Source organism: Streptomyces sp. FIT100 (assembly GCF_024584805.1).
In the GTDB taxonomy this organism is placed as follows: Bacteria; Actinomycetota; Actinomycetes; order Streptomycetales; family Streptomycetaceae; genus Streptomyces.
Map to the genome: position 1 here is coordinate 3,950,542 of NZ_CP075715.1, position 115,343 is coordinate 4,065,884.

The 115,343-nt window shown below is 70.3% G+C and carries 101 protein-coding genes, 3 tRNA genes and 1 pseudogene (2 of these 105 only partly in view); 55 read left to right on the top strand and 50 right to left on the bottom strand.

Going from position 1 to position 115,343, the window contains the following annotated elements:
* The 7 genes from KK483_RS17745 to trxA form a co-directional block, all read left to right on the top strand.
* Positions 1-2,220, top strand: the 3' portion of a protein-coding gene (locus tag KK483_RS17745; RefSeq protein ID WP_262006192.1) for a DUF6049 family protein. The gene continues 99 nt to the left of window position 1, outside the view; the window shows 2,220 of its 2,319 coding nt (coding positions 100-2,319); its start codon lies beyond the left edge, outside the window; the stop codon is at positions 2,218-2,220.
* Between the two features lie 59 nt (positions 2,221-2,279).
* Positions 2,280-4,481 carry a murein biosynthesis integral membrane protein MurJ gene (gene murJ / locus KK483_RS17750; protein ID WP_262006193.1) on the top strand — a complete coding sequence of 734 codons (2,202 nt, stop codon included), beginning with the start codon at positions 2,280-2,282 and terminating at the stop codon, positions 4,479-4,481.
* Between the two features lie 120 nt (positions 4,482-4,601).
* Complete coding sequence (locus tag KK483_RS17755) at positions 4,602-6,326, top strand: protein kinase family protein (protein ID WP_262006194.1); 1,725 nt, start codon at positions 4,602-4,604, stop codon at positions 6,324-6,326.
* 30 nt (positions 6,327-6,356) lie between these two features.
* On the top strand, positions 6,357-7,061 hold the full coding sequence (sigM, locus tag KK483_RS17760) for an RNA polymerase sigma factor SigM (protein WP_262006195.1): 705 nt from the start codon (positions 6,357-6,359) through the stop codon (positions 7,059-7,061).
* Complete coding sequence (locus KK483_RS17765) at positions 7,058-7,978, top strand: anti-sigma factor (protein WP_262006196.1); 921 nt, start codon at positions 7,058-7,060, stop codon at positions 7,976-7,978. Before sigM ends, KK483_RS17765 begins: the two co-directional genes overlap by 4 nt.
* A 123-nt stretch (positions 7,979-8,101) precedes the next feature.
* Complete coding sequence (gene trxB / locus KK483_RS17770) at positions 8,102-9,067, top strand: thioredoxin-disulfide reductase (RefSeq protein WP_262006197.1); 966 nt, start codon at positions 8,102-8,104, stop codon at positions 9,065-9,067.
* A gap of 57 nt (positions 9,068-9,124) precedes the next feature.
* Positions 9,125-9,466, top strand: a complete 342-nt coding sequence (gene trxA / locus KK483_RS17775) for a thioredoxin (protein WP_313879317.1) — start codon at positions 9,125-9,127, stop codon at positions 9,464-9,466.
* An 80-nt stretch (positions 9,467-9,546) separates the two neighbouring features.
* On the opposite strand, the gene KK483_RS17780 is transcribed toward trxA, so the two are convergent.
* The 9 genes from KK483_RS17780 to rpmH form a co-directional block, all read right to left on the bottom strand.
* The gene (locus KK483_RS17780; RefSeq protein ID WP_242338722.1) at positions 9,547-10,164 is read right to left on the bottom strand and encodes a GNAT family N-acetyltransferase; all 618 of its coding nucleotides are present in this window, start codon (positions 10,162-10,164) and stop codon (positions 9,547-9,549) included.
* Positions 10,165-10,464: 300 nt separating this feature from the next.
* Positions 10,465-11,565, bottom strand: a complete 1,101-nt coding sequence (locus KK483_RS17785; protein WP_262006198.1) for a ParB/RepB/Spo0J family partition protein — start codon at positions 11,563-11,565, stop codon at positions 10,465-10,467.
* On the bottom strand, positions 11,562-12,638 hold the full coding sequence (locus tag KK483_RS17790; protein WP_313879319.1) for a ParA family protein: 1,077 nt from the start codon (positions 12,636-12,638) through the stop codon (positions 11,562-11,564). The genes KK483_RS17785 and KK483_RS17790 overlap by 4 nt, the downstream gene beginning before the upstream one ends.
* A 306-nt stretch (positions 12,639-12,944) precedes the next feature.
* Positions 12,945-13,661 (bottom strand): 16S rRNA (guanine(527)-N(7))-methyltransferase RsmG, encoded by a 717-nt coding sequence (gene rsmG, locus KK483_RS17795; RefSeq protein ID WP_262006199.1) that lies wholly within the window; start codon positions 13,659-13,661, stop codon positions 12,945-12,947.
* A 105-nt stretch (positions 13,662-13,766) separates the two neighbouring features.
* Positions 13,767-14,279: a R3H domain-containing nucleic acid-binding protein gene (locus tag KK483_RS17800; protein WP_262006200.1), complete on the bottom strand. Its 513-nt coding sequence runs from the start codon at positions 14,277-14,279 to the stop codon at positions 13,767-13,769.
* Positions 14,280-14,293: 14 nt separating this feature from the next.
* On the bottom strand, positions 14,294-15,556 hold the full coding sequence (yidC, locus tag KK483_RS17805; RefSeq protein ID WP_262006201.1) for a membrane protein insertase YidC: 1,263 nt from the start codon (positions 15,554-15,556) through the stop codon (positions 14,294-14,296).
* Between the two features lie 3 nt (positions 15,557-15,559).
* Positions 15,560-15,886, bottom strand: a complete 327-nt coding sequence (gene yidD, locus KK483_RS17810) for a membrane protein insertion efficiency factor YidD (RefSeq protein WP_242338732.1) — start codon at positions 15,884-15,886, stop codon at positions 15,560-15,562.
* Positions 15,883-16,254, bottom strand: coding sequence for a ribonuclease P protein component (rnpA, locus tag KK483_RS17815; protein ID WP_242338735.1), 372 nt, complete (start codon positions 16,252-16,254; stop codon positions 15,883-15,885). Before rnpA ends, yidD begins: the two co-directional genes overlap by 4 nt.
* A gap of 18 nt (positions 16,255-16,272) precedes the next feature.
* Positions 16,273-16,410, bottom strand: a complete 138-nt coding sequence (gene rpmH, locus KK483_RS17820; RefSeq protein ID WP_182853871.1) for a 50S ribosomal protein L34 — start codon at positions 16,408-16,410, stop codon at positions 16,273-16,275.
* A 382-nt stretch (positions 16,411-16,792) separates the two neighbouring features.
* On the opposite strand from rpmH, the gene dnaA reads away from it, so the two are divergent.
* The 11 genes from dnaA to KK483_RS17875 all read left to right on the top strand — a co-directional run bounded on the left by dnaA (position 16,793) and on the right by KK483_RS17875 (position 31,392).
* A complete protein-coding gene (dnaA, locus tag KK483_RS17825; RefSeq protein ID WP_313879320.1) occupies positions 16,793-18,565 on the top strand; it encodes a chromosomal replication initiator protein DnaA in 1,773 nt (590 codons plus the stop codon).
* A 994-nt stretch (positions 18,566-19,559) separates the two neighbouring features.
* On the top strand, positions 19,560-20,690 hold the full coding sequence (gene dnaN / locus KK483_RS17830) for a DNA polymerase III subunit beta (protein ID WP_242338739.1): 1,131 nt from the start codon (positions 19,560-19,562) through the stop codon (positions 20,688-20,690).
* A gap of 134 nt (positions 20,691-20,824) precedes the next feature.
* Positions 20,825-21,703: a phosphogluconate dehydrogenase (NAD(+)-dependent, decarboxylating) gene (gene gnd / locus KK483_RS17835; protein WP_262006202.1), complete on the top strand. Its 879-nt coding sequence runs from the start codon at positions 20,825-20,827 to the stop codon at positions 21,701-21,703.
* 81 nt (positions 21,704-21,784) lie between these two features.
* A complete protein-coding gene (recF, locus tag KK483_RS17840) occupies positions 21,785-22,906 on the top strand; it encodes a DNA replication/repair protein RecF (RefSeq protein ID WP_262009577.1) in 1,122 nt (373 codons plus the stop codon).
* Positions 22,903-23,439 (top strand): DUF721 domain-containing protein, encoded by a 537-nt coding sequence (locus KK483_RS17845; protein WP_262006203.1) that lies wholly within the window; start codon positions 22,903-22,905, stop codon positions 23,437-23,439. The genes recF and KK483_RS17845 overlap by 4 nt, the downstream gene beginning before the upstream one ends.
* 330 nt (positions 23,440-23,769) lie before the next feature.
* On the top strand, positions 23,770-25,845 hold the full coding sequence (gene gyrB / locus KK483_RS17850; protein ID WP_313879321.1) for a DNA topoisomerase (ATP-hydrolyzing) subunit B: 2,076 nt from the start codon (positions 23,770-23,772) through the stop codon (positions 25,843-25,845).
* Positions 25,846-25,886: 41 nt separating this feature from the next.
* The gene (gene gyrA / locus KK483_RS17855; RefSeq protein ID WP_262006204.1) at positions 25,887-28,520 is read left to right on the top strand and encodes a DNA gyrase subunit A; all 2,634 of its coding nucleotides are present in this window, start codon (positions 25,887-25,889) and stop codon (positions 28,518-28,520) included.
* Between the two features lie 114 nt (positions 28,521-28,634).
* Entirely contained in the window at positions 28,635-29,228 is a 594-nt protein-coding gene (locus KK483_RS17860; RefSeq protein WP_313879322.1) for a DUF3566 domain-containing protein, read from the top strand.
* Positions 29,229-29,312: 84 nt separating this feature from the next.
* Positions 29,313-29,386: transfer RNA gene (locus tag KK483_RS17865), tRNA-Ile, on the top strand.
* Between the two features lie 166 nt (positions 29,387-29,552).
* On the top strand, positions 29,553-29,687 hold the full coding sequence (locus tag KK483_RS17870; RefSeq protein ID WP_003958712.1) for a DLW-39 family protein: 135 nt from the start codon (positions 29,553-29,555) through the stop codon (positions 29,685-29,687).
* Positions 29,688-30,054: 367 nt separating this feature from the next.
* Positions 30,055-31,392, top strand: coding sequence for a hypothetical protein (locus KK483_RS17875; RefSeq protein WP_399014269.1), 1,338 nt, complete (start codon positions 30,055-30,057; stop codon positions 31,390-31,392).
* 62 nt (positions 31,393-31,454) lie between these two features.
* On the opposite strand, the gene KK483_RS17880 is transcribed toward KK483_RS17875, so the two are convergent.
* Together KK483_RS17880 and KK483_RS17885 are read right to left on the bottom strand one after the other, a co-directional pair.
* Complete coding sequence (locus KK483_RS17880; protein WP_262006207.1) at positions 31,455-32,912, bottom strand: serine/threonine-protein kinase; 1,458 nt, start codon at positions 32,910-32,912, stop codon at positions 31,455-31,457.
* 103 nt (positions 32,913-33,015) lie between these two features.
* On the bottom strand, positions 33,016-33,564 hold the full coding sequence (locus KK483_RS17885) for a DNA-binding protein (RefSeq protein WP_262006208.1): 549 nt from the start codon (positions 33,562-33,564) through the stop codon (positions 33,016-33,018).
* A gap of 141 nt (positions 33,565-33,705) precedes the next feature.
* Here KK483_RS17885 and KK483_RS17890 point away from each other — a divergent pair.
* A tRNA-Ala gene (locus KK483_RS17890) sits at positions 33,706-33,778 on the top strand.
* A 142-nt stretch (positions 33,779-33,920) separates the two neighbouring features.
* Here KK483_RS17890 and KK483_RS17895 read toward each other — a convergent pair.
* Positions 33,921-35,054 carry a HAMP domain-containing sensor histidine kinase gene (locus KK483_RS17895; RefSeq protein ID WP_262006209.1) on the bottom strand — a complete coding sequence of 378 codons (1,134 nt, stop codon included), beginning with the start codon at positions 35,052-35,054 and terminating at the stop codon, positions 33,921-33,923.
* Complete coding sequence (locus KK483_RS17900; protein ID WP_262006210.1) at positions 35,047-35,742, bottom strand: response regulator transcription factor; 696 nt, start codon at positions 35,740-35,742, stop codon at positions 35,047-35,049. The genes KK483_RS17895 and KK483_RS17900 overlap by 8 nt, the downstream gene beginning before the upstream one ends.
* A 326-nt stretch (positions 35,743-36,068) precedes the next feature.
* On the opposite strand from KK483_RS17900, the gene KK483_RS17905 reads away from it, so the two are divergent.
* Positions 36,069-37,151, top strand: a complete 1,083-nt coding sequence (locus tag KK483_RS17905) for an endonuclease/exonuclease/phosphatase family protein (RefSeq protein WP_262009579.1) — start codon at positions 36,069-36,071, stop codon at positions 37,149-37,151.
* A gap of 142 nt (positions 37,152-37,293) precedes the next feature.
* On the opposite strand, the gene KK483_RS17910 is transcribed toward KK483_RS17905, so the two are convergent.
* Genes KK483_RS17910 through KK483_RS17925 form a run of 4 tightly spaced genes read right to left on the bottom strand, consistent with a single transcriptional unit; the run spans position 37,294 to position 40,975 of the window.
* Positions 37,294-38,232, bottom strand: coding sequence for a hypothetical protein (locus tag KK483_RS17910; RefSeq protein WP_262006211.1), 939 nt, complete (start codon positions 38,230-38,232; stop codon positions 37,294-37,296).
* Positions 38,229-38,717: a hypothetical protein gene (locus KK483_RS17915; protein ID WP_262006212.1), complete on the bottom strand. Its 489-nt coding sequence runs from the start codon at positions 38,715-38,717 to the stop codon at positions 38,229-38,231. Before KK483_RS17915 ends, KK483_RS17910 begins: the two co-directional genes overlap by 4 nt.
* Positions 38,718-38,720: 3 nt before the next feature.
* Positions 38,721-40,004: a macrolide family glycosyltransferase gene (locus KK483_RS17920; protein WP_262006213.1), complete on the bottom strand. Its 1,284-nt coding sequence runs from the start codon at positions 40,002-40,004 to the stop codon at positions 38,721-38,723.
* On the bottom strand, positions 40,001-40,975 hold the full coding sequence (locus tag KK483_RS17925) for a patatin-like phospholipase family protein (protein ID WP_262006214.1): 975 nt from the start codon (positions 40,973-40,975) through the stop codon (positions 40,001-40,003). The genes KK483_RS17920 and KK483_RS17925 overlap by 4 nt, the downstream gene beginning before the upstream one ends.
* Positions 40,976-41,216: 241 nt before the next feature.
* Between KK483_RS17925 and KK483_RS17930 the strand changes: the two genes are divergently transcribed.
* Positions 41,217-41,882, top strand: coding sequence for a nitroreductase (locus KK483_RS17930; RefSeq protein WP_262006215.1), 666 nt, complete (start codon positions 41,217-41,219; stop codon positions 41,880-41,882).
* Here the strand turns inward: KK483_RS17930 and KK483_RS17935 are convergent.
* Positions 41,863-42,105, bottom strand: a complete 243-nt coding sequence (locus KK483_RS17935) for a hypothetical protein (RefSeq protein ID WP_262006216.1) — start codon at positions 42,103-42,105, stop codon at positions 41,863-41,865. The two genes, KK483_RS17930 and KK483_RS17935, sit on opposite strands and share 20 nt — an antisense overlap.
* Before the next feature lie 464 nt (positions 42,106-42,569).
* Here KK483_RS17935 and KK483_RS17940 point away from each other — a divergent pair, with 464 nt between their 5' ends.
* A complete protein-coding gene (locus KK483_RS17940) occupies positions 42,570-45,971 on the top strand; it encodes a phosphodiester glycosidase family protein (RefSeq protein WP_262006217.1) in 3,402 nt (1,133 codons plus the stop codon).
* A gap of 372 nt (positions 45,972-46,343) precedes the next feature.
* The gene (locus tag KK483_RS17945; RefSeq protein WP_262006218.1) at positions 46,344-46,970 is read left to right on the top strand and encodes a DUF6344 domain-containing protein; all 627 of its coding nucleotides are present in this window, start codon (positions 46,344-46,346) and stop codon (positions 46,968-46,970) included.
* Between the two features lie 43 nt (positions 46,971-47,013).
* On the opposite strand, the gene KK483_RS17950 is transcribed toward KK483_RS17945, so the two are convergent.
* The gene (locus KK483_RS17950) at positions 47,014-47,721 is read right to left on the bottom strand and encodes a DUF5324 family protein (RefSeq protein WP_262009580.1); all 708 of its coding nucleotides are present in this window, start codon (positions 47,719-47,721) and stop codon (positions 47,014-47,016) included.
* Between the two features lie 208 nt (positions 47,722-47,929).
* Between KK483_RS17950 and KK483_RS17955 the strand changes: the two genes are divergently transcribed.
* The gene (locus KK483_RS17955; RefSeq protein ID WP_262006219.1) at positions 47,930-48,463 is read left to right on the top strand and encodes a peptidylprolyl isomerase; all 534 of its coding nucleotides are present in this window, start codon (positions 47,930-47,932) and stop codon (positions 48,461-48,463) included.
* A 131-nt stretch (positions 48,464-48,594) separates the two neighbouring features.
* Positions 48,595-49,491, top strand: a complete 897-nt coding sequence (locus KK483_RS17960) for a rhomboid family intramembrane serine protease (RefSeq protein ID WP_262006220.1) — start codon at positions 48,595-48,597, stop codon at positions 49,489-49,491.
* A gap of 255 nt (positions 49,492-49,746) precedes the next feature.
* Here the strand turns inward: KK483_RS17960 and crgA are convergent, their stop codons facing one another.
* A complete protein-coding gene (gene crgA / locus KK483_RS17965; protein ID WP_262006221.1) occupies positions 49,747-50,004 on the bottom strand; it encodes a cell division protein CrgA in 258 nt (85 codons plus the stop codon).
* 141 nt (positions 50,005-50,145) lie between these two features.
* Between crgA and KK483_RS17970 the strand changes: the two genes are divergently transcribed.
* The 6 genes from KK483_RS17970 to KK483_RS17995 are packed head-to-tail and all read left to right on the top strand — an operon-like array spanning position 50,146 to position 54,485.
* Positions 50,146-50,913, top strand: a complete 768-nt coding sequence (locus KK483_RS17970; protein ID WP_262006222.1) for a DUF881 domain-containing protein — start codon at positions 50,146-50,148, stop codon at positions 50,911-50,913.
* A gap of 52 nt (positions 50,914-50,965) precedes the next feature.
* Positions 50,966-51,682, top strand: coding sequence for a class E sortase (locus KK483_RS17975; RefSeq protein WP_262006223.1), 717 nt, complete (start codon positions 50,966-50,968; stop codon positions 51,680-51,682).
* 55 nt (positions 51,683-51,737) lie between these two features.
* A complete protein-coding gene (locus KK483_RS17980) occupies positions 51,738-51,896 on the top strand; it encodes a hypothetical protein (RefSeq protein ID WP_262006224.1) in 159 nt (52 codons plus the stop codon).
* Positions 51,893-52,531, top strand: coding sequence for an aminodeoxychorismate/anthranilate synthase component II (locus KK483_RS17985; RefSeq protein WP_262006225.1), 639 nt, complete (start codon positions 51,893-51,895; stop codon positions 52,529-52,531). The genes KK483_RS17980 and KK483_RS17985 overlap by 4 nt, the downstream gene beginning before the upstream one ends.
* A complete protein-coding gene (locus KK483_RS17990) occupies positions 52,528-53,751 on the top strand; it encodes a class E sortase (protein ID WP_262006226.1) in 1,224 nt (407 codons plus the stop codon). Before KK483_RS17985 ends, KK483_RS17990 begins: the two co-directional genes overlap by 4 nt.
* Before the next feature lie 59 nt (positions 53,752-53,810).
* Positions 53,811-54,485 carry a class E sortase gene (locus KK483_RS17995; RefSeq protein ID WP_262006227.1) on the top strand — a complete coding sequence of 225 codons (675 nt, stop codon included), beginning with the start codon at positions 53,811-53,813 and terminating at the stop codon, positions 54,483-54,485.
* An 81-nt stretch (positions 54,486-54,566) separates the two neighbouring features.
* On the opposite strand, the gene pknB is transcribed toward KK483_RS17995, so the two are convergent.
* From pknB to KK483_RS18025, 6 genes are all read right to left on the bottom strand, one after another.
* Complete coding sequence (gene pknB / locus KK483_RS18000; protein ID WP_262006228.1) at positions 54,567-56,564, bottom strand: Stk1 family PASTA domain-containing Ser/Thr kinase; 1,998 nt, start codon at positions 56,562-56,564, stop codon at positions 54,567-54,569.
* A 181-nt stretch (positions 56,565-56,745) separates the two neighbouring features.
* Positions 56,746-58,209, bottom strand: coding sequence for a penicillin-binding protein 2 (locus tag KK483_RS18005; protein WP_262006229.1), 1,464 nt, complete (start codon positions 58,207-58,209; stop codon positions 56,746-56,748).
* Positions 58,206-59,612, bottom strand: coding sequence for an FtsW/RodA/SpoVE family cell cycle protein (locus KK483_RS18010; protein WP_262006230.1), 1,407 nt, complete (start codon positions 59,610-59,612; stop codon positions 58,206-58,208). The genes KK483_RS18005 and KK483_RS18010 overlap by 4 nt, the downstream gene beginning before the upstream one ends.
* A gap of 40 nt (positions 59,613-59,652) precedes the next feature.
* Positions 59,653-61,143, bottom strand: a complete 1,491-nt coding sequence (locus tag KK483_RS18015; RefSeq protein ID WP_262006231.1) for a Stp1/IreP family PP2C-type Ser/Thr phosphatase — start codon at positions 61,141-61,143, stop codon at positions 59,653-59,655.
* Positions 61,144-61,311: 168 nt separating this feature from the next.
* On the bottom strand, positions 61,312-61,824 hold the full coding sequence (locus KK483_RS18020) for an FHA domain-containing protein (RefSeq protein ID WP_262006232.1): 513 nt from the start codon (positions 61,822-61,824) through the stop codon (positions 61,312-61,314).
* Between the two features lie 10 nt (positions 61,825-61,834).
* Positions 61,835-62,728: a DUF3662 and FHA domain-containing protein gene (locus tag KK483_RS18025; protein ID WP_262006233.1), complete on the bottom strand. Its 894-nt coding sequence runs from the start codon at positions 62,726-62,728 to the stop codon at positions 61,835-61,837.
* Positions 62,729-63,069: 341 nt separating this feature from the next.
* Here KK483_RS18025 and KK483_RS18030 point away from each other — a divergent pair.
* A tRNA-Leu gene (locus KK483_RS18030) sits at positions 63,070-63,156 on the top strand.
* Between the two features lie 154 nt (positions 63,157-63,310).
* Here KK483_RS18030 and KK483_RS18035 read toward each other — a convergent pair.
* Positions 63,311-64,459, bottom strand: coding sequence for a sensor histidine kinase (locus KK483_RS18035; RefSeq protein WP_399014276.1), 1,149 nt, complete (start codon positions 64,457-64,459; stop codon positions 63,311-63,313).
* The gene (locus tag KK483_RS18040; RefSeq protein ID WP_262006234.1) at positions 64,456-65,196 is read right to left on the bottom strand and encodes a response regulator transcription factor; all 741 of its coding nucleotides are present in this window, start codon (positions 65,194-65,196) and stop codon (positions 64,456-64,458) included. Before KK483_RS18040 ends, KK483_RS18035 begins: the two co-directional genes overlap by 4 nt.
* Positions 65,197-65,484: 288 nt before the next feature.
* Between KK483_RS18040 and KK483_RS18045 the strand changes: the two genes are divergently transcribed.
* A complete protein-coding gene (locus tag KK483_RS18045; RefSeq protein WP_262006235.1) occupies positions 65,485-66,306 on the top strand; it encodes an alpha/beta fold hydrolase in 822 nt (273 codons plus the stop codon).
* Between the two features lie 90 nt (positions 66,307-66,396).
* On the opposite strand, the gene KK483_RS18050 is transcribed toward KK483_RS18045, so the two are convergent.
* Positions 66,397-67,389, bottom strand: coding sequence for a nitroreductase (locus KK483_RS18050; protein WP_262009582.1), 993 nt, complete (start codon positions 67,387-67,389; stop codon positions 66,397-66,399).
* A 617-nt stretch (positions 67,390-68,006) separates the two neighbouring features.
* Between KK483_RS18050 and KK483_RS18055 the strand changes: the two genes are divergently transcribed.
* Positions 68,007-69,740 carry a GAF domain-containing sensor histidine kinase gene (locus KK483_RS18055; protein WP_262006236.1) on the top strand — a complete coding sequence of 578 codons (1,734 nt, stop codon included), beginning with the start codon at positions 68,007-68,009 and terminating at the stop codon, positions 69,738-69,740.
* Between the two features lie 288 nt (positions 69,741-70,028).
* Here the strand turns inward: KK483_RS18055 and KK483_RS18060 are convergent.
* From KK483_RS18060 to KK483_RS18070, 3 genes and pseudogenes are all read right to left on the bottom strand, one after another.
* Positions 70,029-70,733 (bottom strand): annotated as a pseudogene (locus tag KK483_RS18060) (response regulator); the annotation flags it as partial.
* Between the two features lie 121 nt (positions 70,734-70,854).
* Positions 70,855-71,391, bottom strand: coding sequence for a hydrogenase maturation protease (locus tag KK483_RS18065; protein ID WP_262006237.1), 537 nt, complete (start codon positions 71,389-71,391; stop codon positions 70,855-70,857).
* Between the two features lie 243 nt (positions 71,392-71,634).
* Positions 71,635-72,243 carry an FMN-dependent NADH-azoreductase gene (locus tag KK483_RS18070; protein ID WP_262006238.1) on the bottom strand — a complete coding sequence of 203 codons (609 nt, stop codon included), beginning with the start codon at positions 72,241-72,243 and terminating at the stop codon, positions 71,635-71,637.
* A 113-nt stretch (positions 72,244-72,356) separates the two neighbouring features.
* Between KK483_RS18070 and KK483_RS18075 the strand changes: the two genes are divergently transcribed.
* The 4 genes from KK483_RS18075 to KK483_RS18090 all read left to right on the top strand — a co-directional run bounded on the left by KK483_RS18075 (position 72,357) and on the right by KK483_RS18090 (position 75,890).
* Positions 72,357-72,725, top strand: a complete 369-nt coding sequence (locus tag KK483_RS18075) for a helix-turn-helix domain-containing protein (protein WP_262006239.1) — start codon at positions 72,357-72,359, stop codon at positions 72,723-72,725.
* 273 nt (positions 72,726-72,998) lie between these two features.
* Complete coding sequence (locus KK483_RS18080; protein ID WP_262006241.1) at positions 72,999-74,441, top strand: DUF2252 domain-containing protein; 1,443 nt, start codon at positions 72,999-73,001, stop codon at positions 74,439-74,441.
* 117 nt (positions 74,442-74,558) lie between these two features.
* Positions 74,559-75,482 carry a hypothetical protein gene (locus KK483_RS18085; protein WP_313879323.1) on the top strand — a complete coding sequence of 308 codons (924 nt, stop codon included), beginning with the start codon at positions 74,559-74,561 and terminating at the stop codon, positions 75,480-75,482.
* A gap of 63 nt (positions 75,483-75,545) precedes the next feature.
* Positions 75,546-75,890, top strand: coding sequence for a rhodanese-like domain-containing protein (locus tag KK483_RS18090; protein ID WP_262006242.1), 345 nt, complete (start codon positions 75,546-75,548; stop codon positions 75,888-75,890).
* 58 nt (positions 75,891-75,948) lie between these two features.
* Here the strand turns inward: KK483_RS18090 and KK483_RS18095 are convergent, their stop codons facing one another.
* From KK483_RS18095 to paaA, 6 genes are all read right to left on the bottom strand, one after another.
* The gene (locus tag KK483_RS18095; protein WP_262006243.1) at positions 75,949-77,082 is read right to left on the bottom strand and encodes an acyl-CoA dehydrogenase family protein; all 1,134 of its coding nucleotides are present in this window, start codon (positions 77,080-77,082) and stop codon (positions 75,949-75,951) included.
* 148 nt (positions 77,083-77,230) lie between these two features.
* A complete protein-coding gene (locus tag KK483_RS18100; RefSeq protein ID WP_262006244.1) occupies positions 77,231-78,283 on the bottom strand; it encodes a 2Fe-2S iron-sulfur cluster-binding protein in 1,053 nt (350 codons plus the stop codon).
* A complete protein-coding gene (paaD, locus tag KK483_RS18105; protein WP_262006245.1) occupies positions 78,284-78,796 on the bottom strand; it encodes a 1,2-phenylacetyl-CoA epoxidase subunit PaaD in 513 nt (170 codons plus the stop codon). It lies immediately after the preceding gene.
* A complete protein-coding gene (gene paaC, locus KK483_RS18110; protein ID WP_262006246.1) occupies positions 78,790-79,491 on the bottom strand; it encodes a 1,2-phenylacetyl-CoA epoxidase subunit PaaC in 702 nt (233 codons plus the stop codon). Before paaC ends, paaD begins: the two co-directional genes overlap by 7 nt.
* Positions 79,488-79,778: a 1,2-phenylacetyl-CoA epoxidase subunit PaaB gene (gene paaB, locus KK483_RS18115; protein WP_262006247.1), complete on the bottom strand. Its 291-nt coding sequence runs from the start codon at positions 79,776-79,778 to the stop codon at positions 79,488-79,490. The genes paaC and paaB overlap by 4 nt, the downstream gene beginning before the upstream one ends.
* The gene (gene paaA / locus KK483_RS18120) at positions 79,775-80,767 is read right to left on the bottom strand and encodes a 1,2-phenylacetyl-CoA epoxidase subunit PaaA (protein WP_262006248.1); all 993 of its coding nucleotides are present in this window, start codon (positions 80,765-80,767) and stop codon (positions 79,775-79,777) included. The genes paaB and paaA overlap by 4 nt, the downstream gene beginning before the upstream one ends.
* Positions 80,768-80,885: 118 nt before the next feature.
* Here paaA and KK483_RS18125 point away from each other — a divergent pair, with 118 nt between their 5' ends.
* The 3 genes from KK483_RS18125 to KK483_RS18135 are packed head-to-tail and all read left to right on the top strand — an operon-like array spanning position 80,886 to position 83,625.
* On the top strand, positions 80,886-81,641 hold the full coding sequence (locus KK483_RS18125) for a DUF5819 family protein (RefSeq protein ID WP_262006249.1): 756 nt from the start codon (positions 80,886-80,888) through the stop codon (positions 81,639-81,641).
* A complete protein-coding gene (locus tag KK483_RS18130) occupies positions 81,638-82,969 on the top strand; it encodes an HTTM domain-containing protein (protein WP_262006250.1) in 1,332 nt (443 codons plus the stop codon). Before KK483_RS18125 ends, KK483_RS18130 begins: the two co-directional genes overlap by 4 nt.
* Complete coding sequence (locus KK483_RS18135) at positions 82,966-83,625, top strand: TrmH family RNA methyltransferase (protein WP_262006251.1); 660 nt, start codon at positions 82,966-82,968, stop codon at positions 83,623-83,625. The genes KK483_RS18130 and KK483_RS18135 overlap by 4 nt, the downstream gene beginning before the upstream one ends.
* Before the next feature lie 49 nt (positions 83,626-83,674).
* On the opposite strand, the gene paaN is transcribed toward KK483_RS18135, so the two are convergent.
* Complete coding sequence (gene paaN / locus KK483_RS18140; RefSeq protein ID WP_262006252.1) at positions 83,675-85,351, bottom strand: phenylacetic acid degradation protein PaaN; 1,677 nt, start codon at positions 85,349-85,351, stop codon at positions 83,675-83,677.
* Positions 85,352-85,475: 124 nt separating this feature from the next.
* Here paaN and KK483_RS18145 point away from each other — a divergent pair, with 124 nt between their 5' ends.
* Both KK483_RS18145 and KK483_RS18150 read left to right on the top strand, forming a co-directional pair.
* Positions 85,476-87,023 (top strand): 3-hydroxyacyl-CoA dehydrogenase, encoded by a 1,548-nt coding sequence (locus tag KK483_RS18145; RefSeq protein WP_262006253.1) that lies wholly within the window; start codon positions 85,476-85,478, stop codon positions 87,021-87,023.
* Positions 87,020-87,616 (top strand): TetR/AcrR family transcriptional regulator, encoded by a 597-nt coding sequence (locus tag KK483_RS18150; protein WP_262006254.1) that lies wholly within the window; start codon positions 87,020-87,022, stop codon positions 87,614-87,616. Before KK483_RS18145 ends, KK483_RS18150 begins: the two co-directional genes overlap by 4 nt.
* 49 nt (positions 87,617-87,665) lie before the next feature.
* On the opposite strand, the gene KK483_RS18155 is transcribed toward KK483_RS18150, so the two are convergent.
* Positions 87,666-88,181, bottom strand: coding sequence for an Lrp/AsnC family transcriptional regulator (locus tag KK483_RS18155; RefSeq protein WP_262009584.1), 516 nt, complete (start codon positions 88,179-88,181; stop codon positions 87,666-87,668).
* 213 nt (positions 88,182-88,394) lie between these two features.
* Here KK483_RS18155 and pdhA (KK483_RS18160) point away from each other — a divergent pair, with 213 nt between their 5' ends.
* Genes pdhA (KK483_RS18160) through KK483_RS18190 form a run of 7 tightly spaced genes read left to right on the top strand, consistent with a single transcriptional unit; the run spans position 88,395 to position 96,783 of the window.
* Entirely contained in the window at positions 88,395-89,555 is a 1,161-nt protein-coding gene (gene pdhA, locus KK483_RS18160) for a pyruvate dehydrogenase (acetyl-transferring) E1 component subunit alpha (protein WP_262009585.1), read from the top strand.
* Entirely contained in the window at positions 89,552-90,565 is a 1,014-nt protein-coding gene (locus KK483_RS18165; protein WP_262006255.1) for an alpha-ketoacid dehydrogenase subunit beta, read from the top strand. The genes pdhA (KK483_RS18160) and KK483_RS18165 overlap by 4 nt, the downstream gene beginning before the upstream one ends.
* Positions 90,565-92,157 carry a dihydrolipoamide acetyltransferase family protein gene (locus KK483_RS18170; protein WP_262006256.1) on the top strand — a complete coding sequence of 531 codons (1,593 nt, stop codon included), beginning with the start codon at positions 90,565-90,567 and terminating at the stop codon, positions 92,155-92,157. Before KK483_RS18165 ends, KK483_RS18170 begins: the two co-directional genes overlap by 1 nt.
* 44 nt (positions 92,158-92,201) lie before the next feature.
* Positions 92,202-93,077: a molybdenum cofactor guanylyltransferase gene (locus KK483_RS18175; protein WP_262006257.1), complete on the top strand. Its 876-nt coding sequence runs from the start codon at positions 92,202-92,204 to the stop codon at positions 93,075-93,077.
* Complete coding sequence (locus KK483_RS18180) at positions 93,077-94,651, top strand: molybdopterin molybdotransferase MoeA (RefSeq protein ID WP_262006258.1); 1,575 nt, start codon at positions 93,077-93,079, stop codon at positions 94,649-94,651. Before KK483_RS18175 ends, KK483_RS18180 begins: the two co-directional genes overlap by 1 nt.
* Positions 94,648-95,727, top strand: a complete 1,080-nt coding sequence (locus tag KK483_RS18185; protein WP_262006259.1) for a TrkA family potassium uptake protein — start codon at positions 94,648-94,650, stop codon at positions 95,725-95,727. Before KK483_RS18180 ends, KK483_RS18185 begins: the two co-directional genes overlap by 4 nt.
* 48 nt (positions 95,728-95,775) lie before the next feature.
* Positions 95,776-96,783 carry an NAD(P)H-quinone oxidoreductase gene (locus tag KK483_RS18190; RefSeq protein WP_262006260.1) on the top strand — a complete coding sequence of 336 codons (1,008 nt, stop codon included), beginning with the start codon at positions 95,776-95,778 and terminating at the stop codon, positions 96,781-96,783.
* A 160-nt stretch (positions 96,784-96,943) separates the two neighbouring features.
* Here the strand turns inward: KK483_RS18190 and KK483_RS18195 are convergent, their stop codons facing one another.
* From KK483_RS18195 to KK483_RS18220, 6 genes are all read right to left on the bottom strand, one after another.
* Complete coding sequence (locus tag KK483_RS18195) at positions 96,944-97,483, bottom strand: bacterial proteasome activator family protein (RefSeq protein ID WP_313879324.1); 540 nt, start codon at positions 97,481-97,483, stop codon at positions 96,944-96,946.
* 90 nt (positions 97,484-97,573) lie between these two features.
* On the bottom strand, positions 97,574-100,438 hold the full coding sequence (locus KK483_RS18200; protein ID WP_262006261.1) for an ABC transporter permease: 2,865 nt from the start codon (positions 100,436-100,438) through the stop codon (positions 97,574-97,576).
* Complete coding sequence (locus KK483_RS18205) at positions 100,435-101,193, bottom strand: ABC transporter ATP-binding protein (RefSeq protein ID WP_262006262.1); 759 nt, start codon at positions 101,191-101,193, stop codon at positions 100,435-100,437. Before KK483_RS18205 ends, KK483_RS18200 begins: the two co-directional genes overlap by 4 nt.
* Before the next feature lie 145 nt (positions 101,194-101,338).
* Complete coding sequence (locus KK483_RS18210) at positions 101,339-101,959, bottom strand: PadR family transcriptional regulator (RefSeq protein ID WP_262006263.1); 621 nt, start codon at positions 101,957-101,959, stop codon at positions 101,339-101,341.
* Positions 101,960-102,197: 238 nt separating this feature from the next.
* Positions 102,198-103,187 (bottom strand): hypothetical protein, encoded by a 990-nt coding sequence (locus KK483_RS18215; protein ID WP_262006264.1) that lies wholly within the window; start codon positions 103,185-103,187, stop codon positions 102,198-102,200.
* A 309-nt stretch (positions 103,188-103,496) separates the two neighbouring features.
* Positions 103,497-105,209 carry a protein kinase domain-containing protein gene (locus tag KK483_RS18220; RefSeq protein ID WP_262006265.1) on the bottom strand — a complete coding sequence of 571 codons (1,713 nt, stop codon included), beginning with the start codon at positions 105,207-105,209 and terminating at the stop codon, positions 103,497-103,499.
* Positions 105,210-105,561: 352 nt separating this feature from the next.
* Here KK483_RS18220 and KK483_RS18225 point away from each other — a divergent pair, with 352 nt between their 5' ends.
* On the top strand, positions 105,562-107,190 hold the full coding sequence (locus tag KK483_RS18225; RefSeq protein WP_262006266.1) for a protein kinase domain-containing protein: 1,629 nt from the start codon (positions 105,562-105,564) through the stop codon (positions 107,188-107,190).
* 1 nt (position 107,191) lies between these two features.
* On the opposite strand, the gene KK483_RS18230 is transcribed toward KK483_RS18225, so the two are convergent.
* The 3 genes from KK483_RS18230 to KK483_RS18240 all read right to left on the bottom strand — a co-directional run bounded on the left by KK483_RS18230 (position 107,192) and on the right by KK483_RS18240 (position 109,623).
* Positions 107,192-108,229 carry a phosphotransferase gene (locus tag KK483_RS18230; RefSeq protein WP_262006267.1) on the bottom strand — a complete coding sequence of 346 codons (1,038 nt, stop codon included), beginning with the start codon at positions 108,227-108,229 and terminating at the stop codon, positions 107,192-107,194.
* 15 nt (positions 108,230-108,244) lie between these two features.
* Positions 108,245-108,814, bottom strand: coding sequence for a pyridoxamine 5'-phosphate oxidase family protein (locus tag KK483_RS18235; protein ID WP_262006268.1), 570 nt, complete (start codon positions 108,812-108,814; stop codon positions 108,245-108,247).
* Positions 108,815-108,963: 149 nt separating this feature from the next.
* Positions 108,964-109,623, bottom strand: coding sequence for a response regulator transcription factor (locus KK483_RS18240; RefSeq protein WP_262006269.1), 660 nt, complete (start codon positions 109,621-109,623; stop codon positions 108,964-108,966).
* A gap of 331 nt (positions 109,624-109,954) precedes the next feature.
* Between KK483_RS18240 and pdhA (KK483_RS18245) the strand changes: the two genes are divergently transcribed.
* The 3 genes from pdhA (KK483_RS18245) to KK483_RS18255 are packed head-to-tail and all read left to right on the top strand — an operon-like array spanning position 109,955 to position 113,648.
* Positions 109,955-111,220, top strand: coding sequence for a pyruvate dehydrogenase (acetyl-transferring) E1 component subunit alpha (gene pdhA / locus KK483_RS18245; RefSeq protein ID WP_262006270.1), 1,266 nt, complete (start codon positions 109,955-109,957; stop codon positions 111,218-111,220).
* Positions 111,221-111,223: 3 nt separating this feature from the next.
* Complete coding sequence (locus KK483_RS18250; RefSeq protein ID WP_262006271.1) at positions 111,224-112,204, top strand: alpha-ketoacid dehydrogenase subunit beta; 981 nt, start codon at positions 111,224-111,226, stop codon at positions 112,202-112,204.
* Positions 112,205-112,214: 10 nt separating this feature from the next.
* Entirely contained in the window at positions 112,215-113,648 is a 1,434-nt protein-coding gene (locus tag KK483_RS18255; protein WP_262006272.1) for a dihydrolipoamide acetyltransferase family protein, read from the top strand.
* Between the two features lie 85 nt (positions 113,649-113,733).
* Here the strand turns inward: KK483_RS18255 and KK483_RS18260 are convergent, their stop codons facing one another.
* The gene (locus KK483_RS18260) at positions 113,734-114,612 is read right to left on the bottom strand and encodes a D-alanyl-D-alanine carboxypeptidase family protein (RefSeq protein WP_262009587.1); all 879 of its coding nucleotides are present in this window, start codon (positions 114,610-114,612) and stop codon (positions 113,734-113,736) included.
* A gap of 187 nt (positions 114,613-114,799) precedes the next feature.
* Between KK483_RS18260 and KK483_RS18265 the strand changes: the two genes are divergently transcribed.
* A protein-coding gene (locus KK483_RS18265) for a GntR family transcriptional regulator (RefSeq protein ID WP_262006273.1) crosses the window boundary here: on the top strand, positions 114,800-115,343 show its 5' portion. The gene runs 98 nt beyond the window's last position; the window shows 544 of its 642 coding nt (coding positions 1-544); the start codon lies at positions 114,800-114,802; its stop codon lies off the right edge, out of view.

The following is a 115,343-nucleotide window of genomic DNA, read 5'->3' on the forward strand; positions in this document are numbered from 1 at the left end:
GGCCTGCTGTATGTGCAGGCGGCCTCACCGGCGCACGCCGCGGCGGACCAGACGGGCTCCCGCACCGTCGATGTGTCTCTCGACTCACTTTTGCCCAGTGCCCCTGTGAAAGACGACACGCTCACCATCACAGGGACCGTGACCAACCAGGGCAAGGAAGCGATCACCGGCGCCCAGGTCGATCTTCGGGTGGGGCCGCGTATGTCCGGGCGGCCGGAGATCGACGAGGCGTCCGAGCGCACCGGCTACTCGTCGAGCCACGACGCCAGGAAGCTCGGCGGCCCGTACAAGGTCGCCTTCCCCGAGCTGGCGGCCGGGAACAGCAAGAACTTCTCGCTGGCCGTCCCGGTGAACAAGCTCGAACTCGACGGGGCAGGCGTGTACCAGCTCGGGGTGTCCCTCTCCGGGGAGACCAAAAGCGAGCCGTACGACCATGTGCTCGGCATCGAGAGGACCTTCCTGCCCTGGCAGCCGGAGGCCGCGGAGAAGAAGACCCGGCTCACCTACCTCTGGCCGCTGATCTCCTCGACCCACCTGTCCGCAGAGACCGGCTCGGACGAACAGCAGACGCCGATCTTCGAGAACGATGGCCTGGCTGCGGAGCTCGCCCCGGGCGGCAGGCTCGAAGAGCTCGTTTCGCTCGGTAGCGAGCTTCCCGTGACCTGGGTCATCGACCCGGATCTGCTGGCCACGGTCGATGCGATGACCCGGAACTACCGGATCAAGAACGGGACCGACAACCCGGTCCCGGGCCGTAGCCAGGCCGTCGCCAAGAAATGGCTGAGCTCGCTCGAGAAGGCGGTGCAGGGGAGCAAGGTCGTGGCGCTGCCGTACGGCGACCCGGATCTTGCCTCACTCGCACACCGTGGCAAGGACGTCTCCGGCTCGCTCAGCCAGCTCCAGCCCGCCACCGCGGTCGCCGAGACGACCGTCGAGACGATCCTCCATGTGAAGCCGTCCGTCGACTTCGCCTGGCCGGTCGAGGGTGCCATCGACCCGTCGATCGTGAACGTGGCGACCTCGGCGGGAGCCCACAAGATCATCGCTCGCAGCGACAGCCTCCGGGAGACGGGTGCGGTGTCCTACACCCCGTCCGCGGCACGGCCCATCGGCGGCGGCACGACGGCCGTCGTCGCGGACAGCCGGCTGTCGACCGCCTTCTACGGGGACATGACGAGGGCGGGGAACTCGACACTCGCGGTGCAGAAGTTCCTCGCGCAGACGCTGGCACTCACCCTGCAGGCACCGGACCAGCAGCGGAACATCGTGGTCGCGCCGCAGCGGATGCCGACGGCCTCCCAGGCACAGACCATGGCGCTCGCCTTGGAGGGCCTTGCCGCGCAGCGCTGGACGCAGCCGCTCGACCTCATCGCCGCCGCAGCCGCCAAGCCGGATCCCGACGCCACCACCGACGTTCCCTCCGCCTCCCGGTACCCGGCGAGCCTCCGAGCACGGGAGCTGCCGGTACAGACGTTCCGGGACATCAAGTCCACCCAGGAGTCCCTCGACAACTTCAAGGTCATCCTCACCTCGCCGGACCGGGTGGTGACCCCGTTCGGTAATGCGATCAGCCGGGAGATGTCCACCTCCTGGCGTGGCAAGGCGAGGCCCGCGGCCGAGTACCGCAGGGGCGTGCAGGGCTTTCTCGACGTCCTCGCCACCGAGGTGCAACTGATCCAGAAGTCCGATGTCACACTGTCCGGCCGCAGCGCGACGATCCCCGTGACCGTGCAGAACAAGCTGGTGCAAGGGGTCGACAACCTCGTTCTCCGGCTGGAGTCGGCGAACGCCACGCGCCTCAAGCTCGACGACGGCAGTTTCGTCGCCGAGCAGCAGATCAAGATCGAGGGCGGGCACAGCCAGTCGGTGAAGTTCGCGGCCGCTGCCAACGCCAATGGCCCGGTCCAGGTGACGGCGCGGCTCTACACCGAGGACGGCAGGCCCTACGGCGACGAGATGACCTTCACAGTCAAGGTCTCCGAGATCACCCCGACCGTGATGCTCGTGATCGCCGGTGGCGTGCTTCTGCTCGTCCTGGCAGGCGTCAGGATGTACACCCAGCGCAAGCGCGCCGCTGCCCGTGAGCCGTCCGTTGTTGCGGACGAGGACGACGCCTCTGAGCAGGACGGCGTCGGCCCCGAGCAGCCGAGTGACCCGACGCCGGACACCGGACCCGAAAGCGCGGACCCGTCGGGCGCGGGTGAGAAAGTGGACCGTTGAGCTATGTCAGGTCAGCCATGCCATGGCCGGTCGGCCGGGGACGATGAGGTGGGGTAACCATGAACGCGCCGTACGACGGTGACCGCGGGCAGGGAGCGGGCAGCACCGCGCCCTCCCCGGGGCCTCAGTACCCCCCGCCCGGTCCACAGCGGGCGGAGTCGTCGGCTGCGGGCCAGGGGCCATCGTCGCCGCCCGAGCAGGCCACGGATCCGTACGTCCACGAGGCGTACACGCACGACCCCTACCGAGCCCAGGACCTCTCCGCTCAGGACCCCGTGTCCGAGGCGCTCTACGACCGTGCCTCCCATCCGCCACCGCCGCCCGGTGCCTACCAGCAGCCGGCCTCCGTCTATCAGCAGCCGCCCGCCCAGCAGCACGCCCCGGACCCGCGGATCTGGGCCCAGACCCCGCCTCCCGAGCCGGACGGCCCGTCGCGTCATCTGCCCTACGGGGATGATGCCGGCACCGTCCAGTTCACCGGTGTCGACGAACTGGTGACCAGAGCGGGCGAGGAAGGGCCGGCGCCGAACGCGTTCGCCCACCTCTACCGGGACCAGCAGGGCTCCGGCCAGCCGCCGGCACCCGCCGAGGTGGTGGAGCCGGCCCCGGCGCCTGCTCCCAAGAAGCCCGGCGGCCGGGCCTCGGGACTACTCAAGTCGAGCGCGGTGATGGCCGCTGGCACGCTTGTGTCCAGGCTCACCGGGTTCCTCCGGAGCCTGGTGATCACCGGAGCCCTGGGCGCCGCCCTGCTCGGTGACACCTACACCGTCGCCATCACGCTTCCGACGATGATCTACATCCTCACCGTGGGCGGCGGTCTCAACTCGGTCTTCGTGCCCCAGCTCGTCCGTGCCATGAAGAACGACGATGACGGCGGAGAGGCTTACGCCAACCGACTCCTGACGCTCGTGATGGTGGCGCTCGGGATGATCGTCGCGATCGCCGTCTTCGCGGCGCCCCTGCTGATCAGGCTCATGTCGGCCACAATCGCCGACAACCCGCCGGCGAACAGTGTGGCCGTCACCTTCGCGCGCTACTGCCTGCCCACGATCTTCTTCATGGGTGTGCACGTGGTGATGGGTCAGATCCTCAACGCCCGCGGGAAGTTCGGCGCGATGATGTGGACTCCGGTCCTCAACAACGTCGTCATGATCTTCACCTTCGGCCTCTTCATCTGGGTCTACGGCACCTCCGCCGAGACCCAGATGAACGTGCAGACGATCCCGCCGGAGGGCGTGCGGCTGCTTGGCGTCGGCACGCTGCTCGGCCTGGTCGTCCAGGCCCTCGCGATGATCCCCTACCTCCGCGAGACGGGCTTCCGCTTCCGCCCCCGCTTCGACTGGAAGGGGCAGGGGCTGGGCAAGACGGTGAAGCTGGCCAAGTGGACCGTCCTCTTCGTCCTCGCCAACCAGGCCGGCGTTCTCGTGGTCACCCAGCTCGCCACCGCTGCCGGTGAGGCGTCCGGCAAGGACGGGGCGGGCTTCCTCGCCTACACCAACGCGCAGCTGATCTGGGGCATGCCGCAGGCGATCATCACCGTCTCGGTCATGGCGGCGCTGCTGCCACGGATCTCCCGAGCCGCTCACGACGACGACCCTGGTGCCGTGCGGGACGACATCTCGCAAGGGCTGCGCAACTCGGCGGTTGCAATCGTCCCGGTCGCCTTCGCCTTCCTCGCGCTGGGCGTGCCGATGTGCACGCTGCTCTACGCCTCCAGCGGCGTTCAGGCCGCCCAGTCCATGGGCTTCATCCTCATGGCGTTCGGCCTCGGCCTGATCCCCTACTCGGTGCAGTACGTCGTCCTGCGCGGCTTCTACGCCTACGAGGACACCCGCACGCCCTTCTACAACACGGTCATCGTGGCCGCTGTGAACGCGGCTGCCTCGGCCGCCTGTTACCTCCTGCTCCCCGCCCGGTGGGCCGTGGTCGGCATGGCCGCCTCGTACGGCCTCGCATACGCGGTCGGGGTCGGCGTCGCCTGGCGGCGTCTGCGCAACAAGCTCGGCGGAGACCTCGACGGATCCCATGTTCTGCGCACCTACGCCCGGCTCTGCCTGGCGTCGGTCCCCGCCGCTCTCGCGGCCGGCGCGGTGGGCTTCCTCCTGCTGAAGTTGCTGGGCGAGGGCGCCTTCGGATCGCTCGTGGCACTCGTCTTCGGCGGAGTCGTCCTGCTCGGCGTCTTCTTCGTCGCGGCGAAGCGCATGAGGATCGAGGAGCTCAACGCCATGGTCGGCATGGTGCGCGGCCGTCTCGGGCGCTAGAGCCACCGGTTCGCGCACAACCATCGTCCGCCACTGTGTGTCGTGCATAGCGCCGGACTGTGGGCACAATTGGCATGGCTGTTGGATATGGCGCAACGGATGGGGAGGCAGGGAACGACGGTGGCGGAACGTAGCACGGCTGCCGTCGACGTGGCCGACAACAGCGGTGACGACCCGCTGGCCGCCAAGGCGGAGAAGGCCACGACCGACGGGGTGGCGGAAGCCGAAGACACGGCGGAGCAGAGCGCCGACAACAAGGGCAGCGAGAGCAAGAGCGCCGAGCAGCCCACCATTACGACGCCCGAACTGCACAGCGGCCACAAACTCGCGAGACGCTACCGTCTCGAGGAGTGCGTCACCCGTCTGGACGGATTCAGTAGCTGGCGTGCGGTCGACGAGAAACTCCGCCGCGCTGTCGGAGTGCACATCCTCCCGGCCGACCATCCACGAGCCCGGTCGGTACTCGCCGCAGCCCGCTCCTCGGCGCTCCTCGGCGACCCCCGTTTCGTGCAGGTGCTGGACGCCGTCGAGGAGAACGACCTCGTCTACGTCGTCCATGAGTGGCTGCCCGACGCCACGGAGCTCACCGCTCTCCTGGCCGCCGGGCCGATGGAGGCTCACGACGCGTACCAACTGGTCAGCCAGCTCTCCCAGGCGATGGCCGCAGCTCACCGCGAGGGGCTGGCCCATCTGCGCCTGACCCCCAACGCGGTCCTGCGCAGCTCGACGGGCCAGTACCGGATCCGCGGACTCGCCGTGAACGCCGCACTGCGCGGAATCAGCGCCGACCGCCCACAGCGAACCGACACCGAGGCCATCGGCGCCCTGCTCTATGCCGCGCTCACTCAGCGCTGGCCGTACGAGAGCAACGCCTACGGCCTCACGGGGCTTCCGAAGGGCATCGGCCTCATCGCCCCCGACCAGGTGCGGGCCGGGGTCCATAGAGGGCTGTCGGAGCTCGCCATGCGCGCCCTGGTCAACGACGGAGCCACGGCGTCCCGCCAGGAGCCGCCGTGCACCACTCCGGACGAGCTCGCAAAGGCGGTCGGGGAGCTGCCTCGTATCCGCCCCCCGGAGCCCGCTTTCACCCCTCCGCCGGAGTACCAGCGCACGACCTACCAGCAGGGCACCTACGGGCGCCCTGCGGCCCATGCAGGGCCTGCCACGCCCCAGCCCGTCGTGGCTCCACCCGCCCCTCTGGAGAGCCGCACGGGCAAGGCCCTCAAGTGGGCCGTGTCCGCTCTGCTCATCGCCGCGCTCGGACTGGGCAGCTGGCAGATCGCCGACAGGCTCCTCGACCGCGACGCGGCCAACCCGGATCCCGGAAACACCCAGACCACGGACGAAGATCAGAACGACAAGCCCAAGGCACCGTTGCCGCTGGCCATCCAGGACGCCGAGGAATACGCCCCGGACGGCAAGCCGCAGAACGCGGCGGACGTCGGCAACACATACGACGACGACAGCTCCTCCTACTGGCGCACCAAGTACTACCTCGACGGCCCGGACCTGGTTCCGTCGATCAAGCAGGGCGTCGGCATCGTCTACGACCTCGGTGCCGCGAAGGAGATCTCCGCGGCTTCGATAGCGCTGCGCTACGGCGGACCGCACACCAAGGTCTCCCTGTATGCCGTGGATTCCCTGTCGCCGTCCGGTCCTGTCGAATCCATGAAGAAGATCGCAACGACCCAGACGAACGACAGCTCGGCGAAACTGACCATGAAGGAGCCGGTGAACAGCCGCTATGTGCTCCTGTGGATGACCGCGATGCCCTACTCGCCGCAGGACGGCGTCAGCGGCGCGGGCTACAAGCAGGCCATCACGGACGTGAAGTTCTCCGGCTGACATCAGCGAGACGTGGGAGGGGGCTCACCGTTGGACAACGCCACACTCGGCGACGCCGGCGACCAGGAACTCCTGGAACGGCATGTCGCCGGTGACCCGGACGCCTTCGGTGAGCTCGTACGGCGCCACCGCGATCGGTTGTGGGCCGTCGCCCTGCGTACGCTCGGCGACCGTGAGGAGGCGGCAGACGCCGTCCAGGACGCACTTGTCTCGGCCTTCAGGGCCGCCCACACATTCCGCGGACAGTCCGCGGTGACGACGTGGCTCCATCGCATCACCGTCAACGCTTGTCTGGACCGGGCCCGCAAGGCTGCGTCCCGCAGGACGTCTCCCGTCGATGACACCGAGCGGCTGGAGCAGCTACTCGAACCTCATGAATCCGCCGAGGCGCCGGCAGAGCGCCAGGATCTGCACCGCGAGCTGCTTGCCGCCCTGGCCAGACTTCCTGCCGATCAGCGGGCCGCACTGGTACTGGTCGACATGCAGGGCTACCCCGTGGCGGAGGCCGCTCGTGTGCTGGACGTACCCACCGGAACGGTGAAGAGCCGCTGTGCACGCGGACGGGCACGGCTGCTCCCCATGCTCACTCATTTGCGCAGTGACACCCGGGGTAACAGCGACCTCGGCGAGGGAAGGAACCGGACGCCAGGGGCATCCGTCCCACCGGCATCGGAAGCAAGGGATGCAGGGCCGAACGACCCTGCTGCTGTGAAGGGCGGAGGTGGGCGCACGTGACCTCCACGACCGGCACGGCTCAGCACCCGGATGTCTCCGAGATCTCCGATCTCACCGAAGGTCTCCTTTCACCCACCCGCCAGGCGGCAGTCAGAGCACATCTGGAGGAGTGTCCCCTCTGCGCCGAGGTACGTACCTCCCTGGAGGAGATCCGCGGCCTTCTGGGCACGCTTCCGGGGCCTCCCCGCATGCCGGCCGACATCGCCGGACGCATCGACGCCGCCTTGGCCGCCGAGGCGCTGCTGAATGCGACGGCACCGCACGACGAGCCCGAGCATGTTTCACGTGAAACATCGCCCGCGGAGCCTGCCGAGAGCGGCCACCTCGATCGCCCCGCAGGCCATCCTCGTGCGGCTACCGGTCCTGGCCGGGGGTATGCAACCCGGCGTCGGCGCCGTACCGCTCTCCTCGGAGCCGCCTTCGGTGTTGCTGCCCTGGGAGTGAGCGTGGTGCTCCTTCAGTCCGCCGACACGGACGGGGGCGCAGCGATGAAGGCCGAGAGTGGCGTCAGCGCTGCCGACACATCCGCCGACTTCTCCGAAGAAACACTCCAGGCTCGTGTCCATACCCTGCTGGCCGCCGATGCGACCTCCAAGGACGACCCGCCGGACGTCATGAAATCGGAGCCCCGCGAGGAGACCGGGTCCTCGGCCGACACCAAGGAAGGCCCCGCCTCTCCCATGCGGACAGCGTCCGCCACCGTTCCGCCCTGTATCCAGAAAGGCACCGGCCGTACAGATCCGGCCCTCGCCGCCGCACCAGGTACGTACGAAGACACCACGGTCTATCTCGTCGTGCTCCCACACCTGACCGACGGCACCCGCGTACAGGCGTACGTAGTCGACGCGGCATGCATCGACTCAGCCCCGTCCAGCAAGGGAAAACTCCTTCTCACGCACGCCTACTCTCGTCCCTGAGCGCGCCACGATGCCGCCCGGACTCCTCGGGAATGCAAGCCCCGTAGGATCCGTTGGGTGGGGTGAGAGTCGTTGATGCCCCTATAGGCAGTAGGCAGTTCTGCAGAGACGAGGAAGAAACCCGTGAGCGACGTCCGTAATGTGATCATCATCGGCTCCGGGCCGGCCGGGTACACCGCCGCGCTGTACACCGCGCGCGCATCGCTGAACCCGCTGGTATTCGAAGGCGCTGTCACCGCCGGTGGTGCGCTCATGAACACCACTGATGTCGAGAACTTCCCCGGCTTTCGCGACGGCATCATGGGGCCGGACCTGATGGACAACATGCGGGCGCAGTCAGAGCGCTTCGGTGCTGAGCTCGTGCCTGACGATGTCATCGCCGTGGACCTCACGGGTGAGATCAAGACGGTCACCGACACGGCAGGCACTGTCCACCGTGCCAAGGCCGTCATCGTCGCAACCGGCTCTCAGCACCGCAAGCTCGGGCTCCCGAACGAGGACACGCTCTCCGGCCGCGGAGTCTCCTGGTGCGCGACCTGCGACGGCTTCTTCTTCAAGGACCAGGACATTGTCGTCGTCGGCGGCGGCGACACCGCGATGGAAGAGGCCACCTTCCTCTCCCGCTTCGCCAAGTCCGTCACGGTCGTCCACCGCCGCGACACCCTGCGCGCCTCCAAGGCGATGCAGGATCGCGCTTTCGCCGACCCGAAGATCAAGTTCGCCTGGGACAGCGAGGTTGCCGAGATTCACGGCGATCAGAAGCTCTCCGGTCTGACCCTGCGGAACACCAAGACCGGCGAGACCTCCCCGCTCCCCGTGACCGGTCTGTTCATCGCAGTCGGACACGACCCGCGGACCGAGCTCTTCAAGGGTCAGCTGGAGCTGGACGGCGAGGGCTACCTGAAGGTCGATGCGCCGTCCACGCGCACGAACCTGACCGGTGTCTTCGGCGCCGGTGACGTGGTTGACCACACGTACCGGCAGGCCATCACCGCCGCCGGCACCGGCTGCTCGGCCGCGCTGGACGCCGAGCGTTTCCTCGCCGCCCTCGCGGACGACGAGAAGGCCACTGCCGCAGCGGCGGTCTGACCCCTCTGGCTTCTACGACCCCCACACCCCACACCCCTGTAAGCGAAGGAGGCCGCCGTGGCCCTGAAGACTGTGACCGACGCCAATTTCGACGACGAGGTCCTGAAGAGCGACAAGCCCGTGCTCGTCGACTTCTGGGCCGAATGGTGCGGTCCGTGCCGCCAGATCGCCCCGTCGCTGGAGGCCATCGCCGCTGAGCATGGCGACAAGATCGAGATCGTCAAGCTCAACATCGACGAGAACCCGGCCACGGCCGCGAAGTACGGCGTCATGTCCATTCCGACGCTCAACGTCTATCAGAATGGCGAGGTCGCCAAGACCATCGTCGGCGCCAAGCCGAAGGCCATGCTTGTCCGCGAGCTCGACACCTTCATCGGTGACGAGGTTGCCCAGGCCTGACAAGCTCGCGCTTCGTTTCACGTGAAACACGAATGGGCCAACCCGAGGGGGTTGGCCCATTCGCCGTCTCCGAGCCTCGGTCACAGCGGCCGAAGCGCCGGTTCCTTCTGTACTGCGCCCAGAAGCCGGTCCAGCGCAAGCTCCACGTCTTCCTTCCAGGAAAGCGTCGTACGCAGCTCCAGCCTGAGCCTGGGGTGCGTGGGGTGAGGGCGGACGGTCTTGAAGCCCACGGCCAGGAGATGGTCAGCGGGCAGGACACAGGCCGGCTCGGTCCAGCGGGCGTCGCCGAATGCCTCGATCGCCTTGAAGCCCCGACGGAGAAGATCCTTCGCCACTGTCTGGACCATGACCCGCCCTAGTCCTTGGCCTTGATAGCTGGGCATGATCCAGGCGGTCATGAGCTGCACGGCATCCGGTGAGACAGGACTCGTGGGAAATGCCGTCGACCGCGGCACATAGGCCGGCGGCGCGTACAGCACAAACCCCACCGGGATCTCATCGACATAGACAACACGTCCGCAGGAGCCCCACTCCAGTAGGACGGCCGAGATCCAGGCTTCCTTCTCCAGCTCGGGTCTGCCCGCTTTTACTGCTGCTTCTCCACTGACTGGATCAAGCTCCCAGAAGACACACGCTCGGCAGCGCTTGGGGAGGTCTGGAAGGTTGTCCAACGTGAGTGGTACGAGCCGACGCCCCATGAAGGCTGTTCCTCACTTCCTTCGACTGCCGCGCCAAGGGCAGCGGACAACGCGCTCCGTTCCCGGAGCAGGCTGCCGATGAACCCGCCGACCGCGCCAATGCTCAGGCCGGCTGTCAGTAGCTGGCTGCGGCTCACCGATCGCATGGCTCGCCTTCCTTTGAGATGGGTCAAGGTGGATGCGCCGTACCAGAACGCATCGTATCCACCCAGCGAGGACACGCCTACCGAGAGACGGCAAAGGGCGGACCGTGTTCCGCCGACTGCCGGACACGATCCGCCCTTGAGCCTGTACCGAGGCTCAGATTTCGTCGTCCTCGGCGGGTTCCTCGGAGTCACTCTGCTCCATGACCCGTCCTTCTCCCGGGGCGAGGGTGCCGAGAATCCGGTCCAGGTCCTCTATCGACGCGAACTCGACGACGATCTTGCCCTTCTTCTGACCCAGGTCGACCTTCACCCGGGTTTCGAAGCGGTCAGAGAGCCGGGACGCCAGATCCGTGAGCGCCGGCGAGAGGCGTGTGCCCGCTCGGGGGCCCTTCGGCTTCGGAGCGCTCGAGGGCCCCGAGCCCATCAGGGTCACGATCTCCTCGACAGCACGCACCGACAGCCCTTCAGCGACGATGCGGTGCGCCAGCCGGTCCTGCTCGTCGGAGTCCTCGATAGACAGCAGGGCCCGTGCGTGACCGGCGGAGAGCACACCGGCGGCGACCCGGCGCTGAACCGGCGGCGACAGGCGAAGGAGCCGCAGCGTGTTGGAGACCTGGGGACGCGAGCGCCCGATCCGGTCAGCCAGCTGGTCATGGGTGCACTTGAAGTCCTTCAGCAACTGGTCGTAGGCGGCAGCCTCTTCCAGTGGGTTCAGCTGTGCACGGTGGAGGTTTTCCAGGAGGGCGTCCAGGAGAAGCTTGTCGTCCTCCGTCGCCCGCACGATTGCCGGAATCCGCTCCAGGCCGGCCTCACGGCAGGCCCGCCAGCGGCGTTCACCCATGATGAGCTCATAGCGGTCGGGACCGAGCTGCCGAACCACGACGGGCTGAAGAAGACCGACCTCCTTGATGGAGGTGACCAGTTCGGCAAGTGCGTCCTCGTCGAAGACCTCACGCGGCTGCCGGGGGTTCGGCGTAATGGAGTCCAGCGGCACCTCGGCGAAGTGCGCTCCGGCGGGCGACACGATGTCCGACATCGTCTCGGGCTCCGGCTCGGCAGCCCGAGGCTCCGGGGTCACCGGCCCGGGCGGCAGCGTGGCCACCTTGGCGACGGCTACGCCTCGCTCCGCCGTGAGAACCGGTCCCGCTCCCGCTGATGCAGGACCGGCCCCGTCGGAAGCCACCGGCTTCTCCTGTGGAGCGGCCGGGATCAGTGCACCGAGCCCACGCCCCAATCCTCTACGTCGCTCGCTCACTGGATCCCCTCCGACTGACTCTGCTGGTTGTTCTGGCTGACCGCGTGCGCGGCCTTGGCCTCGTAATGAACCCCGACCCCCCGCAGCGCAATCTCACGGGCGGCCTCAAGATACGACAGGGAACCGCTGGAGCCCGGGTCGTACGTGAGAACCGTCTGCCCATAGCTGGGCGCCTCCGAGATGCGCACGGAACGCGGGATGCTTGTCCGCAGCACCTCATCACCGAAGTGACTGCGAACCTCGTCCGCCACCTGCGAGGCGAGCCTGGTCCGACCGTCGTACATGGTGAGCAGGATCGTCGACACATGCAGCGCCGGGTTGAGGTGCCCTCGCACCAGGTCGACGTTACGGAGGAGCTGCCCCAGTCCTTCGAGCGCGTAGTACTCGCACTGGATGGGGATCAGCACCTCCGCCCCGGCGACGAGGGCGTTCACGGTCAGCAGGCCGAGCGACGGCGGGCAGTCGATGAGGATGTAGTCCAGCGGCTGCTCATACGCCTGAATTGCTCGTTGCAGCCGACTCTCCCGCGCGACCAGGGACACCAACTCGATCTCCGCACCGGCGAGATCGATGGTGGCGGGGGCACAGAAGAGACCTTCGACATCCTGGACCGGCTGGACGACCTCGGAGAGCGGCTTGCTCTCCACAAGGACGTCATAGATCGACGGGACTTCGGCGTGATGGTCGATCCCCAAAGCCGTGGAGGCATTGCCCTGTGGATCCAGGTCGACCACCAGAACACGGGCGCCGTGCAGCGCCAGCGAAGCGGCAAGATTGACCGTTGTGGTCGTCTTACCCACTCCGCCCTTCTGGTTGGCGACCACCATGACGCGTGTCTGCTCAGGTCGGGGAAGACCTTCGCCGGCACGGCCCAGAGCCTCCACCGCCAGTTGGGCAGCACGACCAATGGGGGTGTCGTCCATCGGGGGCGGTGTTTCACGTGAAACATCGTCCCCCGTTGACTCGGTACGTGGACCGGGGACCGGGTCGGTCATCGGTCCCGCGATGTTGGCGTCGGACCGCAAGGATTCACTCTCCTCGACTTCAAGCTCGCGATGAACAGAGCCTGCCATGTCTTGGGGGTCGTGAACCAGCGAGGCCGGTGGTTCTGTGGAGGAAACCACCTCTGTGGACAATCCCGTAGCCCTCAAGAGGGGCTTCTGGTCACGAGGCGTGGCAGCGGCCCGGCCGCGGCTGATGATTCCCTGCAACAGTGAGCGACGTTTCACGTGAAACACGATGCACTTGCCGCAGGGTCACATCGTTACGACACTCCGAAATGCGTACGTATGGGGACGCATGACGACGACCCTCGACAGCCATCCTCGGCAGGCCCCAGGGACGGACGACCTCCCCGTCATCCGCGAGGGTCGCACATATCAACGACGGCGACGACTGCGCCCGACCCTGGCAGCCTTGGCCCGCTTGGCGGCAAAGCGGACACCACCCGGGCTCTCGCCGACCTCGACCCGGACCACCGTGGACAGCGGGTCGACGATGCCCTCGCCGACATGCAGTACGGAGGCCTCCACGACTCCGAGCTTGCTGAGAGCCGCCCGGGCTCCGTTGATCTCCTCTTCCGCGGTGTCGCCCTTCAGGGCCAGCATCTCGCCGTACGGCCGCAGAAGTGGCACACCCCAGCCGGCCAGTCGATCCAGCGGAGCCACCGCACGCGCCGTGACGACATGGACCGGCGGTAGCGTCCCGAGCACTTCCTCCGCCCGGCCGCGTACCACCGTGACATGGTCCAGGCCCAGGAGCTCGACGACTTCCTGGAGGAAATTGGTGCGACGGAGCAGCGGCTCAAGGAGCGTGATCTTGAGATCCGGGCGGACAAGAGCCAGCGGAATGCCAGGGAGCCCTGCGCCCGAGCCGACATCACAGACGGTGACACCCTCGGGCACGACCTCGGAGAGCACCGCGCAGTTCAGCAGATGCCGCTCCCACAGCCGTGGCACTTCACGCGGACCGATCAGCCCACGCTTGACCCCCGCGTCCGCGAGCAGCTCCGCGTACCGGACAGCCTCGGGGAAGAATTCACCGAACACCGTCCGCGCCTCTTCGGGCGCCTGGGGAAGCTCTGCTGCCTCCGTCACCGGGAACCGTCCTTCCGTACCGCTACCGCACTGTGTTGGCTGACTATCAGGCTGACAAAATTCGGCCCCGCCTGCGAACAGACGGGGCCGACAGAACGATGAGGTTCAGGCAGGGAGAACGACGACGAAGCGCTGGGGCTCCTCGCCCTCGGACTCACTGCGCAGACCAGCGGCGGCGACCGCGTCGTGCACGACCTTGCGCTCGAACGGGGTCATCGGCTTCAGCTTCACCGGCTCGCCGGAGTTCTTGACCTCGTCCGCGGCCTTGGCCCCGAGCTCAGCGAGCTCGGCACGCTTCTTGGCGCGGAAGCCCGCGATGTCCAGCATGAGCCGGCTGCGATCCCCGGTCTCCCGGTGCACCGCGAGACGCGTCAGCTCTTGAAGCGCCTCCAGCACCTCGCCGTCCCGGCCCACGAGCTTCTGCAGATCCCGGCTGCTCGTGTCGCTGATGATCGAAACCGCAGCCCGGTCCGCCTCGACGTCCATGTCGATGTCGCCGTCGAGATCGGCGATGTCGAGCAGGCCCTCAAGGTAGTCAGCGGCGATCTCTCCCTCCTGCTCGAGGTGGTTCAGCGTGTCGCTACCCTCGGCGGCGGCGGAGGTGGTGCCTTCCGTCACGGATGGACTCCTTCTTACTTCTTGGACGACGGGTGCTTGGGCCGCTGCTGGCCCTTGCGCTGTCCGGACTTGGCTTGGCGCGCGGAACCCGGGGCGGTCTTGGCCGCGGGCTTCGGCTTGGCGTCCTGCGGCTCGCCCTTCTCCAGCGACGTCTTGGACGTGGTGGACGTGGGTTCCTGCTGCGCGCTTCCGGCCTGAGCGGGACCGGACTGGCGCTGGGCCTTGCTCTGGCGCTTGGGCTGCTGACGACGTCCGGCCGCTCCGCCCTCGGCCTCCGCAGTGAGGGTGTCGCCCTTCACCACGCTGCCGTCAGCCTGGGCGGCGAAGCCCGCCTTGGACAGGCCCGCGATGAAGCGGCGCTCGTTCTCGTTGCGGTCGGCGCCCTTGGCGACGATGGCCTGGACGACGTTGCGCTTGCGGCGGCCGCGCACCTCGCCGTGAGCGGTGACGCTCTTCAGCAGACGCTGCAGGTAGCTGTCCTGCGCCTTGGAACCGGGGGTCGGGTTCTGGTTGATCACATACATCTGCTGGCCCATGGTCCACACGTTGGTGGTCAGCCAGTAGACGAGGACACCGACGGGGAAGTTGATACCCATGACGGCGAAGATCACCGGGAAGATGTACATCAGCATCTTCTGCTGCTGCATGTACGGCGTCTTGACCGACAGGTCGACGTTCTTCTGCATCAGCTGGCGCTGCGTGTAGAACTGCGACGCGGACATCAGGATGATCATCACCGCGGTGATGACGCGGACGTCCATGACCGTGGCGCCGAGCGCAGCGACCTTGTCCTGGGTGTCCGTGAACTTGGCGGCGATCGGAGCGCCGAAGATCTGGGCCTCACGGGCGCTGTCCACCAGCGTCTGGTTGAGCACGCCGATCGTCTTGCCGTTGGCGATGTTGCTCAGCACGTGGTAGAGCGCGAAGAAGAACGGCGACTGCGCGAGGATCGGAAGGCACGAGGACAGCGGGTTGGTCCCCGTGTCCTTGTACAGCTTCATCATCTCTTCGGACTGGCGCTGTCGGTCGTTCTTGTAGCGCTCCTGGATGGCCTTCATCTTCGGCTGGAGCGCCTGCATGTTCCGCATCGACTTGATCTGCTTCACGAAGAGCGGGATCAGACAGATACGGATCAGCACCACCAGGGACACGATGGACAGTCCCCAGGCCCAGCCCGTGTCGGGGCCGAAAAGGGCCCCGTACAGCTTGTGGAACTGGACGATGATCCAGGAGACGGGTGTGGTGATAAAGCTGAAGAGACTGGCAATCGTGTCCACTAATCAGGCTCCTTGAGCATTGGGCGAGGTCTCTGCGGCCGGGCTGGTCTCAGGGGGGTGCCCGCCCTTGCCGCCACGCAGGTATTCGCGCAGCAGCTCGTGCCAACGAGGTCGTTTGCGCGGTGGCACGTGGTCCACCCCGCCGGGCGACCACGGATTGCACCGCAGGATCCGCCAGGCGGTCAGGGCCGTACCCTTCACCGCGCCATGCCGGTCGATGGCTGTGTATCCGTAGTGAGAACACGACGGGTAGTACCTGCAGACGGGCCCCAGCAGCGGGCTGATCGTCCACTGGTACAGCTTGATCAGAGCCAGCAGCGGGTACTTCATCGCGCGCCCCCTCCCAGCAGCCGCTGGAGAGCGGCGTCCAGGTCTCGGGCCAGCTGTGCATGGTCGGCGTCGCCCGCTCCGGGCAGCGCCCGTACGACCACCAGGCTACCGGGGGGCAGCTCGAGCAGTCGTTCGCGTATCAGGTGCCGCAGTCGACGCTTCACCTGATTACGGGTGACCGCGCCACCTACCGCCTTGCTCACGACGAAACCCGCACGCGTCGGGGGAGCGCTCTCCCCAGGCGCGTGCGGGTCCGTTGCACCGCTGCGTAGATGGACGACGAGAAGCGGGCGTCCGGCCCGGCGTCCCCGGCGTACCGCGGTCGCGAAGTCCTCGCGCCGCCTCAGCCGATTCTCGGTAGGCAGCACGTCATGACCTGTACGCGATCAGGCGGACAGGCGGGCGCGACCCTTGCTGCGGCGGTTCGCCAGAATGGCGCGGCCGGCACGGGTACGCATGCGCAGGCGGAAACCGTGGGTCTTCGCGCGACGACGGTTGTTCGGCTGGAAGGTGCGCTTGCTCACTCGGGGGCTCCAGTAATGATTCGTGTGGCGGCGGGACATCGCCTGGCTGTCACCGTGCGCCCACGAGTAGCTCGCAATACGCCCGAGTGCACCGCTTCACAATCACCGATCGTGATCTACTGATCGTGATCTTTGCCCATCGGAGGCAGGCGGCAGCAGCCATCGACAACTCGACCTGGTTACGGTACGCGCGGCTACGCCATTCGGTCAAACCAGCACCACGGCAGGGCCCGCTGTGCACAGGCTGTGGACAACAACTTGAACCGCGCGGTCGCCCTGACTACCGTGACTGGACTCGAATTCCTTTCCTACCCGCCTGCCGGGCCTGACCAACCCGTCCCGAGAACCACACATTCGTGGGACCTGTGAGAGAGCGTGCCTTGTGGCTGACGTACCTGCCGATCTTGCCGCAGTGTGGCCACGAGTGCTGGAGCAGCTCCTCGGGGAGGGCCAGCAGGGCATCGAGCCGAAGGACAAGCAGTGGATCGAGCGCTGCCAGCCGCTCGCGCTGGTGGCCGACACCGCTCTCCTCGCCGTCCCCAACGAGTGGGGCAAGCGCGTCCTCGAAGGCCGGCTGGCCCCGCTGATCAGCGACACCCTCAGTCGCGAATGCGGCCGTCCGATCCGCATCGCGATCACCGTCGACGAGTCCGTGGCGGAGCCGGCCACCACCCCGTCGGCCCCTCCCATGCAGCAGCAGCCCCGTTACCAGGGGCCGCAGCACGACGAGCCGCGCCACAGCGACGCGTACGACGGCTACGGGCACCGGCCCACGAACGACGACGGGATGCCCACCGTCCGCCCCGCGTACCCCGAATACCAGCAGCGCCCCGAGCCCGGCGCCTGGCCACGCACCGCCGAGGACCTGTCCTGGCAGCAGCCCCGGCACGGCGGATACCAGGAGCGCGATCCGTACGCGACCCGCCCCCAGCAGCACGACTACCGGTCGCCGCTGCCCGACCGCGGGCAGTACGACCAGCAGCGGCCCGAGCGCCACGAACGGCCTGAGCCCAGCGGCCCGCGGCATGGCGGTCCGGGCGGACCTTCCGGCGGGGGAGTCCCCGGCGGCGGGCCCGGCCCGCTCGGTGCGCAGCCGTCGCCGGCGCCGGGACCGGGTGAGCCGCATGCCCGGCTCAACCCCAAGTACCTCTTCGACACCTTCGTCATCGGCGCCTCCAACCGCTTCGCGCACGCCGCTGCCGTGGCGGTGGCCGAGGCCCCGGCGAAGGCGTACAACCCCCTCTTCATCTATGGGGAGTCGGGGCTGGGCAAGACCCATCTGCTGCATGCCATCGGGCACTACGCGCGAAGCCTCTACCCCGGAACGCGCGTTCGGTACGTCAGCTCCGAGGAGTTCACGAACGAGTTCATCAACTCGATCCGGGACGGCAAGGGCGACGCGTTCCGCAAGCGCTACCGGGATGTGGACATCCTGCTGGTCGACGACATCCAGTTCCTCGCGAGCAAGGAGTCGACGCAGGAGGAGTTCTTCCACACCTTCAACACGCTCCACAACGCGAACAAGCAGATCGTGCTGTCCTCGGACCGGCCGCCCAAGCAGCTGATGACCCTCGAGGACCGGTTGCGCAACCGCTTCGAGTGGGGTCTGACCACCGATGTGCAGCCGCCGGAGCTGGAGACGCGGATCGCGATCCTCCGCAAGAAGGCGGTGCAGGAGCAGCTCAACGCCCCGCCGGAGGTACTGGAGTTCATCGCCTCCCGGATCTCGCGGAACATCCGTGAGCTGGAGGGCGCCCTCATCCGGGTCACGGCCTTCGCCAGCCTCAACCGGCAACCGGTCGACCTCGGGCTCACCGAGATCGTCCTCAAGGATCTGATCCCGGGCGGAGAGGACAGCTCCCCGGAGATCACGGCGACAGCGATCATGGCGGCGACAGCCGACTACTTCGGGCTGACGGTGGAGGACCTCTGCGGGTCCTCACGCAGCCGGGTGCTGGTCACTGCCCGGCAGATCGCGATGTACCTGTGCAGGGAGCTCACGGACCTCTCGCTGCCGAAGATCGGCGCGCAGTTCGGTGGCCGCGACCACACGACGGTGATGCACGCGGACCGGAAGATCCGCGCGCTCATGGCCGAGCGGCGCTCGATCTACAACCAGGTCACCGAGCTGACCAACCGCATCAAGAACGGCTGACACCGCCACACCGCCACACCGGCACGCCACGCCACCGTCGCCGCGCACAGGGGCAGAGGCGGACGCAGGGGCGGGCAGAGGACAGGCACAGGGCCGGCACAGGCTCCTCATACGGCTGCCGAAGGGCGCCCCGGGACGGACTCCCGGGGCGCCCTTCGCGGTTTCGGACGCAGCCATCGGCCATCGGCGCGCCACCGCGCCGCCACCACCCCGCCACGGCGCTGTTCGAATACATGCCGCCGCCGGCCCGTTCTCCACAGAAGTACGGACGATCTTCCGTCCACAGCCTGGGGACTCCCGAGTTGTCCAGATTGCGTCCACAGGCACGGTTGATGAGACTTGATCACTCCAGGTCAACCGGTTGTGGATTTGTGGCCAGCCACGTTCCACAGACTGTGGACGGATCTTCCGTCCACAGTCTGTGATCCAGGTTGTCCCCATGCAGCCCACAGGCCGGGCGTTGTTGCCCACAGCTTCGTCCGGCTTCTCCACACCTCTGTCCACTGTTCGGCAACGAAACGCCCGAGCTCACCGGACCGAGTGAAAGGCGTCACACCAAGGCGCTGGATTGGGCTGTGGGGAACGTGGGTAAAGCTGGGGACAGCACTGGGGAGAAGTCGGTGTGCCCTGTGCACCGGATGTGCAGAACTTCGAGGCGTCCACAGAAAGCACGGGTTGTCCACCGCTCGCGCCCACAGGCCCGGTGGACAAAAAATCGCGCCTGACCTGCGCGGATGGCGTTATCCACGGTTTCCACAGGCCCTACTACTACTCCCACTTAGAGTTACCGGGGAATCCGCTTCGAAGAGGGCCCTGTGCACAACTCGGCGCCGGAGCTCCGGCTGGCTCTTGTCTCGACTTGACCCCGACCCGCACCGACTGTCGGTGCCGTGCGTCAGACTGGTCTCCGGCATCGGGCCCGGCTCCGGCTGAGAGCCCCGTGCCGGTGACGAAGGCCAGCAGGGCGAGCGAGCAACAGCAGGAGGCGGTTCCGGTGAAGATCCGGGTGGAGCGCGATGTACTCGCGGAGGCGGTGGCGTGGGTGGCCAGGAGCCTCCCGGCCCGTCCGCCGGCGCCCGTTCTCGCGGGCCTTCTTCTGAAGGCCGAGGACGGCGCTCTCAGCTTCTCCAGCTTCGACTACGAGGTCTCGGCCAAGGTCTCGGTCGACGCCGAGGTCGAGGAGGAAGGGACGGTGCTCGTCTCCGGCCGTCTCCTCGCCGACATCAGCCGCGCCCTCCCCAACCGGCCGGTGGAGATTTCCACAGACGGTGTACGGGCGACCGTGGTCTGCGGCTCCTCCCGCTTCACCCTCCACACACTGCCTGTGGAGGAGTACCCGGCGCTGCCGCAGATGCCGACCGCGACCGGCACCGTCCCCGGTGAGGTCTTCGCCTCGGCCGCCGCCCAGGTCGCCATCGCCGCGGGCCGCGACGACACCCTGCCCGTCCTGACCGGCGTACGGATCGAGATCGAGGGCGACACGGTCACCCTGGCCTCCACCGACCGCTACCGCTTCGCGGTCCGCGAGTTCCTGTGGAAGCCGGAGTCCCCGGACGCCTCCGCGGTCGCCCTGGTGCCCGCGAAGACGCTGCTCGACACGGCCAAGGCGCTGACCAGCGGTGACACGGTCACGCTGGCGTTGTCCGGCTCCGGTGCCGGCGAGGGCCTCATCGGCTTCGAGGGTGCCGGCCGGCGCACCACCACCCGCCTGCTCGAGGGTGACCTGCCGAAGTACCGGACGCTGTTCCCGACCGAGTTCAACTCGGTCGCGGTGATCGAGACCGCCCCGTTCGTCGAGGCCGTCAAGCGCGTCGCCCTCGTCGCCGAGCGGAACACCCCGGTGCGGCTCAGCTTCGAGCAGGGCGTGCTGATCCTGGAGGCCGGCTCCAGCGACGATGCACAGGCTGTGGAGCGTGTGGACGCGCAGCTGGAGGGCGACGACATCTCCATCGCCTTCAACCCGACGTTCCTGCTGGACGGCCTGAGCGCCATCGACTCCCCCGTGGCCCAGCTCTCCTTCACCACGTCCACCAAGCCCGCGCTGCTCAGCGGCAAGCCCGCGGTGGACGCGGAGGCGGACGAGGCCTACAAGTACCTGATCATGCCGGTGCGGCTCTCGGGCTGACCGGCCGTAAGCACCGGTCGGCTGCCTTCGTACAGGCGTACGCCTGAGCGGCTGACCCCACAGGTGTGCACCCGCGTCCCGGCGTAGGCTCGGACGCGGGTACCAGACTGCACACGACGCTAAGGAAAACTCTGATGGAGCTCGGTCTCGTCGGCCTCGGCAAGATGGGCGGCAACATGCGCGAGCGCATCCGCCGCGCAGGCCACACCGTCATCGGCTACGACCGCAACCCGGAACTCTCCGATGTCCACAGCCTCGAGGAGCTTGTGGCCAAGCTCAAGGGTCCGCGCGTCGTGTGGGTGATGGTCCCGGCCGGTGCCGCGACGCAGGCCACCGTCGACGAGCTGGCCGCGCTGCTCTCCCCCGGCGACATCGTCGTGGACGGCGGCAACTCGCGGTGGACGGACGACGAGAAGCACGCCGTCGAGCTGGGCATCAAGGGCATCGGCTTCGTCGACTGCGGTGTGTCCGGCGGCGTCTGGGGCCTGGAGAACGGCTATGCGCTGATGTACGGCGGCCACGAGGAGCATGTCGCCAGGGTGCAGCCGATCTTCGACGCGCTGAAGCCCGAGGGCGAGTTCGGCTCGGTGCACGCGGGCAAGGTCGGTGCCGGACACTTCGCGAAGATGGTCCACAACGGCATCGAGTACGCCATGATGCAGGCCTACGCCGAGGGCTGGGAGCTGCTGGAGAAGGTCGACTCGGTCACGGACGTCCGTGAGGTCTTCCGCTCCTGGCAGGAGGGCACGGTCATCCGCTCCTGGCTGCTCGACCTGGCGGTCAACGCCCTGGACGAGGACGAGCACCTGGAGAAGCTGCGTGGTTATGCACAGGACTCCGGCGAGGGCCGGTGGACTGTGGAAGCCGCGATCGACAACGCGGTGCCGCTGCCTGCGATCACCGCGTCGCTCTTCGCGCGGTTCGCGTCGCGCCAGGAGGACTCCCCGCAGATGAAGATGATCGCTGCCCTCCGGAACCAGTTCGGCGGACACGCGGTCGAGAGCAAGAAGTAATCCACAGGCTGTTGGCAACGTCCTGCCGCCAACAGCCCGTCGGTGAGCAGTGAGCAGCAGCCGGGGGAGGTCGGCGTCCACATGCATGTCACGCATCTGTCGCTGGCCGATTTCCGCTCGTACGCCCGGGTCGAGGTCCCGCTCGACCCGGGCGTCAGCGTGTTCGTGGGGGCGAACGGCCAGGGCAAGACGAACCTGGTCGAGGCCGTCGGCTATCTCGCGACCCTCGGCAGCCACCGGGTCGCGTCCGACGCTCCGCTGGTGCGGGTGGGGGCGGACCGCGCCGTCATCCGCGCGGCCGTCACACAGGGCGAGCGTTCCCAGCTGATCGAGCTGGAGCTCAATCCCGGCAGGGCGAATCGGGCGCGGATCAACCGGTCGTCCCAGGTCAGGCCGCGGGACGTGCTCGGGATCGTACGGACGGTGCTCTTCGCGCCGGAGGATCTGGCGCTGGTCAAGGGGGATCCCGGCGAGCGGCGGCGTTTCCTCGACGAACTGATCACGGCGCGCTCCCCGCGGATGGCGGGGGTGCGGTCCGACTACGAGCGAGTGCTCAAGCAGCGCAACACGCTGCTGAAGTCCGCGGCGATGGCGCGGCGGCACGGCGGCCGCTCGATGGATCTGTCCACGCTCGACGTCTGGGACCAGCATCTGGCGCACGCGGGCGCGGAGCTGCTGGCCCGGCGGCTCGATCTGATCGCGGCGCTGCGGCCGCTGACCGACAAGGCGTACGAGCAGCTGGCGCCGGGCGGCGGGCCGGTCGCGCTGGAGTACCGCGGATCGGCCGGCGGCGACGGGCACGCGCGCGACGAGCTGTACGAGCAGCTCATCGCCGCGCTCGCGGAGTCGCGCAAGCAGGAGATCGAGCGGGGCGTCACGCTCGTCGGGCCGCACCGCGACGAGCTGCTGCTGAAGCTGGGCGAGCTGCCGGCGAAGGGGTACGCGAGCCACGGCGAGTCCTGGTCGTACGCGCTGGCGCTGCGGCTGGCCTCGTACGACCTGCTCAGGGCCGAGGGCAACGAGCCGGTGCTCGTCCTCGACGACGTCTTCGCCGAGCTGGACGCCCGTCGCCGGGAGCGGCTTGCGGAACTGGTGGCTCCGGGCGAGCAGGTGCTGGTGACGGCGGCGGTGGACGACGACGTTCCGGGAGTGCTCGCGGGGGCGCGGTACGCCGTGGCGGACGGGGCGGTGGAGCGCGTATGAGCGAGGACGGGACGTCCAAGACGCCGGAGCCGTCCGGGGTGGATCTGGCACGCGTGGCGCTGCGCGCCGCCAAGGAGCAGGCGCGGGCGCGAGGCGCGGCCGCGCAGGAGAAGCGTCAGGCCAGGCGGGGCGGCGGACTGCGCTCCGGTGCCCGGGCGGACGGGCGCGACCCGCTGCCGCTGGGCGCCGCGATCAACCGGCTGATCACCGAGCGGGGCTGGGAGACGCCCGCGGCGGTGGGCGGTGTGATGGGCCGCTGGCCGCAGATCGTGGGCGAGGACCTGGCGAAGCACTGCGTGCCGCTGCGGTACGACGAGGCCCCGGACGAGCGCGTCCTGACCGTGCAGTGCGACTCGACGGCGTGGGCGACACAGCTGCGGCTGCTTGCCCCGCGGCTGGTGGCGCGACTGAACGAGGACCTCGGCCAGGGGACGGTCCGACTGATCAAGGTGCTCGGTCCGGGCGGTCCCGCTCGCCGCTTCGGCCCGCTCCGGGCGCCCGGCAGCACGGGCCCGGGCGACACCTACGGCTGACCTTCGGGCCCCCGATCGACCCCGCTCCGCGGTGCTACGTCCCGCGCGGAGACCTCCGGATCACCATGCGTCCCATGAGGCGTCCCTCACCGTAGCCGAAGGTTGACAGGCCGAAGCGCTCAATGCCCGTGTGAGCCTCTTGGAGCCCCTTCCCGAATATGGGGAGTCGGTCGACGCCCGTTCAGGGCGGCACATGCGGACTCAGGTACCGGCAAACCCCCATTCATGTCGGCGGTACCGGTAGACTGGTAGAGAATCCCGCCCGACGGACGGGACACGTGGATTACTGCCGAACGACGCAGCCGCTCCCGCTAGCCCGGAGAACGGCTTGTGCTGTGCCAGAAAGGGCGCTTCGTGGCCGATTCCGGCAACCCCAACGAGAACATTCCTTCCACTGCTGCCGACGCGACCGGCGAGGCCACGGCCTCCCCGTCCTACGACGCCAGCGCGATCACCGTCCTCGAGGGTCTGGACGCGGTCCGCAAGCGGCCCGGCATGTACATCGGCTCGACCGGTGAGCGTGGACTCCATCACCTCGTCTACGAGGTCGTCGACAACTCCGTCGACGAGGCCCTGGCCGGTCACGCGGACACGATCGACGTGACGATCCTCGCCGACGGCGGTGTCCGGGTTGTGGACAACGGGCGAGGCATCCCTGTGGGCATCGTCCCCTCCGAGGGGAAGCCGGCCGTCGAGGTCGTGCTGACGGTGCTGCACGCGGGCGGCAAGTTCGGCGGCGGCGGCTACGCCGTCTCCGGTGGTCTCCACGGAGTCGGTGTGTCCGTGGTGAACGCGCTGTCGACCAAGGTCGCGGTCGAGGTCAAGACCGACGGTCACCGCTGGACGCAGGACTACAAGCTGGGCACGCCCACCGCGCCGCTGCAGAAGAACGAGGCGACCGACGAGTCCGGCACCTCGGTCACCTTCTGGGCCGACCCCGACATCTTCGAGACGACCGAGTACTCCTTCGAGACGCTCTCGCGCCGTTTCCAGGAGATGGCCTTCCTCAACAAGGGCCTGACCCTGACGCTGACGGACGAGCGCGAGTCGGCGAAGGCCACGGTCGGCGCCGACGACCCGGACGCCGAGGCAGCCGCGGAGCCGAAGGCGCGTACGGTCACGTACCACTACGAGGGCGGCATCGTCGACTTCGTGAAGTACCTGAACTCGCGCAAGGGCGAGCTCATCCACCCCTCGGTCATCGACATCGACGCCGAGGACAAGGAGCGGATGCTCTCGGTCGAGATCGCGATGCAGTGGAACTCGCAGTACAGCGAGGGTGTCTACTCGTTCGCGAACACGATCCACACGCACGAGGGCGGCACTCACGAAGAGGGCTTCCGCGCCGCGCTGACCGGTCTCGTCAACCGCTACGCGCGCGACAAGAAGCTGCTGCGCGAGAAGGACGACAACCTCACGGGTGAGGACATCCGCGAGGGTCTCACCGCGATCATCTCGGTCAAGCTCGGCGAGCCGCAGTTCGAGGGCCAGACGAAGACGAAGCTGGGCAACACCGAGGCGAAGACCTTCGTGCAGAAGGTCGTCCACGAGCACCTGACCGACTGGTTCGACCGCAACCCCAACGAGGCCGCGGACATCATCCGCAAGTCGATCCAGGCCGCCACCGCCCGGGTCGCCGCCCGCAAGGCCCGCGATCTGACCCGCCGCAAGGGGCTGCTGGAGAGCGCCTCGCTGCCCGGCAAGCTCTCGGACTGCCAGTCGAACGACCCCACCAAGTGCGAGATCTTCATCGTCGAGGGTGACTCCGCCGGCGGCTCGGCCAAGTCCGGCCGCAACCCGATGTACCAGGCGATCCTGCCGATCCGCGGCAAGATCCTGAACGTCGAGAAGGCGCGCATCGACAAGATCCTTCAGAACACCGAGGTCCAGGCCCTCATCTCGGCCTTCGGCACCGGTGTCCACGAGGACTTCGACATCGAGAAGCTCCGCTATCACAAGATCATCCTGATGGCGGACGCCGACGTCGACGGACAGCACATCAACACGCTGCTGCTGACCTTCCTCTTCCGCTTCATGCGCCCGCTGGTCGAGGCGGGCCACGTCTTCCTCTCCCGCCCGCCGCTCTACAAGATCAAGTGGGGCCGGGACGACTTCGAGTACGCGTACTCGGACCGCGAGCGCGACGCCCTCGTGGAGCTCGGCAAGCGTCAGGGCAAGCGGATCAAGGAAGACTCGATCCAGCGCTTCAAGGGTCTCGGCGAGATGAACGCCGAGGAGCTGCGCATCACCACCATGGACATCGAGCACCGCGTACTCGGCCAGGTCACCCTGGACGACGCCGCGCAGGCCGACGACCTCTTCTCGGTGCTGATGGGCGAGGACGTAGAGGCGCGGCGCTCCTTCATCCAGCGCAACGCCAAGGACGTCCGCTTCCTCGACATCTGAGTCGGTCTCAGCTGACCGCACGAAAGGACTGAAGACCAGCAATGGCCGACGAGAACACCCCCGTGACCACCGAGTCCGAAGAGGAAGACCAGCAGCTGCGGATCGAGCCCGTCGGGCTCGAGACCGAGATGCAGCGCTCGTACCTCGACTACGCGATGTCCGTCATCGTCTCGCGTGCGCTGCCGGACGTACGGGACGGCCTCAAGCCGGTCCACCGCCGTGTGCTCTACGCGATGTACGACGGCGGCTACCGGCCCGAGAAGGGCTTCTACAAGTGCGCCCGTGTCGTCGGCGACGTCATGGGTACGTACCACCCGCACGGCGACTCCTCGATCTACGACGCGCTCGTCCGTCTGGCACAGCCGTGGTCGATGCGGATGCCGCTGGTCGACTCCAACGGCAACTTCGGTTCCCCGGGCAACGACCCGGCCGCCGCCATGCGGTACACCGAGTGCAAGATGATGCCGCTGTCCATGGAGATGCTCCGGGACATCGACGAGGAGACCGTCGACTTCCAGGACAACTACGACGGCCGCAACCAGGAGCCGACGGTCCTGCCGGCGCGCTTCCCGAACCTGCTGGTCAACGGCAGCGCCGGCATCGCCGTCGGTATGGCCACCAACATTCCGCCGCACAATCTGCGCGAGGTCGCGGCCGGCGCCCAGTGGGCGCTGGAGCACCCCGAGGCCAGCCACGAGGAGCTCCTCGACGCGCTGATCGAGCGGATCAAGGGCCCGGACTTCCCGACCGGCGCGCTCGTCGTCGGCCGCAAGGGCATCGAGGAGGCGTACCGGACCGGCCGCGGCTCCATCACGATGCGCGCGGTCGTCGAGGTCGAGGAGATCCAGAACCGCCAGTGCCTGGTGGTCACGGAGCTGCCGTACCAGGTCAACCCGGACAACCTCGCGCAGAAGATCGCCGACCTCGTCAAGGACGGCAAGGTCGGCGGCATCGCCGACGTCCGCGACGAGACCTCCTCCCGGACCGGTCAGCGCCTCGTCATCGTGCTCAAGCGTGACGCCGTCGCCAAGGTCGTCCTCAACAACCTCTACAAGCACACCGACCTGCAGACGAACTTCGGCGCCAACATGCTGGCGCTCGTCGACGGTGTGCCGCGCACGCTGTCCCTCGACGCGTTCATCCGCCACTGGGTGACGCATCAGATCGAGGTCATCGTCCGTCGGACGAAGTTCCGGCTGCGCAAGGCCGAGGAGCGGGCCCACATCCTGCGCGGTCTGCTCAAGGCGCTCGACGCGATCGACGAGGTCATCGCGCTGATCCGGCGCAGTGACACGGTCGAGGTCGCGCGCGAGGGCCTGATGGGCCTGCTGCAGATCGACGAGATCCAGGCGAATGCGATCCTGGAGATGCAGCTGCGCCGGCTCGCCGCCCTGGAGCGCCAGAAGATCGTGCAGGAGCACGACGAGCTGCAGGCGAAGATCAACGAGTACAACGCGATCCTCGCCTCGCCCGAGAAGCAGCGTCAGATCGTCAGCGAGGAGCTGGCCGTCATCGTCGAGAAGTTCGGCGACGACCGGCGTTCCAAGCTGGTCCCCTTCGACGGTGACATGTCCATCGAGGACCTGATCGCCGAAGAGGACATCGTCGTCACCATCACGCGTGGCGGCTACATCAAGCGGACCAAGACCGAGGACTACCGCTCGCAGAAGCGGGGCGGAAAGGGCGTGCGCGGCACGAAGCTGAAGCAGGACGACATCGTCGACCACTTCTTCGTCTCGACCACGCACCACTGGCTGTTGTTCTTCACCAACAAGGGCCGGGTCTACCGGGCCAAGGCGTACGAGCTGCCGGACGCCGGCCGGGACGCCCGCGGCCAGCACGTCGCCAACCTGCTGGCCTTCCAGCCGGACGAGCAGATCGCCGAGATCCTCGCGATCCGCGACTACGAGGCGGCGCCTTATCTGGTGCTCGCCACCAAGGCCGGTCTGGTGAAGAAGACCTCGCTGAAGGACTACGACTCGCCCCGCTCCGGCGGTGTCATCGCGATCAACCTCCGGGAGACGGACGACGGCGCCGAAGGCGGTGCCGACGAGCTGATCGGCGCCGAGCTGGTGTCCTCCGAGGATGACCTGCTGCTCATCAGCAAGAAGGCGCAGTCGATCCGGTTCACCGCGACGGACGAGGCGCTTCGCCCGATGGGCCGTGCCACTTCGGGTGTCAAGGGCATGAGTTTCCGCGAGGGCGACGAACTGCTGTCGATGAATGTCGTCAGGCCCGGTACCTTCGTGTTCACTGCCACCGACGGCGGGTACGCGAAGCGGACCGCCGTCGACGAGTACCGCGTCCAGGGCCGCGGCGGCCTCGGTATCAAGGCCGCCAAGATCGTGGAGGACCGCGGTTCGCTCGTCGGCGCGCTGGTGGTCGAGGAGACCGACGAGATCCTCGCCATCACGTTGTCCGGTGGCGTGATTCGTACGCGAGTCAATGAAGTCAGGGAGACGGGCCGTGACACCATGGGCGTCCAACTGATCAATCTCGGCAAGCGCGATGCTGTGGTCGGCATCGCCCGCAACGCCGAGGCCGGCCGCGAGGCCGAGGAGGTCGACGGGCCCGAGGACGCCGAGAGCGGCGTCACGGCCGGGACCGCCGAGGCTGGTGTGGCTGCCGAGGCCGCCGAGGGCACGGAGCTCTCGGCTGGGGAGCACGAGGAGTAAAGCGTGAGTGGAGCCACCGGCGCCGGACCCGGACCGGCTGCTGCCGGAGCTGCCGGAGCCGCCCCTGGGGCGACCGGTGCCGGTGGCTCCACCACGGACTCCCAGGGGGTTACGGTGACGGACACCCGGGGGCCGCAGCCCCCGTACGAAACGCATGGTGGGGAGCAACCGGTGCAGCAGGGAACGCAGCCGTACCACCCGCCCCAGGCGTACCCCTCACCCCATGGGGGCGCGGGGACGCAGGGCGGCCAGCAGCACGGTGCCGCGCAGCAGCCGCATGCCGGCGCGGCCGGCAGCGCAGTGCGCCGGCCACGCACGGGGGCGAGCACACAGCCACGGACACGCAAGGCGCGGCTCCGGGTGGCCAAGGCCGATCCGTGGTCGGTGATGAAGGTCAGCTTCCTTCTCTCCATCGCGCTGGGCATCTGCACCGTCGTCGCATCCGCGGTGCTGTGGATGGTCATGGACGCCATGGGCGTCTTCTCGACGGTCGGCGGCACGATCAGCGAGGCGACCGGGTCGAACGAGAGCAACGGCTTCGACCTCCAGTCGTTCCTGTCGCTGCCGCGCGTGCTGCTCTTCACCTCGGTGATCGCGGTGATCGATGTGGTGCTCGCCACGGCCCTGGCGACGCTGGGCGCCTTCATCTACAACCTCTCCGCCGGGTTCGTGGGCGGAGTCGAGCTGACTCTCGCCGAGGACGAATAGGCGGAGGTCGCGGGGGGCAGAGAACCGATTTTGGGACTGCCCCCCAGGTGCGCTAATCTTCAGGGGTCAGCGCGCGAGCGCGGAGGGGCTATAGCTCAGTTGGTTAGAGCGCATCCCTGATAAGGATGAGGCCACAGGTTCAAATCCTGTTAGCCCCACAGTGACGAAGGCCCGGACGGAATCATCTGTCCGGGCCTTTCGGTCGTTCACGGGGCCTTTTCGGGGCGGGAGTCGGCCCGGACACAGGTCACCGAACGGTATCGATCGGTGTGTATAGTCGGGCGCCAGAGGTCCTCAAACGTCAAGGAAAGACGAGGTCGCGCGGTGAAGAAGCTTCTCCTGGTCGCACTGGCCGCCATCGGCGGGCTCCTCGTGTACCGCCAGATCCAGGCGGATCGCGCCGAGCAGGATCTGTGGACGGAGGCGACCGACTCCGTGCCCGCAGGTTCGGGTGTGTGAGACGCACGCAAATCTGAGTGACAGAGCCCCGGCCGCCGAGCGGCCGGGGCTCTGTGCTGCTCGCGGGCGCAGCGGGTGGTAGCTGTCTGTGTTCCTGATATGACTCAAGGTCCTTGGGTTCGCTCCAGTGAATGAACGAATTGCATAGGCAAAGCTTCGGTCGCGGTGGTGGGGACTCCGAGGCGCAGGCAGCGGGGGTGGCAGCGCCGACGTCCGCGCGGTGGCGAAGAACGCGGGCAACGAGGCGGACAAGCCGGGTGATTCGGCCACGCGCGCAGACAGCGGTGGGACCGGCGGGGCAGGATGGACCGGCACTGCGACCGCCGTGACCGCGGGCGGCCACGGACACGACAAGGGGAAGCGCGTGATGAGGCAGCGCAGCAGGGGCCGGGTGGCGCTGGCCGGGATGGCGGCGATGTGCGCGGTGGTGGCGCTGCCGGGCCAGGTGGCCCGGGCGGCCGGTGAGCCCAGCGCGTACACCTTCGACAGCGGGGCCGAGCGTGTCAGGGGGGCTATCACCAGCAGCGAGGCCGAGAGCCTGAAGCCCGGGGCGGTGTACCGGGACACGATCAAGAAGGACGGCAAGCTCTACTACCGCGTCGACCTCGACGCGGAGACCAACGCGTACGTGTCGGTGGTGGTCGTGCCCGGGCAGGGCGCCGAGGCCGAGTACGGCGACGGCGTCAAGGTGGTGCTCGAGGACGGCTCCTCCACTCAGTGCAGCTCCGAGAACGCGCAGTTCGAGTCGGCCGCGTACACCCGCCCGATCGCGGCGTACGCCCACCGGACCATCGAGCCGGACAGTTCGACCTGTCAGGAGCGGGGCGCCTACTACGCGGTGGTCGAGCGCACCACCAAGGCCACCTCCGCGGCCGACGACTGGGACCTGGAGATCCGCTACGACACGGAGCCGGGGCTCAAGGCCGCCGGGCCGACCGAGGCGCCCGAGGACTGGCCTTCCGCCTCCCCGGCGCCGCCTGCGGGTGGCCCGCAGAAGCGCGTGGGCGGCACCAGTTACAGCGATGCCATGAGCCTCGGCACGGGCGAGTGGCGCGACGACATCAAGCCGGGGCAGACGCGGTTCTACCGGGTGCCCGTCGACTGGGGCCAGCAGCTCTTCGTGCAGGCGGACCTCGGGTCGAGTACGGCAGGCGACGAGTACATCGGCAACGCGTTCGTCCTGTCGCTGGACAATCCGGCCCGCGGGCACATCGACCAGAACACCCTGTCGTACCAGGGCAAGCAGACGTCGATGGCGCTGGATCCGCTGCCGCCCGTGGCCTACCGGAACCGCTATGCCTCCGACGGCACCGTCAGCGCGGTGCGGTTCGCCGGCTGGTACTACCTGTCGGCCTCGATCAGCCCGGAGGTCGCGGAGGAGTACGGGGACACGGCCGTGCCGCTGACGCTGCGGGTGAACGTGACGGGCTCGGCGAAGGCCGGGCCCGGGTACGACGGCGACGCCGGGATCTTCGCGGTCACGGACGACGACCAGGAGGCGGCGGCTGACGGGCAGAGCGGGCCCGGGGCGGCCAGGAGCGACACGATGCAGGTGGTGGCGACCGCCGGGATCGGGGCCGGGACGGTGCTGGTGCTCGGGCTGGGGGTGTGGACGCTGCTGGCGCGGCGGGCTGCCGGCAGGAGCGGGGGAGGGACCGCGTCCGCGCAGTACGGCCCGCCGCCGGGCGGGCCGCATGGCTGGTGACGGGCGGGGCTGGTGACCGGCGGTGCTGGTGACGCGGATGGCTGACGCGGAAGCGGCCGGCGTCAGACCTGGGTGAGGGCCCAGATGCCGACCGCGAAGCAGACCAGCGCCACGAACAGCACCGGGATCGCCACCTTCGGGGGCGGTCCCGGACGCTGTTGCGGGGTCGTGTGGGCGGCTGAAGTGGCTGCGTGGGAAAGCGGCGGCGCGGGGGTGGGAACCTGCGGGCCGTGGCCGGTGTACTGACGAGTGGGAGCTTGTTCGTACGGCACCGCCGCCGTCCGGGCCTGGGAGAGATCCGGAGCGGCGGCGTGATGGGGGGAGGCCGCGTGCGCGGGTACAGGCGGGTGAGCGGGTGGCTGGACCGACTGCGGGGGTGGGGTGTGCTGCTCCGGCGGCGGTGCGAGATGGAAGGAGCCGGTCTCGGAGGGCGCCGGCACGGGGGGAGCGGGCTGACCGTGGCCGGTGTGCTGTCCGGGGTGCTGTGCCGGCTGCCCGGCGTTGTACGGATCGGGCTGCGCGGGCGGTGCGGGCTGCGCGGGGGCGGCCTGCGCGGGCGCGGGCTGCGACTGGGGTTCCGCGCCGGCGACGGGAGCGGTCTGGGCGGTGGGGCCCGCGGAAGTCGCGGGGCGGTCGAGGCTGTCGGGACCGTCGGGGCCGAAGCCCGCGGGGAGCGGACCGAGTTGGTCGAAGACTTCGACGGGTTCGTCGTCGACTCCGGGCTCGGAAAGCATCTCGACAGCCGAGGTCAGGGCCTTGCGCGCGCCCGTGGCCGTGCGGAACCTGGCCTGCGGGTCGGGCTGCAGCAGGCCCGCGATGACCTGCCACAGCGGCTCGGGAATGCCCTGCGGGGCGCCTGGGGTGCCGTGCGCGGCGAAGTGCTCGACCAGAGCCCGGGAGTCGGGCTTCCGGCCCTGGAGCAGATAGAGCGCGACCAGCCCGACCGCGAAGAGGTCGGCCGGGAAGTCCGGCTCCGCGCCCATCATCTGCTCGGGCGCGAAGTAACCGGGCGTCCCCACCACATAGTTGGTCTCGGTCAGACGCGGCTCGCCCTTGCGCATGGAGATGCCGAAATCGGACAGCCGCAGATGCGGCCGCCCGGTCCCGGTGGCCTCCAGCAGGATGTTGGCCGGCTTGATGTCACGGTGCACGACCCCCTCCGCGTGCACCGCGGCGAGTCCGGACAGCAGTTGGTCGAGCAGGGCGCAGACGAAGCGGGGCGGCAGCGGGCCGTAGTCGCCGATGACATGCGCCAGCGACCCGCCGCTCACCAGATCCATGGTGAACAGCACCTTGTCGTCGTCCGCGGCCCAGCTGGCCGGGGCGAGGACATGGGGGTGATCGATGCGGAGCGCCTGCTCTCGGACGAAGCGCAGCAGGGTGTGCGCGTCGCTCTGCTGAAGGACCTTGGCGGCCACATAGCGCCGTCGCCGTTGGTCCCAGGCGCGCCAGACCGCGCCGACTCCACCGCGTCCGATCGGGTCGATCAGCTCGTACCGACCAGCGAAGACCTCACCCATTGCGCTGCGCTCGCTCCCCGTTCCCTGTCCCGGCGTCGTGCCTCGTTCCGGCGATGTGCGTCCTTGCGTGCGGCCGCCCCGTCCGGCCGCATCGCCGCTGCGTTCAGTTCTGGTGCGACTCGTAGTGGGCGACCGCCTCCGCGGTGCGCCCGGCGCCGTACACCCGGAGGAACTCTGCCAGTTCAGGATGGCTCGGGGCGAGCGTGTCCGCCGCATCGATGATGTCGCCGGCAGCGGAGACCGACCGCAGCAAGGACTGGATCTCGCGAACCACCCGGCGCACCGTGGGCGCGCCCGAGCTGGCGGTCGTCTGGCTGGTCCCGGTGAGCACGGAGCCACCCTGCGACTTCTTGATCACGTCCATCCGGTCCGTGGCCTCGGCGGCGCTGACGCTGCCGTCGGCGACCTGCCCGGCCAGCTCCTGGAGTGCCTGCACACGCTGGACCACGGCCGGGTTGCCGATCTTGGCCCGCTGGCCGCTCATCAGCTGGGAGAGCATCGGAGCCGACAGCCCGAGCACTGCCGCGAGCCGAGCCTGGTTGAGCCCCAGGTCGTCGATCAGCCGACGGAAGAGCGCCCCCAGTGGCTCCCCGTACCAGCTGCGCTGAAGCTCTCTGGCTCTGGCAGTCGTGTCCTGCTGTGCTGCATCCATGTGCGTCTCCCCATCGCTTCCCCATGCGTCGGCTTCGCTGCTGCGAACCCGACGAGCATCCTACGGAGCGTGGTCGAATACCGGGAGCCCCAATCCTTTTGCGAGATCCCGGGGGTGACCGGGTACTCTGGTCTGCGTTCCGGGGCCTTAGCTCAGTTGGTAGAGCGCTGTCTTTGCATGGCAGATGTCAGGGGTTCGACTCCCCTAGGCTCCACTTGTAAAGCCCCTCTGACCTGCGGAAACGCGGTTCGGAGGGGCTTTTTGTGTACGGACATGCCAGTACGGTGATGCCGGCGGGCATCCCGGATGGACCGATTTTTTGCGGTTTGCGGGGCCCGCTGTCCCCCACTGAGCCCTCAGGTGGTCCGGCAACGCCGGTGAGCCTCTCGCGCAGACGCCGCGGGAAGTTCCACAGTGATGCGGATCCCGCCGGCGGGGCGCGGGGTGAGGGTGAGCGATCCGTCGTGCGCGTGGGTGATGGATTTGACGATGGCCAGACCGAGGCCGACGCCTGCGTGGTCGGTGTGAGTGCGCTCGGTGCCGCGCTGGAACGGTTCGGTGAGGGTCGCGGCCAGCTGGGGGGTGAGCTTCTCACCGGTGTTCTCGACGGTGAGTACCGCACTGTCGGGACGGGCGCTGGTGGTGACCCACACGGTGCCCTGTTCAGGGAGGTTGTGGATGATCGCGTTGTGCACGAGGTTCGTGGTCAGCTGCAGCAGGAGCGCGCGCGATCCGATGGCGGGGGTGATGTCACCGCAGGTCTCGATCGTGACGCCGCGTTTCTCGGCGAGGGGGAGGAGCGTTTCGGCGGCTTCTTCCGCCAGGAGGGACAGGTCGACAGGTTCCTGGGTGAAGGACCGCTGGTCGGCGCGGCTGAGCAGGAGCAGTGCCTCGGTGAGGTCGATGGCTCGGGTGTTGACGGCGTGGAGGCGGTCGATGATCTCGCCGGGGTCGTGGGTCGGATCGGTGCGGGCCACGTCGAGAAGTGTCTTCGAGATCGCCAGTGGGGTGCGCAACTCGTGGGAGGCGTTGGCCGCGAATCTCTGCTGTTCGGCGACGTGTGCTTCGAGCCTTGCGAGCATGGTGTCGAAGGCGTCGGCGAGTTCGCGGAACTCGTCCTTGCGGCCCGGTAGCCGGATGCGGTGGGAGAGCGATCCGTTGGTGGCCATACGTGTGGCGTGGGTGATCTGAGTCAGGGGGGCGAGCATGCGGCCGGCGAGAAGCCACCCTCCCAGCAGACCGAACACCAGCAGGAACGCCAGTACCGCCACAGCCCTCGGAGCGAAAACGTCCAGGAGGCCGGACCGGACGGGAAAGACACCGTTCGTCGGGGTGTTGTCATCGTGGCTGATGAGCGTCGCCCGCTCGGGGACGTAACGCAGGAGGAACAACCACACGGCGGCGAGCAGCAGGACACCCGCGAGCATGAGGAATCCGGCGTAGCTGAGGGTGAGTTTGAAGCGAACGCTCAATCCAGATGCCCTATTCACGCTCGCCTCCCTTGTGTCCGGCCTCGGGTTGCGTGTCGATGCGGTAGCCGACGCCCGGCACGGTGGCGATGATCCAGGGTTCGCCGAGGCGTTTGCGCAGCGCCGAGACGGTGATGCGCACGGCGTTGGTGAAGGGGTCGGCGTTCTCGTCCCATGCCCGTTCCAGAAGTTCCTCGGCGCTGATGACACCGCCTTCGGCGGCGACGAGGACTTCGAGGACGGCGAACTGTTTCCGGGTGAGCGCGACGTAGCGGCCGTCGCGGTGGACCTCTCTGCGGAACGGGTCCAGGCGCAGACCTGCGATCTCTCGCACGGGTGGTCGGCTGTGGGTGCGCCTGCGGTCGAGTGCCCTGAGCCGCATGACGAGCTCTCGGAGTTCGAAGGGTTTGGTGAGGTAGTCGTCGGCGCCGAGTTCGAACCCGGTGGCCTTGTCGTCGAGACGGTCGGCCGCGGTGAGCATGAGGATCGGCATGCCGCTGCCGGAGGCGACGATGCGTTTGGCGATCTCGTCACCGGTGGGTCCGGGAATGTCGCGGTCGAGGACGGCGATGGTGTAGGTGTTGATCCCGAGCAGTTCCAGAGCGGTGTCACCGTCACCGGCGATGTCGGCGGCGATCGCTTCCAGGCGAAGGCCATCGCGAATGGCTTCTGCCATATAGGGCTCGTCCTCGACAATCAACACGCGCATGCCGTCAAGGCTACGAGTCGGGGCATATTGTCGGCGTATCGGAAACCGCATACGTGCAGGCAACACCGCGCCGCCTTGACTGGCCGCATGACTCGGACCACGCCATCGGCACGAACGACGACTCGTCGGATTGGCCGGCACCTTGCCGTCGACCACCGGACACCGAGGTCCTCGGCCCCGTCATCGCACACTCATCGCAGTGAGCACCAGGATGCGATCTCCATCGGGCGCCCCGAAGCGACCGAGCGCCGCTGCCCGCGCATGTGTGCCGACTCGACCCAGGGCCCGAGGACGCAGCGGTGACCGGCGGGGAGCGAGGACAGACGATGGTGCGGGTGGACGCGGCGGAGACCGGATACGGCGACGCCGACCGCCGGGACACCGGCGCCGGAACCTGGCGCGCGGGCATCCGCCGGGTGATCCGCATCGGCTCCCGGCCGGGGCCCTGGAAGCGCGGTCCGGTGCTCACGGCGCCGGCGCTGCTGCTCGGCCTGCTCATGCTGCTGCACGCCCGGATCCCGGACACCGGGGGCCTCGGCAGTCTCGCGGAGACCTTCCTGCCGTGGTTCGGCCTGTTCGTCCCGGTGCTGCTGGCCGGTGCGCTGTGGCGCCGCTCCGCCTCCGCTGTGGCCGCGGTGCTGGTGCCGGTCATGGTGTGGCTGAACCTCTTCGGCGGGCTGCTCGGCGACAAGTCCCACCCGGACAGCGACCTCACCCTGGTCAGCCACAACGTCAGCGCCGACAACCCCGACCCGGCCGGCACTGCCCGCGACCTGGCCGCCTCCGGGGCGGAGGTGCTCGCCCTGGAGGAGATCACCCCGCAGGCCCGGGATACGTACGAGAAGGAGCTGGCGAAGGCGTACCCGTACCACACGGTCCAGGGCACGGTCGGGCTGTGGAGCAAGCTGCCGCTGTCGGACACCCGGACGGTCGACGTCGCGATGCTGGGCATGGTCGGTCCGCTGGCGCAGGCCCTCCCGGCCGAGGAGAGGGCGGCCACGCCCCGGGCGCTGCGCACCACGGTGGCCACGGACCAGGGGCCGCTGGCGGTGTACGTGGCCCACCTGGGGTCCGTGCGGGTGTTCCCCAGGAACGGCTTCTGGACGGACCAGCGGGACGCCGGTGCGCAGGCGCTCGGCAAGGCCGTCGCCGCCGAGCATAGCGAGCGGGTGGTGCTGCTCGGCGACCTGAACGGCACCATGGACGACCGCGCGTTCGACGGCATCACCTCGCGGCTGCACTCGGTCCAGGACGCGGCCGGGGACGGCTTCGGCTTCAGCTGGCCCGCGACGTTCCCGGTGGCGCGGATCGACCAGATCCTGGTCCGCGGTGTGCGGCCTGCGAGCTCGTGGGTGCTGTCGGCCACCGGCAGCGACCACCTTCCGGTGGCGGCCGGCATCAGCTGGTGAACACGCGTGAAGCGTCCGCGCCGGCAGTGAGTCCCTCGGCCGGCCGGTACGACGAGTCGGCAGCTGATCGGTGCCGGGCTCGTCCGGCACCGCCCGGTCCCGCAGCGCGATCCGGTCCCGCAGCGCGCTCCGGTCGCGCCGCTCAGGGCACCATGTCGTCCGACGCCGCGGTGGCGTCGTGGCGGGCGCGGATGAGCGCAATCACGGTGTCGGCGGTGCGGTCGAGGTGGCTGCGGCCGTCGGGCGGCCATGCCTTCGGGCTGATGTAGCTGCGCGGTCCGACGTGGGTGGCCGGGTCGAGCCGATGCACGGTGATCTTCCCGGCGCGGCAGGCCCGGTTCCATCCGCTGAGGCGGAACAGCCGCCAGCGCTGGGGGAAGATCCAGGTGCCGAGCCGTTCGATCCGGTCGCTCGCACTGGTGAGCCGGTGCAAGTGCTCGGCACGGGTGAGGTCGTTGGCACCGTTGTGGAACCCGCCGAGCGTGATCAGCAGGAGCGGCGAGCGCAGCTGGGTGTGCAGTTGGTCGACCGCGCCGGTGGCGACCTGGGCGCCGCCGCTGTAGCTGAGCAGTACGACGGGGACACCGCTGTCGGGCAGGTAGCCGGCGAGCCGGAGCTGGGTGGCGATCTGGGAGCCGACGGCCCGGTTGTACAGGGGGCGGTACCGGTGGTCGGCGGCGACGAAGATCTGCATGACGTTGTGCAGGAACAGCACCAGTCCGACGCGGCGGCGCAGCCAGGCCCACACCGGCCGATCGGCCAGCGGGTCGGCCAGCGGCGAGTACGGCTGCACCTGGCCCAGCACGCGTAGCTCCGGGGCCCGGGCGAGCAGGGCCTTGACCAGTGCGCCGCCGTCGCGGCTGTCGTGGACGCGGCGCTTGCCGATGCCGTCCAGGTAGACCAGGTACGCGTCCGGGGGACTGTCGGGGGCCGCGCCCCGGGCGTAGGGCACGCCCTTCGGGAGCTCGGTGGTGGGGGACCGCCAGCCGGCGCCGTAGGCCAGCACCTCGTAGCGGGCCAGCAGGGCCTCGGCGAGCAGGGCCAGCCCGAGTCCGCCGGCCCAGAACAGGAAACCGTTCACGCCGCCACCTCCGGTGCTCCGGGCGTACCGATCCTCCCGACCAGGCGCCGGACGCCCTCCACAGCGACACCGAGCCCGGTCCCGGCGACGGCCACACAACCGGCGGCGCCCCACCAGCCCAGCCCGGCCGCCGCGGCGAGCGGCCCGGCCAGACCGGCCCCGACCCCCACGAAGAGCAGCAGATGCAGCAGCGGCCCGAGCCAGGGGAACGCGAGGACGGCGGCGAGCGCCAGCGGGGCGAGCAGGCCCGGTGTCCACGCCAACCCGTCGCCCGGCGGCGGGGAGGTCAGCAGCAGCTCGGCCAGGGTCCATGCGGTCAGCGGCCACAGCGCGAGCACGGCACCCTCGACGAGGCCGCCGGTCAGCAGCAGTCCGACCGCGAATCTCCGCGAGACGCCGGGCCGGCGTGCCACCAGGGGCAGGATGCGCCCGGCGGCCTCGGAGAGCCCGGCGAGCAGCAGCAGGACGGCGACGACGGACGACATCACTCAGCCCCGCTGTGACGGGTCGACGGGCGCGGGGTCGACGGGAGACGGCTCGCCGGAGGCTGGCTCGACGGGGGCCGGGTCGGCGGGGGCCGGCCTGCCGACGGGGCCGGCCGCAGCCAGGTACCGCTCGAGTTCGTCGGCGGCGCGCCGGTATCCACCCGCCTCGCGCTGGGCGGTCTGCAAGGCGGTCGCGGCCGCCCGGAACCGGGGCTCGCCGAGCAGGCGCCGGGCGAGGGCACGCACGGAGCCCTCGGCGACGTCCCCCGTGGGGATCGACAGGCCGGCGCCGAGCTCCTCGACGCGGCGGGCCACCATCGGCTGGTCGGCGCCCTGGGGGACCACCAGCATCGGAACCCCGGCGTACATGGCCTCGTTGACGCTGTTCATCCCGCCATGGGTGACGAACAGCGCCGCGCGGGCCAGCACCTCCGGTTGCGGTACGAAGCGACGGGCGAGCACGTTGGCCGGCAGCGGACCCAGCGCGGCGGGATCGGTCTGCCCGGTGGACACGACCACGGTGCCGCCCAGCGGGGCGAGCGCGGTGGCGAAGGCGCGCAACAGTCGCGGGACGGCGCTGAACACCGTGCCGAGCGAGGCGTACAGCACGGGCTCCCGCAGCCGGTCGGCGGGGAACGACGGGTCGACCGGACGCGCGCCGATGCTGGGGCCGACGAACCGGTAGGACTCGTCGAAGTCCTCGACGGAGGGCTGGAACGCCCGCGATGTGTAGACCAGGTTGAGCGGCTGGCGGATGTTCCCCAGGTCGAGCAGGGGCAGTCCGTGCGTGTCGTACCGGCGGTGCAGCCCCCAGCGCGCCCGCAGGTAGCCCTGGAGGTTGCGGGGCCGAGCCGTCGCCGCGGCCAGCAGTTCCCACGAGCCGCGGGTGGGGCTCGGCACATGCCGGTTGAACGCGAAGGTGGTGAAGGAGGCGGCCGCCGGCACACCGAGTTCGCGAGCGGCGACCGCGCCCCACGGACAGGCGTTGTCGTGGACGATCAGGCGGGGCCGGACTCGGCGCAGGTCGGTGAGGACCGCGGGCAGCAGGCAGCCGGCGCCGCGCGCAAGCCCTTCCATGAGCGTGAGCGGCGTCGGCGGATCGGGAAGCGGCTGCTCGGCCTCGGGGTAGAGGCACACCGTCGCGCCGGTGGCCGCGATCTCCTCGCGGAACGCGGGCGAGGTGTAGTACGTGACGGAGTGGCCGCGCCGGACGAGCTCGGCCACGACCGGCAGCGTCGGGTTGACGCGCCCGTGCATGGCGATGTTGAGGAACGCGATGGTGCTCACAGGATGACCCCCGTTGCTGAGGAGGGCGCGGAAGCCGAGGCCCCGCCGGGACCGGTGGACGCCGCCGGAGGACCGTCGGTCCGGTACAGGCCCGGCCCGTCGATGCGCAGTCCGTCGAGGAAGCGCCCGGCCGTGTGGGAGGCGGTGCTGATGAGCCGCTGGGAATGGCCGAAGTCCCACGGGGAGGGCCAGGCGTCGATTCCGGTCGGCAGCACGACGGTCGGGATGTGCCGGGACACCTCGTGCAGATCGCGCTCGATCTGGTGGCGCAACAGCAGCAGGCCGGCCCTGGAGGCGATCTCCCTGGCACGCCGGCGCGGGACGACCGGGCTCAGCGGGGAGCTCTCCGGCCCGCTCGACACCACCACCACGCTGGCCGCCCCGGCCTGCAGGGCCGCCAGTACCGGTACATAGGCGATCACCCCGCCGTCGACGAGCGTCCGGCCCTCGCGTTCCACCGGCGGCAGCATCCCGGGGATGGCCGCGCTGGCCAGCAGCGCGGACTCCAGGTCCCCGTGGTCGAGCAACGCAGGAGCGCCGGTGACCAGGTCCATGGCCACCGCGGTGAACGGGACCGCCAACTGCTCGATCCGCGACGGCAGCCCGGCCCGGGCGATCAGCCGGCGCAGCCCGCGATCGGTGAAGATGCTGGCCCGTGAGGAGAGGTAGCCGAGCGGATACACCTCACGGCGGCGCAACCGGGTCCACACATGGTCCAGCCACGGCGCCGCCCGGTCGGGGTGGGCGGCCGCGATCGCCCCGTTGAGGGCGCCCACCGAGGTTCCGATGATCATGTCCGGGATGAATCGGCGCTGCTCCAGCGCGTAGCCGACACCGACATGCGCGGCTCCGAGCACGCCGCCGGCGCCCACCACGACGGCCACGGGACGGGGCAGGGCGTGCAAGCCCACCGGCGCCGGGCCGTCGGGCGACCGGCTCGGGGCCGGTCGCCGGCGATGAGTAACCTTCATGATCCACCTTCTTCACCACAGCGCCGATCGGGAGTGGTCCTCCCAGTAGGACCGGGCGGCCACCTGATCTGTGACAGCGCCGGCCGGGAATCACTCCTCATTCGGTGGGCGTCCCGGCGCGGGAGCCCTCGCACGCGCGCGTCTCGGTGCGACTGTCGTGCCTGAGGTGCCGGCGCTCTGTCGCGTTTCCGGCCCTCGACTGCCGGATGGGCGGGTGTGAACAGATGGGAGGCCGGCGCCGATGGACGTCTACGAGGCGGTCACGAGCCGAAGGGCGGTGCGCGGGTTCGTCGACCGGCCGGTTCCGAGGGAGGTGCTGGAGCGTGTGCTGTCCGCCGCGGCCTGGGCGCCGTCCGGATCGAACCTCCAGCCCTGGCACGCCTACGTGGTGACCGGTGCGCCGCTGGCCGAGCTCAAGAAGCGCGCAGGCAGGCGCGTGGCCGCGGGCGACCCCTGGGACGAGCGGGAGTACGAGATGTACCCGCCCGAACTGAGGTCCCCGTACAGCGAGCGCCGGTCCGCCTTCGGCAAGGAGCGCTACAGCGCACTCGGTGTCACACGCGAGGACTGGGAGGCGCGCCAGCGGGCCGCTTCGGCGAACTGGCAGTGCTTCGGGGCGTCTGCCGCCCTGTTCTGCTACATCGACCGCGGCCTGGGCCGGCCCCAATGGTCCGATCTCGGGATGTATCTGCAGAGCGTCATGCTGCTGCTGCGCGCCGAAGGGCTGCACAGCTGCCCGCAGATGGCGTGGTCGGTGTACCGCAGGACCGTCGCGGAGATCCTCTCGCCCCCGGACGAGCTCATGCTCTTCTGCGGCATGTCGATCGGGTTCGAGGACCCCGCGGTGGAGTACATCCGTACGGGCAGGGCGCCGCTCGTGGAGACGGTCACGTTCGTCGGCGGCTAGGGGCGCTCCCCCGCGCCTGGCGGCGCAGCTCCGCTCCGGTGGCCGGCCTGCCGTTGGGCGGAGCCTCGAAGTACGGGTGCCAGAACAGACGCGTGGAGAGCTGGAGCAACTGGCGGCGCAGGGCCGTCACATCGCGGGCACGGGGGGTGGCGAGCGCCTCGTAGGTGCGGTTCCACGCGCGCTGGAGCTGGATGAGGTCGTGGGGGAAGGACGCTGACGGCATGGCCGAGATTCAATCATGTGTTCGATTTATCGGGCACGTCGACACGACGCCTTCCGCGTCACCTTCTCCCTCGCCTTCTGCATCACCGTCCGAGGCGTCTTCGACGGGCTGAGGATTGCCGCCGTTGACGGCACGGATCTGCCCCCTGGTCAGTCGCCCTTCACCTTCGGCCGGTTCGGGGTGTACGTGTCGAGCCGGGAAACTGGTCGAGACCACCTGATGTTCTCCCTGACGTCGCCAACGCCCTCTGGTAGAGGGCCATATGCGCGGCAATGCTGAATCGCTGATGAGTGCGCAACAGGCGCACATTGTCCGCCTTCACCGGAGTTGCCGTGCTTTCACCTGGCCTCATAAGATCCGCGGTTGTCGTGGCGGCGTGTTCGGCTCTGGCGCTCGGCGCCGCCGGGCCCGCCGCCGCCGGGACCGCGCCGCCGCCCGAGCCCCTTCCGCGGTCCGCAGCAGAAATGCTGCGGGCCGTTTCGCCGCCCGCCGCGAGCAACGCGGCTGACGCGGGTGTCGGAGGCGGCTTCGAGAGCTTCTCCGTCGCCGACGGGGACGGGCTCGAGACCGCCCGGAACACCCGTCCCCTCGCCCCCGGTGTGGAGCTGACCTCGTACGACCGGCTGGAGTCCGACAAATGGCTGCGGGTCGACGCGCTCTCCGTCGACCTCGCAGGCGGCACCGAGGTCGACTACCTCTACCCGGGCAAGGTCGCCGTCCGCAAGACCGTCTCGCAGCTCGCCGCGGAGCATGATCCCGGGCCGGGGCGCCGCACCGTGGCCGCGATCAACGGTGACTTCTTCGACATCAACCAGACCGGTGCCCCCAGCGGTGTCGCGATCGACGACGGACAGCTCGTCAACTCGCCCGCCAACGGCTACCACCGTGCCATCGGGCTCGGTCCGGCCGACGCCGGCCGCATCCTCCAGCTCTACTTCGACGGCACGCTGACCCTCCCCGCCGGCCCCCGCCCGCTCGCCGCGCTCAACGCCGCCAACGTCCCGGCGAACGGCATCGGCGCGTACAACACCCAGTGGGGCGAGGCCGACCGCGCCTTCACCGTCGACGGCGCCCAGCGCACCGCCGAAGTGACCGTCGTGGACGGGAAGGTGGCCACCGCGGCCGCCGCTCCCGGCAAGGGACCGGTCCCGGCCGGTACGACCGTGCTGGTCGGCCGCGACGCGGGCGCCGACGCGCTCGCGCAGCTGGCCGTCGGCGATCCGGTCGCCCTTGAGTACCGCCCGCGCGCCGGCACCGGAGAGGTGCCGCAGACCGCCATCGGCGCCAACGAACTGCTCGTCGTCGACGGCAAGCCCGTCAACCACGAGGGCGGCGGCAACAACATCGCGGCCCCGCGCACCGCCGTCGGCTTCTCGCAGGACGGCAGCCGGATGCACATCCTCAGCGTGGACGGCCGCCAGGCCGACAGCGGTGGCGCCACCCTCACCGAGCTCGCCCTGATGATGCAGCGCGCCGGCGCGTACAACGCCATCAACCTGGACGGCGGCGGCTCCTCGACGCTCGTCGCCCGCGAGCCGGGCAGCGACGCGACGCAGGTCGAGAACAGCCCCTCCGACGGCACCGAGCGGACCGTCCCCAACGGCCTCGCCTTCACCGCCCCCGACGGCAGCGGCAAGCTCACGGGCTACTGGGTCGAGACGGCCGTGAACGCCGGCTCCGCGCCCACCGTCGACCCGGTCAGGGGCGGCCGCACCGAGCGCGTCTTCCCCGGGCTCACCCGCCGTCTCACCGCGGCCGGGTACGACGAGACGTACGGCCCGGCGCAGGGAGCGCCGCGCTGGTACGCGGAGAACCCCCTGGTCGGACGCGCCGGCTCGGACGGCGTCTTCACCGCAGGGCACAGCGGCAGCACGAAGGTCACCGCACAGCGCGGAATCGCCCGCGGCAGCATCACGCTGACGGTCCTGGACGATCTGGACCGGATCCAGCCCACCACCCGGCGGGTCGGTCTCGCCGACGCGCAGGCGACCGGGCGCTTCGGCATCGTCGGCCTCGACGCGCACGGCACCAGCGCGCCCATCGAGCCCTCCGACGTGAAGCTCGACTACGACCGCGCGCTCTTCGACATCACGCCGAACGCCGCCGAGGGCGGCTTCACCGTCAAGGCCCGCACCGCCCAGCCCGCGGCGGGCCAGGTCACGGCCACCGCCGGCGGCAGGACCACCGTCCTCGCCGTCACCGTCGGCCTCGCCGACCAGCAGGAGGCGTCCTTCGACGACGCCGACCGCTGGACCTTCACCGCCGCCCGCGCCTCCGGCTCGGTCGCCCCGACGGCCGAGGGCCACACCGGCACCGGACTGGAGTTGAGCTACGACTTCACCCAGTCCACCGCCACCCGCGCCGCCTACGCCAACCCGCCGGGGCAGCTGATCCCGGTCGACGGGCAGCCGCAGTCGTTCGGCCTGTGGATCAAGGGTGACGGCAACGGCGCCTGGCCGACCCTGCACCTGAAGGACTCCGCGGGCTCCGACCAGCTGCTGCGCGGGCCGTACATCACGTGGACCGGCTGGAAGTACGTCGAGTTCGCCGTCCCCGCCGGGATCTCGTACCCGCTGACGGGCTACCGCTTCTACATCGCGGAGACCGGTGCCGCCCGCTCGTACACCGGAAAGATCGTCATCGACGACCTCACGGCGAAGGTGCCGCCGGCCGTCGAGCTGCCCGACGCACCGGTCCACCCCGACCCGCTCATCGACCCGGCGGCCCGCGTCGAGGGCCGGGACTGGCAGTTCGCGGTGATGTCGGACGCGCAGTTCGTGGCCCGCACCCCCGACAGCCCGATCGTCGCGCAGGCCAGGCGCACCCTGCGGGAGATCAAGGCCGCCCGGCCGGACTTCCTGGTCATCAACGGCGACCTGGTCGACGAGGGCTCGCCCGAGGACCTCGCCTTCGCCCGCAGCATCCTGGAGGAGGAGCTGGGCGACGACCTGCCCTGGTACTACGTGCCGGGCAACCACGAGGTCATGGGCGGAAAGATCGACAACTTCGTGGCCGAGTTCGGGCCCGCGCAGCGGACCTTCGACCACGAGGGCACCCGCTTCGTCACCCTCGACACCTCCAGCCTGGGGCTGCGGGGCGGCGGCTTCGCCCAGATCAAGGAGTTGCGCCGGCAGCTGGACCTCGCCGCCGGCGATCCCCGGATCGGCTCGGTGATGGTGATCCAGCACGTGCCGCCGCGCGACCCCACGCCGCAGAAGGGCAGCCAGCTCGGCGACCGCAAGGAGGCCGCGCTGCTGGAGAGCTGGCTCGCCGACTTCCGCCGTACGACGGGCAAGGGCGCGGGGCTCATCGGCAGCCACGTCGGCACCTTCCACGCCGCGCACGTGGACGGCGTCCCGTACCTGATCAACGGCAACTCCGGGAAGAACCCGGCCACGCCGGCGGACGAGGGCGGCTTCACCGGCTGGTCGCTGGTCGGCGTCGACCAGGTGTCGAAGGCCCAGCAGGCCGTGGCGCGGTGGCAGCCGTGGAACGGCGGCCCCGACTGGATCTCCGTCCAGACCAGGGCGCACGTCGACGGACTGACGCTCACCGCCCCGGCGGCGCTGCCGGCCGGGCACGACACCGGCGTCGAGGCGACGGTGATCCAGGGCGAGGGCGCCGGCGCACGTGAGGTGCCGGTCGGCTTCCCGCTGAGCGCCGACTGGACGGGCTCGCCGAACGTGTACATCGGCGACCCGGACCGGGCCCGGCCGTGGCACATCGCCGCGTACGACCCGGCGACGGGCCGGCTCACCGGTCTGCGGCCCGGCACGGGCACGCTCGCCGTGACCGTCAACGGAGCCGGGGCCGAGGCCCGCTTCACCGTGGCCCGCCCGCACCACGGGCAGGCCCCGGCGGCGTAACCGCACCGCGCCACGTCACGCACATCCGGCCAGGGTCCGGGACCGCCTCAGCAGGCGGGCCCGGGCCCTGGGCGTTTTCCGTCCGTGTCCCCGTGTCCCGTGGGTCGCGTGCACGTCCGGCCCATGCGGCCGCGGCCGCTTCGAGTTGCGGCGCCGGTACTCCGGCGCTAGGAGGGCTCCTCGCCTTACGGCACAAGGGTTCCGCGGCCTGTCCGGGGCAGTCCGCCGCCCCGGGGCCGACGCCGCCCCTGGGCCGTACGGGTGGTGTTCATCCGAAGATCTGCCGACCCGTCGCGTAGATCCCGGAATTCCCGAGATGCATCCACATCATGAGGAAGGTATGTAAAGCGCCCTACCCGAAAGCGAGGGGCCATGGCCGCCGTCAAGGTCAAGATGTTGTGGACCGCCTTCTTCTCCCTGCTTGTCGCACTGCTCGCCCAGCTGGGGTTCGCCACCCCGGCTGCCTCCGCCGCCCAGCAGCCCGCCACCCGGCGCCCGGAGGAGCCCGCCGCCCGGAAGACGCCGCAGAGCGCGGACGCCCGGCACGGCCAACGACACGACAGGCATCAGGCGGTGATCGGGCGCCAACGGAGCCCGTGGGACCGGTCGCTGCCGCCGACGATCAAGCAGCGCATCAGGGCGGAGGCCCACGGCGCGACACCGTCGGTGCGCCATCTGCCCGCGGCGCCCGAAACCGTCGACGACCTCCTCGGCATCTGGTCGCAGGCCGCCGACTCGGCGCCCGCCGCCGCGCCGCGCACCGGCGACAGGACGCTGACCAGCCCGCCGCGCACCGGCGACAGGGCGCTGACCGCCGCGCCGCCTGCGCCGGCCACCGCAGGCACCGCCACCGCAGCCAGCGCACGCAGCGCAGGCACCGCCACCGCTACCGCGGCCGCCGACAGGACGCTCGCCACCGTGCCGCGCACCGGGCACCGGGCGCTCCCCGCCACGCCGCGCGCCGGCGACACAGCGGTCGCGCCGGCCACGGCAGCATGAGGCGCCGGGAAGCACTCGGCTCTCCCGGCGCCCACTGGACAGGTCAGCGACGGTCCTCGCGGTCCGCCTCGGACTCGTTCTCCTGCTTCGCCCGAACCTCCGGGTCCAGCACCGACTGGCCATCCCCGTCGACTGACGTCAGCGGAGTGCCGGTGCCCGTGCCGGAGTCGGAGTCGGAGTCACGGACCTCGGTGGGAGCGGGCGGTTCGACCAGCCAGTCGGGATTTGCCTGCTTGTCCCACCACCGCCAGGCGACGAAGAGCCCTGCGGCCAGCACGCCGAGGACGGCCACGCCCTTGGCGGCACGCCCGCAGCGAGCCCGCCGCTCCCGCTTCCTGACCAGCTTCTGAATGTCCTTCGCCGAAACCTGACCGCGCAGCGCGGCCAGGGCGGCTGTGGATCGGGCCACGGCCTCTTCCCCCACGGGTTGAGCCACCGCGACCGCCTGCTCGATCCGCGGAACCGTGTAGTCCGCCGCCTGGCGTGCGGCACGACGGGTCGTGACGGCGACCCGTTGAGCAGCGTCCGGAACATACGGTGCGACGAGCGATTCGTACTGAACACGAGCTTGGCGACGGGCCTGGTGCGCGGCCCGGGACACATGCGGTGCGAGGCGCACGCGGGCCTCGTTCGCGTAATGCGCCGCCTGGTCCATTGCCGTGTCGGCGTAGGGCGCCACCACTTCCGCGGCGTGCAGCACGCTGTCCTTCGCCGTACCGGTCGCGGCGCGCACGCTGTCCATGCGGGTCACGGGATCCTCCTCATCGGTGGCGTTCGCGGGGGTCTGGGGGGTTGTCGTCCCAGGCAAGGCACAGTTCGCCTTTCCACCCTTTTCGAAATCATGCCCGCTGTGCGCTGCCACGGCATGCGGTGCGGGCATCCGGGTCACGCTTTCTGTGCCGGCGCCCGTTCCGTGCGAGGATCGGTAGTCGTCAGAGCAGACTCAAGGAAGGCAGATCGTGGCCGAGCAGCTTTACGCCACCCTGAAGACCAACCACGGCGACATCAATGTCCGGCTTCTGCCGAACCACGCGCCCAAGACGGTCAAGAACTTCACCGAGCTCGCCACCGGCGAGCGCGAGTGGACGCACCCGGCGACCGGTAAGAAGTCCACGGACAGGCTGTACGACGGCACGGTCTTCCACCGGGTGATCAGCGGCTTCATGATCCAGGGCGGCGACCCGCTGGGCAACGGCACGGGCGGCCCGGGGTACGAGTTCGCGGACGAGTTCCACCCGGACCTGGCCTTCGACAAGCCGTACCTGCTGGCCATGGCCAACGCCGGCCCGGGCACCAACGGTTCGCAGTTCTTCATCACCGTGGCGCCGACCGCCTGGCTGACCCGCAAGCACACCATCTTCGGTGAGGTCGCCGACGAGGCCAGCAAGAAGGTCGTGGACACCATCGCGGCCGCCCAGACCAACCCGCGCACCGACCGCCCCGTCAACGACGTGGTGATCGAGTCCGTCGTCGTGGAGACCCGCGAGGGCTGACCCCCGCGGGGGCACTCTGCGGAGGGCCGGTTCCCCTGCGGGAACCTTTACGCCCCGCTCGTCCGTAAGACGAGCGGGGCGAAGCATTGTGCGTGAGCCCGCGCCGACGACGCGGAAGACGAGGGGACCTCATGGATCAGGCGCCAGGAAGCCCGGACCAGTCCCGGGCAGCACACGGGCTGCCGAGCTGCTACCGCCACCCCGGCCGGGAGACGGGCATCAGCTGCACGCGCTGTGAGCGGCCGATCTGCCCCGAGTGCATGGTCAGCGCCTCGGTCGGCTTCCAGTGCCCGGATTGTGTGCGCGCCGGTTCCGGTACGGGACACGCGGCGGCCGCGAGCGCACCCCGCACGATCGCGGGCGCGACGCTCACGTCCGGTGACCCGCGGCTCGTCACGAAGATCCTGCTGGGGATCAACCTCCTGGTCTTCTTCGCCGCGCTCTCCAGCAAGGCCCTGGTCAACCAGCTCGATCTGATCGGGCTGGCGATCAACCCCCAGACGGTCCAGGTGGTCGGCGTCGCCGACGGCGAGTGGTACCGGCTGGTCACCGCGATGTTCCTGCACGAGGAGATCTGGCACATCGCCTTCAACATGCTGGGACTGTGGTGGCTCGGCGGCCCGCTCGAAGCCGCGCTCGGCCGGGCGCGCTACCTGGCGCTGTACCTGATCTCGGGACTGGCCGGCAGCGCCATGACCTATCTGCTCACGGCGCCGAACCAGCCCTCGCTGGGCGCCTCCGGAGCGATCTTCGGCCTGCTCGGCGCCACCGTCGTGCTGATGCGCCGGCTCAACTACGATCTGCGCCCCGTGATCGCGCTCCTCGCGCTGAACCTGCTCTTCACCTTCACCTGGAGCGGCATCGCCTGGCAGGCCCACGTCGGCGGCCTCATCGCGGGCACGGTCATTGCCTTCGGCATGGTGCACGCCCCCCGCGAGCGGCGGGCGCTCGTGCAGTACGGGACGTGCGCGCTCGTTCTGCTCGCCGTGATCGTGACCGTCGTCCTGAGGACGCTGTCGCTCACCTGAGCAGGAGCTTTCCCCAGAGTTGTCCACAGCGTGTGGTGGATCTTGTGCATCCCGTGGAGAACAACTGTGCCCCTTGTCGCTGAGCTGGGTTTTCCCAGCACGGACAAGGGGCGGACAGAGGTGGCGGATGTCGCTGGATTGGCCTCCGCAGTCACATCGGCGTCAACTCTCCCTGAGTTATCCACAGATCGTCAGACCTTTTCCCACTGCTGTGGACAACGCTGTGGATAACCTTGGGGCAGGGCTTGACAGCCGCTACTTCCACTGTGTGGAGACGGCGAAACCACCGGCGATGAAGCCGAAGCCGACCACGATGTTCCAGTTGCCGAGGGCGTCGATGGGCAGCTTGCCGTCAGTGACGTAGAAGACGACGATCCAGGCCAGTCCGATGAGGAACAGTGCCAGCATCACCGGTGCGACCCAGCTGCGGTTCGTCAGCTTGATGCTGGTCGCCTGCTTCGCGGCGGGCGGCGGCGTGAAGTCGGCCTTCTTGCGGATACGTGACTTCGGCACGAGGAACTCTCCTGTCGATGCGCTGCGTGACCGCGCAGGGAAACTTGTGGCTGGCGCCGGGGCGGGGCGAGGGGGATCACTACCTCCCCCGGGCGTCCGTTAGCGTAGTGCTTCCGCGGCCACCGTAGGAGTAAGGGTACGTTGAGCAATTCCGTCGGCACCCCCCAAGGGCCGGTCCGCCGCTTCGACAGGCGACCGGTCCGGCTGCTGACGGCTGCCGTCTTCGCGCTCGCCGGACTGATCTTCGTCACCAGCTTCAACACGGCCAAGGGCACCAACCTCCGCACCGACGACTCGCTGCTGAAGCTCTCCGACCTGATCGAGCAGCGCAGCCACAGGAACGCCGGGCTCGACGAGTCCACGGCGGCGCTCCGCGAGGACGTCGAAGCCCTCGCCGGCCGTGACGACGGCTCCACCAAGGCCGAGGACGAGAAGCTCCGGGCGCTGGAGGAGGTCGCGGGGACCAGGAAGCTCAGCGGTCGGGCCGTGTCCGTCACCCTCAATGATGCGCCGCCGAACGCCCAGGCCGCCCCCGGCTACCCGGAACCGCAGGCCAACGACCTGGTGATCCACCAGCAGGACCTTCAGGCCGTCGTGAACGCGCTCTGGCAGGGCGGCGCCGAGGGCATCCAGGTCATGGACCAGCGGCTGATCTCCACCAGCGCCGTGCGCTGCGTGGGCAACACCCTGATCCTCCAGGGCCGCGTCTACTCGCCGCCGTACAAGATCACGGCCGTCGGTGACCCCGGCAGGCTCAAGCGCGCGCTGACCGCGTCGCCCGCGATCCAGAACTACCAGCTGTACGTGCAGGCGTACGGGCTGGGCTGGAAAGTCGAGGAGCGCGAGGCGGTGACTCTCCCCGGCTACTCGGGCACAGTGGATCTCCACTACGCGAAGCCCGTGCAGTAGCCCCCCGGGAGGCCGGCCGGTGTCGGTGCGACATGTGCAAGGTGCGCGGCATGTGCGCCTGATCGTCAGGACCTTCAGCGAGATCTGCATCACCGTCGGCACCGTGATCGTGCTCTTCGTGGTGTACGTACTGTTCTGGACCGGTGTGAAGGCCGCCGACGCTGCCGACGGCGAGATCGTCAGGCTCCAGGAGGAGTGGGTACGCCTCCCCGTAGAGCCGTCGACGCCGGCACCGGAACCGTCGGGACCGTCGGATTCGCCCGAGCCGGCGTCCGCCCCGCCCGCTCCGAAGGCGTACGCGCCCGGCAAGCCCTTCGCCGTGATGTACATCCCCCGCTTCGGTGCGGGCTGGGACTGGCCCGTCCTGGAGGGCACGTCGGCCGGGACCCTGAAGAAGGGCCTCGGCCACTACGCGAGGACCGCCCGGCTCGGTGAGACGGGCAACTTCTCGGTGGCCGGGCACCGGCGCACGTACGGAGACCCGTTCAAGGACTTCCCGAAGCTGCGCCCCGGGGACGCGGTGATCCTCAACGACGGAACGACCTGGTTCACGTACCGGATCAAGCAGCGGCCCTACCGGACGGTCCCCGGCGACGTCGCCGTGATCGACCCCGTCCCCGGCCGGTCCGGTTTCGACGGGCCGGGCCGCTATCTGACGCTGACCACGTGCGAACCCGAGTGGGGCAGCAGCCACCGGCTCATCGCCTGGGCGCACCTCGATGCCACCCAGCCTGTGACGCAGGGCAGGCCGGAAGCTTTCCACAGCTGACCCACGGGCCCCCGGTGCCCTTTAGTCTGGTCCCGTACCGAACGAAAGGGACGGCATGTACGGCTGGATCTGGCGGCATCTGCCGGGCAACGCATGGGTGCGGGCGTTCATCTCGCTCGTGCTGGTCCTCGCGGTCGTCTATGTGCTGTTCCAGTACGTCTTTCCCTGGGCGGAGCCGCTGCTTCCGTTCAATGATGTGACGGTGGACCAGTGAGCGCGCGGATTCTCGTCGTCGACAACTACGACAGCTTCGTCTTCAACCTCGTCCAGTACCTGTACCAGCTGGGTGCGGAGTGCGAAGTGGTGCGCAACGACGAGGTGTCCACCGAGCACGCGCAGGACGGCTTCGACGGTGTGCTCCTGTCGCCCGGCCCCGGAGCGCCCGAACAGGCGGGTGTGTGCATCGAGATGGTCCGCCACTGCGCCTCGACCCGAGTGCCCGTCTTCGGCGTCTGCCTCGGCATGCAGTCGATGGCCGTGGCCTACGGCGGCGTCGTGGACCGGGCACCCGAGCTGCTCCACGGCAAGACCTCGCCCGTGCTCCACGAGGGCAAGGGCGTCTTCGCGGGGCTGCCCTCGCCCTTCACGGCGACCCGCTATCACTCGCTGGCTGCCGAGCCGCAGACGGTGCCGGACGAGCTGGAGGTCACCGCGCGCACGGAGGACGGCATCATCATGGGGCTACGACATCGTGAATTCGCCGTCGAGGGCGTGCAGTTCCACCCCGAGTCCGTCCTCACCGAGCACGGCCATCTGATGCTGGCGAACTGGCTTGAGCAGTGCGGGGACACGGGCGCGGTCGGCCGCTCGGCAGGGCTGGCGCCGGTGGTGGGCAAGGCTCTGGCGTGAGCGGCGAGGGGGGATCGCCGTGGTTCCGGGCCGAGCCTGTGCCCGAGCAGCCGCCGGAGCCGCACGACCCGTACGCGCCTTACGAGCCCCAGGAGTGGTACGACCCGGAGGGGTACCGGCGGGACTGGTACGGGCAGCAGGCGCAGCCCTCGTACGTTCCCGGGCACCAGCACGCGCCCGGACACGGGACCGGGCACGGGCCCGTGTCCGGGTCCGGGTCCGCACCCGCTCCTGCGCCTCAGCCGCAGCCTCAGGGCGGCTACGCACCCGCCCCGGAGCCGTATGCGCCCGTACAGGAGCCGCGGGCGGCTTACGTCCCCCCGCCCGCGCCCGTCCCCGACGACGAGACCGTCGCGCTGCTGACCGAAGAGACCCGCGAGGCCGCCTCCGCCGTGCCCGAGCAGCCGACCGGGGGGCGAGCGGAGCGCAGACGCGCCGCCAAGGGCCGTGGACGGCGGCGTGCCGCACCGGCGACCGCCGGACCGTCGACGCGAGCCGGCGGCGCCCCGATGTCCCGTGTCGAGGCCCGCAGGGCCGCTCGCGCCCAGAAGGACAGCCCGGCGGTTATCGCCAGCCGGGTCTTCGGTGAGCTCTTCATCACCATCGGCGTGCTCATGCTGCTGTTCGTCACCTACCAGCTGTGGTGGACGAACATCCTCGCGGGCCAGCAGGCCAACGCGGCCACCAACCAGATCCAGGACGACTGGGCGAAGGGCCGCGCGCCCGGCGCCTTCGAGCCGGGCCAGGGCTTCGCCATCATGCACATCCCCAAGCTCGACGTGGTCGTCCCCATCGCCGAGGGCATCGACAAGCACCAGGTGCTCGACCGCGGCATGGTCGGCCACTACGCCGAGGGGACCCTCAAGACGGCCATGCCCGCCGACAAACAGGGCAACTTCGCGGTCGCGGGCCACCGCAACACCCACGGGGAGCCGTTCCGTTACATCAACCGGCTCACGCCCGGCGATCCGATCGTCGTCGAGACACGGGACGCGTACTACACGTACGAGATGGCGAGCATCCTTCCGCAGACCTCGCCGTCCAACGTCGGCGTGATCGGGCCCGTGCCGCCCGGATCGGGCTTCACCCAGCCCGGCCGGTACATCACACTGACCACGTGCACCCCCGAGTTCACGAGTACGTATCGAATGATCGTGTGGGGCAAGATGGTCGACGAACGCCCGCGCAGCAAGGGCAAGCCCGACGCGCTCGTCGGCTGACGGATGTACGAACGCACTCCAGGACGACAAGAAACAAGAACAGGACAGGGACAGGTGCAGTGGCACGTGCGCGCAGCCGGATCGCCGGCGTCATCAGTGTCTTCGGCGAGCTGCTGATCACCGCGGGGGTGCTGCTGGCCCTCTTCGTCGTCTACTCGCTGTGGTGGACGAACGTCCTTGCCGACCGCGCGGCCGCCGAGGACAGCAACACCGTCCGCGACCGCTGGGCGGGCGGCCCGGGCGCCCTGGACACCAAGGACGGCATCGGCTTCCTCCACGTGCCCGCCATGAAGAACGGCGAGGTGCTCGTCAAGAAGGGCACCGACGCCAAGACCCTCAACGACGGTGTCGCGGGCTACTACACCGACCCCATCGCCTCGGCCCTCCCCGCCGACAGGCAGGGCAACTTCGCACTGGCCGCGCACCGCGACGGGCACGGCGCCAAGTTCCACAACATCCACAAGCTCAAGACCGGTGACTCGATCGTCTTCGAGACGAAGGACACCTGGTACATCTACAAGGTCTTCAAGGACCTCAAGGAGACGTCCAAGTACAACGTGGACGTGCTCCAGCCGGTCCCGGAGGAGTCGGGCAGGACCGAGCCCGGCCGCTTCATCACGCTGACGACCTGCACGCCCATCTACACCTCGGACTACCGCTACATCGTCTGGGGCGAACTGGAGCGCACGGAGAAGGTCGACAAGGACCGTACGAAGCCGGCGGAGCTGAGCTAGCCGCGGATGGCAGAAGCCCCGGCCCCCTCAAGGGGGCCGGGGCTTCTCGCGTTCCGGGCGGCGCCGGGGCGGGCCGAACGGCTAGCCGTTGCGTCCGCCGAAGATGCCGCCGTCGTTGCCGTTCTGACCGTTCCCGGGCGTTGTCTGGAGCACGATCGGCGTGGACGCCGGGTCGGCCGCGGTACCGGGCTGCGGACTCATGTTCACGACGATCGCGTTGTCGTCGGTGGGGCTGCCCTGCGCGAACTGGATGTTCGTGTAACCGGAATCGGCCAGGAGCTGCTTGGCCTCGCCGACCTTCTTGAGCCTGACCTCAGGCACCTGCGTCTGCGGCGTCTGCGGGCCCTTGGAGACCTGCAGGGTCACCGTGGCGCCCTTCGCCTGCTTGGAGTTGCCCTCCGGGGTCTGGGCCACGACCTCGCCCGCGGGCTTGTCCGAGTCGACGGGCTGCTCGACGACGTTGAAGCCGAGCTTCGAGAGCTGGTCCCGCGCGGCGGCGATCTGCGAGCCCACCACGGCCGGAACCGTCTCCTGCTCCTGCTTGGCGATCTTCAGGGTGACAGCAGTCCCCTTCTCGACCTTGGAGCCGCCCTCGGGGTCCTGGCTGACGACCGTGCCCGGCTCCTGCTCGGACTCGACCGACTCGGTCTCGACGTCGAAGCCCTTGTCCTCGAGGATCTTGGTGGCGTTGTCCTCGGACTTCTCGGTGACGTCGGGCACCTCCTCCAGCGGCGCGCCCTCCGAGACGACGACCTGGATGGTCTCGCCCTCGTTCATCTTGGCGCCGTCGGTGGCGGCGGGCGTCTGGCTGCAGATGCTGCCCTTGGGCTCGTCGCAGCGTGTGGTCCCCGCGCGTTCGATCTCGACCTTCGCGTTGGTCGCCAGCCGCTTGGCCTCGTCGAAGGGCTGGCCCACGAGGTTCGGGACGGCGATCGCGCCGGTGCCGCCACCCCCGCCGAAGACCGACTTGCCGATGAGGATCGCGCCGACGAGGACGAGGATGCCCGCGAGCACCAGCAGGATCGTCGACGTGTTCGCCTTCTTCTGGCGGCGGCGGTCCGGGCGGTCGTCGTAGCCGTAGCCGCCGTCGTCCGGGTTCATGGGCGGCAGCATCGACGTCTGGCCCGCCGGGTCGGCCTGGCGCAGCGCCGTCGTCGGCTGGTCGTCGCCGTGGCCGTGCTGGGAGCCGTATCCGGCGCCGTAGCCGACCGAGCCCATCGCCGCGGTCGCCGCGACCGGCTGGCCGTCGAGGCACGCCTCGATGTCGGCGCGCATCTCGTCGGCGGACTGGTAGCGGTAGTCCGGGTCCTTGACCAGTGCCTTGAGGACGATCGCGTCCATCTCGGGCGTGATCTCGGGGTCGAAGACGCTCGGCGGCTGCGGCTCTTCCCGTACGTGCTGGTAGGCGACCGCGACCGGGGAGTCCCCGACGAACGGCGGCCGGACCGTCAGCAGCTCGTACAGCAGACAGCCGGTGGAGTAGAGGTCGGACCGGGCGTCGACCTGCTCGCCCTTGGCCTGTTCCGGGGAGAGGTACTGGGCGGTGCCGATGACAGCGGCGGTCTGGGTCATGGTCATGCCCGCGTCGCCCATGGCGCGCGCGATGCCGAAGTCCATGACCTTGACCTGACCGGTGCGCGTCAGCATGACGTTCGCCGGCTTGATGTCGCGGTGGACGATGCCGTTGCGGTGCGAGTACTCGAGCGCCTGGAGGATGCCGATGGTCATCTCCAGCGTGCGCTCGGGCAGCAGCTTGCGCCCGGAGTGCAGCAGCTCTCTGAGCGTGGAGCCGTCGACGTACTCCATCACGATGTACGGGATGGAGACGCCGTCCACGTAGTCCTCGCCGGTGTCGTACACGGCGACGATCGCAGGATGATTCAGCGAGGCGGCCGACTGGGCCTCACGGCGGAACCGGGCCTGGAAGGACGGGTCGCGGGCGAGATCGGCCCGCAGCGTCTTCACGGCGACGGTGCGGCCGAGCCGAGTGTCATGGGCGAGGTAGACCTCGGCCATGCCACCACGGCCGAGCACCGAGCCCAGCTCGTACCGGCCGCCGAGGCGACGCGGCTCTTCCATAACTGTTCCAGCCCTCTCCGTCAGTCCCGACCGCACCCGTGTGGGTGCTCCGGCGGTGTGCTGCTCGCGCATACGCTACCGGCCACGCCGCACCTGATCCGCCCATGGCCGGGACCTGATATGGGACCGGTATCGCATTGTGCGCTTATGAGGCGGGATGAAGCCAGGGCAGTGACATGCGTCACTCCTTGCTGTCGAGCACCGCCTGCATCACCTTCTTGGCGATGGGCGCGGCGAGGCCGCCACCGCTGATGTCGTCACGGGCGGTGCCGCTGGAGTCCTCGACCACGACGGCCACCGCGACCGGCGAGCCCTCGTCCGTCTTGGCGTAGGAGATGAACCAGGCGTACGGCCGCTTGCTGTTGCCGACGCCGTGCTGGGCGGTGCCGGTCTTGCCGCCGACCGTCACGCCGTCGATGGCCGCGTTGCTGCCGGTGCCCTTCTTGACGACGTTCTCCATCATCTGCTGGAGGAGCTGCGCGTTCTTCTCCGAGAGCGGGCGGTTCATCTCCTCCGGCTCGGTCTTCTGGAGGACGTCGAGGTTGGGCGCCTCGAGCTGGTCGATCATGTACGGCTTCATGAGCTTGCCGTCGTTGGCGATCGCCGCCGTGACCATGGCCATCTGGAGCGGCGTGGTGGCCGTGTTGAACTGGCCGATCGCCGACTGGGCGTTGCCGCCCGCGTCCATCTTCGTGTCGTAGACGGAGGCGGCGGCGCGGACCGGGGTGTCGATCTCGGGGTTGTTGAAGCCGAACTTCTGGGCCGTCTCGACCATCTTGTCCCGGCCGACCTTGTCGCCGAGGTTGGCGAAGACGGAGTTGCAGGAGACCCGCAGGGCCTCGTTCAGGCTCGCCTTCTCGCAGCCGCCGTGCTGGTTCTTCATCGGCGTGCGGGACAGCGGGATGATGTACGGCTCGGGGGTGTCGGTCGGGGCGTCGATGTCCGTGACGACGCCGTGCTCCAGTGCGGCGGCGGCCGTGAGCACCTTGAACGTGGAGCCGGGCGGGTAGATCTCGCGCAGCGCGCGGTTCAGCTTCGGCTTGTCCTTGTCCTTCTCCAGCGCGATCCAGGACTTCTCGTCCTTGCCGGAGTAGCCGGCGAAGGTGGACGGGTCGTACGACGGCGTCGAGGCGAGCGCGAGGATCTTGCCGGTGCGCGGGTCGATGGCCGCGACGGCGCCCTTCTTGTCGCCGAGGCCCTCGAACGCGGCGCGCTGCGCCTTGCCGTTCAGGGTCGTGACGACATTGCCGCCCTTCTTCTTGTCACCCGTGAACATCGCCATCGTGCGGTCGAAGAAGAGCCGGTCGTCGTTGCCGCTGAGGATGCCGTCCTCGAGCTTCTCGATCTGGTTGGCGTCGTACGCCTGCGAGGCGTACCCGGTGACGGGCGCCCACATGGGGCCGTCGACGTAGGTGCGCTTGTACTTGAAGTCGGTGTCGTTCGTCAGCACGGAGCCGGTGATGGGCTTGCCGTCGACGATGATGTTGCCGCGCTCGTAGGCGTAACGCTCGATCTGGACGCGGCGGTTGAACTTGTGGGTGTTCAGCTCGTCGGCGCGGACGTACTGGAGCCAGTTGTCCCGGATCATCAGGGCGAGGACGAGGAGTCCGCAGAAGATCGCGATTCGGCGCAGGGGCTTGTTCACGGTCGGACCACCTGGGTCATCTCGGCGTCGGGGTTCGGAGCGGGGGCGGGCGCGGGGCGGCGGGCCGTGTCGCTGATGCGGATCAGGATGCCGATCAGGGCCCAGTTCGCGATCACGGAGGAGCCGCCGGCCGCGAGGAACGGCATGGTCATACCGGTGAGCGGGATGAGGCCCATGACACCGCCGGCGACGACGAAGACCTGGAGGGCGAAGGCGCCGGAGAGGCCGATCGCGAACAGCTTGCCGAACGGGTCGCGCGCGGCGAGCGCGGTGCGGATGCCGCGCTCGATGATCAGACCGTAGAGCAGCAGGAAGGCCATCACGCCGGCAAGTCCGAGCTCCTCGCCGACGGTGGCGAAGATGAAGTCGGAGTTGGCGGCGAACTGGATGAGGTCGGAGTTGCCCTGGCCGAGGCCGGTGCCGAGGGTGCCGCCGGCGCCGAAGGACATCAGGACCTGGGTCATCTGGTCGCAGGCGACGGACGTCTCGCGGCAGACGAACGGGTCGATCCAGGCGTTGACACGGGCCTGGACGTGACCGGCGAACGAGGCGACGACGACCGCGCCGCCCGCGGACATCAGCAGACCGATGACGATCCAGCTGGTCCGCTCGGTGGCGACGTACAGCATGATCACGAACATGCCGAAGAACAGCAGCGAGGTGCCGAGGTCGTTCTCGAAGATGAGGACGAGCAGGCTCATCGCCCAGATCGTGAGGATCGGGCCGAGGTCGCGGCCGCGCGGCAGATAGAGGCCCATGAAGCGGCGGCTGGCGAGCGCCAGCGCGTCGCGCTTCACCATCAGGTAGCCGGAGAAGAAGACCGCGATGACGATCTTCGCGAACTCGCCGGGCTGGATGGAGAAGCCGCCGACGCGGATCCAGATCTTCGCGCCGAAGACGTCCGCGCCGAGGCCCGGGACGATCGGCAGGAGCAGCAGCACCAGCGACGCCACCATCGAGATGTACGTGAAGCGCTGGAGGATGCGGTGGTCCTTCATGATGAGCAGCACGCCCACGAAGAGCGCGATGCCCAGCGCCGAGTACATCAGCTGGTTGGTGGCCTGCGGCGAGAAGTCGCTGCGCGCCAGCAGCCTCGGGGACTGGTCGAGGCGCCAGATCAGCACCAGGCCGAGGCCGTTGAGCAGGGTCGCCAGCGGAAGCAGCAGCGGATCGGCGTACTTCGCGAACTTCCGCACCACGATATGGGCGATGCCCGCCATCAGGCCGAGGCCGAGGCCGTATCCGAGCATGCCCGGGGGCACCGTGCCGTCGAGCGCGAGGCCGACGTTCAGGTACGCGAAGACCGGGATGGCGACGGCGAAGCCCAGCAGCACCAGCTCGGTGTTGCGGCGGCTCGGCAGCTCGATCGCGCCGATGGTGGTCGTGTTGGTGACAACGCTCATGGTGAAGAAAGGCCCCCCTACGGGATTGCCGCTGTACCGCTCACTGCTTGCCGCAGTTCGAGGCCAGCTTCTGCTCCTCTTCCGAGAGGGTGGGGCCCGGAGTGGGAGTCGCTGCGGTCGGCTGGGTCGTGGCGGTCTGGGTGGCGGGCTTGCCGGCCGTACCGCCGGCCTGGCCCTCACCGGGCGGCGCGTCGGACGCCCGGTCGGCGGCGGCGCGGCGCTCCTCGTCCTTCTTGCAGGCGGACGCCTGCGAGGCGAGCTCCTGGATCTTGTCGCGCGCGTCGTCGAGGCTGCCCTCGGTGATGGTGTCCTCGACCTGCTTCTGCTGGTAGGGCGGCAGGTACTTGAGTTCGATCTCGGGGTGGTCCTTCTCGACCTCCGAGAGCGAGAACCAGGCCAGGTCCTGGCTGATGCCCCGGTAGAGGGCGACGTGCTTGTCCTTGGCCCCGACGTAGTACTGGGTCTGCGTCCAGCGCCAGGCGCCGTACAGACCGCCGCCGGCGATGGCGAGCGCGAGGATGGTGAAGAAGGATCTCTTCAGCCACTTGCGGCCGGTGCGCGGCTTGATGAAGTCGTCGTCGGTGTACGCCCCGAAGCTGCCCTCGGGCGGCATCCCGCCGTAGCCGTCGTCGCCGCTCCCGGGGGGCCCGAAGCCGGCATGGGGCGGGGGGACCCGGCGGCCGAGGCCGGAGGCGCGGCCCGCGGGGGTCTGCATGGCTCCGCCGTCGTTGTGCTGCGCCTGGTTCTCGGCGACCGCGCCGACGATGACCGGGGTGTCGTTGAGCTGCCCGGCGAGGGTGTCACCGCCGTCGACGTCGAGGACGTCCGCGACGATCACGGTGATGTTGTCGGGGCCGCCGCCGCGCAGCGCGAGCTGGATCAGCTCCTGCACGGTCTCCTGCGGGCCCTGGTAGCTGGCGAGGGTGTCCTCCATCGTCTGGTGCGAGACGACGCCGGACAGTCCGTCGGAGCAGATCAGATAGCGGTCGCCGGCCCTGACCTCGCGGATGGAGAGGTCGGGCTCGACGTGGTCGCCGCTGCCCAGTGCGCGCATCAGCAGGGAGCGCTGCGGGTGGGTGGTGGCCTCTTCCTCGGTGATCCGGCCCTCGTCGACGAGGCGCTGCACCCAGGTGTGGTCCTGGGTGATCTGGGTGAGGACGCCGTCGCGGAGCAGATAGGCGCGGGAGTCGCCGACGTGGACGAGGCCGAGCCGCTGGCCGGTCCACAGCAGCGCGGTCAGGGTGGTGCCCATGCCCTCGAGCTGGGGGTCCTCCTCGACCATCGCGCGCAGCTGGTCGTTGGCACGCTGCACGGCGGTGCCGAGCGAGGTGAGGATGTCCGAGCCCGGTACGTCGTCGTCGAGCTGGACGAGCGTGGAGATGACCTCGGAGGAGGCGACCTCACCGGCGGCCTGGCCGCCCATGCCGTCCGCGATCGCGAGAAGGCGCGGGCCGGCGTAACCGGAGTCCTCGTTGCCCTCCCGGATCATGCCCTTGTGCGATCCGGCGGCGAAGCGCAGTGACAGACTCATGCGCACCTCGCCCGTCGGCTCGCCAGCCGATTGTCGCGCCAGCCGGTCTCGAGCCACACTGCCCACCCTCCGGTCGGGAGCTGCCTGTCCCGGCCCACTGCCGGGACCGCTGCGGGGTCCGCCGTGCGGACCTCCGCGGCTCGCTCGCTCCGCTCGCTCATTGTCGTACTACTTCCGCAGCTCGATGACGGTCTTGCCGATGCGGATCGGCGCGCCAAGCGGAATCGGTGTCGGGGTGGTGAGTCGGGTCCGGTCGAGATAGGTGCCGTTGGTGGACCCGAGGTCCTCGACGATCCACTGGCCGTCACGGTCCGGGTAGATCCTGGCATGCCTGCTGGACGCGTAGTCGTCGTCGAGCACGATCGTCGAATCGTGCGCGCGGCCCAGCGTGATCGTCTGCCCCTGGAGGGCGACCGTGGTGCCGGTGAGGCTGCCCTCGGAGACGACGAGCTTGGTGGGCGCCCCCCGGCGCTGCCGCCCGGACTGCTGGCGCTGCGGGGGCGGTGCCGCCGCCTGGCGGGCGGCCTGCTGCGGCCGCGCGGCGTCACCACGGCGCGAGCCGCGCTGTGTGACGCGCGTACCGAACAGGTCGCTGCGAATGACCTGGACGGCCACGATGACGAACAGCCACAGAACGGCCAGGAAACCCAGCCGCATGACCGTAAGGGTCAGCTCTGACATTGCCCCCGCTTCACCCTTCGGCTTGCCGGTAAACGATGGTGGTGCTGCCCACGACGATCCGCGAGCCGTCGCGGAGCGTAGCGCGGGTGGTGTGCTGCCCGTCCACCACGATGCCGTTGGTGGACCCGAGATCCTGGATCGTCGAGGGCGTTCCGGTCCGGATCTCGCAGTGCCGGCGGGAAACGCCGGGGTCGTCGATCCGCACGTCGGCGTCGGTGCTGCGGCCCAGCACCATCGTCGGGCGGGAGATCTGGTGGCGGGTGCCGTTGATCTCGATCCAGCGGCGCACCTGGGCGCCCGGCATCGGGCCGGGGGCCGTGGCCGGCGGGTGGTCGGCGGGCGCCTGGCCCGGCCGGCTCATGCCCGGCGGCGGTGCGGACGGCATGGGAGGGGCACCGGCAGGCGGGTAGCCGTAGCCGCCGCCCTGCGGGCCGCCCGCGTAGGAGCCCTGTGGGCCCGCTCCCACTCCGGCTCCGGCTCCGGGGCCTCCGGGCCGGGCGGGTGCGCGGTCGGCGGGCGACTGCGACGTGCTCGAAGCGAGCGTGCGGCTGCGGACCCGGTACAGACCGGTGTCCAGGTCGTCGGCCTTCTCCAGATGGACCTTGATCGGTCCCATGAAGGTGTACCGCTGCTGCTTGGCGTAGTCCCGGACCAGGCCCGCGAGTTCGTCGCCGAGCTGGCCCGAGTAGGGGCTGAGGCGCTCGAAGTCCGGTGCGCTCAGCTCCACGATGAAGTCGTTGGGCACGACGGTTCGCTCGCGGTTCCAGATGGTCGCGTTGTTGTCGCACTCGCGCTGGAGGGCGCCCGCGATCTCGACCGGCTGGACCTCGGACTTGAAGACCTTCGCGAAGGTGCCGTTGACGAGACCTTCGAGTCTTTGTTCGAAACGCTTCAGGACTCCCATGGGGCACCTCCTCCGTCGTTGCCGTCCTGGTACTGCTTACTGATCGTATCCACGCGTCGGGAAATCGGCTGGTTCCCCTTGTCTGCCCCGTCGATGAGTGTCACCTCTCACACGGATCTCCCCACGGATCGTAGAGGCGACCTCCTGACAGTGTCCCGCACCTCCGGAGCGCTCCGGAGGAGAGGGGGGAGACCCCTCACTCTGCCCCTCCTCTTTCCTCCTCAGCGGCGGGGTCCCCGAAACAAACGGATGTGAATCGACCCTCGGCAGCGTGCTAATGTTCTGCATGTCGCAAGGCGAACCACACCAATCGAGTGAGGGAAGCAGCGGCAACACCCAATGCGCGGGTGGCGGAATAGGCAGACGCGCTGGATTCAGGTTCCAGTGCCCGCAAGGGCGTGGGGGTTCAACTCCCCCCTCGCGCACCAGAGAAACCGGTGAAACGGGTCTCCAACAGTGACGAAAGTCCTGGTGGGGGCCCGTTTCTCGTTGTGTCCGCGAAGCTTGCGAAGCCGGTGGGTGCTCGGCCGGGGTGATGTTTTGGGCGGTTCTTACGTGAATGAACACACAGCGTGGCATATGTCACGGTGGCCCTGATCCGGCCGGGAGCTCAAGGCGCAGCTCGTAGCCGCCGTCGGCCGTCGGGCCCGAGGTGACGGTGCCGCCGAGGAGCGCGGCGCGCTGCCGCAGACCGACCAGGCCGTAGTGGGCACTGGGCAGGGGGAGCGGAGGCCGGGTCGGTGCCGTGTTGGTGACCGTGGCGTGGACGGTGCCGGTCTGGTGGCCGATGCGGACGGTCGCGGCGGCGCCGGGGGCGTGCTTGCGTACGTTCGTCAGCGCCTCCTGCACGGTGCGGTAGAGGGCCCGTTGGACCGTCGGCGCAAGGCCGTCGGGCAGATCCGTCTGCAGCTGAGCCTCGATACCGCTGCTGTCGACCAGCCGCTGCAGATCGGCCAGGGACGGCTGCGGGGTGAGCTCGGTGGGCCGGCCGCCGGCGGCGCGCAGGACGCTGACCATGTGCCGCAGCTCGTCCAGGGTCTGCACGCTCAGCCGCCGGATCGTGGCCGCGGCCTCCTTGACCTCGGCGTCCTGGGTGCCGACCTGGAGCGCCCCGGCCCGCACCGCGATCAGGCTGACCTGGTGGGAGACCACGTCGTGCATCTCCCGGGCGAGCTGCGCGCGTTCCTTGGCCAGCGCGGTCTGGGCGGTCAGCAGCCGCTCGTGGTCGCGCGCCTCGGAGATCTCCGCGATCCGCAGGGACAGATCGCGCCGGGTCTGGACGAGCTGGCCGAGGAAGACGGGAGCGGCCGCCGTCGCCGCGGTGTAGCCGAGCGCGATGATGGTCGATGGCTTCGACAGGTCGAAGTCCAGTGCGGGCCAGGTGGTCAGGTTGCTGACGGTGAACGCCAGCGCGCACAGGCCCAGCAGCCAACGGCTGCGGGTGAGCGAGGCGAGCGTGTACAGCCCGGCCAGCGCGGCGAAGATCGCGTCGGAGAGCAGCACGGCGGGCAGCGTGAGCAGGAAGGTGACCAGGGGCAGCCGGCGGCGCAGGAGCAGGGAGAAGGCGGCGACCAGGGCGGCCGCCATGCGCAGCGACTCGTCGGGGTCGACGTTGACCCAGACATCGAGCAGTGCCGCCACGACGAGGGCGGCGTCCAGCACCGGGGCGGGGATGCGGCGCGGGGTGATCCCCGATCCATGGGGCGTGATCCGCTCTGCTCGGGTGGTCATCCTCTCTCCTGATCCCGCGGTTCCCTTTGGTACGGCGGCTGGCCCGGCTGGTCGCCCTGGTACCGCTGGTCCGGCTGGGGCCGCCGGTCCCGGGGCGGTCGGAGAAGGCCGGCCCGTTCGGCGAGCAGGGCGGCCTGGACGCGGCCGCCCACCTCCAGCTTGGTCAGAATGGCGCTGACATGGTCCTTGACCGTGCCGGTGCTCAGGTGCATCCGCGCGGCGATGTCGCTGTTCGACAGCCCCTCGGCGACCAGGGCGAGGACGGCGCGCTCGCGTTCGGTGAGCCGGTCGAGGCAGTGGGTGGCGTTCTCCTGGCAGCCGGCCTCCAGATAGCCGTCCACGACGGTCCGGGTGACCTTGGACGACAGTACGGTGCCGCCCTCGGCCAGGGCCCGCACCAGGAACGGCAGCCCCTCGGGGTCGGTGTCCTTCAGCAGGAAGCCCGCCGCGCCCGAGCGGAGGGCCGTCGCCACGTACTCGTCCATGTCGAACGTCGTGAGCATGGCCACCACCGGAGGGTGCGGCAGCTTCCGGAGGCCGGCCAGGACGGTCAGCCCGTCCACGTCCGGCATGCGGATGTCCAGCAGTACGACGTCGGGACGTACCTCCTCGGCCGTCCGGAGGGCCTGGCCGCCCTGTACCGCCGCCACGACCTCGATGTCTTCCGCCGTGTCGAGGATGTGCTGAAAGCCCGATCGGATCAGGGCCTCGTCGTCGACCACCATCACCCGGATCACGTGTGCTCCACTCGCCGTCGGACCGCTGGGCCACTGGACCACTGTCCGATTCGTACCACGCGGAGGGGCGCCGTGCAGGTCCCCGAGGCCGGTACCGGCCGTGCGGCGGGGTCGGGGGCAGCCGGTCGGCGGGGCGATTCCGGACATCTGCCGGATGGCTGCGGGGGCACGTTTTCGCGAATTCTGGGACGTGTGACGCACGGCGCACGGCCCTGGTCAACGGCAGGTGTCAGCGACGCGGCTGTGCCGACCGGTCAGTGGACCGGATCAGGCGACTGGAGGATGACGATGGACACGTTCAGCTTCCACGGCAGCGATGGTTGCTCCCTGCACGCCGCCACGCTCGGGACGGGACCGACCGTCGTCCTGCTGCACGGCGAGGGCCGGGACCACCAGAGCCTCGTCCCCCTGGCCCGTCGGCTCGCCGAGAGCTACACGGTCGTCCTGCCGGACATCCGCGGTTACGGGCGCTCGGTGTGCACCGACCCCGCCCGGCACACATGGGCGCAGTACATCGACGACGTCGTGGCCCTCCTCAGCCATCTGGGACTCTGCGAGGCGGCCCTGGGCGGTACCGGGATGGGCGGCACCATCACGCTGCGCACCGCTGCCGTCCATCCCGAGTACATCAGGGCCGGCGTCGTCATCAGCGCCGAGGGCATCGAGGACGACGCCGGGCACGAGGCCGAGACGGCGTTGCGGGAAAGCTTCGCGGCGCGCGTGCGCGACGAGGGGATCGACGCCGCCTGGCGGCCCATCCTGCCGCGCCTCGCGCCGGTGGTCGGGAACCTGGTTCGCGACGCCATACCCCGCTCGGACCCCGACAGCATCGCCGCGGCCTGCGCGATCGGCCGCGACCGGGCCTTCGCCAGCGTCGCCGACCTGGCCGCGATCTCGGTTCCGACGCTGATCATCCCGGGCAGCGACCACCGGCACCCGCCGGCCTCGGCCGAGCAGATCGCCCGCGCCCTCCCCCACGGGCACCTCGCCAACATCGCTCTCTCCGCCGACCTGTGCACGGCCGAGGACCTGGCGCAGAGGATGGCGCCGGCCATGTGGGCCTTCCTCGCCACGCATCTCACTCTGCGCCCGGCGATGCTTCCGGTCTGACGGGTCCGGTCTGGTCCGATGGTCCGGTCTGGCGGGCACGGCGGGTCCCGGTCCGGCGGGTACGGCGGTACTTCCGGTTCGGCGGGATAGTCACACGATGTCGAGGACATCGGGGACCGGGCGGCGCGGTGTCGCCGGTCCCGTGGGGCCGTATCCGAGGCGGATGACCATGTGTACGTGGCCCATCGCCGACCCCGGGTCGCGTACGGCCCAGCGCAGGTCGGGCCATTCGAGGGCCTGCGAGGTCAGCGAGGTGACCAGGCCGTCCAGGGTGGCCTGGAGCAGGATGCGTTCCAGCGCCTGGCCGGCTCGCAGCCAGTCGGCGGGACGGTCGTGGACGGTGCCGAGGAGAGCGAGACAGGGCTGCTTCTCGAAGGCGGCGGTGCCGCGGCCGGGGAGCAGCCTGCGGCCGGCGAAGTCCCGTACGGGGGCGGTCACATCGTGCTGGCGGGGGCCGAAGGCGTAGGCGGGGATTCCGTCCTGCCGGGCGTCCTCGCCCTTTCCGTCCCGGGTCCCGGCTCCGGTCCCGGTCCCGGCTTCGGCTCCGGTCCCGCTTCCGGCTCCGGTTCCGGGCCCGGCTTCGGTCCAGCGGGCCGTCTCCGCTCGTGCCGCTGCGTCCGCCGCCTCGCGGCCTTCGGCGTCGTGGACCAGGTCCAGTACCGACCGCACGTGCCATGCGTCGGGTACGTACAGCCGGGCGCCCTCCAGCAGCGCGGCGCCGCGCAGGCCGTCCAGGATGGCCTCCGGGACCTCCTCGTCGGTGAACGGGAACCGGCTGGTGTGACGGCGGTGGATCGCCGGGTGGAGGGCGGCGAGATCGTCGTCGTCAGGACGGGACCCGGCCACGCTCACCTCGGCGAGCAGCCAGGGATCGGCGGGGTCGGGCAGCAACGTGGTCAGGGCTTCCCGACCGGCGTGCGCGGCCGCCACCCGCAGATTGAACAGCGCGGCCCCGCAGCCGAGATGGAGCGCCCGGTGCGGCGCCGGGTCGGTCCTCGGCATCGTACGGTCCGGATCGCCGCGCAGTTGCAGCACGCCGCTTTCACGCAGGAAGCGGAACGTCCAGGGCTGTGCGTTGTGCATGGAGGGGGCCGACGTCGCGTCCTTCACAAGGGCTTCGACCAGGTCGTCGCCGGCGACGGTGGTGACACGGGATGGTGAGAGCGCGCCCTCCGCCAGGCTGCCGGCCTTGCTGTGCTTCATCATTCCCCTGCTCCTGTCGGCTCTCTTGCGGCTGCCCTTCTCGGGCGGCCCGCGGCGGACCGGCCGTCGGCCTCCTTCAGGACCAAGGGTCGGTCGGCCCGGCGAGGCCGTTCGAGGGCCGAACGGTCCCGCGAGGCGGACCGAACGGGCAGGGCCTCGGCCGGTCGGCCGGGCCGCCCGGTTTGACGGCCGCGGCTGGCCGCGGCGGCCCTGGCGGCCCTGGCGGCCCTGGCGGCCCTGGCGGCACGGGGCGCGGGGTGCTTCCATGGAAGTGACGGGAAGGGCCCCTGAAAAGAGACGCGGAGAAGCGGTCGGCGACCGCGCACCGCGCAATCAGGATCCGCGAGAAGCGGGTGGGCCCTTTCCGCCTCTTCATGCTCTGCGCGGTCACACTTCAAGGTCACGGAGCGTAACCGCCGGGCCGGGCCCGGTCGGGCGGGAAGCGTTACGGTGAAAAGGCAGGGCTGCCGTGATCGTGTGACACCGGCGGAGGAACCATGGGCCGGGACGACCAGGACGAGTCGGGCCGGATTCCGCGGCTGCGGTTCGACGAGCTGCTCGAAGAGCTCCAGGTGCGCGTCGACGAGGTCCGCGGCACCAGGGACCGGCTCAACGGGCTGCTGGAGGCGGTCCTGTCCGTCGGCCGGGGGCTTGATCTCTCGCAGGTGCTCCGCGAGATCGTGGGGGCTGCGGTCGTCCTCGTGGACGCGGAGTACGGCGCACTCGGAGTGATCGGCGACGACAAGCGGCTGTCCGAGTTCCTGCCGGTGGGCATCAGCGACGATCTGCGCGCGGAGATCGGCGACCTGCCGTCCGGGCACGGACTGCTGGGCGAGCTGATCCGGCACCCCGTGCCGCTCCGGCTGCCCGAGCTGTCGGAGCACGCCGCCTCCGCCGGTTTCCCCGCACACCATCCACCGATGCACTCGTTCCTGGGGGTGCCCATCAGGGTGGGCAACGAGGTGTTCGGCAACCTCTACCTCACGGAGAAGCGCGGAGGGGTCGAGTTCGACGGCGAGGACGAGGCGGTGCTCTCGACCCTCGCCGTGGCGGCGGGCATCGCCATCGAGAACGCGCGTCTCTTCGAGGAGGTCCGGCTCAGGGCCCGATGGCAGGCCGCGAGCGCGGAGTTCACCGGCGCACTGCTGTCCGGCTCCTCGGAGACACAGGTGCTGGAGATGATGCTGGACCGCGCGCGGCAGATCGCCAGAGCCGAGCTGGGCCTCGTCTACCTGGCCGAGCCGGACGGGAGTCTGCGCTGCGCGTTCGCCCTCGGCCATGGCGCCGAGCGGCATCTCGGCGTGGTGCTGCCCGGCGGCAAAGGGACGTTCGCATGGGCGGCGATGTCGAGCGAGGGCGGGCTGGTCACCACGCCCGACGCGTCCGGCGACCCGCGCGTGACGTTCAAGCCGGAGCGGTGGAAGGGCTGCGGCCCCACGGTGGCCGTCCTGGTGGGCGAGCGGGAGCGGATGCGGGGCGTTCTGATACTCGCCCGCGGCGTCGGCAGGCCGGTCTTCACGGGTACGGAGACCGCGCCGCTGTCCGGGTTCGCGGGCCAGGCCGCGCTCGCGCTCGAACTGGCCGAACGGCGGCGCGATGCCGAGCAGATGAGCCTGCTGGCCGACCACGACAGGATCGCCAGGGACCTGCACGACCTCGCGATCCAGCGGTTGTTCGCGACCGGTATGACGCTCCAGAGCGCGCAACGCTTTGTGCAGCACCCGGAGGCTGCCGAACGACTGGGGCGGGCGATCGACGACCTCGACGCCACCATCAAGATCATTCGGTCGACGATCTTCGGGCTCCGTGAGCACGAGGCCCCCGGTGTACCGGCCGGGCTGCGGGTCCGTGCCGTACGCGCGGCCGAGGAGGCCACGTCGGTCCTGGGTTTCGCCCCAGGACTGCGGATGGAGGGACTGATCGACACGGACGTACCGCGCCCGGTCGCCGACGAGGCCGTGGCCGTGCTCGGCGAGGCCCTCGCCAATGTCGCCCGCCACGCGCGCGCCACGACGGCCGACATCTCGCTCGTCGCCCAGGGCGGCGCGCTCACGGTGACTGTGACGGACGACGGCGTGGGCATTTCACAGGACGCGGACGTCACACGGAGCGGACGGCGCAGCGGGCTGCGCAACATGGAGGAGCGCGCCCTGAGGCTGGGCGGTGAGCTGAGCGTGGCGCCGGGGGCCACGGGGGGTACCCGGCTCGTGTGGCGGGTGCCGCTGGGGTGAGGGCTTGAGGGTCTGGGGGCCTGCGGACCTGAGGAACCGAGGAACCGAGGAACCGAGGAACCGAGGAACCGAGGAACCGAGGAACTGAGGAACTGAGGGCTGGCTTCGGGGCGAGGCAGTCCTTCAGTCCCTTCAGCGGTACGGACGTTCGCGGTCCTGGTGTCCGTTCTGCTCCTGCTCCTGCTCCTGCTCCCGGTTTTGGTTTTGGTCTTGGTGTTGGTCCTCGGGTCCGTGGCTCGGATCCGTGTATCCCGGACCCGTGTGGTTCTGCTGCCCGTGGTGTCCGTGGTCGTGCTGCTCGTGGCTCTGTGTGGCGATGACCGCGGCTTGTACGCGACGCTCCACACCGAGCTTCGACAGCAGCCGTGAGATGTGGTTCTTGACGGTCTTCTCCGACAGATAGAGCTTCTTGCCGATCTGGCGGTTGGTCAGTCCCTCGCCGATCAGGTCGAGTACGGCTCGTTCCCGCTCCGACAGCACCGCCAGCCGTTCGTCCTCGGCCGGACGGGCTGCCTCGGGGGCGCGCAGCGACCGCATCAGCCGCGTGGTGGTGGCCGGGTCGAGCATCGACTGCCCGGTGGCCACGGTGCGCACGGCGGCGACCAGGTCGGAACCCTTGATCTGTTTGAGTACGTAGCCGGCCGCCCCGGCCATGATGGCGTCCAGCAAGGCGTCTTCGTCGTCGAAGGACGTCAGCATCAGACAGGCCAGGTCCGGCATGTTCGAGCGCAGCTCGCGGCAGACGGTGATGCCGTCGCCGTCCGGGAGGCGGACGTCGAGGACCGCGACGTGGGGGCGTAGCGCGGGGCCGCGGGTCAGGGCCTGCGCGGCGGTCGACGCCTCTCCCACCACCTCTATGTCGGACTCGGCGCCGAGCAGGTCGTGCAGGCCGCGTCGGACGACTTCATGGTCGTCGAGGAGGAAGACCCGGATGGGAGCCTCGGCCGAGAAGGAAGGCACTTTCGGCGGGGCCTCGGACGGTGCATCGGACATGTGAGCCCCTCGCAGCTGTGGTGGTGCCACGTGCCTGGTGGTCCCACCTGATCATCGCGACTCCCGCAGGGGGTGCAACGCGGCTGGCCGGTGCCTTGTCCCTTTCACACCACGGGCCCTTTCACACCGGGGCTCCGTTACTCCGGTACGTGCCATCACTCCGGTACGTTCCGTCACCGGTCAGGCCAAGGAGCTCCTCTTCGATACTCATGGCGACGAGCCCGACCTTGGACGCCACGATGGGCGACAGCCCATGACCCAGTGATGAGTTGGCGCCCTGTACGGCATATACGACCAGCCGCCGCGGCATGCGCCCGAGGGCGCGGGAGAGCTCGATGCCCTCACGGAGCACAGGGCCATGGGGTTCCGTCGACGAGGGGTGCCCGTTTCGACGGCCGGACACTTCTATCCGGCTGATCCGCCCAGGGTCATCCGGCTGGGCGTGGGCGGCGTCGATGACCACTGCCAGGTCTGCCTCCTGCCACAGCGCGATGAGCAGGCCCGGGTCCCCGTTGCAGGTGCTGAGCTCGGCTTCGAGGGGGAGGGGACGCTGCGTGGCTCGCCTCCGGAGCTCGTCGATGACCGCCCAGCCCACGCCGTCGTCGTGCCTGAAGTCGTTGCCGAGGCCGATGAGGGCGATCCGTGTAGGGGGGCTCATTGTCCGGGGTGGCATCGTCAGGGGTTCCATCGTCACGGGTTGCATCGTGCTTCCTCCCGCCCTGTGTCCCTATGCCGTCCACGCTGAGCCGCTCGCGGGTCTCGGCACATGGGCCGAATGGCCCTGGTGCCGGGGCCGCCCCGCCTTTTCCGCCCAGCTCTGGCGGACTGCGGCGATGTTTCACGTGGAACATCGGCGGGGCGTGCGTTCGCACTCGCTCCCGCCCCGCCGAATCTCGTGTCGTTACGCCGCCAGGCGCGTCGCCAGTTCCTTCGCCTTCTGCTCGGCCTCCTCGAACGCCTTGGTGCGAGACGCCTCGGCGAGCGGGATGAACTCGGCCATCTCGGGCTTCATCGGTGCCAGCGTCATCTCGGGAACGATGAAGTCGACCTCGGCGCCGAACATCCCGTTCAGGACCTTCTCCAGGTAGTTCTGTACGAACTCGAAGTCCTCCCGCGGGGTGCCGGGGGCGTACGAGCCGCCACGGCTGGCGACCACGGTGATCGGGATGCCCGCGGAGACGCCGGGGCCGGCGTTGTGGCCGACGATGATCACCTGGTCCAGCCATGCCTTGAGCGTGGAGGGGATCGTGAAGTTGTACATGGGGGCACCGATCAGTACCGCGTCCGCGGCCGCGAGTTCGGCGGCGAGCTCGGAGCGGAGCGCATCGTCCGCTCCCGCGGAGACGGCGGTGATGTCCAGATGGGGCAGCGGGTTGGCGGCCAGATCCCGGTAGACGACCTCGCCCTCGGGGTGCGCTTCCAGCCAGGACTTCACAAAGGCGGCCGTGACGTCGCGCGATGCAGAGCCCTGGGGAAAGACGGCGGAATCGATGTGCAGCAGCGTGGCCATGACGTAACTCCAGATGGGGCGAGTGGTTGTGGTGATACTTACGTGCGTAACTATGAATACCACAGCTGCTTACCTTTTTTCACCACCTCACGAGTGGGCAGTACCCTGGGGCCATGGCGGACCACGGCGAGCACGACTGCAAGAAGGTCGACGGGTCGATCACGCGTGTCTTCGGACTGCTCGGAAAGCGTTGGACCGGCCCGATCGTGTCGGTGCTGATGCAGCGGCCGGTGCACTTCGCCGAGCTGCGCAGGGCGATCCCCGGCATCAGCGAGCGCATGCTGTCCGACCGGCTCACGGAGCTGGGGGCTGCCGGACTGGTCGTGCGCGAGGTCGACGAAGGTCCGCCGCTGCGCGTCGCGTACCGGCTGACGGAAGCCGGTACGGCGCTGGAGCCCGCGCTCAAGGAACTCGGACGCTGGGCGGAGGCGCATCTGCCGGGCGGTGTGGGCGGCATGCGGGGAGAGGGCGGGCCCTGCTGAAGGGACTGCGCAGCCGGAGTCACTGCCGAGTGACCGCCGAGTGACTGTCGGCGTGAGTGCGGGAGCGGCGCTGCGGGAGCGAAGCCGGAGAACGGCTGGGGGATGTCCGCGGGAACCTCTGCCGGCGCCGTCGGCGACTCGGCATATGCCTGGAGAGATGCGCTGGTCGTGGAGGTGGCGCCGAGGTTTTCCACAGGGGGAGACGGCTGCCTTGCCTGGCGGTACCGTCTTGGTCAGTTGATGTTGTGCGACGTCGGGGGAGGCGATCCCGCCATGGGTGAGGTCGAAACGGTTGTGCCGGTGCAGCGGTCGGCTTCCGGGGGTGTGCGGGTCCCGGAGATCGCGGGTTTCGCGGCGCGGGCGGCAGGAGGCGCCTCGGACTCGCCGAAGGTGACCGGAAAGGCACTGCGGGCCCGGGTGCCGCGCTCGTCGCACGACACGCTCATCATCGGAGCGGGGCGGCCGGACGCGGTGCAGGCTGTCGAGGAGTCCAGCCGGGACCGGGTGCCGGAGCTCGCCCCGATCCGGGTGGGACGGATGGCCGCGACGCCTTTCGCGTTTCTGCGCGGTTCGGCCGGGCTGATGGCGCATGACCTGGTCACGACCCCCGTCACCGGCGTCGTGGCGCAGATCTGCGGCGACGCCCACGCGGCGAACTTCGGGCTGTACGGGGACGTGCGCGGGCGCCTCGTCATCGATCTCAACGACTTCGACGAGACGGCCGCCGGGCCGTGGGAGTGGGATCTCAAGCGCCTCGCGGCCTCGATCGTGCTCGCCGGCCGTGAGGCGGGCGCCGATGAGGACACCTGCCGCAAGGCCGCGTTCGATGTGGCCGGGGCCTACCGGCGGACCATGCGGCTGCTCGCCAGGCTTCCGGTGCTCGACGCGTGGAACGCGATCGCGGACGAGGAGCTCGTCTCCCACACGGACGCGCGGGACCTGCTGGGCACGCTGGAGCGGGTCTCGGAGAAGGCCCGGAGCAACACGAGCGCCCGGTTCGCCGCCAAGTCGACCGAGGCGGGGCCGGACGGAGGACGCCGCTTCGTGGACGCACCGCCCGTGCTGCGCCGGGTGGCCGACGAGGAGGCGGCGGCCGTCGCCTCCTCGCTCGGGGAGTACCTCGAGACCCTCTCCGAGGACCGGCTGCCGCTGCTCGCCCGGTATGCCATCCACGATGTCGCCTTCCGTGTCGTGGGCACCGGCAGCGTGGGGACGCGGTCGTATGTGGTGCTGCTGATCGACCACCGTGGCGAGCCGCTCGTGCTCCAGGTGAAGGAGGCGCGTCCGTCGGCGCTGCTGCCGCATCTCGAGGCGGCGGGCTTCGAGGCGCCCGAGCCGGTGCACGAGGGGCGTCGGGTCGTGCTGGGGCAGAAGCGGATGCAGGTCGTCAGCGACATCCTGCTGGGCTGGACGACGGTGGAGGGCAGGCCCTTCCAGGTGCGGCAGTTCAGGAACCGCAAGGGCAGCGTGGACCCGGCGGCTCTTGCGGCCGACCAGATAGACGACTACGCCCGGATGACGGGCGCACTGCTCGCCAGGGCCCATGCACACAGCGTCGACCCGCGGCTGGTCGCGGGGTACTGCGGGAAGAACGAGGAGCTGGACGAGGCGGTGGCTGGCTTCGCCGTTCTCTACGCGGACCGGACCGAGGCGGACCACGCCGAGCTGGTGGCCGCGGTGCGCAGCGGCCGGATAGCCGCCGAGCTGGGGGTGTGACGGGCCAAGGGCCCGGCCGCCCTGGCGTGCCGTAGCTCTGCCATACGCTGGGCGGGTGACCCGGGGCCCTCCCGGGCGCGGACGACCCGGACCGACGACGATCAGGACGACCACCGCGTGGACGAGCAGAGCAGCGTGGACGAGCAGGGCGTGCCGAGTGCGCAGGACGCGTCCGAGGTGCGGGACGCGCGGGAAGCCCTGGACGGCGACGGCCGGGGCGCGCAGGGCGAGGCCGGTGGTGCGGGCGCCGCGGGCGGCGCGGGCGGTGAGCGGCCCGAGGCGCGGCTGGAGCGGGCCGTGCGCATCGCCGAGCAGGCGCTGATCGAGTTCGAGATCGCGGTGGAGACCTTCCGGGTCGAGGTGGAGAACTTCTCCCGGCTGCATCACCAGAAGCTCGGCCCGATGTACTCCCGGCTCGACGAGCTGGACGCCCTGATCGCGGAGGCCCGTGCCGCCCGCACCGGCGACCCGGAGGACCTGCGCAGGGCGCAGGAGGCACGGGCCGTGGTCATGCCGATGCCCGGCGTCGAAGAGCTCTTCCATGACTGGATCGATTCGGACGGCCTCTCCCCCGAGGCGGCCGCGATGCTGACCGAGCAGTCCGTGCAGCCGCCGAAGCGGGTGCGGCCCAGTGACGAGGCCCGCAAGCTCTACCGGGAGCTCGCCCGCAAGGCACACCCGGATCTGGCGCAGGAGGAGAAGGAGCGGGCGCGCCGGGAGGCGTTCATCACCCGTGTGAACGCCGCATACGGGCGGGGGGACGAGGCCCTGCTGCGCGAACTGTCGAAGGAGTGGGACGCCGGACCGGAGCCCGAGGCCCACCGGCTCAGCGAGAGCGACGAGCTCTACGCCCGACTGGAGTGGCTGGCGCAGCGCAAGGAACTGCTGACCGTGATTGCCAAGGAGCTCGAGGACAGCGCGATCGGCGCGATGCTGAAGATGGCGCCCGACGACCCGGACCGGCTGCTGGAAGAGATCGCCGAGCAGCTGCTCGCGCAGGTCGCCCAGCGTGAGGCCGAGCTGGCCTCCATGGTGCAGTAGGTTTTTCAGGGACGGCCGTCGCGCACGGTACGCATCCCGTGGTTACGAGAGAAGGCATCACCCATGAATTTCGCTCCGCTGCCCTCGGTGGACGTCGTGTCCGTCCCGGCCGACGGTCTGGTGCTCGACGTCCGGGAGGACGACGAGTGGGCGGCCGGTCATGTCGCGGGTGCGCTGCACATTCCGATGAGCGACTTCGTGGCCCGCTTCGGTGAGGTCACCGAAGCCGTGGCCGAGGGTGGTCGCGCCCATGTGATGTGCCGGGTCGGCGGCCGCTCCGCCCAGGTCACCCAGTACCTGGTGCAGCAGGGCATCGACGCCGTCAACATCGACGGCGGGATGCAGGCGTGGGCCGCCGCGGGACGCCCGATGGTCACCGAGGACGGCAGCCCGGCGCACGTGCTCTGAGCCGGCCAGCCCTTCGGGAGAGGCCCTGACAGGGCCCGCAGGAGTCACAGCGCGAGGGTCAGCCAAGGGGGTGGGCGGCGAGCAGGTCGCCCAGGACCTCCTCATGGGCCGCGGCCGGGCCGAGCGAGAGCTCGAGCTGCTTGGCCCACGCGTGGTAGCGGTGGAGCGGGTAGTCGGTGTCGGCGCCGAAACCGCCGTGCAGATGCTGTGCGGTCTGCACGACGCGCCGCACGCCCTCGGAGGCCCAGATCTTCGCCACCGCGATGTCCCCGGCCGTCGGCAGCGACCCGCCCGCACCGGTGGCGATCCGCCAGGCGGCCTGCCAGAGCGTGGCCTCCATCGCGCGCAGATCGATGTAGCGGTCGGCGGACTGCACTGCCACGGCCTGGAAGGTCGCGACGGGGAAGCCGAACTGCTCGCGCTTGCCGGTGTATTCACTCGTCATCGACAGCACTCGCTCGCCGAGCCCGAGCGCCAGGGCGCAGGTGCCGGTGGTGAGCAGGCCGCGCAGCCACTCCCAGGCTCCCTCGGCATCGATCAGGCTCTCGCCGTCGAGCCGTACGGAATCAAGCCGGGCCTCGGCGAAGAGCTCGCCGTTCGTGGAGACCTGCTCGGAGAGCGTCAGGCCCTCGTGGCCACGCGGCACCAGGCCCAGTACCGCACGTCCGTCGCCCGTATGCGCGGGGACGGCGACCAGGCCCGCGCACTGCGCCCAGGGCACCGCCGTCTGCACCCCGTCGAGCACCCATGCCCCGTCCTCCTGACGAGCCGTGACGGCGAGCTCAGCCGGGTCGTGACCGGTGCGGCCGTTGGCCCCGACGGTCAGGACCAGTTCCCCGCGGCCGACCCGGGGAAGGACGCGGGCCCCCAGGGCCGGGCTGCCGAACCGCTCGACGGTCATCGCGACGGCACTGGTCTCCAGCAGTGGCACCCGGGCCAGCACCTTTGCCGACTCGCGCAGCACCAGGCAGAGCGCGATGACGTCCAGACCCGCTCCGTCGTGCTCCGGGGCGAGCACCAGGCTCAGCAGATCGGCGTCCGCGAGCTTCGCCCACAGCGGCCGGTCGAACTCCCCGTCCACGGCGCCCGGGGTGAGGGCGGGGCTCAGCACCCCATCGGGCGCGACGCCCGAGAAGACCGCCCTCGCCGCCTCGACGGCCGCCTGCTGCTCCTCGGTGAAGGTGAAGTCCACTGCCCAGTCCTCCCGCGCACCCGGCCCTGCCCGCAACCGAGGGGCCTCATGGTCCCGACGGCTCAGCGATCTGACGGATCGTCAAGATAGAACAGGTTCTAGCGGAAGGGAATGGTGTCCGCGGCCTCGGCCGCGGACACCTCCGGCGTCAGCGGTCGAAGTCCAGCTCGACCTCGGGCGTCACCGGATGGGACTGACAGGCCAGCACATAGCCCGCCTCCGTCTCTTCGTGCTCCAGCGCGAAGTTCCGGTCCATCCGGACCTCTCCCGAGACCAGGAACGCTCTGCACGTCCCGCAGACCCCGCCCTTGCAGGCGTAGGGCGCGTCGGAACGGGCCCTGAGCACCGTCTCCAGCAGTGATTCGCCTTCCTGCACCGGCCAGCTGCCCGAGCGGCCGTCGAGCGTCGCGCTCAGCGTGCTGTGCGCGGGCGCCGCGGTCGGAGCCGGCGCGGGCACGGCGTCCACATGGAAGATCTCCTCGTGGATCCGGCTCCGCTCGACACCCAGCCCGCGCAGCGCCCTTTCCGCCCCCTGGACCAGCCCGAACGGTCCGCACAGGAACCAGCCGTCCACCTGCGGCACGGGGAGCAGCGCGGGCAGTAGACCCGTCAGCCGCTCCTCGTCGAGCCGCCCGGACGGCAGCCCCGCTTGCTGCTCCTCCCGAGAGAGCACCGTGACCAGCTGGAAGCGGTCCGGGTAGCGGTCCTTGAGGTCGGCGACCTCCTCCAGGAACATCGTCGAAGCCGCGGTGCGGTCGCTGCGGATCAGACAGAACCGCGCCCCCGGCTCCCGGGCCAGCAACGTCGCCGCGATCGACAGCACCGGGGTGATGCCGCTGCCCCCGACGACCCCCGCGAAGTGCCCGGGACGCGGCTCCAGGACGAACCGGCCCATCGGCTGCATGACCTCGACCGTGTCCCCGACGGAGAGCTCCTTGAGGGCGTACGTCGAGAACTCGCCGCCGTCGACCAACCGGATGCCGACCCGCAGCACGGGCTCCTCACCGGTGGCCGCGGCCGGTGCGCAGATCGAGTACGTACGCCGGATCTCCTCGCCGTTCGCGCCCGTGCGGCGGATGGCGATGTGCTGGCCGGGCGTATGGCGGAAGGCGTCGCGCAGCTCTGCGGGGACCGCGAGGGTGACGGCCACCGAGTCGTCCGTGAGCCGCTCGACCTCGCTGACCCGGAGCGGATGGAACATCTACAACTCCTTGAAGTGGTCGAACGGTTCGAGACAGGCCGTGCAGCGGCGCAGCGCCTTGCACGAGGTGGAGGAGAAGCGGCTCAGCAGCTCGGTGTCCGTGGAGCCGCAGTGGGGGCAGCGCACGGTGAGTGTGAGCGGAACCGGCCCGTCCATCGCCCCCGGCCTCGGTGGCGCGATCCCGAACTCCGTGAGCTTGCGCCGGCCCTCCGCGCTGATGTCGTCCGTCGACCAGGCGGGGGCCAGCACCTTGACCACCGACACCTCCGGTATCCCGTGGTCGTGGAGCACCCGCTCGATGTCCGAGGCCATCGCCTCGATGGCGGGACAGCCGGTGTAGGTGGGGGTCAGCTCGACCTCGACCCTGCCGGGGCCGAGGATCTGCACCCCGCGGAGCACACCGAGCTCCTCCAGCGTCAGCACCGGCAGCTCCGGGTCGGGCACGGCCCCGGCCAGCCTGCGTAGCTCGGCCTCCAGCTGTGTGTCCGTCGTGCCGGTCGTGTCGGTCACCATGACGCCCCCGGGTGGCTGCGGTGCAGATGCTGCATCTCGGCCAGCATCCGCCCGAACGGCTCCGTGTGCAGACCCTGCCTGCCTGCGCCCGCTGACCAGGCTCCCGTGGTGGCCGTGTCCGGGACGGTCAGGGTCGCGCGCTCCAGCACGGCCGTGACCGACTCCAGCCAGCCTTCCCGCAGCGCCTCCCAGTCCACGTCCAGGCCCTCCACCGGCTGGAACATCTCGCCGGTGAACCGCCACAGCGCGTCGCAGGCCCGCTGCATCCGCCGGTGGCTCTCCTCCGTGCCGTCGCCGAGGCGCAGGGTCCACTGCTCGGCGTGGTCCTGGTGGTAGGCGACCTCCTTGACCGCCTTCGCCGCCAGCCCCGCGAACTCGCCGCCGCCTGCCGCGAGCTGCCCGAACAGCAGCCGCTGGAAGGTGGAGAAGTACAGCTGGCGGGCGATGGTGTGGGCGAAGTCGCCGTTCGGCTGCTCGACCAGCTGGAGGTTGCGAAATGCCCGCTCCTCGCGCAGATACGCCAGCTCGTCCTCGTCGCCGACGAGGGAGAGCAGGGTCCGTGCCTGGCCCAGCAGATCGAGGGCGATATTGGCCAGCGCGACGTCTTCCTCCAGGACCGGGGCATGCCCGGCCCACTCCCCCAGCCGGTGCGAGAGCACCAGCGCGTCGTCGCCCAGCGCGAGTGCGGCGCTCACAGGTGCTTCACCCCTTCCGGGATCTCGTAGAAGGTCGGGTGGCGGTACGGCTTGTCGGCGGCCGGCTCGAAGAAGGGGTCCTTCTCGTCCGGGGACGAAGCGGTGATCGCTGCCGACGGCACCACCCAGATCGAGACGCCCTCGTTGCGCCGGGTGTAGAGATCGCGGGCGTTGCGCAGCGCCATCTCGGCGTCAGGGGCGTGAAGGCTCCCCGCGTGGGTGTGCGACAGCCCGCGCCGCGAGCGCACGAACACCTCCCACAGCGGCCAGTCGGTCGAACTGCTCATGCCGTTGCCTCCACCTGCGCCTCGTCGCGCTCTGCCTTGTCCGATGACGTCTTCGCTGCGTAGGCCGCGGCCGCCTCGCGGACCCAGGCGCCCTCCTCGTGGGCCCTGCGCCGCTGGGTGATGCGCTGTTCGTTGCACGGGCCGTCGCCCTTGAGGACCTGCCAGAACTCGTCCCAGTCGATGGCACCGAAGTCGTGGTGACCCCGCTCCTCGTTCCACCGGAGGTCCGGGTCGGGGAGGGTCAGGCCGAGGGCCTCCGCCTGCGGGACGCAGATGTCCACGAAGCGCTGCCGCAGCTCGTCGTTCGAATGCCGCTTGATCTTCCAGGCCATGGACTGCGCCGAGTGCGCCGACTCGTCGTCCGGGGGGCCGAACATCATCAGGGACGGCCACCACCAGCGGTTCACCGCGTCCTGCGCCATGTCGTGCTGGGCAGGGGTGCCCTGCGACAGGGCCAGCAGCAGCTCGTACCCCTGGCGCTGGTGGAAGGACTCCTCCTTGCAGATCCGCACCATGGCCCGGGCATAGGGGCCGTAGGAGCAGCGGCACAGCGGCACCTGGTTGGTGATCGCGGCGCCGTCCACCAGCCAGCCGATCGCGCCGACGTCGGCCCAGGTCAGTGTCGGGTAGTTGAAGATCGACGAGTACTTCTGGCGGCCGGAGTGGAGCTTGTCGAGCAGCTCCTCGCGGCTTGTCCCGAGCGTTTCCGTCGCGCTGTACAGATACAGCCCGTGGCCCGCCTCGTCCTGCACCTTGGCCATGAGGATCGCCTTGCGGCGCAGCGACGGCGCGCGCGTGATCCAGTTCGCCTCCGGCTGCATGCCGATGATTTCCGAATGGGCGTGCTGGGCCATCTGGCGGACCAGCGACGACCGGTACTCATCGGGCATCCAGTCGCGCGGTTCGATGCGCTCGTCGGCGGCCACGGCGGCGTCGAAGCGCGCCTGGTGCGTCGTATCCGCCGTGTGCTCCGCAGTCACTGCCGTCATCGGGACCCCTACCGACCGATCGTTCGGTTGAATGACTTCAATGGTGGGTCTGCGGCCCGTAAGGTGTCAACCCTGTGGATAACCGGTGGATCGAAGTGACCGTGGGGATCGGGGCGGGATGGACTCGTACGGCGACGAGGGCGCGAGGCGCGAGGACGCGCCTCCGGGTGACGAGGGCGCCAGGGGAGGCATAGGTGGCATAGTCGGCCTCTCCCTGCCCTACCAGGCGGTGGCGGCGGTCGCCCTCGCTCTCATCGGCCTCCTGGGCTGCACCCATCTGGCCATGGTCTTCCTGCATGTGTCGCCCTCGAACACCGTGACCAAGCAGCAGGGCGAGGCCATCGACGGATGGGTCTACCCCGAGTTCGAGCAGAACTGGAAGCTCTTCGCCCCCAACCCGCTGCAGCAGAACATCGGCGTCCAGGTGCGCGCCGAGGTCGCCGAAGGCGACGGAGCGCGCCGGACCAGCGGGTGGATCGACCTCTCGGCCGAGGACGCGGAGGCCATCCGCGGCAACCTCCTTCCCAGCCATGTGCACCAGAACGAACTCCGCCGCGGCTGGGACTTCTACGCCAACTCCCACACCGACGACAACCGGCCCAACGGCCTGCGCGGCCAGCTCTCCGAGCGCTACGTCCGGCGCATCGTGATGATGCGGCTCGACCACCATGAGCTGGGCGGGAAGGTCGAGCGCATCCAGCTCCGCTCCGTGACCCGCTCCGTGAAGGCTCCGGCGTGGAGCAAGGAGAAGACGGACACCCGGCCGTACTACCGGGTCCTTCCGTGGTGGAAGGTGACCGAGGCGGATCTGCCCCTGGACACGCGGAACGACGGCGCCGGCAACGCGGGAAGCGGTACGGAGGCGGGCAAGTGACTCAGGCCCTCGACAACGAGACCCCCGACCGCGAGAACCGCACAGGCCACGAGCCGCACGCGTCGCACATGGCCCACACGTCGCACGTGCCCCACGAGCCGCACGTGCCCCACGAGCCGCGCCGGCCACGCGACGAGTCCGGCCGCCGGTCCCCGAACCCGGACCGGCGCCTCGCCCACGCCATCCAGCGCGTGACCTCGACCGCGCTCGGCCCGTACCAGAGCGCGGTCGTCCGCGTCGGCTTCTCGGCCACCTGGCTGCTCTTCCTCCTGTGGGAGTTCCCGCACCGCCACGAGCTCTACGGCCCGGAGGGTCCGTGGGGCTGGGACATGGCCCAGCAACTGATCGCCAACAACCACGCCTTCACCGCGCTCATGTGGTCCGACAGTGCGGTGTGGTTCGAGTGCCTGTACGTCATAGCCGTGCTCTCCAGCGCGCTGCTGATGCTGGGCTGGCGCACCCGCGCCATGTCGGTGCTCTTCATGATCGGTGTGCTGTCGCTGCAGAACCGGTCGATCTTCATGGGGGACGGTGGCGACAACGTCATCCACCTCATGGCGATCTATCTGGTGCTCACCCGCTGCGGACAGGTGTGGTCCCTCGACTCCCGGCGGCGGACCGACCGGGCGCGGGACGTGGCGGGCCCGGTGCTGTGGACCGTGCTGGGCGTGGTCCTGGTCGTGGGGACGGCCCTGGACCGGATCGGCGGGGAATGGTGGGTGACCACGCTCTTCTGGGGTCTGTGGGTCTTCCACGGTGTGTGGTGGGCGGTGAACCGTCGGGCACCGGGCAGCGAGCTGCGCACGCTGCTGGACGTCCTCGCCAACCTCGTCCACAACACGACCCTCGCCGTGATCATGGCCGAGGTCTGTCTGATCTACGCCACCGCGGGCTGGTACAAGATCCAGGGATCGCGCTGGCAGGACGGAACCGCCCTGTACTACCCGCTCAACCTCGACTACTTCACCCCCTGGCCCGCGCTCTCCGACATCCTGGCCGGCAGTGGTCTGATCGTGATGCTGGTGACGTACGGCACCGTCATCGTGCAGGTCGCCTTCCCGTTCACGCTCTTCAACCGCAAGGTCAAGAACGTGCTGCTGGCGGCGATGATGCTGGAGCACGCGGGCATCGCCCTTCTGCTCGGGCTGCCCTTCTTCTCGATGGCCATGATCGCCGCGGACGCGGTCTTCCTGCCCACGGCGTTCCTGGTGTGGCTCGGCGGGCGGGTGGCGCTGGGCCGGGACCGGGTGTTCCGGAGCCGGGCGAAGCGGGTCCCCGAGCAGCGCGATGCGCCCGCCGAGCAGGCGGCACGTACCCTCGTCGGGTGAGCAGCGCGACCGAGGAACCCGTTCAGTACGACGACGGCTACGGCTCCGAGATCGGCGTCGGGCCCCATCCGCGCCCCTGGCCGGAGGGCGGCCCGTACGACCCCGAGCTGCTCGCCCACGGGGACCGGCGCAATGTGGTCGACCAGTACCGCTACTGGACGCGGGAGGCGATCGTCGCCGACCTGGACAGCCGGCGTCACGACTTCCACGTGGCCGTGGAGAACTGGGGCCACGACTTCAACATCGGCTCCGTGGTGCGGACCGCCAACGCCTTCCTGGCGAAGGAGATCCACATCGTGGGCCGGCGGCGCTGGAACCGGCGCGGGGCGATGGTCACCGACCGCTACCAGCATGTCCGCCATCACCTCGACACCCAGGCGCTGACCTCCTGGGCCGCGGCCGAGCAGCTGCCGATCATCGGAATCGACAATCTGCCCGGTGCGGTGCCGCTGGAGCGGACCGAGCTGCCCCGGCGGTGTGTGCTCCTCTTCGGGCAGGAAGGCCCCGGGCTCACCGAGGAGGCACGCAAGCACGCCGCCATGGTCTGCTCGATCGCCCAGTTCGGCTCGACCCGCTCGATCAACGCGGGAGCGGCTGCGGCGATCGCGATGCACGCATGGGTGCAGCGCCACGCCGAGGTGCCGCCCGCCCCCTGAGCCGTGTCCTGCGCGACCCGGGAGCGGCCGGCACCGCCGGCCCCGTCCGTCAGGCCTGGCGGCGGACTTCCACCACGCGGAAGCGGTTCGAGACGAACGCGCCGTCGCACAGCGCCGCATTCGCCGCCGGGTTGCCGCCGGAGCCATGGAAGTCGGAGAAGGCCGCCGTCTGGTTCACATAGACGCCACCGGTCAGGTTCAGCGAGAGCTGGGCCGACTCCTCCAGGCAGACCTCCTCGACGGCCCGCTCGGTCGCCTCCGACGTCGTGTACGCCCCGACCGTCATTGCGCCCTTCTCGCGCACCGTCCGGCGCAGCAGCTCCAGCGCCTCTTCCGTGGAGTCGACCGCGACCGCGAACGACACCGGGCCGAAGCACTCCGACAGATAGGCCGCCTCGTCGTCGGCCCCGTCCCAGAACTTCCGCGCGCCGTCCAGCTTCACGATCACGGGCGTGCGCACCACGGCGTCCGGGAATTCCGGGTTGGCGACCTCGCGTGAGGCCAGGGCCACCTCGCCGAGGCCGGCCGCCGCTTCCAGGCGGGCCTTCACATCGGGATTCACCAGCGCGCCCAGCAGCGCGTTCGCCCGGGCGTCGTCGCCGAGCAGACCGCCCACCGCGGCGCCGAGGTCGGTGACCACCTCGTCGTACGACTTGTGGCCGGCCTCGGTCGGGATGCCGTCGCGCGGGATCAGCAGGTTCTGCGGAGTGGTGCACATCTGGCCGCTGTACAGCGACAGGGAGAAGGCCAGGTTGGAGAGCATGCCCTTGTAGTCGTCGGTGGAGTCGATCACCACCGTGTTGACTCCGGCCTTCTCCGTGTAGACCTGGGCCTGGCGTGCGTTGGCCTCCAGCCAGTCCCCGAAGGCCGTGGAACCCGTGTAGTCAATGATCTTGATCTCAGGGCGCACGGCAAGGACCTTCGCGATGCCCTCGCCCGGGCGCTCGGCGGCCAGCGCTACCAGATTCGGGTCGAACCCGGCCTCGCCCAGCACCTCGCGCGCGATCCGCACCGTGAGCGCCAGCGGGAGAACGGCGCGCGGGTGCGGCTTGACCAGGACCGGGTTGCCCGTGGCCAGGGAGGCGAACAGGCCGGGGTACCCGTTCCACGTCGGGAAGGTGTTGCAGCCGATCAGCAGCGAGATGCCGCGCGGCGCCGCCGTGAACTGCTTCCGCAGCTCCAGCGGGTCACGCTTGCCCTGCGGCTTGGACCAGTCCGCGGCGGCAGGGGTGCGCGTTTGCTCCTCGTACGCATACGCCACGGCCTCCAGGCCGCGGTCCTGGGCGTGCGGGCCGCCGGCCTGGAGCGCCATCATGAACGCCTGGCCGCTCGTGTGCATGACGGCGTGCGCGAACTCATGGGTGCGGGCACTGATCCGGGACAGGATCTCCAGGCAGACCAGGGCGCGGGTCTCGGGACCGGCGTCGCGCCAGGCCGCCATGCCGGCACGCATGGCGGGCAGGAGCACCTCGATGTCCGGATGGGGATACTCGATGCCCAACTCCGGGCCGTACGGCGACACTTCGCCGCCCGTCCAGCCGTCGGTGCCCGGCTGGTCCAGCTCGAAGCGGGTGCCCAGCAGGGCCTGATAGGCCGCGAGGCCGTCGGCCGCACCCGTCTCGCCGTACGCCTTGGGGTGCTCCGGGTGGGGCGACCAGTACGCCCGGGAGCGGATCGCCCCGAGGGCCTGGTCGAGCGTCGGCCGGTGGGTCTCGGTCAGCTGCATGAAAGACCAACTCCTCGTCGAGCTGGGCAGGGGAACACGGACAGAGTTAGAGTAACCGAACGATCGGTCGGGACAAGGGGGGTCCGCAGAACCTGTGGACAACTCGTAGGGGAGGATCACAGCCATGACCGCCACCGACGCCGCAGCCCAGGCCGACGAGGCCGGCGCCGCCATCGGCCCGGACCGGACCGTAGCCGTCGTGGGCACCGGCACCATGGGCCAGGGCATCGCCCAGGTTGCGCTGGTCGCCGGCCACCGCGTGCGCCTCTACGACGCCGTTCCCGGGCGCGCCGGGGACGCCGCGGAAGCGATCGGAGGCCGGCTGGACCGGCTGGTCGAGAAGGGCCGCCTGCAAGCCGCGGCCCGCGACGCGGCACGCGAGCGCCTGCTGCCCGCGGCCGACCTCGCCGAGCTCGCCGACTCCGCGCTGGTCGTCGAGGCGGTCCTCGAACGGCTCGACGTCAAGCAGGAGCTCTTCATCGCCCTGGAGAAGACCGTCGCGGAGGACTGCCTCCTCGCCACCAACACGTCGTCGCTCTCCGTCACCGCCATCGCCGGCGCCCTGCGACTGCCCGGCCGCTTCGTCGGACTCCACTTCTTCAACCCGGCCCCGCTGCTCCCGCTCGTCGAGGTCGTCAGCGGCTTCGCCACCGACGAGGCCGCGGCCACGCGCGTGTACGCAACGGCGAAGGCATGGGGCAAGACCCCGGTGCGCTGCTCCGACACCCCGGGCTTCATCGTCAACCGCGTGGCGCGCCCCTTCTACGCCGAGGCCCTGCGGGTGTACGAGGAGCGCGGGGCCGACCCCGCCACGATCGACGCCGTCCTGCGTGAGTCGGGCGGCTTCAGGATGGGCCCGTTCGAGCTGACCGACCTGATCGGCCAGGACGTCAACGAAGCCGTCACCCGCTCCGTCTGGGAGTCCTTCTGCCACGACCCGAAGTTCACACCGTCCCTCGCCCAGCGCCGCTTGGTCGAGTCGGGGCGGCTCGGCCGCAAGACGGGCCAGGGCTGGTTCCCCTACGGGGAGGCCGCCGAGCGGCCCGAACCGCACACGGCTCCCTCCGCCGAGGCGCCCGAGGAGATCACCGTCCGTGGGGACCTCGGGCCCGCCGAGGAGCTGGTGGAGCTCTTCGAGGAAGCCGGCATCAAGGTCCGGCGCAAGCGCGGCGGCGGATACATCGGACTGCCGGGCGGTGGGCGGCTCTGCCTCGCCGACGGCGAGACCTCCTGCGAGTTCTACGAACAGGAGATCGTCTACTTCGACCTGGCGCTCGACTACGCCAAGGCGACCCGCATCGCCGTGTCCGCGGCGCCGACGACGTCACCGGAGAGCGTCCAGGCAGCCGTCGGCCTGTTCCAGGCGATCGGCAAGCGAGTGTCCGTGATCGGGGACGTCCCGGGGATGATCGTCGCCCGTACGGTCGCCATGCTCGCGGACGTCGCGGCGGACGCCGTCGACCGCGGTGTCGCATCGGCCGAGGACATCGACACGGCGATGAAGCTGGGGGTCAACTACCCGGCGGGCCCCCTGGAGTGGGGTGCCGAGGTGGGCTTCCAGTGGATCTCCGATCTGCTCGGTTCACTGCATGAGCGCTACCCCACAGGCCGTTACGCCCCGGCCCTCGGGACGGTGCGTCGCGGGTACGAGGAGAACGGGGACATTCGATGACCACGGCCAGACGGGACACCTACACCCCCGAGACGCTTCTCTCCGTCGCCGTCCGCGTCTTCAACGAGCGCGGCTACGACGGCACCTCCATGGAGCACCTGTCCAAGGCCGCCGGGATCTCCAAGTCGTCGATATACCACCACGTCGCGGGCAAGGAGGAGTTGCTGCGCCGTGCGGTGAGCCGGGCGCTCGACGGGCTCTTCGGCATCCTCGACGAGCCGGGAGCGGTGCGCGGGCGCGCCATCGAGCGGGTCGAGTACGTGACCCGGCGCACCGTCGAGGTGCTGATGGCCGAACTGCCCTATGTCACCCTGCTGCTGCGGGTCCGCGGCAACACCAGGACCGAGCGCTGGGCCATGGAGCGCCGCCGGGAGTTCGACCACAAGGTCGCCGATCTGCTCAAGGCCGCGGCCGCCGAGGGCGATCTCCGGGCCGACATGGACATGCGGCTGGCGACCAGGCTGCTCTTCGGCATGGTGAACTCCCTGGTGGAGTGGTACCGGCCGCAGGCGGGCACCGGCTACGACCGGGAGCAGGTCGCCGACGCGGTCGTCCGGCTCGCCTTCGACGGGCTGCGCACCGCCACCCCGTAACCCCGGCACGCCGAGCCGAGCGGTCGGGGCCTGTTCCAGGACGACGGCTCTAGCGCGCCGGGTCCGGATCCAGGTCCGTCTCCTCGAACACCAGCAGGGTGCGGGTGGAGAGCACTTCGGGTATGGCCTGGAGCCTCGTCAGGACGAGCTCGCGCAGGGTGCGGTTGTCGGGCGTGTGCACCAGCAGCAGTACGTCGAAATCGCCGCTGACCAGGGCGATGTGCGCGGCGCCCGGCAGCGCCTGGAGCTGCTCGCGCACCGTGCGCCAGGAGTTCTGCACGATCTTGAGCGTGATGTACGCGGAGGCGCCGTGCCCCGCGCGTTCGTGGTTGACACGGGCGCTGAAGCCCCGGATCACGCCGTCCTCGATGAGCCGGTTGATGCGTGCGTACGCGTTGGCGCGGGAGACGTGCACCCGCTCGGCCACGGCTCGGATCGAGGCACGGCCGTCCGTCTGCAGTATGCGCAGGATGTCGCGGTCGATGGCGTCCAGGGGACGGGGCGGTGGTCCCTGTGCGGCTCCGGGCACGGCTTCGTAAACCGTGCGGTCCCCGCCATCGGCCATTTGTTCAGCTGTCACGTCCCCCCGCCTCTCTGTATTGGACGACGTGTATCTATCCCAGGCTGTGGAGAACCGTTTGTCCACAGGCTGGAGGTGCCTGTAGCCAAAATGCCCCCACGACCGAACAATCGGTAGGTGAGGCGCCTCACACTCCGCGCCCTCACGGGTCCTTATGCCCGCTCCCACGAGGAGGTGCTCGCCTTGAAGAAGAGCAGCATGACGGTCGAGGAGCGGCCGGAAGCCGCCTACCGGCCCACCCCGCCGCCGGCGTGGAAGCCTCGCACCGACCCCGCGCCGCTGCTCCCGGACGCCGAGCCGTACCGGCTGCTCGGTACGGACGCGGCCGCCGGGGCCGACCCCCAGCTGCTGCTGCGGCTGTATGCCGAGCTGGTCCGCGGTCGCAGGTACAACACGCAGGCGACCGCGCTCACCAAGCAGGGCAGGCTCGCCGTCTATCCGTCGAGCACGGGCCAGGAGGCGTGCGAGGTCGCGGCCGCGCTCGCCCTGGAGGAGCGCGACTGGCTCTTCCCGAGCTACCGGGACACGCTCGCGGCGGTCGCACGCGGCCTCGACCCCGTGCAGGCGCTGACGCTGCTGCGCGGCGACTGGCACACCGGGTACGACCCTCACGAGCACCGCATCGCGCCCCTGTGCACACCCCTCGCGACCCAGCTCCCTCACGCCGTGGGGCTGGCGCACGCCGCGCGTCTGAAGGGTGACGACGTCGTCGCCCTCGCCATGGTCGGCGATGGCGGCACCAGCGAGGGCGACTTCCACGAGGCGCTCAACTTCGCCGCCGTCTGGCAGGCCCCGGTCGTCTTCCTCGTGCAGAACAACGGCTTCGCGATCTCCGTCCCGCTCGCCAAGCAGACCGCCGCGCCGTCCCTCGCCCACAAGGCGGTCGGGTACGGAATGCCGGGCCGGCTGGTCGACGGGAACGACGCGGCGGCGGTGCACGAGGTGCTGACCGAGGCCGTCGGCAGGGCGCGGCGCGGCGAAGGCCCGACGCTGATCGAGGCCGTCACCTACCGCATGGACGCACACACGAACGCGGACGACGCGACCCGATACCGGGCGGACGGCGAGGCCGAGGCCTGGCGGGAGCACGACCCGATCCGCCTGATGGAGCGGGAGCTGACCGTGCGCGGCCTGCTCGACGAGGACACCGTACGGGCGGCGGCGGAGGCCGCGGAGACGATGGCGGCACAGTTGAGGAAGCGGATGAACGCCGATCCGGTGCTCGACCCGATGGACCTGTTCGCGCACGTCTACGCCGAGCAGACCAGCCAGCTGCGGGAGCAGGCCGCGCAGCTGCGCGCCGAGCTGGACGCCGAGAGCGGAGAAGGCACGCACAGCGCGGAGGGCGGCGCACGATGAGCACGGCAACGGCCAGGCAGGCGAAGCCCGCCACGATGGCCCAGGCCCTCCAGCGCGCGATGCGCGACGCGATGGCAGAGGACCCGTCGGTCCATGTCATGGGCGAGGACGTCGGCACGCTCGGCGGCGTCTTCCGGGTCACGGACGGGCTCGCCAAGGAGTTCGGCGAGGACCGCTGCACGGACACGCCGCTCGCCGAGGCGGGCATCCTCGGCACGGCCGTCGGCATGGCGATGTACGGGCTGCGACCCGTCGTGGAGATGCAGTTCGACGCCTTCGCCTATCCGGCGTTCGAGCAGCTGATCAGCCATGTCGCCCGGATGCGCAACCGGACGCGGGGCGCCATGCCGCTGCCGATCACGGTGCGGGTTCCGTACGGCGGCGGGATCGGCGGCGTCGAGCACCACAGTGACTCCTCCGAGGCGTACTACATGGCGACTCCGGGGCTCCATGTCGTCACGCCCGCGACGGTCGAGGACGCGTACGGGCTGCTGCGGGCGGCCATCGCCTCCGACGACCCGGTGGTCTTCCTGGAGCCCAAGCGGCTGTACTGGTCGAAGTCGGACTGGTCACCGGAGGCTCCGGCGGCCGTGGAGCCGATCGGCCGCGCGGTGGTGCGGCGCCAGGGGCGCAGCGCCACGCTCATCACTTACGGGCCCTCGGTGCCGGTCTGCCTGGAGGCCGCCGAGGCGGCACAGGCCGAGGGCTGGGACCTGGAGGTCGTCGACCTGCGCTCGCTCGTGCCCTTCGACGACGAGACCGTCTGCGCGTCGGTGCGGCGCACCGGGCGGGCGGTGGTCGTCCATGAGTCGACCGGGTTCGGCGGTCCCGGCGGGGAGATAGCGGCCCGGGTCACCGAGCGCTGCTTCCACCATCTGGAGGCGCCGGTGCTGCGGGTGGCGGGTTTCGACATCCCCTATCCGCCGCCGATGCTGGAGAGGCACCATTTGCCTGGTGTGGACCGGGTGCTGGACGCCGTGGCCAGGTTGCAGTGGGAGGCGGAGAGCTGATGGCCCAGGTGCTCGAATTCAGGCTGCCGGACCTCGGTGAAGGGCTGACCGAGGCGGAGATCGTGCGCTGGCTGGTCGCGGAGGGCGATGTCGTCGCCGTCGACCAGCCCGTCGTCGAGGTCGAGACGGCGAAGGCGATGGTGGAGGTGCCGTGCCCGTACGCGGGCGTGGTCACCGCGCGCTTCGGCGAGGAAGGCACCGAGCTGCCCGTCGGGGCGCCGCTGCTGACCGTTGCGGTGGGACAGGCCCAGGGGGCGCCCGGGGAGTCCGGGACGCCCGCCGCGGCCGGAGGTTCCGGGAGCCGGGGCGCTGCCGCGTCAGGCGGCTCCAGCGCCACAGGGGCATCCCGGGCCTCGGCGGACGAGAAGTCCGGCAATGTGCTGGTGGGGTACGGCACGGGGGCGCCGGCTGCACGGCGGCGGCGGATCCGACCCGCCGCGCTCTCGGGCGGCGCGGACCCGGGCCGCCCCGACCGGAACGGCCGCCCGGCCGATCCTGCCGGGGCAGGGGCCGAAGACGCGCACCCCTTCCCGGAGCCCGTGTGGGACAGCGCGGTGGAGAGCCCGGCGCCCGATGAGATCGTCACCGACGACCGAGGCGGTGCCGCCGCGGGCATGGGTGGTGCCGTCATCGAGACCGCGCCGCGCAGTGAAGGTCCGGTGGCGGTGATCTCGCCGCTCGTGCGGAAGCTGGCCAGGGACAACGGCGTCGATCTGCGCGAGCTGCACGGGTCGGGGCCCGAAGGGCTGATCCTGCGGGCCGACGTGGAGCTGGCGGTGCGTGCCCTTGCCGGGACGACCGCGCCGCAACCGCCCGCGCCCGCCACCGTCCCACCTGGTCCCGCAGCCGCAGCCGCAGCCGCGCCTGCGCTTGCCACGGCAGCCGGGCCTGCTCCCGCCCTGGGAGGCGAGCGGATCCCGTTGCGCGGGGTGCGCGGTGCCGTCGCGGAGAAGCTGTCCCGCAGCCGGCGTGAGATACCGGACGCGACCTGCTGGGTCGACGCGGACGCCACCGAGCTCATGGCGGCGCGCAAGGCGATGAACGCCACAGGCGGGCCGAAGATCTCGCTCCTCGCGCTCTTCGCCCGGATCTGCACGGCCGCGCTCGCCCGCTACCCCGAGCTGAACTCCACGGTGGACCTCGATGCCAGGGAGATCGTCCGTCTGCCCGAGGTGCACCTCGGCTTCGCCGCGCAGACCCCCCGCGGCCTCGTCGTCCCCGTCGTGCGCAATGCCCACGGCCGTACGGCGGAGTCGCTCACGGAGGAGTTCGCCCGGCTGACCGAGACGGCCCGGCGGGGCGCGCTCACCCCCGCGGAGCTCACCGGCGGCACGTTCACGCTGAACAACTACGGGGTCTTCGGGGTCGACGGGTCCACGCCGATCATCAACCACCCGGAGGCCGCCATGCTCGGAGTCGGCCGCATCGTGCCGAAGCCCTGGGTGCACGAGGGCGAGCTCGCCGTCCGCGAGGTCGTGCAGCTCTCCCTCACCTTTGACCACCGGGTGTGCGACGGCGGCACCGCGGGCGGCTTCCTCCGGTATGTGGCCGACTGCGTGGAGAGTCCGGCGGTGCTGCTGCGCACTCTGTAGCCCCGGCAGGTTCCCCGCCGGTGATCGCGGCCCATACTGCTGGGGTGACTGCGGATGCGGGGTACGACGCGATCGTGCTCGCCGGGGGCGCCGCCAAGCGGCTCGGCGGGGCGGACAAGCCAGGAGTGAGCGTCGGTGGCCGGGCGCTGCTCGACCGCGTGCTCACGGTGTGCCGGGACGCCGGCCGCACCGTTGTGGTCGGCGGCCGGCGGGCCACCGCGCGCCCGGTGCTCTGGGCGCGTGAGACCCCGCCCGGTGGCGGTCCGCTCGCCGCGCTCGACGCCGGGGTGCGCCGGACCGGGGCGGAGACCGTGCTTGTGCTCTCCGCGGATCTGCCGTTCCTCGGCGAAGCGACCGTGCGGCGGCTGCTCACCGCCCTGGACTCGGGCGGGCCGGACGCGGTGCATGGCGTGGAGGGAGCCCTCCTCGTCGATGCCGACGGGCGTGACCAGCCTCTCGTCGCGGCGTATCGGAGCGAGTCGCTGCGCCGCGAACTGGCCCTGATCGTCGCCGAGCACGGAGGTCTGACCGGGCTGCCGCTGCGGCTGCTGACGGAGGAGCTGGAACTCGGCAGGGTCCCGGCGGGGCCGCTCGACGCCTTCGACTGCGACACCTGGGAGGACATCGCCGCAGCCCGGGCCCGCATCAGGGAGCATGGGAACGTGCTGGATGAATGGATCACCGCAGTCAAGGACGAACTCGGCATCGATCTCGACGTCGACACCGGCGTCCTGCTCGATCTGGCCCGCGATGCCGCGCATGGTGTCGCCCGGCCCGCCGCGCCGCTGACCACGTTCCTGGTCGGCTATGCGGCGGCCAAGGCGGGTGGTGACAGTGCCCAGGCGGTGGCCGAAGCGGCCCGTAAGGCGGCGGCGCTCGCCGACCGCTGGGCGGCGGAGGCCGACAAGGCCGGCGACTGATGACCGCGCAGGACGACGGACTCGACTTTCCGTGGGCGGCGGCGCCCGGACCCGGCAGCGGCGGGGCTTCCGGCGCGGCCGGGGACGACGACCTCGCGGACGCCCTCGCCCTGGTGGCGCGCCGGCCGCCGCGGCCGGTGTCGGCCGGCGCCCCTCGATCCGATGCCGCCGAGGTCCCCCGTCCCGCACCGGGGGACTCCGATGGCCGGGCCGCGGAAACAGGCGGTCACGGTGACGGGAAGGACGATCACGACGGGGACGGCGTCGAGGACGCCCTCGCGCTCGTCGGACGCTCCCTCGACGGGCGGGCGCATGGACACGGACATGGACACGGCGGCGGAGGCGGCGGACTCTCCGGCGGCGGGCACCGACACACGCTGCCCTGGGCGGAGGCCCGCGCCATCGCGGCGCGTGCGGGCCGCGCCGCCCCCCTGGCCACCCAGCATGAGCCCCTCGACCGCGCCCAAGGGCAACTGCTCGCCGAACCGCTCACCGCGCTGACCGATCTGCCGTCGTTCGACACCTCCGCCATGGACGGCTGGGCGGTCGCCGGGCCCGGTCCCTGGACCGTGGAGAGCAGCGACAGCGGCATCCTCGCCGGTCACGGCGGGCCTGAGCCGCTCATCGACGGTACGGCCGTACGGATCGCGACCGGAGCCCGGATTCCCGCCGGCGCCACGGCCGTCATCCGCAGCGAGCATGCCCGCACCGACGGCAGCGGTCATCTCCATGCCCAGCGCCAGGTGACCCATGGTCAGGACATCCGGCCGCGAGGCCAGGAATGCAGGTCCGGTGACCAACTGCTGCCCGCCGGGACGGTGGTGACCCCTGCAGTGCTCGGACTCGCCGCCGCCGCCGGATACGACCGGCTGCACACAGTACGGCGGCCGCGCGTCGATGTGCTCGTGCTCGGCGATGAGCTGCTCACCGAGGGACTGCCCCACGCCGGGCTCATCAGGGATGCCCTCGGGCCGATGATCGGCCCCTGGCTCAGGGCGCTCGGCGCCGAGGTACTGGTCACACGCCGTATCGGCGACGACGCCGAAGCCCTCCACCGGGCCGTCACCACATCCGAGGCCGACCTCCTGGTGACCACGGGCGGTACGGCGGCCGGACCCGTCGACCATGTGCATCCGGTGCTCAGCAAGGCGGGGGCCGGGCTGCTGGTCGACGGCGTGGCCGTACGGCCCGGGCATCCCATGCTGCTGGCCGAGCTCGGGCCCGGACGGTATCTGGTGGGGTTGCCGGGGAATCCGCTGGCCGCCGTATCGGGGCTGCTCACGCTCGCGGAGCCGCTGCTGCGCGGCATGTCGGGACAGGTGGCAACCTCGGCCCCGTATCCCGCGTCCCTACAGGACGAGGTCCACGGCCATCCGCAGGACACCCGGCTGGTTCCGGTGGTGCGCCGTGCCGACAGGCTTGTGCCGCTGCACTACAACGGTCCGGCCATGCTGCGGGGTATCGCCGCCGCGCAGGGTCTTGCCGTCGTGCCGCCCGGCGGGGCGCGGGCCGGCGATGAGCTGGAGCTCCTCGATCTGCCCTGGTCGCCGACGCCCGGAGGGTGTTTCACGTGAAACTTCCCGGTCAGGACGCCATCGCCCGGCGCGCTGACGAGCAGCTGGTCGCCGCGCGGGTGCACATGCCCCGTCGCGTCATCGAGCGGCCGCTGCGTCAGGTCGCCAAACGGCTGCTGATGGCGCTGGGCGTGCTGGCGCTGACCGTGCTCATCGTCTGGCTCGACCGTGGCGGCTATCACGACAACGCGGACGGGAAGGTCGACCTCCTCGACTCCATCTACTACGCCACCGTCACCCTCTCCACCACGGGGTACGGCGACATCGTTCCGCACAGCGACAGCGCCCGGCTGGTCAATGTGCTGCTGGTGACGCCGTTGCGCGTGCTCTTTCTGATCATCCTGGTCGGTACCACTCTCGAGGTCCTCACCGAGCGGACCCGGGAGGAGTGGCGGCTGAACCGCTGGAGGGCCACCTTGCGTGAGCACACCGTCATCGTCGGCTTCGGCACGAAGGGACGTTCCGCGCTCCAGACCCTGTGCGCCACAGGGTTGAAGAAGGAGCAGGTCGTCGTCGTGGATCCGAGTTCGAAGGTGATCGAGACCGCGAACGCGGACGGGTTCGCGGGGGTCGTCGGCGATGCGACCCGCAGCGATGTGCTGCTGCGTGCCGAGTTGCAGAGGGCACGTCAGATCATCATCGCCACGCAGCGCGACGACACGGCGGTGCTGGTCGCACTGACCGCGCGACAGCTCAATCGTGGGGCCAAGATCGTGGCCGCGGTGCGTGAGGAGGAGAACGCCCCGTTGCTGCGCCAGTCCGGGGCCGACGCGGTGATCACCAGTGCCAGCGCGGCGGGCCGGCTGCTCGGGCTTTCCGTGCTCAGCCCCAGCGCGGGCACGGTGATGGAGGACCTGATCCAGCAGGGCAGCGGGCTCGATATCGTCGAACGGCCGGTGATAAAGAGCGAGGTCGGCAAGAGTGTTCGGGAGACGGACGACCTGGTGGTGAGCGTGCTGCGCGGGCACCGGCTGCTCGGTTACGACGATCCGAAGGCGAGCCCTCTGCAGTTGACGGACCGTCTGATCACCATCGTGCGGGCGACGAACGTGCCGTCGCTGGGCGCCGCCGAGTAGGGAGCACGGTCCGCCCGCGCCGGGGTGCGGCGGAGTAGCCTCGCGGCCATGCATGCGATCACGATTCCCGAACCAGGTGGTCCCGAGGCGCTGGTGTGGGCGGAGGTGCCCGATGTCGAGCCCGGCGAGGGCGAGGTCCTCGTCGATGTCGTCGCCAGCGCGGTCAACCGTGCGGATCTGCTGCAGCGGCAAGGCTTCTACGACCCGCCGCCCGGGGCTTCCCCCTACCCCGGGCTGGAGTGCTCGGGACGTATCAGTGCGCTCGGCCCCGGTGTCTCCGGATGGAGCGTCGGTGACGAGGTGTGCGCTCTGCTGGCGGGCGGCGGATACGCGGAGAAGGTGGCCGTCCCGGCCGGCCAGCTGCTGCCGGTGCCGCAAGGGGTGGACCTGGTCACAGCGGCGGCGCTGCCTGAAGCGACCTGCACGGTCTGGTCCAACATGTTCATGGTCGCCCATCTGCGGCCGGGCGAGACCCTGCTCGTCCACGGCGGTGCCAGCGGTATCGGGACGATGGCGATCCAGCTCGGGAAAGCGGTGGGCGCGAAGGTGGCGGTCACCGCGGGCGGGCCGGAGAAGCTGGCGCGCTGCGCCGAACTGGGTGCCGACATTCTGATCGACTACCGCGAGCAGGACTTCGTGGAGGAGCTCCGGAATGCGACGGGCGGTGCCGGGGCGGACGTCATCCTCGACATCATCGGGGCCAAGTATCTGGACCGGAACGTACGGGCGTTGGCCGTGAACGGACGCCTCGCGGTGATCGGGCTGCAGGGCGGAGTGAAGGGCGAGCTGAACCTCGGGGCACTGCTGGCCAAGCGGGCCGCGGTCACGGCGACGTCGTTGCGGGGACGTCCGTTGCAGGAGAAGACGGCGATCGTGGCGGCGGTGCTGGAGCATGTGTGGCCGCTGGTCGCGGCCGGGACGGTGCGGGCGGTCGTGGACAGCACCGTGCCGATGCCGGAAGCGGCGGAGGGGCACCGGGCGCTGGATTCAGGGACGCATGTGGGCAAGGTGCTGCTGGTGACGCCGTCGTCCGAGCCCTCGCCTGCGGCGGGCTGAGCCGGCTGATTCGGCCGAGCCCGCCGATTCGGTCCAGCGCCTCGAAGAACCTTGCCTTTAGCACCCCGAAATCCACGATCCCCGCAACTCCCTGAACTCCAGGGTGTTGCGGGGATCAGTAGAACCAGCCAGGGGGACGGGGCCTGTTGGTGCGAGGGAGTCAGAGGTAGGGGCCCGAGCGGATGGCGCCGTGGTGGGAGTCGTCATCGTCGGTGGGGGCGCCGGGCGGGAGAGCGCGGCGCATCTGCTCCAGCTGGGCGCGCGCCGCCATCTGCTGGGCGAACAGCGCCGTCTGGATGCCGTGGAAGAGGCCCTCCAGCCAGCCGACCAACTGGGCCTGCGCGATGCGCAGTTCCGCCTCCGAGGGGATGGCCTCGTCCGTGAAGGGCAGCGAGAGCCGTTCGAGTTCCGCCACGAGTTCCGGAGCGAGCCCGTCCTCGAGCTCCTTCACCGAGCTCGCGTGGATCTCCTTGAGCCTGACCCGGCTCGCCTCGTCCAGAGGTGCCGCCCGCACTTCCTCCAGCAGCTGCTTGATCATGCTGCCGATGCGCATGACCTTCGCAGGCTGTTCGACCATGTCTGTCACCGGGACCTCGCGCGCCTCGTCGTCAGCTTCAACGCCGCCGAGCGCCATCCCGTCCTGCCCCACTACGAGGACATGGGGGCTCTGCGGCGACCGTTCATTCCTCGGCATCTCCATGCCGCCATTCTCTCGCACATGTGCTTTCCCACAGGGTGTGCCCCCGTACGAGGGTGATCCACCCTCGTACGGGGGCCGCATCCGTACAGCTCAGGCCGGATCCCGGCGGGCCAGCGTCCCGCGGGAGCGGGTGACCAGGGCCGCGAGGACCGCCGCGCCCACCGGGACCGCGACGAGCAGCGCCGCCAGGGTCTCCCAGGGGACGACGATCGGGATGTGCGGCGGGCTGTGGAACCCGCCCCAGCCCTCGTCCAGGGCCTTCTCGTACCACTTCAGCTGCTGACGCTCCTGGGTCAGCCGCAGCCCGATCGCGGGCAGCACACCCGCGGCGGAGCCCAGCACCACACCCATCGCGGCCACCACACCGCACTGGAAACCGCTCAGTGTGCGCCGCACCCGGGGCGGGGCGCCCACGGCGGCCAGCGTCTTCAGATCCGCCTCGGCGTCGGCCTGGGCCAGCCCGGTGGCGATTCCGGCCGCGCCGATCGTGATCAGCCCCGCGAAGACGGTCAGCGCCAGCAGCACGATGTTGTTCTCGCTCTTGTAGCCCTCCTCGATGTGGAGCATCGCGTCCGCGCCGGAGCTGTCGAGCTCGGCGTCGAGCTTCTGCCGCTGTTCGGTGGTCGGCGCCTGGTCCGTCATGAAGTACGCGCCGTACGGGACGGTGGTCAGGCCGGCGGACTTGGCCGCCGCCGGGGGCACGATCATGGAGACGCCGTAGGACGTCACGCTTCCGGGAGCCTGGTAGGCGGGGAACGTCCTGACCGGGCCCGGCGCCTCCTTGCCCTGCTCCGCGGCCTTGTCGGCCGCCTTCGTGTCCGCGACCAGCCGGATACCGATCGTGCCGTTCCGGTCGACGTTGCGCTTGTCGAAGGAGACGACCTTGCCGTCCGCCAGGGCCCCGGTGGCCGCGGGGTCGTCGATGGCGAGGGCCTTCAGCAGCTTCGCGTCACCGACGAGTACCCCGAAGTCGGCGTAGATGCCGCCGCTGCCGTCCTGGCAGCGCCAGTCCTTGGACAGGGCCCGGCGCTGGGACAGGCTGAACTTGGCCGCCGGGTCCTCCCCGCCGGGCAGGACGGTCCACAGGGGGCACTGGTTCTGCTTCGGCACGACGACCTCGTAGCGGCCGCAGTCCTCGCTGCCGCTGTAGGCCATCGTGCACTTCTTCTTGCCGACGGCGATCCGGTCCACATCGGCCCGCAGATCGACCGGCAGATACCGCTGCACAGCGGCCCTGGCCTGCGCGACGTCCCGCCCGCCGGGCGCGTCCACGACCAGGGACACCCCGCCGCGCGGAAGCTGTGCCTCGTACTCGGCAGCGCCTTGGGCGTCGCTGCTCGCCGTGTACGTGGCCACGGCGACGCTTCCCGCGACCGCCGCAAGCACCGCGGCGACCGCGGGCGCCGTGCGGCCCCGGTTGCGTACGGCGTCGCGGAGCGCGAGCCGGGGCGAGAGCGGGAGCCAGCGGCCGGTCCGCCCGAAGAAGCCCACCAGCGCGGGCGTCAGGGCGACCACGCCCAGCTCCGCGATGGCACTGCCGCCCGCGACGATGACGAACTGGTCCGAGTACAGGGATCCGTACAGGGCGATCGCCGCGCCGAGCGCCACTGCGATCAGGCCGATCACCGGAAGCACCCGGCTGCTGCGGCGCACGCCCCGGCGGCCCGTGAGCGAGGCCAGGACGGTCTGTCGTGAGGCGGTGACGGCCGGGACGATCGCGGCCAGCAGGCCGGTAACCACGGCCAGCAGCCCGATGCCGAGCAATTCCAGCGGCCGGATGTCGAAACTGCCGAAGCGTGCGCCGATGTACTCCTCGAGCAGCGGACGCAGCGCGAAGGTCAGGACAAGTCCGAGGACCGTGCCCACGACGGCGGCCACGAAGCCGATCACCAGGCCGCCGGCCAGCACGATGGCGCGGATGTGCCGGCGGTCGCCGCCGTTGGCGCCGACGAGCCCGAGCTGGCGACGCGAGCGCCGGGCGCCCACGGCGAAGGCGGGCCCGGCCAGCAGGCAGATCTCCAGCATGGCGAGACCGACGACGGTGCCGACCGCTGCGAGTGCCGCCGCCTTGGCGCCGGCGCTCTCCTCGTAGCCGCCGCCCCAGTGCTCCGAGTGGTACAGCGGAACGTCCGCATCGGCGGGCGGATCGAGCTGAACGGCGCGCGAAAGGACCTTCACGCCCTTGGCGTTGGCCTCCTTGACCATGTTCCACGTGAAACCGCCGGAAACGCTCACCAGATAGCTGGTGCTCTTGCCGGTTCCGGGCAGGTCATCGGCGGCCAGAGCCTTGTCGAGCGGGTCGAGCAGCGCCCCGGGGACGGCGTTGACCTGGTCGGACGTGAGCGCATCGGGCAGCTCGTACGAGCCGACGACGGTGTACTCGCGGTCCATACCGCGCGCCGCGACGGTGGAGCCCACGGTCAGGCCGCTGGCTTCCAGGAAGTGGGTCGTCACCGCGACCTCGTTCGCGCTCTTGGGGAACCGGCCGCTGATGAGCGTCATGATGCCCGCGGCCATCGGGTCGGTGGAGCGCAGCTCACGGATCTCGCTGTTCAGCAGTCCGTGCGCGGTGCGCACCTTCGCCGAACCGGTCGAGTCCGTCAGGTACTTCGTGCCCGACGGAAGGGCCTTGCCGAGGTCCGTCGCGCCTTCGGGCCACGGCTCGTCCTCCTTGAGATCCGTCGCGGGCGTGTAGTCGTAGCTGTCCGGGGACTGGAGGATCGGTGCGCCGCCCATGTGCGGGTCGGACAACCGGGCAGCGGCCGCGCCGAGCGTGCGCTCCAGCTTCTGCTCGGTGGAGAGCTCGGCGCTGCGCACGGTCAGATCGGCGGCGCTCACACCGAGGATCGGCAGGGCGATCATCGCCAGGACCAGGAAGCTGCGGCCCTTGGAGTGCCAGGCATCGCGGCGGGCGATACGTATTGCGGCCCGCCAGGAGTGGTACCACGTCGTCACCGCTCGGCCGCCTGCCCGGTCAGCAGGGAGTCCGCCTCGCTGCGGAAGGTCTGGTCGACGACCGCGCCGTCCCGCAGGAAGACGACCCGGTCGGCCCAGGCCGCGAAGCGCGGCTCATGCGTGACCAGGATGCCCGCCGCGCCCGCGTCGCAGCGGGCGCGCAGCAGGGCGAGTACGGACTCGCCGGTCTCGGAGTCCAGGGCGCCGGTCGGCTCGTCTGCGAGGACCAGACGGCGCTCACCGACGAGGGCGCGGGCGATCGCCACGCGCTGCTGCTGGCCGCCGGACATCTCGTCGGGGAAGCGGTCGGCGAGATGGCTCAGCTCCATCTCCTCCAGTGCGGCAAGGGCCTCGGTGCGCGCCTTGCGGGCGGAGGTGCCGTCGAGTTCGCGTGGCAGGGCGATGTTCTCGGCGGCGGTGAGCGCCGGGATGAGGTTGTAGTCCTGGAAGACGTAGCCGATGCTGCGGCGGCGCAGGGCGGCGAGCGTCTTGCGGTCGGCGGTGGTGATGTCCGTGGTCTCGACGATGACCTGGCCGGAGCTCGGGGTGTCGAGTCCGCCGGCGATGGTGAGCAGCGTGGACTTGCCGGAGCCGGACGGGCCCATGACGGCGACGAGTTCACCGGGGAACACATCGAGGTCGACACCGCGAAGGGCGTGCACTTCGGTGGCGCCGCTGCCGTGGACACGGGTCAGATTGCGTAGTTGCAGCACGGGTCGCTGTGAACGGTGTTGCTGCTGGGGCTGGTCGGACATGGAGGGGTCCCCCTTGGACGTACGCGTACGGCGTACGGCGTACGTGAGCGGATGTGGAGCCGAATGACGTGCGGTCGAATGACGCGCGGTCGAACGGACGTGGTGCGTGCGTGTGAGGGCGGGCAGGGCGGGAAAGAGCCGGAGCTCAGCCCAGCCGCCCCCGGTGGTCGGTCACGGGCCGCGGAGCACGGGCGGGTGGGGGTGCGGGCTCCGGGTCCGGGGACGCCGCTGTGGAGAGCCGGATGAGCCGTGCCTCGCAGTGGTCGAGCCAGCGGGCCTCCGCCTCGGTCTGGAAGATGAGCTGTTCCAGCACGAGCAGCCAGGCGATGTCGTCCCGGTCGGCAGGGGCGGACTCGACGGCCAGGGCCTGGGCTTTGAGCCGCGTGTAGTCCTGCATCGCCCTGACGGTGTGCCGCCGCTGGGACTGGATGACCTCGCGGATGTCGACCGTCGGCGCGCCGACCGCCATGGCGAGCTTGATGGCCAGCTCGTCACGGGCCGGGCTGGTCCGGTCGACGGGCCGCTCGTACCAGGACTTCAGCTCGCCGCGCCCGGCGTCCGTGATGGCGTAGAGCGCGTGCCCGGCTTCGTCCTCCCCGTCCTGTACGACCATGCCGTCGCGCTCCAGTCGGCTGAGGGTCGTGTAGACCTGACCGACGTTGAGCGGCCAGGTGGCTCCCGTGCGGGACTCGAACTCCGTGCGGAGTTGGGAGCCGTAGCGGGGCCCGCGTTCGAGGAGGGCGAGAAGCCCGTGGCGGATCGACATACTCAGTATGTATACCGAGTATGCCGCTGCGGACAACCGACTTGAGACGGACCTCGCGGCTAGGCCGTACGGGGGACGCGAGGACCGGGCAGGCACTCAGGAGGGACTCAGGAGGGAGGAGGGACTCGGCAGGAACTCGGCAGGAACTCGGCAGGAACTCGGCACGGGCCCGCAGGCACCGCACGGGTGCGGTGCTCGGAAGACGCTGCGCGGTCATCGGACCGGCGCTGCGTGGCACTCACGGGCGGCGCAGCCGCAGGCCCATGTAGCCGAGGCCCAGACCCATCAGCGCGCATCCGGCGCCGAGCGTCATGACCGGGATCTGCCGCTCCAGGGGCCGGGAGGCGGCGGGCGGAGCGGCCTTGCCCTCGGTGGCCGGGTCGGTGCGGCCGGTGGTCGAGTCGGGTGCAGGGGACAGCCGCTCCCGCTCCCGTTCCTGCCTCCGTTCCTCCCGTTCTCGTTCCCGTTGCCGTTTCCGCGACGCCTCCTCGGCCTTCTCGGCCTTCTCGTGTGCACGCGCGCTGGCGCGGACCCGGTCGCGTTCGAGCTCGCTCTGACGCAGTCGGTCGCTTTCGCGGGCACGCTCCCCGTCGAGTTCCTGTGGGAGGGAGGGCCTCGTGGTCACGGCGGGGAAGGGCGGGGCGGTACGGCCCGGGCGTTCGAGGCCCTCGCCGGCCAGGCGCCCGGCCAGCGAGGGTGAGGGCGGCACGAGGGAAGGCGTGATCTTCGCGGGGCGTTGGGGGCGGGCGCCGGTCTCGCGCCCCGGGGGCCGGCCCGGCTTCCAGCCGGTGCCCGGCCCGGTCCCCTTGCCGGGGCGCGGTGACGGCGCCGGTTCCCGCACTTCGGTCGCTTTCGACGTCTTGCGGGGAGCGGGCTTCCCGGGTGTCGGTCTCGCGGGCGCAGGTCCGCCCGGCGCGGGCTTCTCGGAGGCGTTGGGCCGGACGGGTACGGGCGTGGGCACCGCGGCGGCCCGGCGGCTCTGTGCGTTCCGGCCGCTTGCATCGTCCTCCGGGGGGACCTCCTGCCGGCCGTCCTCCTCCGGTCCGCGGTCCCACCGGTCCGTGTGCTGCTCACCGCTTCGGCCGTCGTCGCGGTGCCCCCGGAACGTTTCTGCAAAGCTCCAGGCACCCTCGCCGGCCCCGGCCCCGGGCCCCTCGCCGTACGCCCCGCCGACGGGCACGGCCAGCGCCAGGGCCGAGAGGGCCGCGCAGGCCGCGAGGGTCGTCATGCATTGCGTGCCGAGCTTCGGAGCCACGGGGTGACCCCCTCCCGTGCAGAGGCGCCAAGTTGCCGAGATCCAGGAATATCGGACTCAGCGTCACATGCATGAGCAATTCCGGCATCTCATGCGAAGTGTGCCCATGGCGCACTCACGGCAAGCCGGGCACCGGCTGTCGTCCGGCTGTCGTCCTGCCGCTTCGGATCGCCAGGGCGCCTCGTATCACCAGGGCGCATCGGACCGCCGGGGCACCGCGGACCGCCGGGGTACCGCGGGCCGGCTCGGCGCCCCGGGGCGTCCTGCCGCCTCGGATCGCGCCTACTGCCCCGGGTCGCCCGTGGCGACCGTCAGCTCGAACGTCTGACTGCCGGGGATGACCGCGGTCCCCTCGGTCGGGAACTGCTGGATCACCTGGTCCTCGGCGAACTGCGGGTCGTCGACCTTCTTCACGGTGTACTGCCAGCCCGCCGCCTGGAGGCACGACTTGACGGAGATCAGGTCCTTGTAGATGAAGCTCGGGGCCTGGACCTTCTTCGGGTCGTCGCTGTCCTCGTATGCGTCCGTGCACTCCTCGGTGTCCATCTTCCGGTTGCGCTCCGGCGGCTTGTGGCCCGCCACCGCGGACTCGCTCGCCGTCGCGCCGCCGCCGCTGCTGCCGCCGTCCGCATTCGGGTCCTCGCCACCGCCCATGTTCAGAGCAGTGATCAGCCCGCCGATCGCCAGCAGCGCCACCACGACGGAGCCCACGATCACCGGCATGTTCCGGCTGCCGCCACCACCGTTGCCGGTGCCGCCCGCCGGACCGCCGGTGTGGTGCGGCGACATGGTGTACGGCGCGGGGGTCGGCGCCTGGTTCTGGTACGCCGGGGCCGGCGTCGGAATCTGCTGCGGATAGCCGTAGCTCGGGGGCGGCGGAGTGGCCGTACCCGGCCCCTGCGCTGTACCCGGCCCCTGCGCCGCACCCGGGACGGGCGCCGCAGACGGCGGGCCGTACGGACCGGGCTGGTACGGCTGGTGCACGCTCGGCGGCGCCGGAGTCGCCTGGTCCACCGGCGGGAACACCGCCGAACCGACCCCCGCACCGCTGCCCACGGGACCACCGGCCACGATCACCGGCGCGCCCGTCTGCCCCGCACCGGCCACGCGCATGCACTCGTCGCGCATCGCGGCGGCGCTCGGGAAACGCTCGTTGGGGTTCTTCTTCAGGGCCCGCGCGACCAGCGCGTCCATCGCAGGGGTCACCGAGCGGTTGATGGAGGACGGAGCGACCGGCTCCTCCTGCACATGCGCGTAGGCGATCGCGAGCGGCGAGTCCGCGTCGAACGGCAGCCGGCCCGTCAGCAGCTGGAAGAGCATGATGCCGACCGAGTACAGATCGGAGCGTGCGTCGACCCCGCGCCCCAGCGCCTGCTCCGGCGACAGATACTGCGGTGTACCGACCACCATGCCGGTCTGCGTCATCGACGTGACGCCCGACTGCATGGCCCGCGCGATGCCGAAGTCCATGACCTTGACGACGCCGCGCTTCGTCATCATCACGTTGCCGGGCTTGATGTCCCGGTGGACCAGGCCCATCTCGTGGCTGGTCTCCAGCGCCGCCAGCACATCGGCGGTCACCTTGAGCGCCTTGTCCGCAGGCATCGCGCCGTACTGCTGGATGTCCGCGTTCAGCACCGAGCCGAGCGGCTTGCCCTCCACGTACTCCATGACGATGTACGGCATGATGCCGCCGTCCCCCGCGGCGGAGCCGCTGAAGGTCACAGCGTCCTCGCCGGTGTCGAAGACCGACACGATATTGGTGTGGGAGAGCTTGGCGACGGCCTGAGCCTCCCGGCGGAAGCGCTCGCGGAAGGACTGCTCGCGCCCGAGCTCGGTGTGGAGCGTCTTGATGGCGACCTGACGGTCCAGCGCCGCGTCGTACGCCAGATACACCGACGCCATACCGCCTTCGCCCAGCAGGTCGCGCAGCTGGTACCGGCCGCCCGCCACCGAACCGCCCGCGTAGCGGCCCTGCGCCCCGTCCTGGCTCATGTCGTGCTCCCCCGTACGCGCGCCTGGAGGCGGCGATGATCCCGATTTACGGGCCAAGTCTGCCCGAGGTCACGGACACGTCAAGCCGGGTGCCCGTTCCGTGACCGTACGCACAAGAAGCGTCTCGCAAGCGTTACAGGAACCTCATGGAATTTGCATGGGTGCGGCGGCAGCGGGTTTGATGGCCGGTCCATCTCGGACCGGGCCGCCGTGCGGAGCCTGTAGCGTGACGTGGCGAAGCACCAAGACCCGAGTACGACGCACGACGCACGAAGCACGACGTACGAAGCACGATGCACGCACATCGCCCGCGCACCGCGCGCGGCGCGGCAAGACACGACGGCGAGGACTGATGGCACCCGAACCCGAAGCAAGTGGCGGCGGAGTCTCGGAAGCTGCGGACTCCTGGGGCGTCGGCGGGCTCGTCGGTGACGGACGCTACCGGCTGACCCACCGTCTCGGGCGGGGCGGCATGGCCGAGGTGTTCGCGGCGGAGGACGTACGGCTCGGCCGCACCGTCGCCGTCAAGCTGCTCCGCGCCGACCTCGCCGAGGACCCGGTCTCCAAGGCGCGCTTCACGCGCGAGGCTCAGTCGGTCGCCGGGCTCAACCACCACGCCATCGTGGCCGTGTACGACTCCGGCGAGGACGTCGTGAACGGCCAGTCCGTGCCGTACATCGTCATGGAGCTGGTCGAGGGCCGCACCATCCGCGATCTGCTCATCAGCGCGGAGGCACCGCCGCCCGAGCAGGCGCTGATCATCGTCTCCGGGGTTCTCGAGGCGCTCGCGTACTCGCACCAGCACGGCATCGTGCACCGTGACATCAAGCCCGCGAACGTCATCATCACCGACGGCGGCGCGGTGAAGGTGATGGACTTCGGCATCGCCCGCGCACTGCACGGCGCGCAGTCGACGATGACCCAGACCGGCATGGTCATGGGCACGCCGCAGTACCTCTCCCCCGAGCAGGCGCTCGGCAAGGCCGTCGACCACCGCTCCGACCTGTACGCCACGGGCTGCCTGCTCTACGAACTGCTCGCGCTGCGCCCGCCTTTCACCGGCGAGACACCGTTGTCGGTCGTCTACCAGCACGTCCAGGACGCCCCCGTGCCCCCGTCCGAGACATCGGACGTCGCGCCGCCGGAGCTGGACGGGCTCGTCATCCGGGCGCTCGCGAAGGACCCGGACGACCGGTTCCAGAGCGCCGAGGAGATGCGTGGCCTCGTGCAGTACGGGCTGCAGATGCTCCAGCAGCAGGGCAGCCACACGGGTACGTGGAACACCGGCCCGGTCGAGGTGCACGAGGGCGGCCACACCCCGGCGCAGGGGATGACCGCGACGACCGTGATCGGCCACCCGCCCCACGGGGACACCTCCCAGGGCCCGATCCTCCCGCCGCGCAATCCGGACGACGGCGGTTACGGGGCGTACGACGGCGCACGCGGCAACGGCCGCGGCGGGCGGGGCAAGGCGCTGCTCTTCGTCGCGCTCGCGCTGATCGCGATCACGGCGGGCGTGGTCTTCGCGCTCGACCGGGCGAACAACGCCGGAGAGAACCAGAAGCCGCAGCCCCAGATCTCGAGCACCCCGGACACCTCGGACGCGACGTCCCCGACGCCGTCCGAGACGGAGACCGAGGAGAGCGACGAGCCGGAGCAGCCGACGGACGGCGGCAACGAGCAGCCGTGGACGCCGTCCGACACCCCGACCGACCAGGACACGCCGTCCACGCCGCAGAGCCCCACCGACGGGGGGCCGACGGGCTCGCCCTCGACGACGGAGGGGAACACGAGTGAGGGGTCGACGGAGGGCAACACGGACGAAGGGGCGACGGAGGGGGACACGAGTGAGGGGGCCACGGAGGGCGCGACCGAGGGGGTCACGGAGGGCGCGACCGACGGCGGCAACAGCACCGGTACCACCACCACCGGTCAGGACACCGGCGGGACCACGGGTCAGGTCGGCGGCAACACCACCTGAGTCACCCCGCGAACGCCTCGCACACCGCCTCGTACTCCCGCGTCCACCACACCGCCAGGGCCGACGCCGCAGGAAACTGCGGGTCGGCCCTGCGGTCGTGCAGCTGGTAGCGCCAGCGCAGGATCCAGAAGTCGTTGAGCCGCTCCCACCACACGCGGTGGACCGCGGCCGCCAGTTCCGCGCGGTCCGCGCCGGCCGCGCGGCGGTAGGCGCGCGCGTACGCCCGTACCTTCGCCAGCTCCAGCTCGCCCGCAGGCCGGACGAAGAAGATCACCGCGGCCCGTACGGCCTCCTCGGCGCGCGGCTGCACCCCGAGGCGGTCCCAGTCGACGATCGCGGCGGGCTCTGCGCCGCGGTGGTCCCCCCGGTAGAGCAGGTTGAGCGGGTGGAAGTCGCCGTGCACCCAGCCGCTGGCGGTGCCGGGCGGCGGGCGGCGGTGGGCGTGGCGTTCCAGGAGGGTGCGGCGCTCGACGAGGCGGTGCTCGGCGAGGGCGTCGAAGGCGTCGCGGGGGTGGTGGCGGCGCGCCAGGTCCAGCAGGTCGTCGATGAGCGCGAAGGTCTCGTCCGGGTCGGCGCTGTGGTGGGTGCGGGGGTGCGGTTCCGCCTCCATGACCCGCTCAAGGCCCGTGTGCACCAGGCCGAGCAGGGCGCCGAGGCGGCGTGACTCGGCGGTGGTCAGCTGGGCGCCGTCCCGGTGCCGGCCGTCGATCCAGGGGTGCAGCGCGTAGCAGCGGCCGCCGATGACGGCGACGGTGTCGCCGGCCGTGTCCGCTACCGGCGGGGCGACGGGGACGCCGAGGGACTCGAGCCGCTGGGTGGCGCGGTGCTGGCGGACGATGGTGGCCCGGTCGGCGGTCGGGGCGTCGACGTGCTGCTTGAGGAAGTAGGCGCCGCGGGTGGTGGCGAGCCGGTAGCCGCGGTTGAGGAGGCCCTGGGTGACGGGCTCGCAGGAGAGGGGCTCGCCGGGGTCGTCGTAGCGGCGCAGCAGCTCACCCAGCGGCGGGGAGGGGGCCAGAGCATTAGCAGATGAGCGCGGCACCCGCCAGATGATAGATCACACAGCGTGTCGCACGGATCGCTCTGTGGATCGCTCTGTGGATCGGCCCGTGGCCCGGCCTGTGGCTCGGCTGGTGGTTCGGCCTGCGGATCCCTCGGTGGACCGCTCTGCCAACCGCCCCTCGGAGAGCGCCGACGAGCACGACGTGTGCACCGTGACGAACCGGGGCCGCAGGCGCATGTAGACCGGTTCGAAGGGTTCTCCGTCCACCTGGTCGGGGCCCGGCCCGAAGCTCGCGACCTCGGCCGCCGTGGGCTCGACGATCTCCGCCGTGCCGGTGCACTGGACCGACCAGAGGGCGTCCGCGCCCGAATTGAGGTTGTCCGCGCCGTACGCCACCACGCTGCCGCCGCAGCTCCTGGCGAGTTCGAGTCCGGCGTGGACGCGGAGCAGGACGTTCCCGTCGTTCGACACGACATGGCGCGCCGGTGCGACGTACGGCATCGCGTGCAGGCTGGTCGCCAGCCGCCCGTACGACACCCGGGAGAGCAGCTCGACGTCGCGGAGCTCCGCGGAGGGGTCCGACGAGAGCTCGGCCGGGACGGGGGGATTGTCCTGGGGAGGCATGACCCCCACTGTCGGCCGACGGGCGGTGGCACCGAAAGGGCCGCCCGGCCCCCTGCGTGGGGACCTAGGTCCCGAGGGGGTGCGAGGGCCGTGCGGTGGGTCCCCTAGGGGCCGAAAGGTCCGAAGGGGCCGGGGCCGCGCGGCGCGCTCTACTGCCGCTCCGCCTGCATGCGCGCCACGTACGCCGCGGCCTGCGAGCGGCGCTCCATGCCCAGCTTCGCGAGCAGGCTGGATACGTAGTTCTTGATGGTCTTCTCGGCCAGGTGGAGTCGCTCGCCGATGGCCCGGTTGGTCAGCCCCTCGCCGATCAGATCCAGGATCCTGCGCTCCTGGTCGGTCAGGCTCGCGAGCTTCGCGTCCCCCTTGGGGGCGTTGCCGTCGCGCAGCCGCTCCAGGACGCGCGCGGTGGCCACGGGGTCGAGCAGCGACTTGCCCGCCGCCACGTCGCGCACCGCCGCCAGCAGCTCGGTGCCGCGGATGGCCTTGAGGACATAGCCCGAGGCCCCGGCCATGATCGCGTCGAAAAGTGCCTCGTCGTCGGAGTACGAGGTGAGCATCAGGCATTTGATGGCGTCGTTCTGGGAACGAACCTCACGGCAGACCTCGACGCCGCTGCCGTCCGGAAGCCGTACGTCCAGAACGGCCACATCAGGGCGGGTCGCGGGGATCCTGACCAGGGCGTCTGCCGCCGTGCCGGCCTCGCCCACGACCTCGATGTCGTCCTCGACCGACAGCAGCTCGTGGACGCCACGCCGGACGACTTCGTGGTCATCCAACAGAAATACTGTGATTTTTCCGTCTTCGCGCACGGGGTAAGTCTCACATACTCACTCTTCCCGTGTCCGGGGTGACCGGGATAACGTGCCCGTGTTCCGGCGGCCTGCAAGGCTGTGACCAGTGGTTGTTCCCGCTTTTCTCGATTTACTTGGAAATCCAAGCAAAATCGCAGGTCAAATGGGGTTTCGCAGTAATGCGGCCCACTGGGTAACGTGCCTTTGGCAGGGCGCTCGCCGGGGCACCTGTCAGCCTGTTCCCGAGTCATACCCAACGGTGCACCCACCCCGTGCACGGGTACGGAGCAGGCGAGCCGCACTGGTTCCCGGCGGATCCCGGGGGCCGGACAGACGGAGGAGCACGCACGTGACCGTGGAGAGCACTGCCGCGAGCAAACCGCGCCGCAGTAGTAAGCGCACCGGCGCCACCGCCGCGAAGAGCGCAAGCAGCGCAACCAGCGCGAGCAGCGCAAAGCGCGCCGGGAAGCAGCCGCAGCAGGAGCCGCAGCCGGGGACTTCCGAGCCGCAGCTCGTACAGCTGCTGACGCCCGAGGGCGAGCGGGTCGAGCACCCTGAGTACAACGTCGACCTCAGCGCGGACGAGCTCAAGGGCCTGTACCGGGACATGGTCCTGACGCGTCGCTTCGACGCCGAGGCCACGGCCCTCCAGCGCCAGGGCGAGCTGGGCCTGTGGGCGTCGCTGCTGGGTCAGGAGGCCGCCCAGATCGGCTCGGGACGGGCCCTGCGCGACGACGACTACGTCTTCCCGACCTACCGCGAGCACGGCGTCGCCTGGTGCCGCGGGGTCGACCCGACGAACCTGCTCGGCATGTTCCGCGGCGTGAACCACGGCGGCTGGGATCCGAACAGCAACAACTTCCACCTGTACACGATCGTGATCGGCTCGCAGACGCTGCACGCGACCGGGTACGCGATGGGTGTCGCCAAGGACGGCGCGGACTCCGCCGTCATCGCCTACTTCGGCGACGGCGCCTCCAGCCAGGGAGACGTCGCGGAGTCCTTCACCTTCTCCGCGGTCTACAACGCCCCGGTCGTGTTCTTCTGCCAGAACAACCAGTGGGCGATCTCCGAGCCCACCGAGCGCCAGACCCGTGTGCCGCTCTACCAGCGCGCCCAGGGCTTCGGCTTCCCGGGCGTCCGCGTCGACGGCAACGACGTGCTCGCGTGCCTGGCCGTGACCCGGTCCGCGCTGGAGCGCGCCCGGCGCGGCGAGGGCCCGACGCTGGTCGAGGCGTTCACGTACCGGATGGGCGCCCACACGACCTCCGACGACCCCACCAAGTACCGGCACGACGACGAGCGGGCGGCCTGGGAGGCCAAGGACCCGATCCTGCGTCTGCGGACGTACCTGGAGCGCGAGGTCCTCGGCGAGAACGAGGCCGAGGCGTTCTTCACCGCCCTGGAGGAGGAGAGCGACGTGCTCGCCAAGCGCGTGCGCGAGGTCGTCCGCGCCATGCCCGACCCGGACCACATGGCCATTTTCGAGAACGTGTACGCCGACGGGCACGCCCTCGTCGACGAGGAGCGCGCGCAGTTCGCCGCCTACCAGGCGTCGTTCGCGACAGAGCTGGACAGCGGCTCCGCCGCGGGCCCGGCGCAGGAGGGCAAGTAAGCCATGGCCGCAGAGAAGATGTCGCTCGCGAAGGCGCTCAACGAGTCGCTGCGCAAGGCGCTCGACACCGACCCCAAGGTCCTGATCATGGGCGAGGACGTCGGCAAGCTCGGCGGAGTCTTCCGGATCACCGACGGGCTCCAGAAGGACTTCGGCGAGGGACGGGTCATCGACACCCCGCTCGCCGAGTCCGGCATCGTCGGCACCGCGATCGGTCTCGCGCTGCGCGGGTACCGCCCGGTCGTCGAGATCCAGTTCGACGGATTCGTCTTCCCCGCGTACGACCAGATCGTCACGCAGCTCGCGAAGATGCACGCCCGCGCGCTCGGCAAGATCAAGCTGCCGGTCGTCGTCCGTATCCCGTACGGCGGCGGCATCGGCGCCGTCGAGCACCACTCCGAGTCGCCCGAGGCGCTCTTCGCGCATGTCTCGGGCCTGAAGGTGGTCTCGCCCTCGAACGCGTCGGACGGCTACTGGATGCTCCAGCAGGCCATCCAGAGCGACGACCCGGTGATCTTCTTCGAGCCGAAGCGGCGCTACTGGGACAAGGCCGAGGTCGACACCGAGGCCATCCCCGACCCGCTGCACGCCGCCCGGACCGTCCGCACCGGCACGGACCTCACGCTCGCCGCGTACGGCCCGATGGTGAAGGTCTGCCTCGAGGCCGCCGCGGCCGCCGAGGAGGAGGGCAAGTCGCTGGAGGTCCTGGACCTGCGCTCGATGTCCCCGATCGACTTCGACGCCGTGCAGAAGTCCGTGGAGAAGACCCGCCGGCTCGTCGTCGTCCACGAGGCCCCGGTCTTCTACGGCTCCGGTGCCGAGATCGCCGCCCGCATCACGGAGCGGTGCTTCTACCACCTGGAGGCCCCGGTGCTGAGGGTCGGCGGTTTCCACGCCCCGTACCCGCCGGCCCGGCTCGAGGAGGAGTACCTCCCGGGACTGGACCGTGTGCTCGACGCCGTCGACCGCTCGCTGGCGTACTGAGGAGAGGGTCGTGACGACGATGACTGAGAACGCGGCTCGCTTCCGTGAGTTCAAGATGCCCGACGTGGGCGAGGGACTGACCGAGGCCGAGATCCTCAAGTGGTACGTCAAGCCCGGTGACAGCGTCACCGACGGCCAGGTGGTGTGCGAGGTCGAGACGGCGAAGGCGGCGGTGGAGCTGCCGATCCCGTACGACGGCGTCGTGCACGAGCTGCGCTTCGACGAGGGCACGACGGTGGACGTCGGTACGGCGATCATCACCGTGGACGTCGCTCCGGGGTCGGAGACCGCCGAGCCCCCCGCTCCCGCGGCCGAGCCGGCCGCCCCCGAGCCGGAGGCCGAGGCCAAGCCCACCGGCCGCCAGCCGGTGCTCGTCGGGTACGGCGTCGCCGAGTCCTCGACCAAGCGCCGCCCGCGCAAGGGCACTTCGGTGCCGGAGCAGGCGCAGGCCGCCCAGGTCCAGGCCGCCGTGCAGGCCGAGCTCAACGGGCACGGCGGCGCCGTCGCGGTGCCGGCCGCGGCCCGCCCGCTGGCCAAGCCCCCGGTCCGCAAGCTGGCCAAGGACCTCGGCGTGGACCTCGCCGCGGTCGTCCCCAGCGGGCCCGACGGGATCATCACCCGCGAGGACGTGCACGCGGCGGCGGCCCCCGCGGCCGCCGCCCCGGCGCCCGTCCGCGCTCCGGAGCCCGTGGCCGCCGCCCCCGCTCCCGCTGCCGCCGCCGCGCCCGCCGCGGTGCCCGGCGCCCGGGAGACCCGTGTCCCCATCAAGGGCGTACGGAAGGCCACGGCCGCCGCGATGGTCGGGTCCGCCTTCACCGCGCCGCACGTCACCGAGTTCGTCACGGTCGACGTGACGCGCACGATGAAGCTGGTAGAGGAGCTCAAGTCCGACAAGGACATGGCAGGGCTCCGGGTGAACCCGCTGCTGCTCATCGCCAAGGCGCTGCTCGTCGCGATCAGGCGCAACCCGGCGGTCAACGCCGCCTGGGACGAGGCGAACCAGGAGATCGTGCTCAAGCACTACGTCAACCTGGGCATCGCCGCGGCCACACCCCGCGGTCTGATCGTGCCGAACATCAAGGACGCGCACGACAAGACCCTGCCGCAACTGGCGGAGGCGCTCGGCGAGCTGGTCGCCACCGCCCGCGAGGGCAAGACCACCCCTGCGGCCATGCAGGGCGGCACGGTGACCATCACCAACGTCGGCGTCTTCGGCGTCGACACGGGCACGCCGATCCTCAACCCGGGCGAGTCCGCGATCCTCGCGGTCGGTGCGATCAAGCTCCAGCCCTGGGTCCACAAGGGCAAGGTCAAGCCCCGTCAGGTCACCACGCTGGCGCTCTCCTTCGACCACCGGCTGGTCGACGGCGAGCTCGGCTCCAAGGTGCTTGCGGACGTCGCGGCGGTCCTGGAGAACCCGAAGCGGCTCATCACCTGGGCGTAGCCACGCCCTGACACGAAGAGGCACGCACGGACACACGAAGGGGGCCCGCCGCGAAAGCGGCGGGCCCCCTTTGCGTGCGTGCGGGTCAGCCCAGCCGCTTGAAGCCGTAGTCCATCAGCTTCTTCGCGTCAGTGGTGCGCTGCGTCGAGGAGGTGGAGGCGAGGACGGTGCCGATGACCGTCTTGCCGTTCCGGGTCGCCGCGAAGACCAGGCAGTACTTGGCCTGGGGGCCGGAGCCGGTCTTCACGCCGATCGCGCCGCTGTAGGTGCCCAGCAGCGTGTTGGTGTTGGTCCACGTCGGCATAGTGCGGGTGCCGCCGGTCTTCGTCGTGGTCTTGGCCGTGTACGACTTCGTCTTCACGATGGCGCGGAACGTGGAGTTCTTCATCGCGTTGCTGGCGAGCTTCGTCAGGTCGCGCGGCGTCGAGTAGTTCGAGCCATTGCTTATTCCGTCGAACGAGTCGAAGCGCGTGTTGCGCAGACCGAGGTCCGCGGCGGCCTTGTTCATCTTGCCGATGAAGGACTTCACGCGGGCGGCGCGGGTGGTGCCGGTGCCGAACTTGTCGGCCAGCGCGTAGGCGGCGTCGCAGCCGGACGGCAGCATCAGACCGTAGAGCAGCTGGCGGACGGTGACCTTGTCGCCGACGATCAGGCGGGCGGACGAGGCGTTCTTGGAGACGATGTAGTCGCTGTAGGCCATCTGGACCGTGACCTTGGCGTCAAGGTTGAGGTTGGGCTGCGACAGCACCACCTTCGCGGTCATGATCTTGGTGGTGGACCCGGTGGAGCGACGGGTGTCGGCGGCCTTGGTGTAAAGGGACGCCCCGGTGCTGTTGTTCATCACGTAGCCGCCCGTGGCGGCGATCGTGGGCACCGGCGGGGCCGCTGCCTGGGCCTGGCCGGCGAATGCGCTGCCGGCGAGAACGGCACCAGCGGTGAGGGTCACGGTGGCAGCGAGCCGCATGCCCTTGATACCTGTCTTCAAGTTGTGTGCTCCGAAATGAGCTGATGATCCCGAATTGGTCATAGTGCGCGGGGCACATGGGAGTGCCGCACGCTGAAGAGACGCACGAGAGGTCCGGAGGGATGCACGCGTCCCGCGATTCGGACGAGATTTTTTGATGCACCCTTGTTGTATCTATGTTGTGCGCATGCCTGCCGCCCCCGCCGCCGCCGACCGCGTCTACACGCACATCAAGCAGGCGGTCCTCGACCGCCGTTACGAGGGCGGGACGCTCCTCACGGAGGGCGAGCTCGCCGAGGCCGTCGGCGTATCGCGGACCCCCGTGCGCGAGGCCCTGCTCAAGCTGGAGATGGAAGGGCTGCTCAAGCTCTACCCGAAGAAGGGCGCCCTCGTGCTCGCCGTCTCGGCGCAGGAGATCAGGGACGTGGTCGAAACCCGGCTGCTGGTCGAGGAGTTCGCCGTACGCCAGGCCGTCCCGGCACCGCCCGCGCTGATCGCGCGGCTGGAGGAGCTCCTGGAGGAGCAGCGGTGCCGGGCCGCCGCGGGCGACCTCGCCGAGGTCGCCGTCACCGACCGCTGCTTCCACGCCGAGATCGTCCGCCACGCCGGCAACCAGATCCTCGCGAAGCTCTACGACCAGATGCGCGACCGGCAGCTGCGCATGGGCGTCGCCGTGATGCAGGCCAGACCGGACCGGGTCGCCAAGAACATCACCGAGCACGCCGAGATCC

Excerpts from the sequence above, each read along its gene's own strand:
- murJ (WP_262006193.1), top strand. The coding sequence starts at position 2,280 with ATGAACGCGCCGTACGACGGTGACCGCGGGCAGGGAGCGGGCAGCACC.
- KK483_RS17780 (WP_242338722.1), bottom strand. The coding sequence starts at position 10,164 with ATGGGGCGTCGGCTCGTACCACTCACGTTGGACAACCTTCCAGACCTC.
- KK483_RS17790 (WP_313879319.1), bottom strand. The coding sequence starts at position 12,638 with ATGGCAGGCTCTGTTCATCGCGAGCTTGAAGTCGAGGAGAGTGAATCC.
- yidD (WP_242338732.1), bottom strand. The coding sequence starts at position 15,886 with ATGAAGTACCCGCTGCTGGCTCTGATCAAGCTGTACCAGTGGACGATC.
- gnd (WP_262006202.1), top strand. The coding sequence starts at position 20,825 with ATGGAGCTCGGTCTCGTCGGCCTCGGCAAGATGGGCGGCAACATGCGC.
- recF (WP_262009577.1), top strand. The coding sequence starts at position 21,785 with ATGCATGTCACGCATCTGTCGCTGGCCGATTTCCGCTCGTACGCCCGG.
- KK483_RS17845 (WP_262006203.1), top strand. The coding sequence starts at position 22,903 with ATGAGCGAGGACGGGACGTCCAAGACGCCGGAGCCGTCCGGGGTGGAT.
- gyrA (WP_262006204.1), top strand. The coding sequence starts at position 25,887 with ATGGCCGACGAGAACACCCCCGTGACCACCGAGTCCGAAGAGGAAGAC.
- KK483_RS17875 (WP_399014269.1), top strand. The coding sequence starts at position 30,055 with ATGAGGCAGCGCAGCAGGGGCCGGGTGGCGCTGGCCGGGATGGCGGCG.
- KK483_RS17880 (WP_262006207.1), bottom strand. The coding sequence starts at position 32,912 with ATGGGTGAGGTCTTCGCTGGTCGGTACGAGCTGATCGACCCGATCGGA.
- KK483_RS17885 (WP_262006208.1), bottom strand. The coding sequence starts at position 33,564 with ATGGATGCAGCACAGCAGGACACGACTGCCAGAGCCAGAGAGCTTCAG.
- KK483_RS17900 (WP_262006210.1), bottom strand. The coding sequence starts at position 35,742 with ATGCGCGTGTTGATTGTCGAGGACGAGCCCTATATGGCAGAAGCCATT.
- KK483_RS17905 (WP_262009579.1), top strand. The coding sequence starts at position 36,069 with ATGGTGCGGGTGGACGCGGCGGAGACCGGATACGGCGACGCCGACCGC.
- KK483_RS17915 (WP_262006212.1), bottom strand. The coding sequence starts at position 38,717 with ATGTCGTCCGTCGTCGCCGTCCTGCTGCTGCTCGCCGGGCTCTCCGAG.
- KK483_RS17925 (WP_262006214.1), bottom strand. The coding sequence starts at position 40,975 with ATGAAGGTTACTCATCGCCGGCGACCGGCCCCGAGCCGGTCGCCCGAC.
- KK483_RS17930 (WP_262006215.1), top strand. The coding sequence starts at position 41,217 with ATGGACGTCTACGAGGCGGTCACGAGCCGAAGGGCGGTGCGCGGGTTC.
- KK483_RS17935 (WP_262006216.1), bottom strand. The coding sequence starts at position 42,105 with ATGCCGTCAGCGTCCTTCCCCCACGACCTCATCCAGCTCCAGCGCGCG.
- KK483_RS17940 (WP_262006217.1), top strand. The coding sequence starts at position 42,570 with ATGCTGCGGGCCGTTTCGCCGCCCGCCGCGAGCAACGCGGCTGACGCG.
- KK483_RS17945 (WP_262006218.1), top strand. The coding sequence starts at position 46,344 with ATGGCCGCCGTCAAGGTCAAGATGTTGTGGACCGCCTTCTTCTCCCTG.
- KK483_RS17960 (WP_262006220.1), top strand. The coding sequence starts at position 48,595 with ATGGATCAGGCGCCAGGAAGCCCGGACCAGTCCCGGGCAGCACACGGG.
- KK483_RS17980 (WP_262006224.1), top strand. The coding sequence starts at position 51,738 with ATGTACGGCTGGATCTGGCGGCATCTGCCGGGCAACGCATGGGTGCGG.
- pknB (WP_262006228.1), bottom strand. The coding sequence starts at position 56,564 with ATGGAAGAGCCGCGTCGCCTCGGCGGCCGGTACGAGCTGGGCTCGGTG.
- KK483_RS18010 (WP_262006230.1), bottom strand. The coding sequence starts at position 59,612 with ATGAGCGTTGTCACCAACACGACCACCATCGGCGCGATCGAGCTGCCG.
- KK483_RS18015 (WP_262006231.1), bottom strand. The coding sequence starts at position 61,143 with ATGAGTCTGTCACTGCGCTTCGCCGCCGGATCGCACAAGGGCATGATC.
- KK483_RS18020 (WP_262006232.1), bottom strand. The coding sequence starts at position 61,824 with ATGTCAGAGCTGACCCTTACGGTCATGCGGCTGGGTTTCCTGGCCGTT.
- KK483_RS18025 (WP_262006233.1), bottom strand. The coding sequence starts at position 62,728 with ATGGGAGTCCTGAAGCGTTTCGAACAAAGACTCGAAGGTCTCGTCAAC.
- KK483_RS18035 (WP_399014276.1), bottom strand. The coding sequence starts at position 64,459 with ATGACCACCCGAGCAGAGCGGATCACGCCCCATGGATCGGGGATCACC.
- KK483_RS18045 (WP_262006235.1), top strand. The coding sequence starts at position 65,485 with ATGGACACGTTCAGCTTCCACGGCAGCGATGGTTGCTCCCTGCACGCC.
- KK483_RS18050 (WP_262009582.1), bottom strand. The coding sequence starts at position 67,389 with ATGCACAACGCACAGCCCTGGACGTTCCGCTTCCTGCGTGAAAGCGGC.
- KK483_RS18055 (WP_262006236.1), top strand. The coding sequence starts at position 68,007 with ATGGGCCGGGACGACCAGGACGAGTCGGGCCGGATTCCGCGGCTGCGG.
- KK483_RS18065 (WP_262006237.1), bottom strand. The coding sequence starts at position 71,391 with ATGAGCCCCCCTACACGGATCGCCCTCATCGGCCTCGGCAACGACTTC.
- KK483_RS18070 (WP_262006238.1), bottom strand. The coding sequence starts at position 72,243 with ATGGCCACGCTGCTGCACATCGATTCCGCCGTCTTTCCCCAGGGCTCT.
- KK483_RS18075 (WP_262006239.1), top strand. The coding sequence starts at position 72,357 with ATGGCGGACCACGGCGAGCACGACTGCAAGAAGGTCGACGGGTCGATC.
- KK483_RS18080 (WP_262006241.1), top strand. The coding sequence starts at position 72,999 with ATGGGTGAGGTCGAAACGGTTGTGCCGGTGCAGCGGTCGGCTTCCGGG.
- KK483_RS18090 (WP_262006242.1), top strand. The coding sequence starts at position 75,546 with ATGAATTTCGCTCCGCTGCCCTCGGTGGACGTCGTGTCCGTCCCGGCC.
- KK483_RS18100 (WP_262006244.1), bottom strand. The coding sequence starts at position 78,283 with ATGTTCCATCCGCTCCGGGTCAGCGAGGTCGAGCGGCTCACGGACGAC.
- paaD (WP_262006245.1), bottom strand. The coding sequence starts at position 78,796 with ATGGTGACCGACACGACCGGCACGACGGACACACAGCTGGAGGCCGAG.
- paaB (WP_262006247.1), bottom strand. The coding sequence starts at position 79,778 with ATGAGCAGTTCGACCGACTGGCCGCTGTGGGAGGTGTTCGTGCGCTCG.
- paaA (WP_262006248.1), bottom strand. The coding sequence starts at position 80,767 with ATGACGGCAGTGACTGCGGAGCACACGGCGGATACGACGCACCAGGCG.
- KK483_RS18125 (WP_262006249.1), top strand. The coding sequence starts at position 80,886 with ATGGACTCGTACGGCGACGAGGGCGCGAGGCGCGAGGACGCGCCTCCG.
- paaN (WP_262006252.1), bottom strand. The coding sequence starts at position 85,351 with ATGCAGCTGACCGAGACCCACCGGCCGACGCTCGACCAGGCCCTCGGG.
- KK483_RS18145 (WP_262006253.1), top strand. The coding sequence starts at position 85,476 with ATGACCGCCACCGACGCCGCAGCCCAGGCCGACGAGGCCGGCGCCGCC.
- KK483_RS18150 (WP_262006254.1), top strand. The coding sequence starts at position 87,020 with ATGACCACGGCCAGACGGGACACCTACACCCCCGAGACGCTTCTCTCC.
- KK483_RS18155 (WP_262009584.1), bottom strand. The coding sequence starts at position 88,181 with ATGGCCGATGGCGGGGACCGCACGGTTTACGAAGCCGTGCCCGGAGCC.
- pdhA (WP_262009585.1), top strand. The coding sequence starts at position 88,395 with ATGACGGTCGAGGAGCGGCCGGAAGCCGCCTACCGGCCCACCCCGCCG.
- KK483_RS18165 (WP_262006255.1), top strand. The coding sequence starts at position 89,552 with ATGAGCACGGCAACGGCCAGGCAGGCGAAGCCCGCCACGATGGCCCAG.
- KK483_RS18170 (WP_262006256.1), top strand. The coding sequence starts at position 90,565 with ATGGCCCAGGTGCTCGAATTCAGGCTGCCGGACCTCGGTGAAGGGCTG.
- KK483_RS18180 (WP_262006258.1), top strand. The coding sequence starts at position 93,077 with ATGACCGCGCAGGACGACGGACTCGACTTTCCGTGGGCGGCGGCGCCC.
- KK483_RS18190 (WP_262006260.1), top strand. The coding sequence starts at position 95,776 with ATGCATGCGATCACGATTCCCGAACCAGGTGGTCCCGAGGCGCTGGTG.
- KK483_RS18195 (WP_313879324.1), bottom strand. The coding sequence starts at position 97,483 with ATGGAGATGCCGAGGAATGAACGGTCGCCGCAGAGCCCCCATGTCCTC.
- KK483_RS18205 (WP_262006262.1), bottom strand. The coding sequence starts at position 101,193 with ATGTCCGACCAGCCCCAGCAGCAACACCGTTCACAGCGACCCGTGCTG.
- KK483_RS18210 (WP_262006263.1), bottom strand. The coding sequence starts at position 101,959 with ATGTCGATCCGCCACGGGCTTCTCGCCCTCCTCGAACGCGGGCCCCGC.
- KK483_RS18215 (WP_262006264.1), bottom strand. The coding sequence starts at position 103,187 with ATGACGACCCTCGCGGCCTGCGCGGCCCTCTCGGCCCTGGCGCTGGCC.
- KK483_RS18220 (WP_262006265.1), bottom strand. The coding sequence starts at position 105,209 with ATGAGCCAGGACGGGGCGCAGGGCCGCTACGCGGGCGGTTCGGTGGCG.
- KK483_RS18225 (WP_262006266.1), top strand. The coding sequence starts at position 105,562 with ATGGCACCCGAACCCGAAGCAAGTGGCGGCGGAGTCTCGGAAGCTGCG.
- KK483_RS18235 (WP_262006268.1), bottom strand. The coding sequence starts at position 108,814 with ATGCCTCCCCAGGACAATCCCCCCGTCCCGGCCGAGCTCTCGTCGGAC.
- KK483_RS18250 (WP_262006271.1), top strand. The coding sequence starts at position 111,224 with ATGGCCGCAGAGAAGATGTCGCTCGCGAAGGCGCTCAACGAGTCGCTG.
- KK483_RS18260 (WP_262009587.1), bottom strand. The coding sequence starts at position 114,612 with ATGCGGCTCGCTGCCACCGTGACCCTCACCGCTGGTGCCGTTCTCGCC.